This window comes from Clostridium pabulibutyricum, assembly GCF_058242705.1.
In genome coordinates, this window is the sequence record NZ_JBZAYZ010000012.1 from 1 (window position 1) to 98,250 (window position 98,250).

The window sequence follows — 98,250 nt, forward strand, 5'->3', positions numbered from 1 at the left end:
TTAACCCGTTGTGCTAGAAGATAAATTTTGATAAATAGGATATATAATCCATAGAAATAAGCTAAAACAGCCCTAAGAACTTTATCCTATGCTTTTAAGAAAAATTAGCCAAATACTAGATGCTTAATTTTTGATATATTGGGATTAATATTAAATACTTTATTGATAAAATAACAAAGATTATGAGCTAAAATTTTGTTCGTTATTCTTGTTACTAATCCCCACATGGATTTGGCAAGTACCCTTTGTATATTCAGCTGACCGGATAATTGAGAAAAAGTTGTCTCAATTCTTCGTCTGGCTTTAAATATTGTCTGTCTGAATTCTTTTGAAAATTGATTTGCAGTTTTCTTTCTTTTCATGGCGATAAGATTGATTTTTGTTTCAGATTTTAGTTCTGAAATAAATCTATCTCCAATATATCCTTTATCCCCTATTATAGTTACCGGGGATAAGGATGATGTTAGATCCAATGCTGCTGCCCTATCATCAATATTAGCAGGAGTTAAGATAAAATCAGTTAAATATCCATCGAGTGCTGTAAGGGAATGCAATTTAAATCCATAGTAAGTTTCTTTCTTGGAAACACACCTGCCGTAGGCAGCCTCCGGCTTAAATGCTCTATGGAAATGTGCTCTCCCAAATTCACAAACTGGAATCGGCATACTGTCAATTATCCTGTACTGCTCATAAGTATACCTGAGGAACCATGTTATTTCTTGACGGATTTGCTCCATAACCTTATAAAGTGATTTTCTAGTTCTGTGGAATCTTGTTCTTGTACAAAATTCAGGGAATAAATCTTTTAAATTTCTGGTACAAAAACTGAGCCATGATTTCTCAGAATCAATAGAAAGAAGCTCACCAACCAGTGAAAGAGTAATTATTTCACTGTCGCTCATAATTGCTTTATCAATATTTCTGCGATTTTTAATATGTGCTGGAGTAACTTTGTGGTAAAAGTCATCAATTATTACAAATGTAACAGTAATAAAATCTTTAAGATTATCAATTTCTATAGTATAATCTTTCTTGAACTCTGGCATATATGTTTTCCCCCTATTGTTAAGATTTTTGGTGATTTTTTAATGATAAGGTAACATAATTGCCGGAGTTTTTCTATTTATAAATTATGTTAGTGAATTTAACTAGCACAACAGGTTAATTTAAAATTTTACTTAACACATTTGATATTAATTCAGTCACAAAAAAGAATTGCAAAAAATTAGGCGATATAGCGGAACTTTTTTCAAGTCTTTGGAGATCTAAACAATTAGAATATTCCTGGCTGCGAAGTCTTATGAATAGATATGAAGACTTTTGGTATATAACTAAAGAATCTTTAGATTATACTATGGAATATTTTAATATTAATGATGAATCTTTAAAGTTAAAACTTTTTGATTTAATGTAGCCTGGATAAATCGTTTTAATGGTAAAAAAGAAGTGCTGCCTTTTAAACCAGATATTGAGTTCAAATCGTTAATTGAACTACCTAATATATTATAAAAATATTAATTAAATCTTTTTTCTTTAAGAAGAAAGGAAGGAATTATCATGACAAAACAAATCACAAAAATAACAAACATGGTATCAGTCAATCCTTGAATAGAAGCTTGTTTAACTACAATTTCATATATTTTTGCAACAGCAATATCTTGAGATTGCGACTGAGATATTCCACTTTGAACAAGCAATCCATTCAAGGTCTTTACAAGTCCTACACTATTTGGAGTAAAACTATTTATTTGTTGTGCAATATTTGCATAGTCAATTGCACTTCTGTTTTGCAGAATTCTAGTTACTATAGTTATTCCAAGGGATACACCTATTTGTTTAATTGTATTTAATATGGCAGAGGCATTTGAATTCATTTCCTTTGGCACTGAATTTAAGGTAACAAGCTGCACCGGGGCGAGGAGCATTCCAACACCAATACCTCTGATCATAAGTAAAATAGTAATGGTGCTGTTTGCCGTATCCAAAGTTAATTTAGACATACTATAACTGTTAAATCCAATCAATATAAGTGATATGGCGGCGAAATATCTTCCTGGTATTTTATCGCTGAGTTTACTTGATATTACCATTGATACAGCAGTTGCTATTCCTTCTGGAAATAATATCAATCCAGACTGCATAGCTGTGAGTCCTTTTAGTTTTTGAAGAAAAATCGGCATAAGAAATATTCCACCATAAAGTGCCAAAAGAGATACATTCATTATTACATTTCCTAAGGCAAAAACATGATTTTTCAACAATCTTAAATCCAGCATGGGCTTTTCTATAGTAAGTTCATTAATTATAAAAACGAGCATATTGCAGCAGCCTATTATTAAAATGAGAAGCTCTTTCAAATCATTTGTAAAATCTACATTGTCTAGTCCAAGTATGTACAGTATACATGAAAGTCCTATGCTGCATGTTATAAAACCTAAAGCATCAAAATATAGATGCTCTTTTTTCTCTGATTCTTTAAACACAATCACAGCTAAAGTAATACATATAATTCCTATGGGTATGTTTATAAAAAATACAAGCCTCCAGTCAAGATTTTGTATGATATATCCCCCTATAGTCGGTCCCAAAGCTGGAGCCGCCATACTTGCTAAACCAACAATTCCCGCTGCAGCAGCTCTTTCCTTTACATCAAAATTAATGAGCATTATTATCATACCAATTGGAAGTATGAGTCCTCCACCTAGCCCCTGAATAATCCTGAAAATAATTATAGTCATGGTATTCCATGCAACTCCACATAGAAGTGACCCTAAAGTAAACATGGAGAGCGCACTTATAAATATTGTTTTTATACCAAATCTGTCTGAAAGGTATCCGGAAACAGGTACAACTACTCCCATAACAAGTGTATATGCACTTAAAACCCACTGTATATCGTCAACTGTTGAATTAAAAGTCTGCATCATATTTGTAATAGCAAGATTTACAACACTGCTGTCCAAATTAGCCATAAATATGCCACAAGCCACTATACCAAGCATAAACCATTTATTTCCACTTCTGTCCGGCATAAATATTCCTCCTCTTAATTCAAATGAATTTTTACAACAGCATTAATTCCAGGCATGAATGATTTTGTATTTCCTAGAATCTCAATTTTTACAGGTATTTTTTGTACAACCTTTGTAAAAGTCCCTGAGGAGGAGGATGGAAGAATTGAAAATGCAAAGTTAGCAGCTTGCCCAATAGATTCCACTTTTCCTTTAAATTTTGTTTTATTGAATTCATCAATTTTTATATCAACTTGTGCACCGATTTTTAATGACTGAGCCTTAGTTTCTTCTATATTTGCATTTATATAAAGTTTATCCGGATCCACTATTATTGCAAGTGTAGGGGATGAAGCACTTTGTTCGTATTCACCGACTCTTGCCAGAACCTTAATTACAATTCCAGTTATAGGAGACCGCAAAACAGAGGAATCTATATTTGAATCAGCAAGGCCTTCTGAATTTATTCGTCCAACAATTTGATCTTTAAGTACCTTGTCACCCTCTTTAATATTAAAATCAATCAGTTTTCCAGATACTTGAGGTGTTATTTTATAAAAGTCTCCTGAAACTTGAGCATCATCTGTAGAAGCATAAAATGTATTGTTGTACCAATAATATCCAACAACACCTAATAAAGTTACAATCATGGCCGTGAATATAGTTAAAATTATAATTTTTCGTTTCTTATTCAATCTTGGCACCTCCACTTTTATATCCTATCTCTGCAAACATACCTATCTTTAACCTTGGATCGGTATCTTTTAAAGTTACTTTAACAAGTATATTGTCACTTTGACTATTTATTGAAGAGTCGATAACAGATACTTGTCCATGAAATAATTTATCATCAATATTTGATATTTTTACTTCTACATCTTGTCCTTCTTTAATTTTCCCCGAAAATTCTGAAGGCATATAAGCATTGACATATAAGTTGCTATTATTTACAACTGAGATTATAGTATTTCCAGGAGATACTATTTGTCCATTATTTGTATTCTTGTAAACTACAGTTCCAGATATAGGCGAAGTAATGACTCCATTTTTCAGCTGGGTTTTGCAAGTTTCCTCAGCTGCTTCAGCCTGTCTGACAGAAGCTTCAGCCGCAGCTATTTCACTTTGAGTAGGACCGTTTTGAAGCATTAGTAAATTTTGCTGTGCCGATTCATATTTTGCTTTTGCCAGAGCAAGAGCATGCCTTGCCTCATCCACACTTGGCTGAGGAGCACTTCCACCTTTAAGTAGTTTATTTTGTCTATCATAATTTTTTTGAGAAACATCATAAGCTTCCTTAGCACCATCTACCTCGGCCTTTGCAGAAGATATTTGTTCGGGTCTTGATCCAGATTTTATTTTATCCAAAGAAGCTTTAGCTACATCAACTCCAGCTTGAGCCTGGTTTACCTGTGCATTTAAGTCATCTGTATCAAGATATACCAGTGGATCGCCCGCCTTTACCTTGCTTCCTATATCTACATTGAGTTTAGACACTTTCGCTGAAATTTTAGAACTGACATTAACCTTTTCGTTGCTTGAGATTTTACCACACATAATATATACAATTGAATTAGGTACAGTTTTATTTTTCTTATTAGTGTTTCCGGTACTTTGCTTACTTGAACAGCCGCTGATCAGCAGCAATAATATCGATACTACAGTTAATAATTTAATTTTTTTCAAGATATCATCTCCTTGTTAAAGCAGTGTTTTGAAAACTAACTAGTTAGTTAACTAAAGCTCAGAATAAAAATCAGTTAAAATATCTATAGAAACTTGTTATTCTAACTGATCATGATATTTAATTTTCATTTTTGGTTAAGTTTTGACTTATAGAAGAATTGTACATTTCTTTTAAGACTTTCATAAATTTTTTATTTAAATCATCAGTATTAATTTTATTGAATTCCGCCCATTTTTCTCCAATAGTCAAAAAACTAATAATTGGCATTGTCATGAAGAAAAACATTTTAAGTAACGTGGTTTCTTTTTCGTCTTTATCTATATCTGAAAAATCTACTTTACTTACTGGAATTGAAGTTTTGTACATATCCTGTACAAGCTTAAAAAAACATAAATTATCAGAAGAATTTTTTAACGTTTCTATAAGGAGTATACTAAAAAATCTTTTTTTATCATGCATACCGCTAAGCAAATCAAAGCTTTTAAAAAATTCATCCATTATTTGCGATATATTTTTATCTAAAACACCTTTTTCTTCAGCTACTTTAATTTTTTTATGTAATATATCATTTTTACTTTTTTCAAGTAATGATTCAAGTATTTTTTCCTTACTTTCAAAATAATAATATATAGAAGCTTTATTTACATTTGCCTTTTTAGCTATTTCATCTACCCTTGCCCCGTCAAAACCTTTTTCAAAAAAAATTTCTTCAGCTGTGTCTAAAATTTTTTCCCGAGTTTCATTACTTTCTTTTTTGACCTTAACCATATCTGTTCCTCCTATTAAAGTAAAACTAACTGGTTGGTTAAATTATATATTAAGGCTGTAGTTTTGTCAATGCTGTTTGAAAAATGATTTTGTGAGTATATTGCCCCAAAATAAATTTATAATATAATAAGAATAAAAGTATCATTAGAAAATATGAGCCTTAAGGAGTACAGACAAAACCTTGAATCTACAGCTTAATTGGTCCAAAAAATGTCGCACCCCGCCGCTCTAAAGTGATGTATAAAATTAAAAATTTTCTGTTTAAATATTATATTTTAAAACTATTAAAAATTTATAATACTTACCCTTTACTAAAATATCTTATAACATAAGTTTAAAATATATATAATTAAAGCTTCCTATATCCCAATAATTCAGAAACCTTGACAGTTACTTCTTTTAAATCTTTTGCAATAAAATTCATTTTTTCATGACTCATTCTACTTGTAGGACCAGATATACTTATTGATCCTACAACTTCAGAATTGTAATTCATTATAGGTGTAGCCACACATTTCAAACCAACTTCTATCTCTTCATTATCAGTACAATACTTCTTTTTTCTTATTTCCTTAAGTTCTTCTCTTAATTGATCTAAATTTGTAATTGTATTACAGGTATATTCATGAAAATTAATGTTATTAATTATATTTTCTATTTCATTTTCTGTCATAAAAGCAAGTATGGCTTTTCCAACTCCTGTACAATAAACTTCAGCCACCTTCCCAACTTGCGAACTCATTTTAATACCACTTTCACCTTCAACTTTATCTATATATATTATTTTATTTTCATTACGCACTGCCAAATGAGCAGTTTCATCATATTTATCTACTAATTTTTTTAAATATGGCAACGAAATTTTTCTTAAATCCATACCATCCTCAACCAATTTTCCAAGTTGAAAAAGCTTCATACCTAATTTGTATTTTCCATTATCACTATTTTGACTTAAATATCCTCCATTTTCAAGCGTACTCAAAATTCCAAAAGTAGTGCTTTTATGTAGTCCTAGATTATTCGCAATTTCTGTAACCCCAAGTTCATTATGTTTTTTTGAAAAACATTCAAGTATTTGCAGTGCTCTATCTACTGATTGTATTAAATTTGATTTACTTTTTGGCATATATCATATTCCTTCCTTCAAATTCTATAATTACTTAAACCCATGGTACTATACTTTCATTATAATATATCATACATTAAATTTAAAATAACATTAAATTACCAGGAGGTTTATAAACACCTTCTGGTAATTTAATTAACAATATAAATCTATTTTTATACCTTACCAGCTGTCTTATCGGGCAATGTCATAGATACAATAAATCCAAATACCAAGAATACTGCTAAACTAAATATTCCAACCGTGGAACTATATCTTGTGATTAAAAAGCCAACAATATATGGTCCTATAAATCCCCCAAGATTGCCAAGTGCATTTATAAATCCACGTGCACTAGCTGCCATATCAGCTTCAAACAACAATGGCGGAATAGTCCAAAATATACTTGCAGGTGCCTGCAGACACATTCCACAACCTATCATAAATATAAATGACAACCAAACCATATGCTTAAACTGTACTGATAATATTAAACATACAGCAAATACTACTAATAATATTCCTGTATAAAATCTTCTATTGTTACTTTTATCCGAAATACTCGAAAAAATATACAGTCCAGCTATTGTTCCTATATATGGAATTATAGATAAAAAACCAACTCCACTCATACTAGTTTTGACTATTTCTTTTAAAAGTGTTGGAAGCCAAAGAGAAAATCCATAGACTCCTGTAGTAAAACAAAAGTATACAATTGTTAGTTTCCATACGTTAACATTTTTAAGCACTTCCCCAAATGATACTTTTTGATTTTGAAGCTTGCCTTTACTTAATTCTTCTTGTTCTTCACGCAACTTTGTCTGAATGTATTCCTTTTCTTCCTTACTAATCCATTTAGCATTTTCAGGACGATCACTAATAAGTGGCCACCATATAAATATTAGAGCCAATGCTACAAGTCCTTCAATTATAAATACATATCTCCAGCTAAATGCCGATATAATCCATCCTGACAATGGTCCTGTTATAATAGCGCCGATTGGCAAGTTCATACAAAATAATGCATTCGCCCTTCCACGTTCTTCATTAGGAAACCAATGGCTTAATATAGTCAACATAGCAGGATAAACTCCACCTTCAGCAACTCCTATCAAAAATCTTATAATAAGCAACTGGATAGAATTTTGAACAAATCCTGAAATAACAGCAAATCCTCCCCAACATATAATTGTAATTGCTATAAATTTTTTAACATTCCCTCTTTCAGCTATTTGTCCTCCCGGTATCTGTAAAATCATATATCCCACAAAAAATATTCCAGCTGCCAATCCAGAAATATCAGCGGCCATTCCTAATGCACTATTCATACCTCCAGCCATTGCAAAACTTATATTAGTACGATCCATATATGCCACTACATATACAAGCAATACAGGTGGAATAATATGAAGCCAACGAGCTTTAGGTATATCTTTTTTATTTTCATCTATATTCATACCATTCAATTCTCCTTATAGTTTATAGATTTTAATATCTCAATGCTTCTTAATTATAAAGTTATTTCTGTCTTTTATTTTTTTACCAAGTGTAGTATCATAATAAGAGTATTTAATCATTAAAAATTGTTTGTCATCTATCCTGTTAATTTGAATTTATTAGTTATGCTTATCCAAAATTTTTCGTAACTAATATATTTAATCATTAATGGGATAGTTTTTTTATTTTATAACTGCACCTTCAGCTGCAGATGATGCGGACTTAGCATAAACTGATAAATATCCTCTAGTAAATTTAGGCTTTGGAGCCTGCCACTTACTTAATCTTTCTTTAATTTCTTCGTCAGACAAATGAATCTCCAAATTTCTATTTTCTATATCAATCGTTATTATGTCTCCATTTTCTACTATGGCAATTGGTCCTCCTTCAGCTGCTTCTGGTGAAATATGTCCAACAAAGCATCCATTATTCGTACCAGAAAAACGCCCATCTGTTATTAACGCTATATTCTTAGTGAGACCCATTCCATAAAGGTATTTCATGGCTTTAAACATTTCTCTCATACCAGGTCCACCTTTAGGTCCTTCATATCTTATTACAACAACATGACCTGCTTTTACTTTTCCATCTAAAATTTCTTTTTCTGCCTCTTCTTCTGAATTAAATACAATCGCCTTACCTGTAAACTTATACACACTTGGATCAATGGCTCCAGGTTTGCTTATACCTGTTTTAGGTGCTAAATTTCCTTTCAATACAGCTATACCACCTAAAAATCCAAATGGATTATCTAGATTTTTTATAATTTCATTATTCTCTCTAAACTTATATTTATAATTTTTGATATTATCTTTAACTGTTTCACCTGTACACGTTAAAGCTGTCTCATTTAAAATAGGAAGCATTTTTTCAATTACTCTCGGAATACCACCAGCCATCCAAAAATCTTCCATATTCCACTTAGCTGCTGGATTTACTTTAGCTATCTGAGGTGTTTCTCTGCTTAACTTATCAAATGTTCCTAATACATCCATATCTATTTCTGCTTCATGTGCAATTGCTATTAGATGAAGAACTGCATTTGTTGATCCACTTATTCCCAAACACACTTTAACTGCATTCTCTATAGATTGCTCAGTTATAATTTTTCTAGATGTTATATCATTTTTAGTCAAATTTACAATCTGGATACCAGATTCATATGCAATTCTCAGACGATCAGAATGAACGGCTGGAATAAGTCCTGATCCAGGTAATGCCATTCCTAGTGCCTCACTTAAACATCCCATTGTATTTGCAGTACCCAAAAACGAGCATGATCCACATGAAGGACACACTAAGTCTTCCAATGATTCATATTTTTCTTTTGTTATCTTGCCAGATTTATACATTCCCAAAGCTTCAGAAATCGATGTAAGATCTGACTTTCTACCATCAAATACAACCCCACCTAACATTGGTCCACCAGTAATCAATATAGCTGGTATATCAAGTCTTGCAGCTGCCATAAGCATACCTGGCACAATCTTGTCGCATGATGCAAGCATAACAATTGCATCAAGTTGATGCGCTTCTACCATAACTTCTATAGAATTACATATTACTTCTCTTGAAGGCAATATATAATGCATTCCAGTATGTCCTTGAGCAATACCATCACAAGCACCTATAACTCCAAATTCTACCGCTGTGCCCCCTGCTCTATAAATTCCTTTTTTTGCTTGTTCACTTAATTGGTTCAAATTAAAATGTCCAGGAACAATATTATTCCAAGAATTAGCAATTCCTATCAATGGTCTTTTAAAATCATCATTTGAAAATCCCATTGACTTGTATAATGATCGATTAAAACCATTATCAATTCCATTTAATATTTTTGAACTTCTCATTTTAATAATTCCTCCTTTTTATTTTTAAAATATATAAAATCTTATACAACGTTTTCATATATTTTAAAAAACAAATACAAAATTTACAAATATATAAAAAATATATAAATTAGTAACTTTCTGTTCTATATTATAGAACTTAATTCTGTATTTATCTTTTAATAAAAGTATAATTAATTCTGCATAATATGTCAATATTTTTGAATAAATTTTATAATAGCCTTAATATATACAGATTAGACTGTATATTTCATTATAATTATTGACATAATCAAAATAATTATCTATAATAACCTAAAAGAATATAAAAACATTGTTCTGTATTATAGTACAATTCAATTGTAATTTATATTTATCTATTTTTTTAACAAAATTATAAGGAGTGGATAAAATGTTTAAAGGAATATTTACACCTATAGTTACTATTTTTAACGATGATGGTTCTATAGACAAGAAAAATCAAACTATATTAATTGAAAATCTGATCTCAAGTGGGGTAGATGGTATAGTCATACTTGGAAGTATTGGTGAATTTTTCAATATTTCTCTAGAAGAAAAAAAAGATTATATCAAATTTGCAAGTAATCTAATAAATAAAAGAACAAAATTAATAATTGGAACCGGAGGCAATAATATAAATGAAGTTATTGAGTTAAACAATTTTTCAAAAGAATACGGTGGTGATGCAGTTTTAATAATAACACCGTATTTTTTCACTCTAAACGAAACTCATCTTTATGAATATTATTCAACAATAGCCAAAAATACAGATCTTCCTATATTACTCTATAACTTTCCTGATAGAACAGGAAGTAATTTATCTGCAGATTTTGTACTTAAATTAGTAACTGAATTTAAAAACATCGTTGGTATAAAAGATACAACTGACTCTATAAGCAATGTGCGTAACTATATTAGAAAAGTTAAAAATGTTAGAAATAATTTCTCAATTTTTTCTGGCTTCGATGAATACTTAATACCTAATTTAAATGCTGGCGGTGACGGTATAATAGGTGGTTTAACTAACGTCAAAAGTAAATTATTCATAGATACTTATAAAGCATTTATAGAAAAAGATTTTGATAAAATGCATTATTATCAAAACAATATAAATAAATTAATGGAACTCTATACATTATGTGATCCATTTATAATTCCTTTAAAGGAATCTGTTAAAATCTCACTTAATATATCAATGAATACGTCCCTTAGAAATTATAATATCCAACTAGACAATACTGTAAAACAAAGAATAAAAGAATTACTTCTCTAATTCAACAAATTGACTTTGAAAGCGACGATATTAAATTAATAGAGATTCGATCAAGCATTTTTTATTTATTATTTCAGCTGAAAAATCTCAACTAATAAAGTTTTCATTTTGCTGAATTCAATTTCTCTATTCTGTAATGATTTTTGAATTTTAGGTACACTATAGCATCTTTTAGATGCACTATATTCTTCAAGAATTTCCTTATTTAAAAATTTAGAAGAAGCAAGAACCTTGAAGGGCATACCAGAAAAATATAAAATTTTAAGGGCAAGTATATACTTATGTATAGAAAAATACCGCGAAGAATACGAAATAATCCATGACGCTGAATAGAAATATAATTCAACGCAGGAGATTAAAAGTCTACGAAAACAACTTGAAGAAGTTAAAACGGAAAATGATTTCTTTCGTAAAAAAAGCCACAGCATTTTTTGCGAAAGAAATCGATTAATGGTTTATCAATCTATAAAAAAACAGTAAATATAATGAAAAAAATTAAACTTAGCAATATAACTGTGCATAAATATATGAATAAGTAACTTGCTGTAAGAACACTGAAGAAAGCCCTTTCATCACGGCCAAAAATTAATTAAAAACCGATTCTTCACAGTAATCAGAGTATATAGTAATAAAGCAATTTCATTTGAGTCAATATTTAGAATATCAAGAGATTAGGTTGCTGTGTTACAAAAACACTTGACCATTACAACCTATCTGCCATACTAATGTTACACTGATATGAGCATAGGAGCGAAATTAACTAATGGACTTGTATATTTACTTTTGAACTTAGCCTTTATTTTGAGCAATGCAAAGATAAACACTATTATACATATGAAATATCTTACTTTTGTTGATTATTTATACGGTAAATAAGTGAAAAAGAAAGTGCTTGTTCAAAGCTTCCTTGCGACTGAAAAGGAGCCTATTATAAGACTTCGAAGAACTGCTGCCTGGGCTCGGGGCGGAGCATCCCATTAAATTTTATTTCTATGGAACAGCTTTAATTCTGAGAGTATGCGAAGAGGTAAAGCTAGTCCATAGATTCATGAATTTAAAGCAAATTATTTTGTACTCTCAACAAAAAATAAGCACCAGCTTTAACCAGTACTTATTTCTAATCTACTAATTTTATATTACCATCTTTAAGTAAAACAAGCTTTCCTGCATATAACAGGTCAATTATATCCTCTCCACTTTTTTTAATCATATTGTTTTTATTATCACATATCTTGAAACTAAGCTCATGAAATTTATTTATATATGCAGCAGCTTTTTCTTTATCTAAATAATCTCTAAGAATATAGAAAATTCCTAATACACTAAGAGCTTTTAAACTATGATACTCTCCACTATATCCAATAACCATACACCTTCTAGCTCTTCTATCATCAGATACAAAAACATTCACCGCTGTTTTCAATTCTCCTAAATTTAAAGGAACTCTATTATTTTTACAATCCTCTAATATTCTATCTTCGATAACTTTAAGTTTAATTAAAAAAGGTACAGGTTCATCTGTACTCTTATTACTCCTTACTTCTTGCTTATTGTTTATTATTTTTTGTTTATCACTTCTTTACTTACAAGCTCCTTGTGAGCCCCTTCCAAGGGGCTTGTAAGTGGCTCTTTTAAATCCTTAACAGCTTCATTTCCAGAAATCAGCAGAATCCCTTATTCCTATTCCATCAAAAATACTTTCAATATCCAGTTATTCACTAATACAGTGTTTATAAAATAGTGAAACAAATTCTTTGTTTCTAACATTTTTAAGTTCTCTATTGACACATTTTACAACATTTAAATTGTTAGGCTTATTGTATTTAATCCAGTTTAGAATCATTATTTCTTTTGTTTCATCCAGGTAAAATATCTTTTTATACTCCTGAAATCTGAGAAGCAGTTTGTCCACTGTTTCTCTATTTGTAACCCGTCTGGGTTTCTATAATTCGCTTAGGGAGCTCATAAATACCACACTGGGTAGTATTCGAGTTAGTCATCAAGTATATGTAAAAAAACTTTTCCTCGGGAGTTAAATCTAAAACAAATCCGTCATTCCAGAAATCAGTATGGAGCTGCCTGTACTTAGCCATTATAATAACCTCCTAAAAATTAATAATACCCTATTAATTGTCCAGGAACCGAAGACCAAAAATAGTAAAAGAACTATTCCTATACCATCTGCCATAGCTACAGAACTAAAAAGGCAGAAGAGAAATTAAAAGCGAGAGATATATATGTAGATAATGATTTGGTATTTCCAAATGCTATTGGTGAACCTACTGATGCCAAGAATATAACCAGAAGTTACAAAAGGCTTTAAAGCGTGCTGATATTTCATATAAAAATTTTCATGCTATGAGGCATACTTATGCTACAAGATTGTTTGAAGCAGATATTCCTTTGAAAACAGTGCAGGAACTTTTAGGTCACGCTGATATTTCGACGACTGCTAATGTTTATACTCATGTTCTTCCAAGACAAAAGATAAAAGCTGTAGATAGGTTAAATGATTTGTTCGCTCTATAAATTCATAGGGCGTCTTTTTATTTGTGTTTATATATTTTTATGGTGGTTGTGTTATTTGGCAATAAAAAAGGCCTCACGATATCGTGAAAGCATTAATACTGGTGCACCCAGGGAGACTCGAACTCCCGGCCTCTGGATTCGTATTTTGCCAAAGATAACAGTAGATAGTTATCCACACCAATTGATAATACTTCTTTTAACACATTTATTCCACTATAAAAAAAGATACCTTTCTACATGAATATATAACTAATGTGTTAAAAATGTGTTAAAAGCCTCATTATTTATTTTAAACAGCAAATCACATTTATAAGGATATTAAACAAATTCAAATATGTATTTCTTCAATAATTAAAACAATATTTTTATATTACGTTAATTGTTTTCAAATATTCTCTTACAACAAAAGAATACTCTTTATCATCATTTGCCTCTTCTAGAAGTTGCTGCTTTAATATTTCCTTTAATTGTACATTATTCTCATTTGCATATTTATCAGCTAAATTTACAAGTGATTTTAGACGCTCAGTTCTACGTTCAATTAATTCTTTTCTATTTAATTCTAATATCTGTTCTGTTAGTTCTCCTTTCTTGTCACCTGGCCTATGTGTTATAAATACTCCTAAAGCCATTAAATGTTGTGATGGATTATCTATATATGGATTTATCAAAGGCTCTTTTGGATTATAATAATCTCTTTTTCTAGTTCTATTACATTGTTCACAAGATAGAGTTAAGTTTGTCCATTCAAAAATTAGCTCTTTGCAATATGATTTAGGTATTATATGTTCTATATCTCCTGGAGAAACATGAGTTATTTTACTTTCACAATAAGCACATTTATCATGAGTTTCCTTCTTTATTTGTGCCTTTATTTCTTTATCTCTATACTTAAATTTTAATGAATCTGGTATTTTATCATTTAATTCACATAATTTTAAATACTTTTCCGTCCATTTTTTTTTATTTTCCTTTAACAATTGTGGCTCTTCTAATTTAGTTAGTTTTATCATCTTTTTCACCCTTTTCTATAATTCTAACCATGGTATCGGGGAAAAATTTTTCTAATCCCATATCTTTCATTTGATTTCTTAAACGATTAAATCTTTCATTATTCATGTCCGAATTATTGAATTCATCGATAATATTATCAATCTTTTTTTCAACCCATAATGGCATTGTAAATGGAACTCCTAATACTTCCCTTAAAATATCATTAGATGAACCAGCTCTATTAATTATATCCAGCTTTTTACTTGATACTGCATTATTTTCATTATAATCTAGTACATATACATTTGAATCAGAAACCGAGCTAATAATAAACGGATTATGTGTGGATATTATAAATTGTGCACTAGGAAATGCTTCTAAGAAGTTTGGTAAAAGAGTCCTTTGCAATTCAGGATGTAAATGGTTTTCAGGTTCATCAATAATTACAACAAAATTATTCTTATCATTATACATAAATATTTGCCATGATAAATCAATTATTGCAGCTATCCCTCCCGAAACAGCATCTATAGGAAAAGTACCTGTCTTAGTTTTTAAGAGAACTTCAGGCATCTGAATAACAATTTTTTCAAACCCCAATTTAGGAGGTAATACAATTTTCAATATATTTTGAAAGTCTTCAAATGTACGTAATGCATTTTCATTAGGCATAATAACTTGATTTCCATATCCAAATGTTGCAAGAGATATTAACATCTCTTTTATAAGATAAGTGGGTTTCTTTCCGTTATAATACTGATCAATATAATCTGATTGAATTGATGATTTATATATATTATAAGCCTCGTTTTTTGTTTGAACTTTTGTGGGTATATTATCAACCCTTGCATATTTATATACTGGTCTATGTGATGGAAGATATATTCCATCAATAGATTGCATATTATCTATATTTATATCATATAAGTTACCTGTTTGTTGAGGAAGCATTAATTTTCCTATTTTATTATCTTTATAAATAATATTACCAATAACTTTTGAATCCTGGTTTACCGTATTATTAATAAAATTATCCCATATACTTGTAAAATACTTTATTAATCCACTTATTTTATCTTTTTTAGGAGTAGCAACAAAATTTGATTGCCATCCAAAGTGACGAGAAAGTATCTTTAATATTGTTGTTTTACCGGCTCCATTTGCACCTGTTAATATTGTCATTCTATCATGAAATTCTATATTAATTTTTTCGAATTGTCTCCATCCATTAATATTTAATGACTTAAACACTATTAATACCTCCTGTTCTATATTTACTTCACAACTTCATTATTATAATAATATAAAAATATATTTATACACTTTTATATTATTATAATTTTTCAATATTGCTATTTATTAGATACAACACTATATAATAAAAATTTCTACAAAAATTTTCATATTCCTTCTAAATTTTTGTAGAAATATATAAAAAACCATAAAAGTAGGAAAGTTAATAATTAACTGGTTCTTTCCAAAGCTAGTTGATATTAAAATATATTTGCTATGATTTTGTGCAATAGACTTGTTTTATTTATGGGAAAATTTAAGTTTTCAACTAATAGTGGAAAGAACCAATTAACTATGATACTTATTTCCTTTTATTTTTTAATATACAACAAAGTTACAAGTTTATTAATCTCATTTATATTAAAAATTTATGCTATAATATCTAAGAGAGTATAAGTATTTTTAGAGGTAGCCACCTTCCAGGTTTTATCTCTCACAAAGAGGTCATTGCGGTAATAGACAGCAGGGGAGGTGGCGACATGAGCGATACTGTGATTATAGTAATATCTATATGTATTACATCATTATGCTTAACAGCTATGGTGATTGTAGGAACATATTTAAAAGATAAATTAGTAATCAAGGGTAAATCTTCAATTGGTAAGTTAACTGAAAATGAAATTTCTATAACTGCCGAAGATAAAAACTCAAAAAATTAAAATGCACTTTCTGAGGAGTGCATTTTAATTAGCTTCTAAAATTTTTAACTAAAAACCGCAATGGCTTCTTTTAAATATATTATACCACAATTTATTATTTTGAATCATATTTTATAAAAAATAAACCCTAGAATAGCTTTTAAACTATCCTAGGGTTAAATTATTTCTGTACTACAGCTGCAGCTGTACTTTGTATAGTAGAAATTTTTTGTTGCAATGCAGTATTTTCAGCTTTTATTTTTGCATTTTCTTCTGTAAGAGTATTAATCTGTGCTTGTAATTTTTCTACTTGAGTTTTCCCAACTTGTGTCAGTTGCATGTCAATTTCATCACTTGTCTTAGATGCATATACTGTAGCTTCTATAATTCCTGAAACAATGGTTTTAATATTCTCATTATCTGTATTAATTCCAATTTCCCTCAGTTTAGCATATACAATTTCCAATGCTTTTACTTTTCGCTGATCCGCAGGTATTTGAGAGGAAATATACAATTGTTCAGCTGCTTTTACCGCTATCTGAGCGTATTCATTTATAGTGTCTAATATACTTATAGCTTTATTTTCAGGCTGTAGTGCTTTGAATGCATCTAAATATTTTTGTGTGTTTTCTAAAAATGACTTAAGCTCACTTAGAATAGAACTTATATTTATACCTTTCTTTTTTAAATATGGGAAAAATATAAATATGACAGCGCCTACTCCAGCTGCTAAACCTACTATTATAAATATTAAATTATTTGACATTTTTACTCCTCCATACTTTACAAATTTAACTTAAACTAGCTTTTGCTTTACAAGAAATGCTGTAAAGCAAAAATTATATTTCTATAATTGTTTTTTCTTTTCAAGTATCCTATCAAGTTGAGCTTCTATTCCATTCAGACCTGATATGAATTCATCTACACCTTTTAATTCGAGGATAACTGCAGCTTTATTAGAATCACCTTTATTGTCTTCATGGTCTACAATCTCATATTCTCCATCTTTAACTTGAGTTCCTCCATCCCATCCTTGTCCTCCATCAGGGCAGTCATAGTGAATTTGTACGTCATACACAATTGTTCCATCGGGCCATTTTTGCATCCCTGTTACTGGTCCTTCTTTGCCATCATCACCCATTCCAGGATGAACAACTTTTATTACATCATCAATATTTAATTTATTCATGTTTTTATTCCACCTCTTTTATAAAATTAAAGATAGAGTATAAAAGCTCTACCTAAATAACGCCTTCCATGTATTAGGGCCAACAATTCCATCGGCTACTAAACCATGACTTAATTGATAAGTTTTAGTTGCCTGCACAGTTTGATTCCCAAAAATTCCATCTGTACTTATTTGATATCTGCATTGTAAATATTTAGTAGTATAACCTCTATTTCCATATTGACATTGAGGAAAAGATAAAATTTCACTTAATGCTGCCTGTGTATTTGTACCTGCTATACCATCCACTTGCAAGCCCATAATAGACTGAAAATTTGTTATAGCTCGTGTAGTTTGTGGACCTTGTATGCCATCCTCAACAAGACCTGAGTTCATTATTCTATTTAACTGTCCCTGAACTTGTTTTATAGATGTATTTATCACTGGCTTAGCTTGTACCTCAGGTTGGGAAATAGGAATTTTATTCTTGTCCAAAAATATATTATCATTAAAATAATCTAAATCAGCATATCCTAATATTCCTGATATATGCCCTGTATCTGTATACTGCCAGCTCACTCTATCCGGAAATTGCAATGGTTGTTTTCCATAACTAGCAAGCCACAAAGGAACATCTGGAATATTATTCTGCAAATACTCATAGTAAAAGCTCAATCCTGTATATATACCTATTTCGTAGCCTTTGTTATGCACATAAGAAATAAATTGATTTGTGAAATTTACTGCTTCAGATTTTGTCCAATTAGGCTGATTTTCTATATCTAGCCAGAGAACTGTATCAGAATAAAGTCCATTAATTCTATTCAAAAAATGCTGAGCCTGTGCAATTGGCTGTCTGTTGTTGGTTGCAAAATGGTAATACCCTATTTTCATTCCATACTTAGGAACCATTGAGGCCCTATAATTAAGTAATTTATCATCGTAATTAATTCCTTCAGAAGCTTTTTGGATCACAACGCTTGTTCCACTATCCTTTAACTGTTGATAATTTGAAATATTACTATATTCATAAACGTCAACACCTTTATATACTACTTGTGCTTGTACAATTGACGGAATAAAAAAAGCACCAACCATAAAGGCTAGTGCCATAACAATTGTTATTATCCTATTTTTAAATTTCAAGTTTTATCCTCCTTTTCATTTACCAGTGAAATGTTCTAAAGATTTGCAGCAAAAAAGCAGCTATAACTGTAATAGTTACGCCACTTATTATTCCGGTAGCAAATTTGTTCTTTGAATTTTTAATTTCCTTGACATCCTCCTTTATCTCATTAATTGAACTAAATATATTTTTCATTTGCTGCTTTCTTTCGCCTGCATTAACTTCAATATCACCTACTCGTTGGTCTACATACTTAACATCTCCTTTCAACTCAACTACATCTTGTTTTAGATTTAATACATAGATACAATCCCTACATTTATTCTCCATATCTAGCCTCCAACATTAGCATTTTTAAACAATAAAAAAAGAACTCAGACAATAATTATCTAAGCCCTTTTATTACTTCTTCTATTTTTATTTGGAATATGTTCTAACAAATCACATACATCACAATCCAGTACTTCACATATTATATCAAGATGATCTATATTTATTCTTTCTACCAACTCATTATATATTTCAGATATAGTATTAGGTCTTATACCCGTCTTCCGAGCAAGGTCTGCCTGAGTCCATCTTCTTTCACCCAAAAGCTTAGATAAATGTATTTTTATCATGCCTTACCACTCCCCTGTTATATCGATTTTCAAGGGAATTGTAACGCTTTTAAACATTTTCAGGCTTAATTCGATATAAAATATCAGAAGAGCGATACAATATATCACTCTTCGTTATGATTAATTTTAAAATTCAAGTTATTAAATAACTGTTCTTGTAATAAATAACTATTACAATGCTTCAATATGCCCATGTAAGATTGGACTGTAGCATTTACTTTCTCAAAAGGGAGCTGTTTTCTTTCATATTGTTTCCTCACATATTTAATTCTCTTTTTCATCTTTAACGATGTAGATTTTCTTATTTTTACATGTGTTGGCCATAATCTATATCCTACAAATTCTATACCACATGAAATAGGCCTAATAGCCGTTTTCTTATTTAGATTCAGCTTTAATTTTTCCTCTAAAAATTTTTGAATTAAATTCTTATAAGCATGCAACTGTTTCTTATCATCAGAGAGTATTATTACATCATCCATATATCTAATATAGTATTTTATACTTAATGTCCTTTTGCAATATTGATCTAACTCATTCAAATATAGATTTGCAAACATTTGAGATGTAAGATTTCCTATAGGTATTCCTTTACCCGGGATTCTATCATCTAGATTATTAACATCTCCATTAAGTTTTAAGCCAAATAAAGTTCCTTCATAATTTATAATAGTTTTTAAAATTTCTATCATTCTATTATCTTTTATTCTTTTGTTTAATATATCTATTAGTATCTCATGATCTACTCTATAATAATATTTAGACACATCTAATTTTAAATAATAGAACTTTTTATCTTTTTTACCAACTAATCTTAGCCAATAATGAAGTCGCTGGATTGCTTTTAACGTACCTTTCCCTATTCTGCATCCATAACTATCGTAAATATAGGATTTATCAAATACAGGATTTAATAATTGGTATATTCCCCATTGAACTATCCTGTCTTTAAATGGCAATGCCATAATTAACCGCTGCTTAGGTTCGTATATATAAAATTCTCTATATGAACCTACCTTATAAGTATTATTTTTTAATTCTCTGCCAATATCCAATAAATTTTCTTCAAGGTTAAATGAAAACTCAAGTATTTCATTTCTATATCTTTTGCACTTTCTAGCTTGTATATAAGCTTTATACAAGTTTTCATAAGTACACAAAGTTAAATATACATTTTTAATTTGCTTTGTCATTTGATTCCTCAGTAAATTTGTTATGCTTTGCGGATCTCATTATAAAACTACTATCAGCATACATAACTAATATATTTTTTGCTTTGTCAGCATGGAAATAAGCCCCTTTATTCTTAAACTCTCTGCACTGGATACAAGCCCATGAGCTTGTAACTTCTGGCCACAAGAGTAAATCGGCCCGGAACCCCACGTTGTTATTGTTGTTACTTCGATTATTATTCAAATTTAGGGCAAACACGCCGGCACCAGAACCATTGTTCCAATTGCCACCAAGCTACGGCCTATTCCCAAAAGTTTATTGTTTAGCAGATTTAATCCATCCACCTACCATTTTACCTATTTCTACATTAAAACCAGACCACACTTCATATTTTTTAAACGGAAGAAATCCAAGATCTTTGGCTAATCTTGTATAAGCCCTAAGTTTGGTAACTTCCACATCAAGATCTCTTAATGTGGTCTTTTTATAATATTTTTTATGACCTACAATTTCATATTCTAAAATTTTATGCATACATCTTTTCATATCATTTCCAAGAGCATACTTTTCAGACTTTGGAAATTGAGCAATTGCATTATATCCATATTCAATCATATCGTAAGTCTTTTGAATTATTTTCAAATCAACCATTGTACCACCAATAAAATTCTAACATATATTGTTTTTTTATATTTAACTTTGTTATATTTTATCAAAATTTGTTAGGCGGTTATCACCGCCCTGTCAGAACACAGCACCCTATAAAACATAAGCGGCCCGGAACCCCACGTTGTTAGAGTTGTCACTCCGACTATCAAGCAAAGATAGGGCAAACACGCCGGCACCAGAACCATCGATCCAAGTGCCACCAAATAATGGAAATCTTTCCAAATTATTTCTAACCCATATATGATCTCCACCGTGTGCTGTATCCAGTGGAAAAAGCCCTAAGGATTTTAGAAGTATCGGTACTGTTACCCCGCTTGAAGCAGTCATTGACTCAAACACCATTTCCATATTTACTGAATCAGTTCCTCTATTAGCAATAGCCTCGCTAAGTATTACATTACCACTCCCGTTAGCATTTGAAGCATCATATTTTAAAGTATTTGCTGTACCTGGAGCTACTAATGAACCATCTTGCACTATAGCTTTCCATAAAGTACTTCCATCAGAATGATCAGCATTTTGTATAGCTGCATTATTATCAGGAATAATCTGAATTTCACCATCATTTAACCTCATACCAGAATTCCATTCCCATACATTGCCATTCAAATCATAAATCCCATCAGGTGTTCCATCATGGCTCCAACTTACAGGTCCAGAACCTGTTGCAACTCGTCCTGTTCTGACTCCATCCCAGTCTTTTGCAGTTTCTACTCCATGCTCATATGAAGCTGATATATCTTTGCCATAATTATTATTACCTCGTGGCATAAAACCATTTTTCTTACACCATAAAGCTATAGCCGCAGATTCTGCTTTACTCATAAGATGCCATCCCTGTCCCTTTGCATAGCAATAAGAAAGTGCTTGATCAAAGTTGATATTCTGTGCTGGATCCCGTCCCGGTAGTGAATATGCTCTTCCATCCACAACACATGCTTGATACTTACTAATGTATATAAAAGGCTTTTCCACTCCATTTACAACAAACGCAGAGCATGCTGAATGCGGAGCCCCATCCATTACCTCATCCGAATAAAATTTAGGAATACATACCATAATGCTTGGATAGCCTTTATCATCATACATTACAGTGTTTTTACCGCCTGTTGCTGCTTCTACTGCAGCTCTATAAGTATCTTTTACTGAATATATAAAACTCATTAATTATTACCTCCCTGTAATTCATATCCATAAGGCAATGCCCATAACACTAATTTTACTTTTTCCATATCTAATGGATTTAATATTTTGTTATATATTTCATGACCATCACTGTCTTCTTTCCCTGTATCAATTTCTGTATATTCTTTTGGAGGTAGTATAATGCTTGCCGCATACCATTTACCTAATCCTGTTGTAAGCTGCATATCATTATCTAGGCATATATCAACTACATTCTCTATATCTTTTTGATACCTTGAAAGATTTATACTGAGAGTTGAATCAAAATTTACAGTTGTATCACTCACTAAATAATTAATTTTTTTACCTTGATTTTTTTCTTCTATTATCACCTTAATGCCTCCTTATTTTAATCCTGGATTCATAAGAGTCCATTTTATTTCAACGTTGTCTGCACTTCCAGTAACCTTTATTTTAAATCCATTGGCCTGCTTATCATAAGCAATCAAATCACCCACAGCTCCAACATCACTTGCAGATTGTACAGTAAGAGAAATTGCATAATCAGTGCTCAACTGAGGATATCCAGGAAGACTTACAAGCGCAAAAGGCTCTGTATTCCTAAACATATTATTTGTCTCTATTCTTCTAGTGTCCTGGATATTTACTAAACTTAAATCCATCTTATTGTCACCTGCAGGTACCGTTATTTTGTATAAAGTTAACTTCCCATCAGGCACTTTTGAATCCAAAAACGGCTTATATTTACCAATTGCAGCATCATAATCAATGTAAACATAATAAACATTTGGCCCTTCCAAAATATATTGAGGTACCATTGCAAGCATTTCAGTATCATTTATACCAATTATTTTTCCATCTACATATGCTTTTGAAATATTGCCTTCAACATATGTTCCTGTCCTTGTAAATTGCAAATATCTACTGCTAGGCATGGCATTTATTTTACATCCCTCAATTACTGATTTATTATAAAGTATAACTGTCCCCTGCTGTAACCGCTGATTTTGCCATTTATCAAGTTCTTTTTCTATTGCACCTATTTTCTGTATAGCCTCAGCAGTCATGGCACCTGCAATATTATTTGCAGTATCAACCCCATCTTCTAAATTGTTCATATTATGTGCTGAATATGGAGTTCCTTTTTGAATTTCGTTGCCATTTTGGTCATGCACCTCATCTAACCAATTTGTTCTAGTATATGACATATATAATCATCCCTCCTGTACTTGATATTCAAACAATGTAAGCAGGCCTCTATCATCTTTTGTTACAGTATCACTCTTTGTATCAAATACCTTTCCATCAACACTTATTAGCCTATACTGTGTTATCTCTCCGACAATAGTTTCATCTATATAAACGAATATCTTTATTGAATTATCAGTCTGTTCATACCGTTGTATAGCTACATCTATATAATTTCCATTTACAAGTACCTGGCATTTCAATAAATTATTTCTAAAGAAATCAAATAACAAATTCATTCCATCAGCTGTCATAAATAAGTTTTCCTCCTTCACTATATAAATTTTCACTACATGTTTTAAATTTTGTAGAAAAATACATATTAAATTCTTCATCTAAAGTTTGCTTATAACTAACACCTTTCCTAACAATAAAAGTATTTTCAGATGCAATTAAAAAAGGCTCTGAAAAGAACCTTTGAATTGAACTATATATTTTTTTATTTACAGAGTACCCTTTGCCTTCGATAAAAGTATCCTCTGATGCTTTCATAAGATTATCTGAAAAATATTTACTAAAGTTCTCACTAATTACTTTTAAAATAGAATATCCATTTTCATCAACAAATGTAGAAGTAGATGCTATCATAAATTTATCTGCAAAATACTTATTAAAATAAGAATTTAAAAACTCCTGAAAACTCCATCCCTTTGTGACTATTATAGATTCTTTAGAGCCATCTTCATAAGTTGTGAAGGTACCACATCTATCTAAAATATCGCTGAACCATCTATTAAATATAAGCTTAATTAAAATACTTAATATATAATCAGTTATTAACTGATATGCAAGATGACAAGGCTTCAGCTCTTCTATCTGGTTCATTATATAATCAATTGAAGCGTGCAATGTTGTTTTTGTCTTCAATATTACATCAAAACGATATTCTGAAAAGTATTCATCTATATGAACATCATCAGCATAATTTTTAAGAATACTTTCCATCCGTTTTGTAGTTATAGGTGATATTTGTGATAACTTTCCAATTACAGTTGCTCTTCTTATATCTAAAGGTTGAGATGAATGTTCTATACCACACATATCTTCCCACATATCAATTGTCCAAGTACAAGTTTGAGGATTTAACTGCAATATTAAATCCTCTTTATCACGTAGCAATTTATCCAACTGTCTTCCAATAGATGCATATACTTTATCAAAAATACTACTATCTTTAATAGAATCAGGCTTTTTCTCGCTAAAATACTCATAATTATTCATAAGCTACGCTCCCAAGTATAATCTTTTCCTCGTCTGTCGAAGTTATATTGCCTGTAATCCCATTTAAAGTCACTGTAGAAAAATCATCTGTTTTATCTGTATCTGCTATAGTTGCTATTACTGAAACCAATTTTAAAGTTTCTCCTGGTCCTATAGAAAGTAACAATTCTTTTAGATTATTTTCTATATTAATTTTAGCAGTATTAATATCAGCTGAAATTAGGCCACTAATAACAACATCTACAACCTTAGTTGTTGGTGTAACAATTTCCACACTTGCACCTATAGGGGCAGTTCCTTCTCCATATCCATGTGAAGGCGGATCAATATGATTCTGTACATTTTGAATTATATTTTCATCAAGTGGTTGATTTTTATCTCCATAAACAATTACTTTTACAGTACCGGGGCCATTTGCCAACGGAATTACTTTAGAACCTTTTACTCCGGATATCTCTCCTGCCCACCTTATATAATCATCTTTATTTCCACTAGAAGGAGGATGCGCTAACCTTTGAAGAATTCTAACTCTATAATCATCATCATCTTCAGTGTCCGTTCCTCCCTTAGTAGGAATTGGGTTAGTAACAGATGTAATTCCGGGTATAGATATTGGAATCTGTGTTATAGAATTAGCAGGTAAGTTATTATAAATAGAACCTATATCTTCAGCTATTATTCCTATACTAGCAGTTCCATCATCTGGAATAATAACATTACCTATAGTTAAGAATCTTATATCAGAAGATGATTGTACTAAAGTTTCAGCTGGAACAACTGTACCTGCCCTTCCTTTAAATAAAGCTTCGCTTGTTGCTTTTTCTCCTAAAACCCTAGATACTCCACGTCCTTCCCCTGCTAAATCCAAAAACTTATCACTTGCAGTTTGTACAAAAGCATACATAAGCACTGTATTAAGGTCAACTCTTGTATTGTATATTTGATGTGCCACAGGTTTCTGTACATCAAATACAAAGGAACCCTGACTACTGTCAACAGAAGTTCCCACGTCATTTTGCATATTTTGTAATATATCTTCTTCACTTTCCTGCGTAAATTCATCAAACATTAAATTCACCTTCTTTATATTGGAATATCAGTTGTCATATCTTTTATATCTATATCATCAAAAGTTGTTTTTTCTGTAAAACTTATACTTACACGCTTATTGACTTTCTTCATGCTAAAATTAGTTATTCCAGTTATATACTCATTTCTAGTAAGGCACTCTGTAACAAACCTTTTTATTTCAGCTTCCATAAGTTCATAACTAAAATTTTTCCCTATCAAAGTCTCAATATCATGCCCATAGTTTTCATCATATATATCATATCTAAATCTTGGAGTGTGTAACGCCTTCCAAGTCCAAACTCTCAGTGCTTCAATCCCTTCAACTATAACAAACTTTCCATTTTCTAAGATGAAATCATTTTTTTCAAAATCCCATGCATATTCACGTGGTAAAGATACCTGTTCATCACTCGTTATGTCCGTTTGTAATGAATCAGACATTGGTATATCATATATTTCCGGGAGTAGTCCCATTCTTTTTACAACTCCTCTACTTTACATAGTATTAAATATTTTTTTTCTTGTATTTTTATTACTGCCAATTGATCATTTTCTTTTAATCCATCCGTAAAACTTATTTCTGTTGAATCAATAGATGAAATATTAATCTGTCTTTTATATCCACTTAACAAATAATCTGCAATAAATAAATTGTTTTTATATAGTGGCAAATCGCCAAGCTGTATTGTTAAAGGATCGGTTGTTATAACAGTCCCAATTTTTATACCTGGCGGATTATATTTTGCCCCTTGACTACGCATCATCTTCAAAAATTTAGTATAGGATGAATCCATTTTAACTCACCTCCACATCATCCATGGTGTTTTCAGAATTAAGATTTAACTCCATAGTGTAAATCCCACTTTCTAGATTCCAGGTATGCGTATCCCCATCAATATAAAACACCTTTTTATCTAAAGCTTCTATATATGGAGCATTTATAAAAGCTGCATATCCTGTTCTAAATCTCCAATCCCCAAGTGCATCTACAGTTATTTCTCTGTCAACGCCATGTAGAAGATTTGATGCTTCCGTCTTCCAATCTTTATCCTCTTCCTTAGTGTATGTAGATTGAAACGTCCCATAAAATTTTTGATTATAGCTGCTTTCTACTGTTCCGAGAAGTTTTCCTTTATCATCATAGGCTTTTACTCTATTTATCATATTTTCAATTGTATCCTTATATATTGTGCCTGACATGTTCTCTTTTGGATCCAATGCATGATATCTAGTCCACATTCCTCTTGCCCCTGGGACTGATACACTATCTTGAATTATTGCTCCCTTTTCCATCACACTCAATTGATTATTGTCGGCGTACATGATATATTTTTTCCCATTTTTTTTACTAACCTCATAGTATATATGCATGATTGCCTCATATGCTGTTTCATCTTCTATCGGTAAAGTTATAGGGATTCCCGTAGTTGGAATCTTATTATATTTAACTCCTAAATCTTTACATATCTGTTCCACACAACTTTCAGCCACAGCCTTATTAAAGTTGTAGTTTACTTTAGATCTAATTAAATATATCAAGCAATCATACGCTGTAAATGTAACAGTTTGCTCCTGGGTATTCATTTCCCTGGTATGAACAAAGCCATACCAAACAGCCTTATAATCCAAATATACCGTTATAAATGTCCCCGGTGCTACTTGGAATTTCGGCTGATTTGGGTCTGTAATTGGATATGCATAGGTAATATCAAATTTACGTGACACTGAAGATTTATCACAACTTGATACCACAGTTTTTAATAAGTCCGACAAATCTTGTGTAAGATATTTTTTTAATCCTCCTGAATAGTATTTAGCCCATATATTTATCGCTGTCATTCTTAATCACTCCATCTAAAGCTAAAACATTTTACCCCATGTATTTGGCCCGACAATTCCGTCTACTGACAAGCCATTATTTTTCTGAAATTTCATAACGGCAATTTTAGTTGCTGTATAAAATATGCCATCTATATTAGTACCAACCCTCCATTGAATGTACCTGGTAGCATATCTATGGACATATGGTATTCCACACATTGGTTTATTTAAAATTTCATTTATTGCAGTACTTTCAGCAACATTGTAGTTTCCATTTTGCTGTAGTCCCATAATTGACTGAAACTTTTTCACAGCGTCCTTTGTTGTAGAATCATTTATTCCATTTACATTTAATGTACTACTAGGTATTTTCAATTTGTTTAAATTTTGCTGTAATAATTTTATAGTAGCATCACCTGAACTTGATGATGTGGATTCCGTAGTCGTTACAGTAGCATCTTGAATTATAATTCCATTTACTTTCACATACTCTCTAAGCATAATTTTGAAAACAACATCTCTAGATCCTGCCTCTTCCCCATAGTGAAATTCTTCTATAGAACATAATAAATTTACAGGAGTTTGTGTAATTATTACTCTTACAGGCCACTTATTCCTTTTCCATTTGTTTATTGTATCTACATACTCATAAGGATCTTCCTTTGCTATACATAATGAAAATGGATATTTTTCATAAGGGAAAAAACTGTCAATTTCAAATGTTTTTAGTTTTTCTGTCCCCAAAAAGGAACGTTCCCCGGACATTTCCGTATCGAACGTTCCATTATTCATTAATGCAGCTATTTCATAACTTGGAGGATTTATTGGTAGCTGAAATCCACTATTATCATTATCTTGTTTTAACCAAAATTCCATGTCATTCACCACCTTATGCCATATTATAAGCTGCCTTCTCTAGTTTTTTATAAAGTTTATCAACTATTTTATCTATATCACTTTCGTTTCTAACTTCAATTTTATCCGCCAACTTTTGAATTATTATATTACCAGTGTTTTTATTCCCTCTCGCTTTACTACCCGTCACAATTTCTTCATCTTCATGCAGGAGCGCCGGGAAATCATCATGTGGCACTCTGGTAAGCCCTACAGCATAGCCTTTATAATTTCCTCCAAAAAGATTAGGTATATTCATCACACTGCCATATCTTTTCTTTATATATCTTATAGCACTGGCAGCATTTGCAATTGGGTTCATTATATCCCCTAATCCAGGAAACATATTTTCTGTAAATGTAGATCTAAGCATTTGTAAAAGTCCTGTAGCATGTTCTCCTCCAACACTTATTCCATTGTAAGCAAATGGATTGCCTCCTGACTCTCTTTTTACCAATTGTAATAATCCCGGGAGCCAACTCATAGGAGTTCCTGTTATTCCAAGTGCAGCCGTAAGCCATCCAGATACATTACCACTCATACCGCCGGCCATTGAGCTAATATCTCCAATCCAGTTTTTTATGAATTTTTGAATGTCCACAGAAGATATACCTTTTATAACTCCAGCAGGAATGAACTTAGATAATTCATACATAACTCTACTTGGGGAATTTATTCCAAACCCAGTTCTAAATGCTGTTATTACTTTATTAGTTAATTCTTTTACTATACCTGTTAAATTACCTACATTGGATTGTATACCAGATCCAATTTCCTGTACTACCTGCTGTCCCATTGTTGGACATTGCTGTATAAGTCCAGTAACAACTGACTTTGTACTACTTGCCATATTATTCGTAGGTGTTGTCGCATATCTTATATTATTTTGTATACCAGATCCAAGATTCTTCACCATATCAACACCATAAGTATCTGCATCAGCTAGTGGGCCTTTATCAGGTTTACTAAAATGTATAAGCTTCTTTATCTCATTAGCCATTATTGTAGTAGCATTAGTTACTACATCAGTATTATCTTTTATTCCTTTGGCCAAACTACCTGGTATATCCTGCCCCCATTGTACTGCTTGTTTTTTATTTACTGGTTGCTGCATCATTCTAAGGGATTCCCTGTTACTATGAATTCTGCTGCCGGATGGAAGATCAATTATTTCTGGTCCAAACTCATTAAGCCATGTTGGTCCACCTCCCCAGTACGTTGTACCAAGTGCATTTTTACCTGTTTTACCGGTTATTTTATCACCTATACTTTTAAGTATATTTATAGTACCTTTTATTGGATGTGCAAAGAATTCTTTTAATCCTTCCCACCATTTCTTTATTTCATCTATTACAGCTTTTGTTTTATCACGTATACCTCCCCAATTATGTTTCCACGCTTCATAGAGAAGTACACAAGCCCCTATTATTGCTCCTATAATCAATACTATAGGGTTCGCTGCAATAAATGCAAACAGTGGCCTAATAATACCCATAATTCCAGAAGCTACAGTTCTTATTACACTAAGAAGCTTACTTTTTAATAGACTGCCCAATGTTCCAACCCAAAGTCTGACTGTACCAATTACAGAATTAAAACCACTAGGTATTAATTTTGCGAAACTTAAAATGTTTTTTCCGGCACCTGCTGCAAGAGACCCTACAGTCCTAAATGCGCTTCCCACATTTCTACCGAATGCCTTACCTAAGTTACCTACTGTACCAAATGCACTTCTTAAAGGATTAAATGCCAGATTTAAAGTTTTAGGTAATTCTTTCATTACTCCAAGATTTTTAAAATTTTTAAATGAATCTTGAAGTGGTTTAATTATATTAACTCCTTTTAATGTCCCCTTTAATGTTCCAAATGCTGTAGTTACATTTTTAGGTATACCTTTCATTAAACTCCCGAAATTTTTTACAGCATTTCCTCCATCTTTAAATGTAGATACAATATTTTTGCCTGTAATACTAAATAATCCTGGTATCCATTTAGCTGTATCTTTTATTACACCAAATCCTTCTTTTAGACCTGTAAAAGGTAACTTCAATACCCCTTTTAGTCCGCCACCACCATTTTTAACCATAGTTTTCAGGGCATTGTCTAATGTAGGAAATTCTTTTATTATCGATTTAATATCTTTGAAACTATCAAATACACCTTTGAACATGGAACCGCCTATTTTTGCGGCTCCAATGCCTAAAAACAGATCTGTAAATATTTTAGGATGTTCTGCTATTAAACTAAATACCGGTTTTAATGCGGTACCTATAGTTCCTACAGCTTTTCCAAACTCTTTAGCTACTTCCCATCCTGCTTTTATATCTTTTATGAATTGATTAAATTTATCTTCATAATCTTTTACCGTCTGAGGATTTGAAAGGCCTTTTAAAAAACCCTGAAATTTATTTCCAGCATTAGTAGCTAAATTACCTATGTCTTTTTCTAAACCTTTGAATGCACTTGACTGTTTGACATTTTGAAGTAATGGTATTATAGTAGCTAATTGTTTCTTATAATTATCAAATAATCCCCCTTTCATAATTGCTCCATGAGAGTCTATACCTGAAAGTCCTCTGCCCATTGATTGTATAATATCGCCAATATTGCTTTCTCTCCCTTTTGCTGTATTACTTAAATTGGCCATTAAGCCACCATATTTAGAATTGATTATTTTAGTTACCATATCTACAGCTTGTTGAGAAGTTACTCCTTGTAATGCACCTTGTTTGTCAAATTTAGCTCCAGCTTTAATCCAATCATCATTGCCAATACCCAAATCTCTAAACATATCAATTGCTACTCCAAGTTGTCCAGATTTTAATTTAGCCATTGCTGCAATAGATTGTTCTAATGGAGCTGTTGCAGCTGCAGACAAATCCCCCAATGGGACAAGATATTTTCTAAAATTTAATCCATTAGTAGCTAAGCCCGCTACTCCTGAGACAACCTCTGATGCATCAAACGGGGTATCTTCTGCTTTTTGGTATGCCCATTTTAAGGCCTCAGATCCTGCACTTTTACTATGAAGCATTGTTTGCAATCTAGCCAAATATAACTCATTATTACTTGCGTTTCCTAATGTCCAGTCAAACATTTTTTTCCCTGTTCCACCTAAAACAATTCCAGCAGCTAATGTTTTCAAACTAAATAATTTATTAGTTATTCCACCAACTACATCACTGACTTCATCCTTAGCTTTTATTATTGCTGTAAATGGTCTACTAACTAATGATTTAGTTTCAAGTTTTATTCTTCTGATACTTTCACTTGCCGAATCTTTAGCAGCAACCACAAAAGAAACATTCTTTTTTATTTCGTTAATTTGCTTTCTTGTCTCTGAAATCTCCTTAACAGCTTCTTTAGTGTCAGCACCTATTTGAGCTTTTGCCTTGATTTCATTTATTTCATCTATTCTCTCTTTAGCTTCTCTTATCTGCTGCTGAAAATCTTTAGTACGTTCAATTATTTCTAACAGCTCCGAGGTGAAGTCATCTTCCAATGTTATTTTATTTTGTATTTCCAAATTCTCACCTCCTTCCAATAAAAGAGAACCACAATTAAGTGATTCTCTACATCTATCTATATTTTTCATCTAATATTATATGAATAAGTGTTACTGTATAATCCTGATAACTTATTGAAAACTCATACATTCCGAATTCATTAACCCATCTCATCCCATAATCATTTTCATAAGTAGGGTCAGTAAAACCAAGTGAAAATATTTTAAGCACATCTGTAATCTGATTTGTTTGTATTTTTATTTTAGGTTCTAAACTTAGTCTTGCAGCAACTCCATCTATAAACCATAATTCAATATCAAATTGTTTTTTATGAAATATTTCTACTACAGCATCGGTTTCTTCATGAGTATCTGCATACTCCCATTTATCATTTCGTTGAGCATCCGGCTTACCTATAATGTTATTAACCTCTGTAGGAGTTTTACCCTTAATTTGACTTAATTTAAATAGTGGATCTAATTTTACATTTTGAATATTTGATTTTTGTTCATTAACCTGAGTATTTTTTTCAGCTTCCTCTTCTTTCTTCTCCTGTACCGCTTGTTTTTGCTTTGCGATTTGTTCCTGCTTAACCGCTTCAGCCTTCTGTTTTTTAGTAACATTGTGTTTATATACGCCAAAGCCAATAGCAATAATTACTATTAATATTACTATTAAGCATCCGCAACCTTGTTTGGGATTACCTTCTGTTTTCTTTGTAGAATCGGAAGATATATTTTCCCCATTTTTATTATTTCCCTCCAACATAATCCCTCCATATATTAATATTTTGTTAACAACATTATAACAAATTACGTTATAATTTGTCCAAATACGATATAGAGGGATTAGATAATAGTTACCGGGAAGATAGGGATTTCTTTACTTTTTATTCTATTACGAGAATGCCTCTTTTCAGACTGTTCATATTCATAAAAAGCCCTAATAACCAACTTTTCTCTCTCTGGAATATTATAAAAGACAGATGGCCTTATTCCTTTTTCTGTCCAATAATAGTACATCATTTCAATAAAACCATCTGTCTTTATTCGTTTTTTATTTCCTGAATTATATCTTTCCTATCTCCACTCAATTTTTTAATATATTTATATACGTGGTTTATTTCACCTGGCAACGGTAAAATCTTTTTTACCAGCTCTTTTGGTGTAGGAGCTCCATAATGCTTCATTAGATCATTATTTTTGAAGTTAGGTTTTATGGTCCCTTCTATAATAGTGAAAATTTGAGTATCTGTAATTTCAATACCTTCTATTCCACCTTCATCATCATATTTTACTGCGTCTTGCTGAATATTATTGTATTTATCTACTGGTACAGCCTTACATGTAAAATACACAGGCTTTCCTAACGCTTCCGAAAGCCTTTTGATTTCTATTTTACCAATAGGCATTTTTACCTTTTCAGGATCCGCTTCCAGGAGCAATTGCATTACATCATATTCTTTATTTATTTTATCTTGTACGTTTTTATTTTCCATTTAAAATCCTCCTCAAATTATCCTTCATATTGATCATCTGCTACTATCTCATTTAGGAAGTCAAAGTCTGTAAAGGTGAAAGGATAGCTTTCTTCCACAAGTTTAGATGATTCCCAATCTGCCAATGTAGCTTCATCAAACTCGCACCCGTAGAAAGCAACCGATTCATAACCATATGCGTCTGGATCATTTAGTTGACTTATTATAGTAGCATTTAAAGCTGTTCCATTTTTTATTGATGTAGAGACCTTTTTTGCTAATTTGCTAGTTATTTTCGTCATTTTGACAGTACCGCTGCCTTCCCAGCCAGTATTCTTTTTAGGTTTCCCCTTTTTCCCACACATTGGGACATCTACTTTGTCAGCTTTTACTTTACCTTGACACTGAGTAGCCTCATTGTACTTTTCGTTGTCAATCCACAGTTCTCCTTTGTTTCCGCTAATCGCTCTTTTAGGATCAAATGCCAATTAAATCATCTCCTTCTTATGCTGCCATATAAACACTAAACTCTAGATCTTGCATTGCATTTGTATACTTAACATTTGCACTTATAAATACCTTTTTCCCTGTATTAGCCATTAATATATCTTGGTCTTTCATACTCGATACATCTACTCCCTGGCTTTGTAAATATGCTTTCTGTGCATCCAAATTTATTTGTGCTTTATTTTCAGAATTTGGTTCAAAGAAATTATCTTGTGTCTGTAATTCAAGGAAATAAGCGTTTATTGAAGATATGAAGAGCATTTTATTATTGTAGATATTTATAACTTTCCCACAATATTCTCTTGTCCAAGTTGTAGATATATCATCCCTATTAAGGTCCATCTTATCTATAATCAATATATCCTTCCAATCAGGACCTTTGGGATCTGTCATAGTTGTCAGACTGTTTACCCCCGAAGCTATCTTTATGTCTTCTCCATCATTTATAAGTATTAGTTTTCCAGCATCTACATCAGCATTTGGATCGGTAGATTCCTTTATGCTAATGACTTCTGACAATTCATAATAAGTGGCTGACCTCGTAAACGGAAGTCCAGCAAATATACCTGCCATCCTAGAACAATATTCTGCAGTTGAATACTGCTTATCTGAATCTTTAATCTTTATTTCATCAGTTTCAAAATTTATAATCCCTTCATGATCTCCCTCACAATCTGGAAGCACTGCCTTAAAGGTTTTATGGTCCATATCCCTTTTAGTCTTAATCCATGAAGCAATATCTTGAACTTGAGCTGCTTCTATACTAGGTATAGCCAAGTAATTCCACTTTTTGTTGTTTAATATCTTTAATGCATTATTAAAATCTTCCGCTATAGTCGGAATCACTTCTATAATAATTTTACTTGGAGTGCCAAGAAAAGCTTTTTTAATATAATCTACATTATCTGCAGTAAATTTATTAGATTCAATATCTGCAACAGAAGTATAACTGAATTCAGTCTGAAGTATTTGTGTATCATCTTTTAAGATTAAAGCAACAACACCTTTTGAGCTTCTTTCAATTGCAGTTGAAGCCTTCTGCATAAACTCCATTTTAAGTTCTGGTAATCCCATTAATTTTATCTCCTTTCACAAATCTAATACTTAGATATCTAACTCCAAAGCATCTGCAGTTTCTCCAGTTTCAGGAGTATACCTGCTATCATGCCAATCAATACCTATGGTTAAATATATTTCATTTCCTCTAGGCCCACCTTCTAAACTAGTTATGGATGGGCATCTATCTCCCACCTCAACATATCCTTTCTTTTGGAATAAATTTTTAAGTTTTTCATATTGATCAAATTGTTTTTCAGTATCTACATTCTTATAAAAATCCAGTTCAGAGAAGAGCACTACCTGAAACAGCATAGAATCTATATACATTAATTTGTTTATATCTACAGAATTGCTTCCAACAAATGAAATAAAAAAAGAAGGCCTTTTAAAGTCTCCTCCATTGTTTTTTATATATACTGGAACTCCCGGAAATCCATTTGCAATTACCTTTCTTATACCATTAAAAACCTCATACATATTAGCCGCTTAACCTCCCAAACATTTCATCAGTCCAGTTTTTTAATTCCTGTTCAGCTTTGGGATTAAATCTTAGCCATCCTCTCTTAAACATATGTTTACCTGGTATAAATTTTTCCTTTAACATAAAGCCTTTAACTCTCTTATCTGTTATAGGCAATATTTGAGTTTCATTCATATAGGTATATTTATTTATTTTAGTTTCAAAAGTAGTTTTAACTGCAAGTCTTCTCCACTTTTTCCCTCCACTCTTCTGGAGTACCAATTTAGGCAAAAATCTTCTATGCTGTACGTGCCCATCTTCTACATCTATAGCATATGGTACATTAGTACCAACAACAACCGTATTTTCATCTTGTTGAGCCACAGATACTGAATTTATAAGTCTTGATGTATCCCTTATGTCCTCATCATTCATAATGGTTTTTACTTCTCTTTGATACATTTTTCCAAGCTTCATAAGTTCTTTTTGCTTTTCTTCAGGATACTTTTGATTTACAAACCCAAGTATAGTTTTCTGAAAATCATCAAGTCCTTTAACTTCCCATCCCATAAAATTATTCCTCACTTTCATTTACCACATCAACCTCAAGTTGATATGGACTAGGTCTATTAGGTAATTCAGCCCTATACTTATCGCCATTTACTATAATAATGTCACCTTTTTTTATATCCGCAGCTCCTATAGTATAAAGCCTTCTATTTTCATAGGATACTAATTGAGGTTGTTCCTGATTTATATTCCCTGATGTTCTTCCAAGTCTACATGGATATTCTCCTATTGGAACAGGATCGTCCTTAGGTGCATTATACTCATCAAGAGTATCAGGTGAATTTCTATATACTGTGCACATCTTATCAAGAGTTCCTAAAAAAGACATTTTATATCACCTGGCATCTTATGGAATGGCTTTTATTAATTGGTTCTGGTTCATCAGAGAATCCATCAAGCTTTTTCAATATCTGTTCATACGCCTTGGAATTAGCTTTATAAGAATAATCACCGTTAGACTCACTCTCTTTACTGCTATCATTCAAAAGTACATTCACAATTTCAGCATTAACAACTTTAACTGTAGATGGAATTGGCCCAGTAAATTCTTTGCCACAATAGTTATCAATTATTTCTTTTCCTGATTTAATCAGAAGGCTCAACGCTGTATCACTTTTTAATGCCATGTGGTCATTTACTACTATACTTTTCAATTCCTCTAATGTTATATAATCCATCATTAAACACCTTACTTCCCTGAATTTTCTCCAGAATCATTACCAGATGCTTCTTTCACTTCTTTGAAATACCCTGATTCAAGAAGTATTTTTGCTAATTTATTATCTACTTCCTGAATCTTTGTATTTTTATTTCTGTAATCAAAGACGTGAGAAGGAGCGTGATAAATACAATTTTTTATTAATTCTACCTTTACCATATCCTTCACCTCCAATATTAAATATTAAGCTGCTGCAATTTGTGGAATGTTATTTACACTTACAACAGAATCTTTTTCAAGTATTATAGTATCCATATCCAAGTGCAAAGCATAGAACCTCATATCTCTATATACAGCCTCTTTACCTTCAATAGTCTTTCTTAGATTTATATCATAAGTATTAACTATGCAAAAGTTTGAAGGATCTGCAAGTATAATTTTATTATCAGGGAAATTAGGGACTATCCTCCATTGAACATCAAGTGGATTGATATTAGTTCCATTAAGTATGGCCATATCTCCTGCAGCTGTATTTCTACTTTTTAAATATTCAATCCATCTAATATACATATCATTATTAGCTATCCATCTATATTTTTCCTTATTGAAATATTTGCTAGGTACTGCCCTCAATGCTCCTGTAAATATATTGTCAGTAAAATTTGTTCCTAATGTAGCTGCATCAAGTATATGTGATCCATCAGTAAGTTGTTTTATTATTCCATCATCAATTATAAGAAAATCATGATCCGGATTCTCTGCTGCCACTGCGGTATCACCATTAAAGGCTAAATCAAGCATGTCTACTTTAACCTGATTTGCTATCATACCCATGAAAGTAGTTTCAAATCCTTCATGTTCAATGTTTTCTCTTATAAACTTCTCAGAAATTTCAGCTCCAAGGACTGTATCAGTAGTACTATATGGAACTGAACCAAGTACAGGCTCTACTCCGTTACCAGATAGTGTATCTGTACCCTCTGTTTGTTTTCTTAAAAGCCTCCTGCCAATTCCTATCTTATCGATAACTCCTTTTGTTGATCTTCTCGTCTGATGAGAAAACTCTCCTAAAAAAGAACTATCATCAAATACCATTTTTAAAAAGGCTGTTGATTGTTCAGGATTTAATAACCCTGATGTTTTCCCAGCAGTCAATACACTGTCTTTTTGAATTATTTGTCTATTGCTTATTGGCATTTTTCATTCCTCCCTATATATCTATCCCAGAAAATATATTTTCTTTTTTTACTGTAGTTTCATTGCCACCCTCAGCTTGTTTTGATATACCTCTAGATTTTTCAACTGCTTCTATTCTTTCGGTAACAGGCTTCAACGCATCATTTATAACGGCTTTTATTATTTCAGAGGTATCTTCTTTTTTTGTTGAAGAACTTGCTGTAGGCAATGCTTTACCACAGCTCGAGCAAAATTTATCTCCTGGCTTTACTTTTGCCCCACAACTTGGGCATGTAGTTGAATCTTCTTTTTCAATTTTATCCAGCCTATCATTTATTGGCTTCAATCCTTCATTCAAAACTGATTTTAATACTTTGCTTACATCCTCTTTGTTCACTTCTCCATCTCCTCCTTCATTTACCTCTGCATCATCAACTATCGATTGCAGGGATGATATTGCACCTTTTATACTTTTTAATCTTGTTGCAGATATTTTTTTACCTGATTTTTCGATGGGCTCACCTTTAAGTTGATCAGCACATTTTTTTATTCCAACTTTATCTAATTGATTCAAAACATAAGTCTTGAAAGCATCAACTTGTGTTCCTATTTGAGCTTTTTTATCTGTTATATTATCATCAGCTAAGATATTATACATAACAGTCCTCAGGGTCCACCTAGCATTGTCTAAATTGTTAGATACATCTTGTGCAGCTATAGCTCCAGCAAAATCTGTCGGTGGCTTTGGTTTATCAGCCTTTTGTACTGTGTTTCTCCCTGTAAAAAATGATTTTACTACATTAATAAAACCCTTAACCTCATCATCATTTGAATTTGAATTGGTTTCGGGTTTATAATCATCACTTTTATATATTTGTATTTTTTGCTTGTTGGCTCCCTTTTTTACAAGAGATATGAAATTAATATCCATGTCAGTCATTCTCGGCACTTCCTTCACCTCCTTCTTTAGGTTTTACATAAACTGCAGTACCACCAATACTAAAACCTGTTATATCTCCTTTTAACACTTGATTCCATGTTGAATCATCTGTAACTTCTACTGCAGCACACCAATCATCAGCTTTAGCTTCTATATCAGGGATATCTGTTTTAGCTATATAATTTTCAGCTACAAAACCATATCCACCTTTTTCATTATGACTTTTATCCACACCTGCCTTAGCTATAGATTGTGTAAGTGCTAACTTCTTGCTTAAATTGTGGCATGCCTTTTTTACATCTTCTACGGTTGCCCAGTCCCCTTGAGTGTCCACATAATCCTTTGGTGTACCATCTTCCTTGAAAACTTTAGAGGGTCTATATACAACACCTTCCACAATATGATTTTCCTGATCTACCTTAGCAATTTTGACTTCAAATTGTTTAGCCGGCACTTTCATCACCTCTTATAACTATTTTCTATAAGCTGTCTACATAGTCTCAGCTGAAGTTCTTTAGTAATATCCTCTAAAGAAAAATCCTTAATGCTTTTCTTTAAGATTATAGGTACTTGATCTATAGTTATATCTATCTCTTCAGGTAATAATTCTAATTCTACCGAGGGAATTCTCCCTACTCCACCTGCTATTTTTATACCTCTAACCCTAGATGATATGTCAAGATCTCCAATCACGACTTTAGGCTCCTTAGCACCATTTTTAAGAGACAAATCAATCAATATTTTTTTATCTGAGTCCTTAAATAAATCCACCTATATGTCCTCCTTTCTAAAGTATTTTTTATAAAATATAAAAGAAATTAACTATGAGAATTATAGTGTAGCTTCTTCAAGCATTTTACAAAGCTTTTCGACGATCTTATTAATATCTGGATTTTTGCCTAATGAAATAGATATATTAAATATTTCTCTACCATCATAACAGTATCTTCTACATACGTTATTAGTTATTGTTTCTAAATGCAGCAAGGTATTCTCTTCAAATTTAAAATTATTTTTAGCACATTCAGCTTGATATTTACAGGTAGAACATGAGCTGTAAACAATCTTTTTTAGTTTTTGAATATGCTTTGACAAACAAAACATTTCTTTTTCACTTAAAGTTTTTTCTAACTTATTATCCATAATTTCCCTCCTATTGAATCAATCTAAACTTTCACCTTTAAACACCGGCACCATAGTACATCGGCAATGAATAACTTCTCTTGCTGGTGCTCCTAAAGAACTATCCCCTGGGAACATAAGTTTATATCCTCCAACTTCAAAAGGTTCATCTAATTTCTTTTTTTGTCCATTGGCAGCCTCATGATCTGGTCTTACTCTATCATCATGAGATGAAAGCCACTGTTTCCCTATTACATAATTACTTTGATTATAGCTTTCAAATTCACCTGCATTACTAGCAGCTATAGTCTCAGTACGTGCAACCCTTATGGCCCTATTCCTATCAAATGCAGGTAATTTATCCAATCTATCAGATAGTTCATCTATAGTCTCTCCTGCTTCATATCCTTCTTTCAATGACCTTACTACAGAATCATGTGTTGTCTGCTGTACCTCCGGAGCAAATTTAATAACATGATTTTCAATCCATACTGCAGAATTTTTATTGAATATTTTTTCATCAAAATACGCTGGCTTTTTATCTCCATATTTCCAGTCAGGGCCTTCAATTTTTATCCTTGATTTAAAAGTATCCGCTAAATCCTTTAAACTTCTTTTGGCTAATTCCTTAATATATTTCCTTACTAAAGGCTGAATTTTGCCTTTTAGTTCATTTATATATTTATTGTTACTATCACCAGAAAACAAAAGAGACTCTATATCTTTTTCTATATCTTCATATACTTCAGAATCATCCAAAGAATTTTTTATTTTTGATATATAGTAGCCTTTTTGCTTATTAAAGAAAGCTGTCATTGTCTTTTCAACATCTCTTGAAAACTGTTCTGCATCTGTAATCCAAATTTTATTACCTTTTACCTTAGCAAAATACTTATTTGTATCACTATCAAGTTTAGCTATAGCTTTTTTTAATCCGCTAGAAAATGCCACCAAAACATCTCTTTTACCCATTTTGCAAGGCTCCTTCCACAGACAACTGAATATCTTTCAAAGCCTCAAGTATTTTATTTTCATCTGATTTCTGGACTGCACCTTGAAGTTGCTGTACCTGTTTTTGAATATCAAACTGCTTTAAAGTTATCTGTAGAGGTTGATTTGCCCAATCTTCTTTTATAGTTTCAAATTTCTTGCCAAGCAGCTGCCCCATAGAATCAAGAAGCATATTTGGTGTTGCAGTACCGGCAGATATATATGGATATAAGGCTCTGGCTATATCACTATTGTCTGTTATCTTAGGCATATTAAAATTCATAGAAACATTTTTTATTTCTAATTTGGGTCTAAGTAGATTATTGAATTTAAAGGAAACTGCCTCTCTTTCAGGCTGAAAGACCTGTTCCTCTGTTATCTGTCTGGCAGTATCAGCTGTAGACCGATTATAATCTTGACTTTCACCTGTATAAATAGGTGGAAGCCTATACGCTGAACGTATGTTGTTTCTGTTATTTTTACAATATTCCTGGAATAAAGCATCCTCTGGAAGTATTTCAGCCAATTTTTCCAATCTTATATTAACTTTATTTGATTTTTCATCAGTACCTACTAATCCATCTCCATCTTTAAAGCCTTCAGCCTCTAAAATTAAATATCCATATTGTGCATCTTCACCTTTAGAATTTTTCAATAACTCAACGGATGCTTCTGTTAGTTGTCCATTCTCAACTACAACAGCCAAAGGAATATGTCTTCCATTATCAAAATAATTATAATTAAGTTCCTGAGCTTTTCTAGTACCTTCTAAGTTTAAAACATTCCCTAAATATCTAGGAAGACCATAAGGTGTATATGGGCTATATATATTAAAAAATATTATTGATGTTGCTTTTCTCTCTTCCTGAATGTTTTCCCCATAATCTCCTGTTTTCCAGTCCAAATCCCTTGGATCTCCAAACTCTTTAAAGTACACTGTCTGTATACCTCTTATCTGAACAAACTTACGAAATCTCTTTTTTCTATGAATTACTGTTTCTTTGCCATTTTCATCTGTTATTGTTACATCAATATCCACTAAAGTTTCATCCTTTTTACATATTCTTAAAGTTTGTCCTGGAATATGCTCAAAGCCTGCGGGCATTCCCAACCCATCAGGTAGAACTTCTATTGCTCCCCATCCAAGTCTTTCTCTATCATCAATAACTTTTTTCATGATTTCAATAAAAGATTCGTCGAAATTACAATATTTAAAAAAGTTATCATATTTGTTACGTTCCATATCCAATTCTTTTTTAACTGTATCATCAGCTTTATCATAGTCAGTGTCAAATTTAAAGTTATATCCAAATCCAACTATATTATTTTTATAAGCATCTATACATTGCTGTAGTATATCCGAATGTTCTGGTAGTCTTATCAGAAGTTCTGGGCTATAAAGTGGAGATATCACTCCTTTTTCATACAAACCAGTAAAAGGATCCGTGTCTATTTGTTTACTTTGTCCTACTGCATCTGTTGCAACTATCTTTTTTACCACTACTTTATTATTCATATCCTGCCAGCCCTGCCTCCTTTCTTCCTTTCATTACTCTTAAATCTAACAGGCAAACATGCCAATGTAACTGCATCTGCTCTGTCAGGAGATCTCAGTCCCCTGTCTTTCATTTCTTTTTTTGATTCAATTTTAATCTTTCCTGAAGAATGATAAGTGTATTTTCTACAGGAGAGCTGTCCTACTAAATCATCATCATTAGGAAGTATAAGTTGACATTTATGGCCATTAGATATATCAATCTGATCTCTTACCACACTCCATAAATATGTTGTTATATCATAGCAATACTTATGGTGTACGGATTTGGCCATATTCACCGGATATACTTCTATCCAGGTAATATTTTTATCTCTTATTACTTCCCTAACCCTGTCAGTTACTCCACCACCCAGACCGGTATCATCAATCTTTACTTTTATTTTGCCTCCATGTTCAAAGAATTCGGGACACTTTTCTTTTAAACTACTGCATGAAAAAAGAACATCACCCGATGTTCTCATGAGGTCCTGCCCTCTTCTAATTTTTAGTGGCAAAATCTTATTATTCACTTTATGAGCTATTACAGTATCATCATCTCCAAATCTAGCAACATCCACACCTATATCAATGGTTTCAATCGTACGCTCTACATATTCCGTCATTATGGACTGCTCTATAAACTCAAGAGGAATAAACACATCATCCTCTTGTTTAGGAAAGTCTCCATCAACTCTTACTCTTACTACATTGGAATCTTCTCCATATTTCCTAATGAGTGATTTTATATTATTCTTATTGGTCCTCTTGACATCTCTGGCACTAACTTTAAGAGTGTAATAATCAATTTTATCTCTGTAGAATGCATCATGGAATATTCCTGCTGTCTTCGTAGGATTTCCCAAAAGAAGTAATCTATTGTCTTCATGTCCTAATGTACCAAGTATTGCTTCTAATATTTTATCTTCTACACCAGAAGCTTCATCAACTACAAATAACATATATTGCTCATGGTAGCCTTGTAAATTCTCTGGGTCCGTTGCCGTTTTAGCAGTTGCATACCATACTGCTCCATATCCACTCATTTCAAGCCTAGTTTTTTTCCATACAATCTTGCCATCGAGAACAGTCCCCTTTAGCCTCTTATTTAGCTCCGACCAAAGTACATCTTCCAGCTGCTTTTTTGTTGGAGCTGTAGCAACTATCCTTGAATAAGGATGCATAGATATATACCAAAGCATTAAACATGCTGTTACTGCTGTCTTCCCGACACCTTGTCCTGAACGTATTGCTGTCTTCGGATTATCCCGAACACTTTCCACAGCTTTACCCTGCCAATCATCAGGTTGAAAATTAAGTATATCTTCAAAAAAGCCTATAGGATCGTTATAATAAGTCTCAACCACTTTCACCCAAAAATCACTATTCATCGTTAACACCGTTTCGCTTATTCATGGCCTTAAGTACTGCATCAGCTAGAGCATTCTCTTTGTTGCTATTTTCATTATTTATATCTACTTCAGCTCTCAATCTAGCAATTCTTGCTTTCTGCTCCTCAGTAGCCAAATCCCAATTAGCATGTAAGGTATCATCATATTGTTTTACTAAACTCCTTAGTTCAGCCATGGCCCTGCTTTGAGCCTGCAGTGCTTTTGCCTGTTTATCCCATGCAGTTTGAATTTCATATTCTTTTTCCCAACCATCTGAAGCAACCCCGGTGGATTCTTTTTCTCTCTTTAAAATTTTAGTAAGGTCCTCCTGATCTTTTACATACATAATTCTTTGGGACCTTATAATTATTGCATATTGAATTTTTATCCCATTCCAAAGCATATCCAATGGATCCATCTTATCTATCTCCTGAAAAATATCAAATGTTTCTTCAGGAAGGTATTTGGAATAAAAGCCATGCTTTTCAGCTTTTTTATTTCTAAATGGACCTCCAGGACCTCCTTTATTACCTACAGCATTTTTATTCCCATATCTAGCTTTTGAACTGTGTGTGTTGGTTTTGTTAGATGCTGCTGAATTTTTATCAGCATTTTGATTATTGTTATTCTTGTGAGGTTTTACCGATTTGTTGTTATTCGTTGTACAACTATTATTTTTATGTTGTACAACATTATCTTTCCATTTATAACGTTGTTTCCAAACTGCAATTTTCTTTTCATCTTCACCCAATATTTTAGCTATTTCTCTATTAGCTATATTGCCGTTATGCTCCCGGTATATACAAAATGCTTTTTCTATATTGGGGCTCCGCTGTCTTGCCATCCTTACATTGTCACCACCTCACCAATCTCAACATTTTTAATCTGTAAACTCATCTTCATTTTTTTTAGTTATTTTAAGTAATAAATATAATGCATTAACATCTGGTGGTACTACCTTTTTTATTTTCTTAACCCTGGCATTTTTGCCATCTTTAGTAGCTACTATTTCAGTCTCTTCATACTCATATCCAAGTGCCCTTTTCAAAAGAGCATCTTCAATCTTTACTTTTAATTCCTTATTTTTCAAAGTAACCTTTCCCAAAATATCACCTCATAAGTCAGCTCCCTTATGAAGGCAAATAAAAAAGGAGGCTTTACCTCCTAAGCTACTCTTCCATGTCTAAATGCAATATTTCCTTTTAATTTTGATAATAAGTGCGTTCTACATGTTTTAAACTCATCTCCTATTAATCCAAGCCTTAGCAGCCATGTTCTAAATGTATATTTTTCGTTATCAGTTATTGTTTTTCTCTTACTTGCCGATTTTTGAACCATAGCCTGATGGCTTATTGCCAAGCAAAATTGAATATAAGCTTTAATCTTACCTGCATGGGTGGTACTGTTAAATATTCTAAATTCTATAGTCCCCTTAGTAAAGGTTGCATGTAGGTTTAATCCATGATATCTACTGCTATGATAATGATTGCTTCGTGACCCACAATATGGCTTATACCATATATCTGCGAAGTCATTTAAAGTTTTTGGCTTTCTATTATTAATTTCCTCCACAAATCTTTCACTTAACTTTCTACAGTAATCTGATTCCCTTTTACCTTCGACTCCTAAAGCCCTATATATTAAATCCTGCTTACTATAAAAAATATTTACGAGGTTCCTTAAAGTTTTTTCATTATGGTTTGCAGCGTCTATATGGATATGTATTCCGCAACTTCTATTCACAATTGCACCAGCCTTTCTTAGAAGCCTTACTATTTCTTGGATTCTCTGTATATCCTTATATTTACATTTTGGTGATACAATTTCAACTCTATATTCATCACCAGCATATAATAATCTACCTGATGATTTTCTTTGAGCCCGTATACTGCTATCTCTTTCTACTTTCCATATTCTATTTTCGCTATCTTTGATTTCATATTGTTTATAGATACCGGCTTTATATGTCGCCCTACTTTCAAAACATTGTGCAATAACTTTAGCAGCTCTTTCTCTAGTAATACCTGTAAGCTCAATTTCTATTCCAAAAACTTGATTCTTCAATTTCCCAACCTCCAACTGTGTTTCTTTGTTGTGTACATTAATCACTCTGAAACGCAGTAATAGCAAGGACTTTAAGCTACTTTTTTAATATTAATATTCAAATTATTTTATAACTTAAAAAAGCCCTTTTGGGGGCTTTCTTTAATCTTCTAAAGCTGTATACCTTGGATAGGTATATCCTTCAGGATCTACTAAGATACTTTTCTTAGTTTTTATATTTTTAACTCTTATACATTTCAATTCTTCCTTATCATTGCAACCTCCATCTCCTTCTGATATCCAAGTTTGGTTCTTCCAAAGTGCTTTTGTAAATTCATTAAATTTCTCATCGTTTAGAATTATTTCTTTTACAACTTTGTAACATATACCCCTTTCACCAGCCTCTTTAGCTTTCTTTGTGAATTCTTTAAGCTCCTTGAGATTTAAAATTTTCCTTCCAAATAATGCTTTCATATTAAACCCTCCTGTGTTTTTTTGTTATACTATATATCACTCTAAAACACAGTAATAGCAAGGGTTTTATTGATTCTTTTAAATATTTTTATAAGAATTTTTTTTACCATCTCTTATTAAAAAAATTCCTTCTTCTCCAACATTTTTAATATATCTTTTTATAATGACATCACAGTACTTTTCATCTATTTCCATGAGATAACATACTCTATCTACTTCGGATGCAGCAATTAATGTTGACCCACTTCCTCCAAAGAAATCAACAACTATATTCTTCGGCCTGCTGCTATTTTTTATTGCCTTAGCACAGAGAGCCAATGGTTTCATCGTTGGATGCTCACTACTTCTTTGAGGCTTTGGTATTTCCCATACTGTATCCTGGGTCCTATCACTAATGAAATAATGGGCTTTACCTTCTTTCCAACCATAAAGTATAGGTTCATGCCTCCACTGGTAATCCTGCCTGCCCATAACAAAAGTATTCTTTACCCAAATTATACACTCGGCAAGTTTTAGACCAGCTTCTCTATATGCCTTCCTAAAATCTTCTCCTTTGCTATCCGCATGGCAAACATATATTGGAGCTCCTTCCTCCATAATATCAGAGTAATTATTAAATACTTTTAGCAAAAAATTATAGAAAGCGTCCTCATCCATATTGTCATTTTGTATAGTTAATCTTTCATCGGTACCGCCTTCATAGTTTACATTGTATGGAGGATCTGTAAATACCATTTTAGCTTTATGGTTATCCATTAATTTTTCTACATCACTTTTTAAAGTACAATCTCCACACAACAATCTATTTTTACCTAGAAGCCATATATCGCCTCTTTTTGATATAGGCCTATCAGTATTCTTTATTTCCTCATCCACATCAAATTCCAAATCTTCATTTATCTCTTTAGGAATATATTTATCGATAAGGTCATCTATTTCACTTAATGAAAAACCAGTAAGTTCTAAATTATAATCATCTAATTTCAATGAATCCATTTCTTTCAACAATGCTTCATAATTCCAGTTAGATTTCTCTGAAGATTTATTATCCATAATTCTAAAGGCTTTAACCTGATCAGGAGTTAAATCTTCATCTTTCAACACTGGCACTATTTTCATTCCTAATTTTTTTGCAGCTTTATACCTGGTATGTCCAGCTATAATTATGTTGTTTTTATCAATGATAATGGGAACTTTAAATCCAAATTCTTTGATACTTTCTGCCACAGCATCAACTGCAGATTCATTATTCCTAGGATTGTTTTCATAAGGTACTATATCATTTACATCAAACATCTTTACTTCCATCACTTAGAAATTCCTCCATGTTTTTTGCTTCAGTGCTCCCCCTCGTCCCCTTACATAACTATCCTGCCTCATTAAATTTTCTATATCAGTAAGAGAGAGTTTTTTGAATCCTTTTCTAGATTTATGTCTCCTAGATTTTTTATTTTTATTATTATTTGAATGTTTATCATCAATAATATCTTTTACAATCACCTCTCTCACCACCTTTCTTTGCAATAAAAAAAGAGCCCTGGCTTTTTCCAGAACTCTGTGTTGATTTCTATTAAATTATAATTTCTCAAAATTATTATACCATAATGTCAAGTTTTACGCATTTATTTTTTTCTATTTTACTCATATCTTCCCTCCGGAGCAAATTTATTTATATTACATTCATCACAATTTTGAGCAATAGTCTTTACAACTTTTTTACTGCTCCTCCAACAATGTAGGCATCTATCTTTTAATAATTTTTTGCCACATTTTTGGCAAAAATTACAAGGCATTCTATTTTTATGGCCACAATGAGGACATTCAAGGATCATCGAATATTTAGACTTATATTCCAATATGATCATCCTCCTCTTCAGAAGAGGTTAAATCATCAAATACTCTAGTTACAAATCTTTTAGCCTTATCTTCCGGATATTTACTATACCAAAGATCACATCTATATTCATCATGAACACTCGTAAAGTAGTCAAATTCCTTTTTATCATTTAAAATCGGCCTTACTGCACATCTACCTATATGTTTTTTACTACCCATTCGGAAACAACAATTTATACATTTTTTTACTTTACCACTTAATATCAATTTACGTCTGTACTTTTTATATCCATACACCTTAGCAACTAATTTATCTAGGCAATCAATTTTATTTATATTGAGCTTTTGTATTTCAACACCCCATATCCTATAAAAAGCAGGAAAATCAAATGATATTTCACCTTTATTCTTCAATTTATCATATAACTTTTTAGCTTTAACCAGCTCATCAATACTTGGTTGTATTAATCCATATACTTTTACATCCAGTTCATCAAAAAAATTATTTTTATAACCTTTAGGTTTAGATTTTTTAAATGTACTATCTATACCTTCTTTAAATGGAATTGGAAAAATGAATTTATTTGATTTTTCAGGAGAAACTGCTACAATAGGCTGAAATATTTTAATAAATACTTCAAATATCTTGGTAAATGCATCGGCAGCTACTTTTACAGAATGTCTAAAACCTTCTACATCAATTCCAATTTTATTTTTCATTTTTTTATGTGCATTTTCATACATAAATATCAACATCCTTAATAATATTCATAACTTCTTTAATTCATCCAACATTGTATATTTGCTAATTTCATTTTTTCAAGATCATCATATTCAAATGAGATACATACAACATGTTTCTCATCTTGCAAATATAAAAAGCACCGTATTATTCATAAAGGATTTTACGGTGCTTTTTATATTATTAATTTTATATATAATCATCATAAATTTTTGTTTTAATATCTATTTTTTCATAATTTTTTCTAAAAAAGTATAATGAGATACTCTCATTACTCAATTTACTAGCAGCCCCTGATAAATTAAATAATTTTTCTTCATTTACAAAGTCTCCATGAGCTAACTTATTCCTAATTTTAACTAATTGATTTAATTTATCTAAATCTATCGGTAGTTTTTTATAATTGCAAAAAAATGATATTTTTGAAAATATGCTATTATATGCTATTTGTCTTAAATTTTTATATACTTCATCAGTACTTGTACATAACATATTATCAGTCATACTAACTTTTAAATTTTCATTAAAGTATTTCTTAATAAAGTTATTTAGAATATGTTTATTATTTTGTTTCGCTTTTTTAGTATAATTTTTTTCATGAAATTTCAAATAATTTTTTTTCGATATTTTTTCAATAACCTTGAAATAATATATAATTGCATTTTCTATATCATTATTGATTAAGCTTTTTAACGCAACAGCATTTAATCCAATAACTTCCTCAAATAAACTACGTTCAACCCTAAATCTTAAAATTTTATTAGAAATAGCTTCTAACTTTTTAATATCTCTAGTGACTTCTATATTAAACTTTGTATTATTGCCTTTATATCTGATATTAATATTCTTATCTGAAATTGGTGCAGCACAAATATATTCAAGTACATTATTAGAAAATAAAATACGGCTTCGCGCCTCACCTTTATCTTGCTTATCTAACAAACAATAACAATATAATACTTGTTCATTTTCTTTCGGATTAAATAAATATTTATAATAATTATTTAAAAACTTAAATTTATCTCCATTTTTAAATCTTAATTTGAACCTAAATGGATAATCAAAATTATCAAATTCATATTTATAACAGTATATATAAGCCATTGAATTTACCTCATTGTTATATTTTTAGCTATAAATGTTATTAGCTATAAAAATTATAACACATAATAATAGATTTAAAATCCACTTAAATTTTCATCACCATATTATTTATTCAATTTTCAAAGAACAATTTTATCTGACTAATTCACAATAATTTCATTTCTAAACTTTTTGATTTACGAACTAGGTTTCTGATGTTTTTATAGTAATTGGACTTCCTGAATAATTATCATTGTAAAAGCATTTCTTTTTCATGTTGTAATATTGTGCATATTTAAACCCTATAGCTGCAATATCTAAATTTTCCTCTTCAGGATAACAATTATTATTTATATAACTATCACTAAATCCTATCTTGTGTAATATTTCTCTATTTGTTTTGTTATCTTCAACAAGGATATAATCAATCTCTCTATTACTTGCAGAATCCTCTATAATTTCCATGTTATTTATCAAATTCAATTTTTCATTATTGGCTAATTCCATAAATTTTCCTCCTTTGGCACCGACACCAATGTCGGCGCAATAATTCCATTTTATAAACTTAATATCTAAGTCTTTGGCCACATCTGGAGCAGTATTGACCATTTATGCTTTTTCTGCATAAAGGATAAACTTGACTTGAAGTTTTTGTTTTAATAACGTTCTTGGCTATTTGTTTTTCTAGAGCTTCTACACTTGTTTTAAAAGCATATTTAATTTCTGGACAAATCCACTTGCTGTTTAATTCTTGATTCATGATATCTAAAGAATATTTATAATCCTCCAAAGCCCACTCTCCTGAATATTCAAAATAATTTCAACTCCCTTTAACTTAACTGTAAAACATATCTTAAATGTATTAAGTTTATCCTTATCATAATTGAAGATATAAACTTAATCCTAATGCTCTGGCATATAATAAATAATCAACTACATTTTTGTCCATTCCTGTTTCTAAACTTCTTAATCTTTCTTCGCTTAAAAGAGTAACTTTTGATATATATTCAAGACTTATATTATGTTCTTTACGGTACTTTACTAGATTTTTTCTAATCTCATAGTATCTATCCAATGCATCAACCATATATTTTTGTTCCTGATGTTTCTGTACAAACTTTCCTTCATTTTCTTTCGCATCTACCTTATGAAAGGGCATCTTATCACTCCTACTCCTTTATGTTTCAAATAAAAATTTCATAATATTTAGTTATTTTTATCATCTATGTTTGGTATAAGTTCTTTAATTGGAATTTTGAAGATATTACAATATTTTTCAATACTATTTCTAATATAAATTTGCTTATCATTTATATTTTCACTGTTAAATCCATCTATAAGTAAATCTATTATATTATCTAATACTTTTATTTCTACCTTACTCTCCATCCTCTGCTCTAGCTTAAGTATTTCTTTTCTGGAATCTTCTACTTCTTTGGCTTTACTTATCAAACTTTGAATCTCTTTATATGGAACTATCACTTTTGCATTTTCCAGCATTATCTATCTTCCTCCTCAAATATATTTAATTGGCCTGGTATTTCAGTTTCTTTCCTATGTTTGTTATTTTTACGCCTTCGTCTTTCTTCTTTTGCAACCTTCATAACTCTGCGCCAACATATAGGGCCAATTCCCCTTTTCCGGCTTTCACTATCTTTTAACTTTCTGTGGCAGATTAAGCAACGATCCACTGCTTAATCTCCAAATCCCTTTATTCCAAAAAATCTTATGGCCATTCTCTTTATACCCTTATCCCTTATTTTGTAAATCTGCCTATCAGAAAGTTCTTTATCTCTAAAGTTATGATCCATATTCCTTTGCTCTAAATTTTTTCTAACTTGACTCAACTTTTTATTGTCTACATAAAACCACCGAACCATTTCCTCCTGCAGCTGATTCCCCTGCCCCTCAGAGAGACCGCTCAAAGCTTCATCTAATTTAGCAAGTTTTATTTTCGTAAGCTTTATCTCCTGCATTGCCTTTTGTTTCCTATATACTCTATTCACTAATAAATCATCCGGAGCTTTCCCCCCGGAACCATGAGGTTGGCCCGAATAATCTATGGCCTTAACACTTTTAATTTCAGCATCGATTTGCATTACTTCATATTTCAAAGTTTCAAGTGAGATTTTTAAATCATTGTAATGCCTTAGATACTCTATTGCTTCTCTGATATAGTCCATATAATTACCCCCATTTCAATACTTTCCTTCATCAAAATCATTCTTTGATTTATTCCAAACCATACGTGAGCTGGTATAAATGTTATTTAGAATTTTTAATATGTCTTCAATTCGTGTTTTCCATGGTGGATCTTTTTTATTACCTATTTCACTCCTTCTAGTCTCAAATAATATTGTGCTCCACCTGTCATATTCTGCTAAAGCATCTTTATGTAATTTGTAAGCTACCGAATATTCAGTATCCTGTAATCTTTTAAATCTTTCGAGGATGTCAATAAAATTATCAACATCCTCCTGATATAATTTTTCTGGTATGTTCATGGCTATCTCTCTATTACCACACCATTAACTTTGCATAATTCTTTCAATTCCTTAATAAGATCTCCAACTTCTGAAAAATTCATTGGCATTACAGTCGTCCCATTGGGTCTTTTCATGATAAAGCCTCCATTATTTTCATAAATCCTATAATTCATTATTTTTCCTTTAAAATCTGAAGGAACCAATATTCTTCCATGAGGTAGCTTACTATTTTTATTCTCAACTTTTTCATTTTCATCCGTTTTAGATTCTTCGTTGATTAAAACATCAGTATCTTTAATATCTTTGTTTAGGGAATTATCTAATAATACATCCTTTAATTTTCCTGATTCTCTTAAAGCATCTATACGATAGTCAACTGTATGAAGCCCTATATTATACTGTTGAGCAATAAATTCTTTAGTTTTTTTATTTAAACCATGCTCCTTAATTTCCTGAAGCAGCTGATCATCAGTTATTTTTTGCTTTGCCCCCATTGCAGGCACCTCACTTTCAACTTTTTCAATTTCTACCCTTCCAGTTTTTAAGTTATATTTATTTATGGTGTTTTTATACATGCCATTAGTGATTGTTATAAATTTATCTGTTTCTTGAACAACCTTATATCGCTTAGATTTCCATCCGCCTCTTACTTTTACAAATACATCAATCATTTCTCCTGGATTATATCCCATGCTCCACCTTCTTAAATTCAAGCACCTTTTTCGGCTATTCTATTACCCTTATATGCATATCTGCAGTTATTTTTATTCCAGGTACTTTCAGGTACAAAATTTTCTTCAAGTACTTTATGAAGTTCACATTTTTTCCAATTTTCATTGCAACCATTACAGTTAACATCCATTATTTCCTCACACCATTTATAAAACATGTCTCTTGGTATCACAGCATTTACCATATGATTATTTATATCTCTATATATTTTCTTAAGTGTATAATCATCTACCAACCTAAAATCAAATTTAATAAGCCTTTTATGCAACTTTTCTTTTTCTTCAGGGGCCAGTCTGTTCATAACACTGGTGCAAAATTTACTAAGATACGTGTTTGCCATTTTCAAATTTTTATGTTCCTCTTTAGTCATATTTCCTCTTTTATCCCAATCCTCAAGCATTGCTGATATTTTAGGTCCATCTATACCACCATTTCTTTCTCCGTTCATAAGCTGCAGAACTGACATCAAAACCATCAATTGATTTTTCTCTGTAGCATTTAGATAATCTTTCATTCTCTCCACATCCCTTTTCACAGGGCCTGCATATTTCAAACAAGCCCTGAACAATATATTATTTAGCTCTCTCTATTGGAATTACATTATTGTCAAATATACTTATTTGCCTTTCTGTTGGTATTACTTCTCTCCATGCTTCAAAACTATCATCTAAAATATCTTTTATTTTAGATTTTGTAGAATCCCATCCAGTACCAAATGTGGCCACAATATTATTCCAATCTTCAATATCATGTCTTTTCATGCCATCTTCTCCTGGATCTATATGCCTAAGTTCATGGTATATAAGTAATACCAACTGCTCTCTGCTCATCTTATCTGTATACCATGTTCTTGTTTCTATAATCCATTTAAATCCTGTTAATTCAGCAAAATTCTTGTTAGCTTTCATAGTCCGGGCTTCCCAGTTATATTTGGCATTTCCAAGTTTCCACTCTGTATCCTCTATAAACAATATTTCTCTAGGTTTTATCCCTTTTAACTCCTTAAATTTCTCTATAAGTTTTTTAGCTATAGGAGTATAAATGTAATTTTTTATCCAGTGTTTTTCTCCCCATTTACCATTCTTAATGTTAGTAACATGGTGGATTCTCCCGCTGTCCTCATTACAAGCCCACTGTATGTTGTATCCTCCGGATATATCTATATCTTCTACAACTTCACCAGTACCTTCATCAACAACTTTCAGCTTATACACTATGTCACCCCCTGCATATTACTTTAAATTTTCATCTTCTCTAGCTCTCTTCTCCCATTCGGATTTTTCTTTCATCAAACTAACTACTTTACTAAAATCTCCGCTCAATTCTGCATCTTTAATTTGCTTATCTATCTTAGCAATAGTTTGTCTGTAGAACTCAGCCAATAACATACTCCATTAATACCTCCATTTTTTAACTTGCATCATCAGGATAATATCCCTTTAAAGTACACAACTCTTGAATACTATACATTTCCCCTTATTTCAGCAATATTCTTATGCTTGTTTTCCATAAGCTTTCTTATTTCCTTTGCAGCAGTATCGATATCGCAGGATTTTACTCCTGCAACATCTTTTATTAGATTTCCAATCTCTGCCCTTTGCTTTAAGTCGAGGTTAAACCTAATTGTCAACTTATAAATTACTTCACCCGGTGTCATAGATTTCATACCTCCTTCAATATCTTTAAATCAATATCCGGATATCTTAACTTAAATTGTTTTAAGGTCCTTTTCCACTGCTGGCTCTCATATCCCTTGGTATCTTCAACAGTATAGGTACCATCCTTGTTGAATACTAAAAAATCTGCTTTATAGGTAATCCCTCTATTCTCTCCATTGCCTTCCTGCAGAATAAATTCCGGCTGCAAGACAAACCCTGCTATTTCACCACTGGCACAAAGTATCTTCAGCTGGCAATACCTTTTGCATTCTAACTGGGACCTAAAGTAAAAACCATCTCTCCAAATACCCTTGTTTTTATATTTTTGAACTTTAGGCTTCTCCTTTGGCTTCATTGACATTCCTCTTCTTTTGCAATAAGCTTCATATTCTTCCTCAGTCCAATTCATGCAGATGCCTTCTTTAATTTCAAAAGTACTGCTCTATTGCAATATATATCATTTTTTATTACACATTCGTTATGATTTTTACCCTTTATCGTATAAAGCGCATCATTTTCATAGATGACTTTACCGGAGATGATTTTTTTATGTCTCGATTTACCATCTATTTCAAAAACAACTCTATCTCCCATTTCAATCTTTTTCATAAAATTCTCCTCTCCATCAATCAGCCTCTATCGGGGAACAAAATCCCCTTTTCACTTCAGAGATAGCAACCAATTTCCATCCTTCACTCCATGGCTTTTCATTGAAATGTTTCATCAATATTTGCCTTGCTTCATCCTCCGTTTCTGCAAATATCTCAGCTGCATTATCCGGATCAAATAAGGCATTGTCATTAAAAAATAAATATAATTTTAAATCTTTTTCCATATAATCACCTGATGTTTATAAGATTTTCAGCATATCTAAGCTGCTGTTTAATATAGGGATCATTTATACTGATCCCCTCCTGGCTCATCCAATCAGTTATCCTTTTATCTATATCTGCTATAGCTTCAGTAGGGAGCTTCCTCAGATTCTTATTCAGATCATCAATAGTATTAATTTTTACTTTCATACACCCTCCATTTACCTATTGTTCTTCAGGTTATCCATGCATTTTTTGCATATATTTTTGCCTTTCCACTTCACAACATCTTCTACTTCCCCACAGAATATGCATGCCGGCTGATACTTTTTCAAAACGATTTGCTCTCCATCCGTATATATTTCAAGAGGTGTATATTCTGGGATATCAAATTTATCCCTTAACTCCTTAGGTAAGACTACCCTCCCTAACTGATCTACCTTTCTTACGATTCCTGTTGAATTCATCTCATTTTCCTCCTAAAGATTTATTTTATTAAATTAATACTTACATACTCTTTCTTTTTATCATTCCAAACCAAATCTATAAGGCTTCCACAACTCTTGCAATTAGCTTCTCTCAAATTTCCCATAACATAAAATGTTGCTGTGGTGCCACAATTGGGGCATTTATAATATGCAGGCTGCAGCTTTGTTATAGGCAAATCTGCTTGACAATTTTTGCAATTTAAAGTTTTATTTTTGTACTCTAATTGTCCATTTTTTATATAAAGAAGCATTACAGCTATCTTCTTGCACTCAGGACACCTTACCATTACAAGTCCTTTAGATAAATTTTCCTCATCCGGGCTTTGAGTAATTGGATCATTATTTTTAACTGTAGTTATATCTGCTTTTTCTACATGGTTATAGTGGCTATGGTCTACATGAACTTCTTTATGACATTTAGATTCCAATGCATCTAGAGAGTCATTAGACTGTTTTATAGCTTTCTCAGTTAGTATTGATACCAGCTGACCAAATGTTTCTACATCAAGGCCTTCTTTTAAATTCACATTTATACGTGCCCGTTTTTCCAACGCTATTGATATTCTCACCTTTACCTACCTCCATCAAATATTTTTCATTCGGCTATATTGTCAATTCAAAACCTTAACCACCTTCATCATCTTCAGAGCTTTCATTGTCCCATCCAAGAAGCTTTTTCTCTAAGTCCTTAAAATCATACGTCCTCTGTTTGAAATTGTTAAAAGTACTTTCTTTTTTCCCATATTTATAACTCTTATTAGAGCTGCCACTACTAACAAGCCCATTTTTAATGCTCCAGAGTTTTTTTACAATCGGTTCACAGTATTTAAAACTATTTATCTTATCACCATCAAATTTTGGTTTAAAATTCTTAAATGATTCATCTATACCTGACTTAATTACATCAACTGGTATAGTTTTTAATAAATCAATCATTACCTGAGTTTCTGCTGCACTTATATTGAATTCTACTGTACCTGCTTTATCGCAATAATAATTGGTAATTTCTTGAAGGCTATTATTACTATAACAACAAGGATCTTTTAGTAGATTAATATTTTGTTCGGGATTTAAATCCGTACCCCTTACGGATTTATTTCCGACCCTCTCCGGATTTGAATCCGACCCTATCGGATTTATTTCCGAACCCCTCGGATTCTCTTCTATACCATTCGGATTTTTTTCCGATACACTGGAATCATTTGAATCATCTACAAGTTCAATATACTTAGGACCTAAAGTATAAAATGAATATGTCCCTGCTCTTTTAAATGTTTTATGTTTCAATATTCCAATTTTACACATGGTCTTTAATCGTCTATAAATAGAATCCTTTTTTATTTTTAAGATAGGCAGTTCTTTTAAAATGCCCTCATATTTAACCCAGTAATAACACTCGCCATCCACTACTTCGGTTGACATGTTCTTACTGTCTTTAAAATCAACAATATATCGAAGGATTGCCAAATCATTGAGATCAAGCCCAAATTCTATTGCTTTGTTTTGGCTAAAACCATATAATGTATATTTCATATTTATCCCCCTTTGGGAACAATTAATAAATATCTGATATAATCTATATGGGATAAGTACTTTTTGCCGAAGTACCTATCCGATATTACTTTATTGTGTGGCGGTTGCTTTGCCGAGCAGCCGTCTTTAATTTCCTTCTGCAGTCATTCTTTTAAATTCTGCATGGTCCTCTTTAGTTTCATAAAATATTTTGTCTTGCTTTTCATCATATCTAATTCCACTTATGAACCATTCCGGATTGTCCGGTTCATATACCTTTAAGTCATTTTTATTCATTACTTTTATTTGAGCATTAAATCCTTCAATTAAACTTTTAAAAGCTGGATTTGCCATACATGATTACCTCCTTTAATTTCTAAGTTCATTTAAGAATTGGCTTTCTTGGGTCACAAGCTCTCTATTACCCCAACCTAAAGCCCTTTTGGACCTGCTAAGGTATAATTTATCCTTTGCTCTAGTTATGGCCACATAGAAGAGCCTACGCTCTTCCTGAAGGTCTCCTCTTTTATTAGGAAATACATTTTTATTCATTCCAACTACAAATACATTCTTGAATTCAAGTCCCTTGGAACTATGGACTGTCATTAGTTTTACAGCATCCTTTTGTTCCATAAGTTTTTCCTGAATATCTTTTATATGAACCCATTTTAGGAAGCTAGAAATATCAGTGCTTTCACCTAAATTTTGTTGTATATTTGTCCATTTTTCTATAACTTCCATGGCTAGTTCAATATCTCTAATTTTGTTATTCCTCTTTTCTTCAGTATATTTTTCTTTTAATCCTAGGACATTTTGTGCTATGCAAAACACTCTCGAAGCTTCTGAATTTTCTTCAGTGATGTATTTGTATATATCATCTATCTGGTTAATAAATTCTTGAATTCCATTAGTATCTTCTCGACTTTTTAGTGATTCCATAAGGCTTATAGATTCATCTATCTGATACTTCTCTAATGCCTGAAATTGAAGCTCAGTTAACCTCTTTACAGGAAAATTTATAACTTTTTTCAATGTTCCATCATCTTTAGGATTTAATATTACCTCCAGAATATTTAAAATCATCCTTACATCATATTTCTTCAATGGATCATTTTTATTACTTACAATTTGAAACGGTATATTAAATATTTTAAAAGCCTGTATAAAGGGATCCATTTGCTTGTTTGTTCGAGTAAGTACTGCATAGTCACTATAATTCCCACCTTCTAATACCTTTCCACACACTAAGTTACATTCATTGCTTATATTCTCAGCTACAATATATTCAATCCCAGGGCCATCTTTATGTGTTCTCAATTCCTTTTTAGTCTGATTTTCATTGTGTGATATTAAATTATTAGCTGCAGTTATTATTGGAACTGTTGACCTATAATTTTCTTCAAGCTTTATTACTTCACATCCATGATAATATTTTTCAAAGTTTATGATGTACTCTGGCTTTGCTTTTCTCCAACCATATATGCTCTGAAAATCATCCCCTACTACGAATAAATTTTGAGGATTAAGTGCTTTTATAAGCTGCATTTGTATATCATTAGAATCCTGAAATTCATCTACAAAAACATACTCATATAGTGAATTATATTGGCGCTGAACCTCCGGATAATTTTTTATTATTCTAAGTGCATACACCAACAGCCCATCCAGATCCACAGCATCATTTCTTAAAATCCTGTTTTTATATTCATCACCGGCACCTTTTACATCCATATAATTTTTAGATCTTTTATTAAAATCACCATTTAAATAATCTATAACTTCATCCGGATGTGCATCATACTTAAATTCATTTATTATTACCCTCAAGATATTTTCCCTATCTTCCTGATCATATATAGTAAAATCTTTATCATATCCTATCAGGTACCCCCATTCTTTCAAGATCTTTAAGCAAAATGCATGGAATGTATTACAAAATAAGTTTTTGCCTTCATTTTCCCCGACTAATTGGATAACTCTCTCTTTCATCTCCTTTCCTGCCAACCTGGTAAATGTAAGTGCCAGCATATTGGAACATGAAACTCTCTGTTTCTGCAGATATGCTATTCTGCTGGTTAAAGTTGAAGTTTTCCCTGTGCCAGCTCCAGCCAAGCAAAGAATAACTTTGCTTGTGCTTTCAACTGCCTTTCTTTGTGCTGCGTTTAGCATTTATTTTCTCCTCTCTCAAGCAATCCTTGCATTTTCGTGGATACCCTGGGCCAGGAATCAACTCATCACTACCTGGTTGTATTAAATCTTCAATCAAGGACCCACACTCCATACATAAGACACCCTCTTGAATTAATTCCGATATTTCCCCCATAGTTTACCTCCTATAAATTAAGCTGACTTCTCACTAACTTCTTCATTTCCCAAATTCCAGATGGTAAATCCATCAGCTTCTTCTATATCTATTACCCCGGCAAGTATGATATTATCTAATTTATCACTCAATTTGCTTAATCCATCAAGTACATTTTTTAAATTGCTGGAATCTAAATTTTCAATATTGTCTATGGCCAATATCCTACATGCCGGTGAAGCTTTCTCAATAAAAGTCGTTAGCATTGCTATAAGAAGTATCATCTGTTGGCCGGTAGATAACGCATCAAAATTTCTTTTATCGCCAAATTCATTTATCCATCCAAACTGAAATATCTCTTTCCCGGTCTCTGAATTCGTGCTAAAATAAAATTTATTTTCTATGCCCATAGCTGTAAGATTTTCCTGAATCGAATTTTCTATAGGCTCCAATGATTCTTTTACAAGTTCTCCTTGAAGTCCTTTAGAGCCAAGTGCTTCACAAAGTGCTTTAAATGATACTGAATAATACTCTGCCTTTTTGCCGTCTATCATACTGCTCTTTAGGTTGGAGAGTGTTATTTTAGCCTCTTCCTGACTCTGAATTTTCGACTTCAATTCTTTAATCTGATTTCGTGTACTTTCAATCTTTTTCTCAAGTATGTCTAATGGAGCAATAGGATCTGCAGGTTCATTTTGATATTTTTCTAAATCAAGTCGTAAAGACTTTATTTTTTCAAGATTCATAGCTTCAAAATTTTTGCACTTATCTATATCTGAATTTAATTTTGCTATCTCATCATTTATTTTGCTGTTGGCTTTGTATGCCTCTCTCTCAGCTGCTATCAGTTTATCCTTATCTGCGGATATATCAGCCATTTCTTTTTGAAGTAACTCAGTTTTCTGCTTCAGCTCAGAAAACGTAGATGCCAATATGTTTTTTTGAAGCTGCAGCTTTCTTATTTGACTTTCTGTAAACTTTATAAACTTTTCAAAATTTTTATCACATTTAATCCGGCCATCTATCACGCATCTACAATTAGTACTTTTCACTTTATCCAATGTTTCCTGGAGAGTTTTTATTTGGGTTGCTATTTCAGTCCCTTTATTTTTAATTTCTTCTTTATCCTGTAGTACTTTTTCAAATTCACTTGACAGCGATTTTGATTGCGAATCTAAATTTGATATATCCTCTGAGTAGTCAATTTTCCGCATACTAGATTTTAATTTTTTTATTGAGTCTTCTAACTGCTTTTGATTAAATGGATTCTGTTTTATACTTTCAGCATCAATCTGCTTTTTAATCTGAGATATTTTTTCAGATCTTAAATCTATATTTTTTTTCTTTTGAGTATCCATACTAAGCTGTTTTTCATCTTTTATAAGATCCTCCTGCAGATTCTCTAATTGGACCTTATTTGCTGTTAGATTTCTATCTGTTTCGGTCAGTTTATTTTTTAGTTCAGCAAGTTTTTTTGTCGCACCTTCCGATCTTTTCTTTTCATCATTCCAATTACTCAGCTTAACTTTTGCCCAATCCAGCATACTTTGCAAACCTGAATTTATATCATAGTTTTCCGGATATTCATAAAGCACCTGAGATATTACTGACTTCATTATTTCAAATTGTTCCGGGCTATTAACTTCAAGCTCCATGGTTAAGAGTCTTTCTTCAATGAACTTTTTAACCTTATCTTTAGTCCAGCTATCACTTTCAAATCCTGCCAGATTATATATAAACTCTCTTCTTTTACTATCAGAAAGATTTAAAAATTCATCAAAATCAAGCATCACCGGAAAGCTTCCAAGTTCTAAAACTATTCTTGCTTCCTTTTCTGCGATTTTACTCTCACCCCTTGAAGGGCTTATATTCAGAGATTGTTTAATATTTATTTTAGTCTCTCCGGATTTGGTCTTTGAGAGGCTTTTTTTAAAGCCTCTTACAAAACTAAATCCATCAGTTTTTAAACCAACTTCCATTTCATTACCGCTAGAGTGTTTAAATGTTTCATCTGATTTTTTATTTTGCCCTGAAACATAACCTTGAAGCGCTATTTCAAGAGCTTGTATCCTTGTAGTTTTACCTGAACCATTAGGACCTATTATTATGTCCTTTCCTGTAAGCTCCTGGGATGTATTTTGGCCTTTAATATTTTTCATGACTATTTCTTTTAACATTTTGCCCATTAGAATTCACCACCTTGATCTATTTGTGAATTCATCAAAGCCTTAGCCATTTCAAGCTGTCCTACAGTAAGTTCACCTAAAGGTTTTTTAAAATTATCATCTATAATTTTAAAAAATCTATCTTCCCCTATAATCTCTTTTGCAGTATCAAGGTCAGATATCATCTTTTTCCTTTGACCTTGGTCCTGGTATTCAGGCCTTACTTCTTTACTAGGAACTTTTTCTCTTTGTTTTATATCTATAGGAGTAATTGGAGTTCCTGTAGATTCAGGAAGTTCATTATTATGGTTTATTTCCTCCTCATCACTTGCTGCCATAACATCATCTTCAGTAACATCATCTATGGTATTTGCATCTATTACATCAACTTTCACGCCTTTATATTCACTTATGTCCTCGCCTCTTTCAGCCATTTGTGCAAGCTTAAGAAGGTCTTCTCTAGTTAAATCATGGTTATAGCCAATTACATAAACATATCCATAATGATTATGTTCAGTACCCGATGCATCAACATAAATTTGTGAAAGGGATGGATGCTTTTTTAAACAATTCCTTTCTGCAATAGTTTGTGCTTTCCTTTCTGCAAAAAGTTTATTTTGAATATAGGTGTCCATGCATTTTAATATATCTGCTTCGTTCAAGTCTGCCCACAGCCCCATAGTTCCTTGAATTCTTAAAAACATCCCTTTTTTCTTTTCATCTTCAGATAAAGTGTTTTCCATGCACATTCTTCCGGCGCGCTTGTTTTTTTGAATCTTTTTATTTAAGTCCTGGATGAAATACATTCTTATATCATATAAAAGTGTGCTGCTGGTCATAACTAAATTTCCTATAGGGCTGAATCCTATGGCAGTTTTCTTGACCCAAACTTTATCTATTGTCCCTGAATCGGGATCTATAATAGGATATGGATTTACAACCATGTTTCCATCAGGTAATGTAAGCTTTTCCGGAGTTATTATACTTATCCCTGCTATCTTATTCATCTCGTTATATCCTGCTGCAGTTATCATTGCTTTACCCTGTATTACACTTAAATGTCCTTTTCTTTCCTCAAGCTTAAGTCGGCCTTTTATGGCTTTTATTGCACCATTGGAAGTTCTTTTTACAAATACATCTCCATCACCGAGCTTTGCAATTTCCTTAGATACTTTTTTAGCAGCTTCCATTTAATTTACCTCCATTGATTTATTTTTCATTCTCATGTAGAATGAAAGTATGGAAATTTTTCATTTAGGTCCTTTTTACAAGGACTCTTTTTTATATTTTTTTACCTAACTTTTTGTAGTAATCAAACTTTCCATTTTTCTTAAGTTCATATTTTTTAGTTAATACTGTACTGATAGTTCTACCTAATCCCATCGCAATATCCGCCTTTTTCGTACCATCCCACATAGAACACATATAAATTAAATCTTCTGTGCACCATGGCTTTCCATAATTCTCATGAAATTCAGGATTATATCTAAGCCTATGATTTGATTTTGTGTATTCAAGTCCATCAATTACCTCTATTTCAGCCATATTATCTACTCCCTAATCGTTATATTTGAGCCAGCAGTGCCTGTCCAGCTGATTGTATATATCTTCCCAGTGCCTGGCTTTTCTCCTATAGATTTATATAAACTGTAAACTTTCCTGAAGCAACTCTTTCAGCTTTGCATTTTGCTTTTCCAGTTTTACAAGCTCTTTATCTCTCATATGTCACCCTTTAACTTCTTAAGATACTCTACAAATCCATTCATATCGCCCTTGAAATCAGCTACAACATATTTTCTAGGAATATCATCAACAGTAGGCTTCTTATCTTTATCACAAAATTGTTCCAATCCAATCAAATCAGTTAAAATTCTAGTATAAATATGCCTTTCCACTGGTGCAATAGCTGACTTTACATGTCTAGAATATTGGTCTATCAAACATTGCAAATATCCATTCATTTATTTTTCTCCTTTCATTTTTGTTAATAAAATGTATCCATCATATCCTTAATCCTTAGTGGTTCCCATCCAATATATTTACGCATTATATTACTTGCAGAAATTAAAGTTTTAAGTTCAGGATACGATGGGCAATCAGAATATTTCTTGTATTTCCCACTTTTCCATTCCGGCATAAACTCATAGTCAAAAACGGAATCTATAAATCCCTGTAAACTTTCTATAGCATGGTCCATATTTCTCTCCTTTCATATGCATCTTCTTTCCTCAGCAACTCTTTCAATCCATAAATCTAACTTTTTTTTACTAACTAAAATCTTGGTGCCATTTCTAAAGCAAGGAAAATCAGAATTTTCAGCATGTACAAGTTCCAGCAGCTTGTCTCTACCTATACCTGAATACTCTTTACATTCATCTAGTGTAAGAGTTGCTTTTCCAATCTCTTTTAAGGCTTCCTGAATAGCATCCTTAATAATACTTTTAAAGCTTTCATCTGCAGCTGGCATCTCCATAAATCAAGTCTCCTTTCCTATTTAACTTTTTTTGAACAGAAAGTTTTAGCTTTTGAGCATTTACAGAAAGCTCATCCAATGCATCTATAATTGATTTAAGTTTAGGTTCCTCCTTTTTACTTATTACTCCATCAGCTGTAATTTCCAATAGGTCTTTACCTACATGATCGATATGTTCCAGCGAATATAAGACTTCAATTGTAACTCTATCAATTCCTAAAACTTCAACTTTAGGTGCAATATGTTTCCCTATAGGACATTGTTTATAACAAAAAAAATGATTTAATTCAGGAGCATTATACATGTTTGACATCATAAGTACTTCTTCAGGATATGGAAATATATCTGAACCTTCTATCCTTGCAAGCCTAGTTCTTTCAATCCTGACAAGTTCAGAGGCTCCTTCTCTACTATTGAATTTGGTATTAGTAGCTGCTGCTTCCATTCGTGCTAAATAATACGCATTATGTGCTGCTTTCGTAGCTTTACCTGCCATTTATCTCACCCCCTCTCGCTGTTAAAATATAGATGATATAGTTCTTACATTATCTACTAAAGGTTTTTTACTTATTTTTGCTGAATTATCATCACTGAAAGGTGGTGATAATTGTGATTAAATATATTACAGGTAATTGTCTTAAGTACAATATAGAAAATCAAATTAGCGTTACATATAATGAGCTACGCATGGCTGGATGTACTAAAACAAATTACAGGAAAATGACTTACAGCTGTGAAAAAATGGACAGTGAAGGATGCGACATTGATCCTTGCCCTATTTATTCAAAATGTCCGATCTCTCTCTAATATTTTCAATAAAGCGATTATTGAGAGTCCTTCTAATTAAGTTGTCTCTGTCTCCAACTGCAGCTGATATTTTTACCCCAGTAAGTTTAGTTAGGATATCAAAATGTTTATAAAGACTACATTTATATTTCTCCCAACATTCTTTCTGGTATCTGCAAGTATTACACGCAATTGTGATACTTGCAGATTGCTTTGATTTTGCATCTTCCCAAAAGTTAGTTAAATGCCATGCTATGCAAAATAAGTCAAGCTGTTGTTCTCCTGTAAGCTCAGGCAACTTTGGGTTATCCATCACACGACCTCCTTTTGGCTTATGTTGTTAATTTTATTCACTATTTTAGGTAAAATTATATACTTCCTGTAATCTAATTTTTCTTGTTCGCATAAAGCAAGTAATCCACCATAAAATTTAGCTCCAACTCTATCACCATGATTTAGCAACATAGATATTTGAGTTCTATCTACACCAATGGCTCTAGCAAAATCAGATTGATTGCCATTGAATCTTTCGTTAATAAGTTTTCTTATGTTATTGATATTAGGCTTCATTTTTTCATCTCCTCATTGTTAATTTTTTTCACAGTTATAGTATAACAACATCATTATTCTTTGTCAATAATTTTCACGATTTTATGTGAAAAAGTTTTACAGCAGATATTGTTGAATTTTTTCACACTTACAATTACTATTAATAGAGAGGAGTGATTATATGTTCGATAAAGAAAATTTTAAATTTCTAATAGAAAAAGCAATGGGTAACAGAAAAATATCTCAATATGCAGAAGATAGTGGTGTAAATAGGACTTATTTATCAAAATACATTAATCAAAGATTAGATAATCCTCCTACTCCTGATATTTTAAAAAGGTTATCCAATTCTGCTCATAATAATGTTACTTACAATCAACTTATGATGGCTGCAGGATATATAACTACTAATGATAAAAAATCAAAAAATATAAAACAATCTCAAAAATATACAACTGAGGATAAAGAACTATTAGATGATATATCTTCTTTAGATGATAACTTAAAAAAGGAAGCTAAAAAATATATTGAACTTCTTAAGTTAAAACAAAATATTGATAAGGGTAAATCAGAGCAGTCAGCTACATCGGAAAAAGACGCCTAATAAACGCTTTAAAGAAAGGTGATACACATATGGGGTTATCAGATCTTTTCAAGAAAAAAGAAAAATCAAAAGTCATACCGATTAAAAGTAACAATAGATTAATAAATAAAAACTTTAATGGTCATATAAGTAAAGATATTTTTGATTTATTATGGTTTGGAGATGGTCCTTATAAGAATTATGAAGAGGATGAGGATTATTCTAAAGAAATCAATGTACATGGTTTCAAAATTAAATTTTCATTAGGTAACAAAGAGCCAAGCCTTATTTATACAAGAGAGCCAATTAAAAAGCCCGAAAATATCGATGAAATACCCGGCCCTGATTATTTTCCATCATATTCAGGGCTTAATCCATATCAGAGGTGGATTTACCTTAATTGGTTAACTAATATAAATAAGGAAATAAATATAGGATATGTATTTATATTTTACTATGGTCTTGAACGGCATTTATTAACAGACAAATTTGATGAAGCTTTCGATATGATATTAAACCTTAGAAAAATACATAAAAATAATTCTTTTTTAACTTATTCTCTATGTTCATTAATATTTTCTGCTATGTATAAAAAAAGGCCTGATAAACTGGAAGATTTCTTACAATCAGTTACTACTGATGAATTCAATTCATACTCGTCACTATATCTCTTAGCAAAATATATCTCTACTAAGAAGCTTAATGCTGATGAATTAATAAGTATTTCAAAATCTGTAGGTTTCACAAATCATAGATATATTAAAAATGAGCCAGATTTATTTAAAAAAATACTTAATACCGTTTTAGTAGAAATGTATTCTGAACCATACTTAAGCATAGAAAACTTCAGTTTAAATAATCTTCCATTAGTAACTGTTCCTTTAACTGCAAATTATTCACTTCCAGATAAAAAAAGATGGGCAGAAATACCTAATCTATCAGAGAATACACAATTTAAAGAAGTTGTATATAGCCTACTTCATGGCACTCACGAAGCTGTTAAAAAAACTTTAAGAGAAGCTAGAAAAAAAGGTGCTAAAAATATTAAGTGAAGTCAGCTTATTATACTGAATTTTCAGGAGGGATTTAATATGGCCAGAAAAACTAATATTGAAATAAACGGAACAAAATATTATAGAATGACGGCTGTAGTTGGCCGCGACGGTAATGGAAAAATTATAAGGAAACAATTCTACGGGAAGGACAAGTCAGATGCAGAAAAAAAGAAAAATGAATATCTCAACGGCATAAAAAATGGGCTTAATGTAAATTTTCAGGATGTCACCTTAGGTAAACTCATGCACTTATGGTTATTTGAAGTTATGAAATCAAAAATAAAACCTGCCACTTTTGAAAGATATGAAGGTATATATAGAAACTATGTAAAGAGTGATAGTATCTATGGTTCTAAGCTTTGCAATATCCAGAGCATACAGCTTCAGAGATATTATAATTTATTATATAAATCTGCTAAAAGCAGTAATGTAATTAAAAATTTAAACAAGTTACTAAAGGAATTTTTTAATTATGCAATAGATGAAGGATACCTTAATAGAAATCCCTGTGCAAGATTAACAATCCCAGGGCTAAAAGATGTTAAAAAAGAAGAAGTACAAGTTTTCTCGGATGAGGAAATACATAGATTTGAAAGCATATTAATAAATCATAGATTGAGAGCACTATTTCTAATGGCCTTAGGTACTGGATTAAGGCAAGGTGAATTATTAGGCCTTAAATGGAGTGACATTGATTTTGAAAAAAAAGAAGTCCATGTAAAAAGAGCAATCAAACAAGTTAGTTTAATTAATGATGACGGAAGTAGAGAATTTAAAGCTATAGAACAAATTCCTAAATCTAAAAATAGTGTTAGAACTGTAGCCATACCCTCAAAATTAATTCCCATACTAGAAGAGCATAAATCAAAACAGCAGGAAGAAAAATCTACAAACGTGGGTTATATTGATAATAATTTTGTATTTGCAACCCCCACTGGCAAAAATATATACGCAAGAAATTTAACCAAAATGTATAGAAGGCTATTAAAAAAGGCAAATGTACCTTATCGTAAATTTCACTGTTTAAGGCACACATATGCTACCAAATTATTTGAGCGTAAAGCAAGGCCTGAAACAGTTCAAAAGCTCCTAGGACATAGTAGTATTTCCACTACAGCAGATATATATACTCACGTTATGCCTAAACAAAAGACTGATGCTGCAGAAACATTAAATGATTTATTTTAACAATCATTTAGCATCATTATTTTTTTATGTGTTAAAAATGTGTTAAAATAAAAAAAATCAGCAAATTTAAAATTGCTGAAGCTTAGTGTTATCAATGCTTAATGGTGCACCCAGGGAGATTCGAACTCCCGGCCTCTGGATTCGAAGTCCATCACTCTATCCAACTGAGCTATGGGTGCTGATATATTATCCAAATAGATTTTTAAATAGAAATGGAGCGGGTGAAGGGAATCGAACCCTCATAACTAGCTTGGAAGGCTAGCACTCTACCACTGAGTTACACCCGCATGTACAATATTTAATTATGGTCGGGGTGACAGGGATTGAACCTGCGACCTCATGGTCCCAAACCACGCGCGCTCCCATCTGCGCCACACCCCGGAACATTAAGTATTGGTGCGCCATCGGGGACTCGAACCCCGGGCAACCTGATTAAGAGTCAGATGCTCTACCAACTGAGCTAATGGCGCTTGTTAATGGTGCGTCTTAAGGGATTCGAACCCCCGGCACACGGCTTAGAAGGCCGTTGCTCTATCCAACTGAGCTAAAGACGCATAATTTGGAGCGGGTGAAGGGAATCGAACCCTCATAACTAGCTTGGAAGGCTAGCACTCTACCACTGAGTTACACCCGCAAAATGGAGCGGAAGACGAGATTCGAACTCGCGACATTCACCTTGGCAAGGTGACGCTCTACCACTGAGCCACTCCCGCTTACATATATGTAGATTAATATTGTTTCAAATGGTGCAGATGAAGGGAGTCGAACCCCCACGCCATAGGCGCTAGATCCTAAGTCTAGTGCGTCTGCCAATTCCGCCACACCTGCATATGTAATAAAGACTTAATTATTAAACTACTTTTTAACTTTGTAAAACTAAATTATTGGTGGCTCACCGGGGAATTGAACCCCGGACAACATGATTAAAAGTCATGTGCTCTACCAACTGAGCTAGTGAACCATTGGCTGGGATGGCAGGATTTGAACCTACGAATGATGGAGTCAAAGTCCATTGCCTTACCACTTGGCTACACCCCATTATTTGGGGTGGACGGTGGGGCTCGAACCCACGACAACCAGAACCACAATCTGGCGCTCTGCCAACTGAACTACGTCCACCACATTATTTTGGTGCGCCATCGGGGACTCGAACCCCGGGCAACCTGATTAAGAGTCAGATGCTCTACCAACTGAGCTAATGGCGCTTGTCTGGTGCGTCTTAAGGGATTCGAACCCCCGGCACACGGCTTAGAAGGCCGTTGCTCTATCCAACTGAGCTAAAGACGCACGTCTTGGAGCGGGTGAAGGGAATCGAACCCTCATAACTAGCTTGGAAGGCTAGCACTCTACCACTGAGTTACACCCGCACATACACGATTTATGGTCGGGGTGACAGGGATTGAACCTGCGACCTCATGGTCCCAAACCACGCGCGCTCCCATCTGCGCCACACCCCGAAATCAACAAATCTCTTGACTTCGTACTTGAAAACTTCCAAAACACTCAACGACATAGATTATTCTACACGATATAATTCAATTCGTCAATAGTTAATTTTAGTTTTTTTAACTTTTTTTTATTCATACCTCTTTTATGCACGCATTTATATTGTCATTTTCGATGTCTATGACAGCGACACTATTGATACCATCCCTTGGTAGAGAAGGACTTCCAGGATTAATGTACCATACACCATTTTCAAAAACTATTTTTGAAATATGAGTATGTCCAAACAAAACAACATCCGCCCCAAGTTCAGAAGCCCTATATTTCAACTTCTCAATACCGAATTTTACATCATACTTGTGCCCATGGGTTATAAAAAATTTTTTTCCACCTATTTCTTCAAATATTTCACCCGGCCCATCAGGCATAAAATCACAATTTCCCTTTACATTTATAATTTTCCCTTTATATATGGCTTCTATAGCACTTACATCCTGGACATTATCCCCAAGATGGATTATTACATCAGGATTTTCAAATACCTTTATTACTTTTTTGATTACTCCAGTGTACCTATGCGTGTCACTTATTACTCCTATCCTCAATCTCATACCTCCTTCAAGAAAGATTTAAGTTTATCCTTGAGTTCACTGAGTGCCTTTCCTCTATGACTTATTGAATTTTTAAGTTCAGACGGCATCTCTGCAAATGTCATGCAATATTGTGGTACATAGAAAAGTGGATCATATCCAAAATTATTCTGTCCCATTTCTTTGTGGGCTATAACACCCAAGACTTCCCCCTGAACTTTAAGGATGCTGCCGCTCTCGGATATAAGCACCATGGCACAAACAAATTTTGCAGCTCTGTCATTTTCACTTTTGCCTTCCAAAAGTCTGAGCAGTTTTTCGTTGTTCTTTGCATCATTCCCGTGTTCCCCTGAAAATCTTGCAGAGTATACCCCCGGTGCGCCATCAAGCCCTTTTACCATAAGCCCTGAATCATCTGCCAAAACCATTCCTCCAGATATATCGTGAATTTGCTCCGCCTTTTTCAAAGCATTTTCCATAAAGGTCGTTCCATCTTCCAATATATCTTTTACTATACCCTCCTGTTTCATTGAAACTATATCGATCGGATATTCAGAGAATATCTGTTTTATCTCCTTGATTTTATTTTCATTGTTGCTTGCAATAATAATTTTTTTCATGATTTTCCTCCAGTTCCAATCCACAAGGAATCCATTTTTAAACTTTCTTTCTGCACACGTATCATATTCTTTATACCTTTCTCCGCCATTTTAAGAAGCACATCAAGGTCTTCTCTTGAAAACGGATTTTGTTCCCCTGTTCCCTGTATTTCAACAAACTTTCCCGTATCTGTCATAACCACATTCATGTCCACCTGTGCTCTTGAATCCTCCACATAACAAAGATCAAGAAGTCTGACTTTGTTTACTATTCCTACACTTACAGCACTTACAAAATCACGTACTGGATATACCTTGAAAGGACTTCTCTTGTGAAGTCTATTGACTGCATCTACAAGTGCAACAAAGGCTCCTGATATTGACGCTGTCCTTGTCCCACCATCTGCCTGTATAACATCACAATCAATCCAAATAGTCTTCTCACCCATAGCCTTGAGATCAACAACAGACCTTAGAGCTCTTCCTATCATTCTTTGTATTTCCATTGTTCTTCCATCAATTTTTCCTCTAGATATGTCTCTTATTTTTCTCACCTGCGTAGCCCTTGGGAGCATATTATACTCACAGGTAATCCATCCCTCATTCTTCCCCCTAAGAAATGGAGGCACCCTGTCTTCTATAGATGCAGTACATATTACCTTTGTATCACCTGTTTCTATAAAAACCGAACCTTCCGCGTATTTTGTATAATGTCTAAATATCTTGACAGGTCTTACCTGGTCGTCTTTTCTGCCATCAACTCGCATTACTTATACCTCCAACATGAAATACTAATTAACTCTTTTAAATAAAATCGATTTTACATTTAACTATTATACATCATCCATGGAAAACTTTTTTAAGTTTTTCTTTAAATGCAAAAAGTTCATCCCTTTTAGGTGGTTCAATCTCAATTTCGCGCAGACCATCTATCAATATACCTTTTTCTTTTGTAATTTTTCCTACGACACAAGCCTTTATTCCATCATCTTCCAGTTTCCTTACGAGAGCTGTCCCATCTTCGACAGTCACAAGCATGCTTCCAGAGGAAATTAGTCTAAGTGGATCTATCCCATATGCGCTACATATTTTTTCTGTTACCTTTGTAACAGGCATTTTATCTTTATATATCCTGAATCCGGTATTGCTTGCCTTGGCTATTTCCCATATTCCTCCGAGCATGCCGCCTTCTGTTATGTCATGCATTGAATTAACACCAAATTTTCCACATATCATACCTTCTCTAAGTACGCTCACACTTTTCATATATGACTTTGCCTCTTTTATTTCTTCTTTCGAGAGGAGACTTCCAAGCTCTTTTTCATGGTCATTTACAATTATACTTGTACCTTCAAGACACAAATACTTGGTTACTACTATGTCGTCTCCCTGTTTTGCACCTGACGTGGCAACTGCTGTTCCCTTATTTCCCTTTCCAATTGCAGTACACGATATAACCATTCTATTTACAGCATTTGTCACTTCAGTATGACCACCGAGTATTTCCAAATTCAGCTTTTTGGTCTCATCATCAACCTGTTTCATTATATTATTTATATCATCCAGAGTAGAACCCTCAGGCGCAAGAATCGTAACAAGTATGCCAACCGGCTCTACACCTGATGAAGCTATATCATTACAATTTATGTTTACAGCCAATTTTCCACCGTTTTTTTCAGCTCCCGTTATTGGATCAGTAGATACAACACATTCCATGTCTCCAAAGCTAATTACACTGCAGTCCTCTCCGATACCGCTTTTTATTCTTACATCGTCCCTGGAAACACTTCTATTTTGCTGTATAAGTTTTTTAAGGTCGTCCCAATCCAACTTTCCAATCTTCATAAAATTTTCTTCCTCTCCTGTTAATAACTAGTCACTATTTTTAAACAAATCCCATATTATTAATATGAGGATTAATTTATGGTAGGTGTAATATTTTGAAATATATAGGCCCGTTCTTAAAAATCAATAAAATAAATCCCGATAATATAAAATCTCAGCTTTTTTATTTATCAAAAGAATCACTTAAGCAAATAGTGCTTTATTCAAAATGCGGGATTTGTTTGCAGTTTAAAGATTCCAAGACCAAAAATATACCTAATTTTGATATTACCACATTTAAAGACCTTTCTCCACTCTTATGCATATACAGGAAAGCAAATCCAAACTTGATAAATATAAACGACAAACTATGCTGGAATGAAGAAAAGTTCAAAAAGGAGATAAACATAGACAGCAATGCACTAATGACCCTTTGTTTAATGGAACTTGGAAATTACTACACTTCATTTAAGGATATAGATAAAAACAAGTACGCATTATCAGATCTATATAACTATTTATCTAAAAAACAGCTTGAATTTTACGCATTCCATTTTAGAACAAATCAAGGTGTATTTGTAGACAAGAAGTATGAAAGAAGTTCCTATCCCGATGAACTAAAATTTACAGAAAGGGATCGAAAATTCAATTTTTCAACTCAGGCTCTTCTCATGGCAGCTTACTACAAATGCAGTATCCTGCTTAAAGACAAATATGAAATAGACCAGTTTAAAAATTTTTCTACCGATATACTGAATATGCTCATTGAACTGAAAGATGATATCTATACTCAATCATTTTCAGAGCTTACAAGACTCTGTTTCTCACTTAATATATTTTATGATTATTCTCAAAATACTGATTGCAAAAAACTTATGCTCGATATTTCCGAGCTCATATTTGAAAAATACTATGGCGATGAATATCCCCTCACGCTCAGTAAAAAAAACAGTCTCGAAAATGATTGTATGAATTATATAAATTACATGCTCATATATAAATCTACAAATTTTATAAAAGCAAAGGAAAATGCAGATTTTATCTATAAAAAAATTATAGATTTGTATGATACTGAAAAAGGTATATTCATAAAAAACACTTCTGAAAAGAACATAGAATTTTCCTCACTTGAGGTAATGCTATACCTGACATGCTGTCTTATTGATTCAGATATGAATCTTCAAAAAAACGGCAGTAGTACAATAGCTCTTGATATATTCAACAATCAAGTTGTAGATTCAGGTCTGATTCTAAGCTGGCCGGAAGCCCCAGGTTTAAGCAACTCAGAAAGATATAAAAATTTTTCAATGAAATCTGAAGATCTCATCGAGGAAAAAAATTTTAGAACACTTTCCATATCATCTCCAGAAAACTGTGAACTTGCACCAGTATTTGCAAAACACGTAAGCTATAGCCGTAAAAAAGAAAATTTCAAATCTCCTAAAACATCCTTTGATGCATACAGAAATATGTTTATATTTTTTCTATCCCTTCATGTGCTGAAGATGGATTTATAATCAAGTGTAGGGTTTACCTGGATAGATAAGCCCTATCAAATTTTATATTTCCAAGTTTGTTCATGTATACACCTTTGACATAATTTTTGGTGCAAATTATAGTATTATCAAAATACAATGGAATTACAACGCTGCTGTCAAGAAGCATATCCTGTGCTTCATAGAGCTCCTTAAGCCTTTTAGCATCATCATTTTCAAAAGTTGCCTGTAATATTTTTGCATCGAATTCCCTGCTGTTGTAGCCTCCGAAATTCAATTTAGAATCCGTCTCAAAATTTTGGAGAAGTTCAATAGGATAATAGTAATTTCCTCTAAAATCAACTTCAGCCATGTCATAATCATTTCCTTTTATTTTTTTTGCAAACTCATCTTTCGTATATCCATAGGCCTTTGCATCTATATTTAACGTATTTTTTATATTATCCGCTATTGAGTCACATATTCTTTTATTCTCTACAGTATTTACATATATTATTTTGAAATTCACATTATCATATTCATAATCAGCCTTTTTCAAGGATTCCTCTGCCATTTGATTGTCTGGGACAAGTTCCTTGTATGTTATCTGTCTGCTATACGGTATATATACAGAAGCTGGATCAACCCTGTTTCCAAGTAAATTTTGTGATATATTCTTTCTGTCGACTGACAGTGCTACTGCTTTTCTAAAATATGCACTGCTGATTGCCCTCTGCTTCTTCATATTGAATATTAATGCTTGCTCACCATAAGTTGGTACAACCACTGCATTTTTAATATTTTTCAATTCACTTATCGGTGGATTGGTAAACACACTTACATTGTTGTTCTCAAATGCAGCAAGCGCACTTTCACCGCTGTCCAGCGCGGTCATTGTTATTTTTGTATTTTTAACTTTTTTGCTATTCCAATAATTTTTGTTTTTCTTTATTTGTATGTCTCCATTCTCGAATATTTTATCTATTACAAAGCTTCCAGAGTAAGGTATCTCTTTATATTTCTTCTTCCATGTTGATAAATTATTATCTATTTTTCTCAATGAATAAATAGGTTGTGCCATTATATTCAAAAAATACTCACAGGGATAATTAAGCCTTATTTGAAGCGTCCTCTTGTTCAGAGCCTTTATTGCAACGTCTTCAAAACCTTTGGTTCCCTTCCTGTAATCTTCAACTCCAAATATACATTTAAGTTGATCTTCATAGATATTCCTTGTATTCGCACTAAGTATTTTCGAGAAAAATTCTTGAAAATCATCTGATGTTATGCTTTTTCCATTACTCCATCTTGCATCTTTTCTTATGGTAAATGTATACTGTGTCTTATCTTTGTTTACACTCCATTTTTCTGCAATATCAGGTATTATATTTCCATTTTCATCAATTGAAACAAGTCCTGAAAAAATATTTGAAAGCAAATCTTTCTGACGTACATTATAAGAATCAGTCATAATCAAATTACGAGGAAATTTATCAATATTATACACTATGGAATTTTCGTAATTGCTGCCTTCGGTTTGTTTTACCTTCTTTTCTACAGAAACACTTCCCAAAGATACAACAATAACACATGTAAAAATTATCATACAAATAAATTTTTTCATAAACTTCTCCTCGGCAATAATAAATTCTCCTCTTTTAATTATTGACACATATATTAAAATTAAACATAAGTCCCACAGTTGTCATATTATGCTATAATGTAAGTAAGTATTTTTATGTTACGGAGGAAAAATAAAATGCTATTTACAGTAGAAATCATAGGAATTATTGCCATGTGCACTCTAACTTTCATACTTATATGGGGTTTTATAATTGCAAAACAAACTCTCTCGCAGATTAGATATAAAAATTATCTTTTAGAACAGATAAAAGAACATCTTCACAGCATATCTGAAAAATGCAATACCTTATCCCCATCGGAAAATACATGCAATAATTTTGAAGATAAAAATAAAAAGACCATCTGATCTCTTATTTTTAGATTCCATTAATACTTATAAATTTTCAAATCAAAAAAGAGACATAATAAAATGTCTCAAAAGTAAATCAATAAACTCTCATATAAATAAAGAACATAGTAACACAGGCTATTAACACGCATGTAAGCGGATACAAAAAATTCTTAAAATCTTTCTTTCTTACAAACATGTTTACAGACCATATTGCCATGGTCAAAGCCATGCACAACTGCAATGTATAATAGCCATTAAAATAACTTATATACAAAAACTGATATGTAGTTAAAAGTGTTAATACAAGCGCAGCAATAGTAAAAATTACACCTATCCATCCTAAAAAATTCAGTGCATTTTTCATTTTTATCCTCCGATAATCAAATTACAAAGGTTAAGTTTAATCATAATAAATTTATGATAACCCTTTTTATACTGTTTGTAAATACAAAATCAATCATACCATATTTTCAAATTGATCTTCACTTAATATGGTAATTCCAAGTTTCAATGCCTTATCATATTTTGAGCCTGCAGATTCTCCTGCAATAACACAATCCGTTTTTCCACTTACACTTTCCGATACATTTGCACCAAGTTCACGAAGTTTTTGTTTTATCGAAGATCTTGTATACTTCTTAAGTTTTCCTGTTACAACTACTGTTTTTCCTGAAAACTCACTTTCTATAACCCTGCTCTCATTAAAGTAAGGTTTTACTCCAAGTCTTATAAGTTCTTCTATACTATTTATTATATTATCCTGTTTGAAAAATTCTACTATAGAATTTGAAACCGTATCTCCTATATCCTGTATATTTACAAGTTCATCGTAACTTGCATTTCTTACAGCATCAAGGCTTTTAAATTTCGATGCAAGGTCTACTGCCGTCTTTTTCCCTACATTTGGAATTCCAAGTGCATAGATAAATGAAGCAAGATCACACTTTTTACTCTTCTCTATGGAATCCAGGAGATTTTGAGATTTTTTTTCTCCAAATTTATCAAGTTCCATAAGTTTATCCCTGCTTATTCTGAAAAGATCCGGTATTGACTTTATATTCATTTTTTCAAAAAGCTGCATTGCCGTCTTCTCACTAAATCCCTCTATATTCATAGCTTCCCTGCTTCCAAAATGGACTATGCTTTTTACAAGCTGGGGCTTGCATGACATTGTATTTTCACAAAAATAATGCACTCCATCCTGTACAAGTTCACTTCCGCAATACGGGCAAAATTCAGGGACTTCAATTTCAATCCCATCAGAGGAGCTTTCCTCGACAACTCCTGTAATTTCAGGTATGACATCATTGGATCTTCTTACAAATACTCTGCACCCTTTTTTAATTCCCTTTCGTCTTATATCGTCTATATTATTTAAAGTAGCTCTTTTTATGGTTGCACCTGCAAGTTCCACCGGCTCAAGAATTGCAGTAGGTGTAACTCTTCCGCTTCTTCCAACATTCCATTCAACATCCGAAAGTTCCGTTGTAGTTTCTTCAGCTTCAAACTTATATGCAATTGACCATCTCGGAAATTTTACTGTATATCCAAGCATTTCCCTTGTCTTCATATCATCTATAACAATTACAACTCCATCTATATCATATTGAAGATCATTTCTTATATTATTTATATTTGAAAGCTCTTCCTCAATCTCCAAAATAGTACTACACTCTTTAATATATGAATCTTGTGGAAATCCCATTCTTTTTATAAAGTCCATCATTTCGCCATAGGTAGCAAAAGGATTTCCTTCGTTATACCCTACATCATAAAAAAATGCAGATAATTTCCTTCTTGCGGTTTCACGTACATTTAAATTTCTAAGTGCACCTGCAGCACCATTTCTTAAATTTTTAAGGGATACATCCGAATTTTTATTGTAATCTTCAAAAGCCCTCTTTGTCATTATGGCCTCTCCATGAACCTCTATTACACTATTGTTTTTTATCTTGAGTGGTATGGAAGTTATAGTCTTTACCTGTTCTGTAACATCTTCTCCTATTTCCCCTGTACCTCTTGTAGCCGCTTTCACAAGTGCTCCATTTTCATCATAAGTGCAGTTTATTGTAAGTCCGTCGAACTTTTTGGTCAGTATATATTTTAGCTTTGGAAGCTTATCCTCATGAGTCAAATTATATTCATTTACAAATTTTTGATTTCTCTCATGCCACTCACGTATCGCCTGTACGCTCTGAGCCTTGTCCATACTCCATAATCTGTTTTTGTGAACATATTTATCAAATTTTTGAAGTACTACATCTCCAACCCTCTGAGTTGGAGAATCCGGCAGTACAATTCCTGTTTCCTTCTCAAGTTCTACAAGTTTATCATATTTTTTATCATATTCACCATCAGATATGGTAGGATTGTCAAGAACATAATACTCATATGAATATCTATTCAACTCCTTTATGATACTTTCTATCTTTTTTACGTTGTCATCATTTTTATTCAAAGTTACCACCTCAATATCATACAGCTTCAAGTTGTGCTACTCCGTACATAAGATTCTTTATACCCCTTTTGTCAAAAGCTACAGTCAATTTCATATCCGATCCAGCTTTAGTTACGCTTACTATTGTTCCTATTCCAAATTTATTGTGCCTTACTTTTATTCCCGCCTTTACATCCTCTGCCTTTAACGCATTTGGACTGACTTTATATGCAGGGTTTTCCTGTTTGAATTCCAAAGCTGAAACTACCTTTACTGTATCTCTCCCCTTGGAATTTCCAGAAGCCCACGAATAATTTTTCTTTGCAGGACTGCCCGTATTAAACTTTTTATCCTTTATATTATCATACTCTTTTAAATTTGAAGATATTTCATCTATAAAATCAGATTCACCATAAGCCGCCATTCTTCCGAAAACCCTTCTACTTTGTGCAGATGTCATGTATAGTCTCTCCTTGGCTCTTGTTATGCCGACATAACATAATCTTCGCGATTCTTCCATCTCACACGGATTATCCATGGACTGATTTCCCGGAAATATTCCGTTTTCCATTCCCACCATAAATACAACAGGAAATTCAAGACCTTTTGCACTGTGTACAGTCATTATTACAACCGTATCCGCATTCTCATCAAAATTATCTATATCAGACACAAGTGTAACTTTCTCAAGAAATGCAGACAAGGACTTGTCTTCCGAAGAAGTTTCAAATTCCACGGCAGCCGATACAAGCTCCTTGAGGTTTTCAATCCTGCTTATTGAATCAGGGTCTTTAGACGATTTAAGTTTATCAAGATATCCTGTTGTATCAATTATTTCTTTTATAAGATTTGATACGGATACCTCATCCCTGCTTTTTATAAAACTGTTTATAAGACTTACAAACTTCTTTACAGAAGACATGCTCCTCTTTGAAAGCGTGATAACTTCTTCTATGTCAAGTAAAACACTATACATACACTCATCCATTGAACTTGCAAATTGCATTACTTTTTCAACCGTACTATTTCCTATATTTCTTTTTGGCTCGTTTATTATTCTTCTAAGACTAACATCGTCAAGAGGATTGTTTATGAATTTTAAATACGATATTATGTCCTTTATTTCCTTCCTGTCATAAAACTTAAGTCCTCCAATTATCCTGTATGGTATATTGTATTTCATAAATACATCTTCAAATATCCTTGACTGGGCATTTGTTCTATAGAGCACTGCAAAATCGCTGTAATTTTTACTTTGACTTTTTTGAATTTCTTTTATCTGATTAGCAACATAAACTCCCTCGTCCATATCAGAATATGCTCTGTATATCTTTATTTTTTCTCCGTCGTCATTACTTGTCCTTAAAGTCTTTTTCTTTCTGTCAGAGTTGTTGCTTATTACACTGTTTGCCGCTTTTAAAATATTTCCTTTGGATCTATAATTCTGTTCGAGTTTTATTACTCTCGCATCAGGGTAATCTTTCTCAAAGTCAAGTATGTTTCTTACATCCGCACCACGCCACTCATAAATACACTGGTCATCATCACCTACAACACATATGTTTTTATGCTGTCCTGCAAGAAGATTCACAAACTGGTACTGCGATTTGTTAGTATCCTGATACTCATCCACCATTATATACTTGAACTTTCTTTGATAGAACTCAAGCACATCTTCATGTTCTCTAAAAAGCTGTACTGTTTTATATATAAGATCGTCAAAATCAAGTGCATTGTTGCTCTTAAGTTTCTTCTGATACAGAATATAGGCATCCGCAATTTTATCAAGCCTTGGATTTTGACTGTTTTCATTCATTTGCTTATATTTGGTAGATGACACAAGATTGTCCTTCTGATTACTTATCTTGCTTATTATTTCCCGTGAGCTTATATATTTCTCGTCTATACCAAGCTCATCCATACACTGTTTTACAAGAACTTTCTGGTCGTAACTGTCATATATGGCAAAATTCTTGTTATACCCGAGCTTATCTATTTCACGTCTAAGTATCCTTACACAACTGGAATGAAAAGTTGATATCCACATACGGTCAACTTCACTTCCAATTAATTTTCTAAGTCTTTCTTTCATTTCACCAGCTGCTTTGTTCGTAAATGTTATGGCAAGAATTTTAGAAGGGTATATATTTAAATCAGTCACCATATGAAATATCCTGTATGTAAGTACTCTTGTTTTTCCAGAACCGGCTCCTGCAAGTATCAGAAGCGGCCCTTCTATAATATTTACTGCATTATACTGTTCCTTATTCAAAAGATCCTTTAAATCCATAAAATTTCCTCTCCCTGTTTTATCCTATCTTTATGTTTTATATTATAACATCTTAGGCATAATTTAATCAGGTAAAACAGAAAAATGTGCTTTTAAAGGCACATTCAATAAATAATGTTTTATTTGCTTTTCAGTCGTTCAAGGACTATTTTGTAACCATCGCTTCCATAATTTAAACATCTGTTGACTCTACTTATAGTTGCAGTACTTGCACCCGTTTTTGAAGCTATGTCAACATATGTTTTTTTATTTTCGAGCATTTTCGCAACCTGAAGCCTCTGTTCAAGAGATTTTATTTCATTTATGGTACATATGTCATCAAAAAATCTATAACACTCTTCCTTGGTTTTAAGAGAAAGTACAGCTTCACACAAATAATCCATTTGATCACTTTGAAGTCTGGACTCATACTCTTTCATAGGCTCAACTCCTTATATTCTTTTAAGTTACATTAATTTAATTCTATCATGTATTAACACATTAATCCATAAAATCATAAATAATTTAACTTATGCATATTCGATAATATTTGAATTAATTAAAGCAAAATAAAAACAGCCCATTGGGGCATAGGCTGTTTGCTCATAAATAAAAAGGGGGCTATTTATCCTTTATATTTACCTTTGCAATATCATTATAGTAAACCATGATAAAATTATCAAGTTATTTGTAAAAATATATTTGTTAATTTTATATTACATATGATAATATTACTGCATATTAACCATATTCATAACATTTTTCAACTCAATTTCGGACAATTCTCTATAATCTCCCTCTCTCATGCTGTCATCAAGTTCTATAGGTCCGAATTTTATTCTCTTAAGATACACTACATTTTTTTTAATGCTTTCAAACATTCTTTTTACCTGATGAAATTTGCCTTCGTGGACAGTTACCTCGGCCATTGCTCCATCTTTATCTGATTTCAATATATCAAGCTTTGCAGGCAAACATTTATATCCGTCATCAAGAACTACTCCATCATGAAACAGCTTTACATCATCATCATTCAATCTTTTGTCGATCTCTGCATAATACACTTTATCCATGTTCCACTTTGGTGATATCATTCTATGGTTCATCTCTCCGTCATTTGTTATAATAAGAAGCCCCACAGTATCTTTATCAAGTCTTCCAACCGGGAATGGATCGAATACCGCATATTTTGGATCAAGGATGTCTATTACAGTTTCATCATAATTGTCATGTGTAGCTGAAACAACTCCCGCAGGCTTATTCATAACAATGTATATGTGTTTCCTGTAATCCACAAGATTATCATCAAACTCTATTTTATCCCTGTCTGTATCAATCTTGGCAGAGCTATTATCCGCAATGTTCCCATTTATTTTTATACGTCCGTCCTTGATTATACTTTTTACTTCCTTTCTACTTCCATAACCCAAATTCGCAAGAACTTTATCAAGCCTTTCCATATTATTCAACATCCTCTTCTAGTTTTATAATATATTATAACATATAAACAAATAAAACAGCCTGTCATCAGACTGTTTTATTATTATTATAGTATCCTATTACTTTTTTGACATAATCTCTTGTTTCATAAGGCAGCCTTGAAATTTGGGATGAGTTCGTAACTCCTCTCGAACTAAGCGTCCCCGAACCTGCATTGTAAGCAGCCAGAGCCATCTCCTTCGAGCTTCCATACATATTAAGCATTTCCTTAAGATACTTTGTTCCCCCATCTACATTCTGCTGAACATCATAGGAATTAGTAACGCCAAGTTCAGCTGCAGTAGATGGCATAAGCTGCATAAGTCCCTGTGCTCCGGCTCCAGACGTTGAATTCGGATTAAAATCCGACTCCTGCTTGATAACTGCCATTATTAAATTCTTGTCAACACCATATTTTCTCGAAGCATTTTCAACTGCTTCATCTATAGTTGCATTTCCACTTTTTACATCCTCTTTTACTCCTGAATAAATTTTATTAAGTCTTTCTCCCCCGCCATATCCAAGATTTTTAAGATCATTATCACCAATATCAAGTTTTGACAAGTCTATATTCCCACTAGAATCCGTAATTGAATTAGTCAAACACTGCATCATAAACTCAAAAGAATTTGAATCTTCAACTGAACTCTTCAATATTTGAGTCATCATCTGAAATTCCAACATTTTTTTTGCATAATCGTAATCTGTACTTTTAGTATCCTGTATATTTTTTATACTCATTTTTTCACCTGCCTAAAATCGATAACACTTATTAATCCTTAATAATTTTATCGTAAATACACTACCAAACTTTATATCACCTTAAATGTAAATATATCATAATCTTCATAAACATCCCTGCTGAACTCATCTTTGCAAAGTACCATTATTTTATATTCTTCTGAATTGAAAGGTATAAAAGTATAATTGTCTTTCCTGCTGTAGCTCTGTACAAGCATCCAATTTCCTTTTTCCATAAGATAAAATTCATAGAGTGAGTTTCTTCCTCCTTCATTATGAACATAAAAAGTCACAGGTTCATTTACAATATATCTGTTTTTTTGACACACAAGTTTTGTTTCAGTAATAGGTACGGTTTCCCTTATTTGCATGTTCAGCCGTTTCTTACAATCAAAAACAGCACTGCTTTTTATATTTTTAGCCATGACCTCCAGGGTATATTTTCCACTGCATTTTGGGATGAGCATATAACTTTTTTCTTCTATAAAATCAGTTTCCTCTACAATATGCCCATTTATTGCAAGAACATATTTCAGTAAAACATTCGTAGTATCCTGCGTTACTATTGATATCAATATCTTGTCTCCAACCATATAATACTCTCTTATAGGATAAAGTATATAATCTATATTTGCTGGTATATAATCATACACATCTATACTTTTTATAATGTGGCTGTCATATTTCCGTTCTGAATAACTGTCTCTCACACACGCTTCTATTTCATAGTTTCCACTGTCCCTTGGTATGAATTGAATCCAGTTTTTATATCCATAATCTATTTTTTCTATTACATTGCCTGATTTCTTTATAATAAAGCCATACCTTAAATCATTTCCTCCTGAAGCATATACAACCGCCTTGACAGATTGATTTTTTAAAATTTTGTCTGTTACATCAAATACCATGCTTTCTATATTAACGGGCTCACTGCTCTTTTCATCTATAACAAACCCCATATTTTCACAACTTTCATAGTCTTTGCTGCAGGATTTATCTTTCACAAATAAAATCAACCTATACTTTCCCGGAAACCTGCTTCTCCAAACATAACTAGAGGATCTTATATATCCCGAATCCTGATTTTCAGGGCCTTCAGCAACATATCTGTATAAAAGTTCCTTTCCTCCAATAACATCCGTTGTTATAGTTACATCTGTGTTTGTAAGCTGAGGTGAACTTAAATCCGTGGTAAAACTCTTTATAAATATAGGACTGTATTTTTTTATTTCAAAATTAAGTACCGCTCTGTCATCAAATTTATTTTTCGAATACATATCTTTCACAAAGCACAATAATTTGTACTTCCCCTCATTCTCCTCAACATAGCTTACAGTCCTCATCGTAGAGTAGTTTTGAATGCATATAGCTTCACCACTTGAATTTATCTTGAAAAATTTATAAAGCACTGTCCTATCTTCTTCATATTCCGACAATACTTGAAAGCTTATTTCCGACCCCGATATAAGCTCCTTGTTTAAGCATTTGAAATCAATAATCTCAGGCTTTTTTATCCTATGCACACAAAATGCTGCTTTTTTAAAGTCGTCAAAATCATTTTTAGAACATACATCCTTGCACTCTACAAGTATCTCCCCATCGCTTTCCGACCTGACAGTATATGTAAATGTATTTTCAGAAGAATAATCTTTTACAAGCCTCCACTGTCCGTCAACTTTTATCCAATATCTGAACATAAGAGGATACTTTTGTGCATCCACAATAACTTTTATTTTGTCCCCAAGAGTATAACGTTCTTTATCCAAAATAATGCCTTTTATTAATTTTTCCCTGATATCGCCTATTATATAATTCATTCTTGATATATAGTCAAAGCTTTTACTGCTGCCGTCTTTCTTGGCCTGAATCATGACTATATACTTTCCATCACCATCCGGAATCCACACAACGCTTCTCTCTGTTGTGAAATTTTTAAGAACCTTCCATATCCCACCGCATCCTATAATATATTTATAAAGCATATCCTCTTTAAAATCATTTTCTACATCTATAATAACCTTTTTTTTATCTCTATCAGGATTTTCAAGACTGCAATTTATAGTCAGTTCATTCATTAAATCATCCCCCAAACGAGTACATAATATTAATTTTAATTATACTATAATTCCATATTATGTAATAGTCTTTTTCTCATTTATAATTTTAATGAGCTGATTTTCAAGTCTTTTGTCATCCTCCGCAGTCCGTTTTTTTGGATTGTATGTTTTTCCTCCCGCCCTTCTTATTTTTGAAGATATGTGTCTTTCAAACAAAAGTTTGTCAATGTTCCCATCATCATAAACATATCCTTTCGGACTTATAACATATGCCCGTTTTGAAAGTGCCATTGCTGCAACACCATAATCCTGGCTTATAACTATATCATTTTCACATACATCATTTACAAGAGCCATATCTGCACTTTGAAATCCCTTGTCAACGTATTTTATTGTACTGTAGCTACTCGTTATAATATGACTTATATCACAGTACATATAAACAGCAATACTATTTTTTGAAGCTGTACCCTCTATTATTTTTTTCCCGGGACACGCATCAGCATCCACCAATATTTTCATTTTTATTTGTTACCTCTTTCTTTCTTCTTGTGTTCTCTCAGCTTCTCCTTATTGTTTCTTAAAAAATTTATCTTTAAAAGTACAGTTATTCCTGATAGAACTGCACCTCCCAAAATAGATTCCAGAATAATTTTACATATCCCAAATAAATCGGAACTTTTTATATTCAAAGCATTTACCAGACAAAGAACAACAATATAAAATACAAAATACTTTAAAAATACTTTCTTCATAAATTGTACCTCCCCATGATTAAAAAATCCCACTTCAAAGAGAAAAACTATGAAATGGGAAAACTTCCTACTGCTTATTTTAATCTATCTTCCAGTTCAGCCTTTTTATCTTCATATCCAGGCTTTCCAAGAAGTGCAAACATATTCTTTTTGTAAGCTTCAACTCCCGGTTGATCAAATGGATTTATTCCATTCAAATATCCACTTAAGGCACAAGCTTTTTCAAAGAAGTATACTACGTTTCCAAAATAATATGGAGTCAACTCCGGTATATTCAAAACCACAGACGGAACTCCTCCGTCATTATGAGCCAAAACCGTGCCCCTAAACGCCTGGTGATTTACAAAATCCATGGATTTTCCAGAAAGGAAATTAAGTCCATCAAGATTTTTTTCATCCTCTTTTACAATAATCTCTTTTCTCGGATTCTCCACATTTATAAAAGTTTCGAACAATATTCTCATTCCCTGCTGTATATATTGTCCCATTGAATGAAGATCCGTTGAGAAATCACCTGCTGCAGGAAAAAGTCCTTTGTTGTCCTTTCCTTCACTTTCGCCATAAAGCTGCTTCCACCATTCTCCAAAATAATGTAGACATGGCTCAAAATTAACAAGCATCTCTATAGTTTTTCCTTTTCTGAAAAGTACATTTCTAACCGCTGCATATCTATAGGCATAATTATTTTGAATATCATCCACATCGTATTCATCTCTGGCATCAGCTGCACCCTGCATTATCTCATCTATATCTATTCCCGCCACTGCTATAGGAAGAAGTCCAACTGGTGTCAGTACAGAATATCTTCCCCCAACATCATCTGGAATTACAAATGTTTGATACCCCTCTGCATCAGCAAGTGACTTTAGTGCGCCTCTGCTTTTGTCGGTTGTCGCATATATTCTGCCTCTTGCTCCATCTTTTCCATATTTCTCTTCGAGAAGCTTCTTGAATATTCTAAATGCTATGGCAGGCTCTGTTGTAGTTCCAGATTTTGAAATAACATTTATAGATATATCCTTTTTGGATATAAGTTCTAAAAGATCTGCCATATATGTAGAACTTATATTATTTCCTACATAAAAAACAGCTGGTGATTTTCTTTCCTTTTCAGAAACATTATTATAAAAAGTATTTGTTAGCATTTCTATAGCAGCTCGTGATCCAAGATAGGAGCCACCAATTCCTATAACTATAAATACATCTGAATCAGATCTTATTTTTTTTGCACACTCTTTTATTTTCTCAAATTCTTTTTTATTATAATTTACAGGCAAATCAGTCCATCCCAGAAAATCGTTACCGACTCCAGTTTTGTCATGCAGCATCTTATGTGCCACTGAAACAAACGACGCCAAATTTTGAATTTCTTGTTCATCGACATATTCTTTTATATTTCCCAAATCTAACGTAATACGCTTTTTATCCATATTTACACCTCTCTGTAATAAAAATAGCCTTAATCAAATTTTAGACTATTTTAACATATAAATCAATTGCTACCTTTTGAAAAAAATGATACTATTTATTTTATAATAATGTATTATACTTAAAATTACGTTAAATAATATTCTTAGAAAGGGTGTTTTATTTATGGCAGTATTAAAATTATTAAGAGCTCCACTCAAATACATTCAGGGTAGAGACGCATTGTTACATTTCTATAAGGAAACAAAAGATCTTGGTTCTTCCTATCTGTTTATATGCAGTAAAAGTGGATATAAATATTGTCACGAAAAAATCGAAAAAAGTTTTGGTGATTTTGACTCAAAACTTCATTTTGAAATTTTCAGCGGCATAAGTTCAAAAAGTGAAATTGAAAAAATGAGAAAAATAGTCAGAGATGAAAAAATAGACGTAGTTGTAGGTGTTGGCGGAGGATCCGCAATTGACACTGCAAAAGCAACTGCACACTATGAGAAATGCCCTGTAGTAGTTATTCCAACAGTTACCGCTACAGACGCACCTTGCACTGGTCTTTCAGTAATATACAATGATGATGGAACCTTTGACAATTACCTCTTCTATCCCAAAAATCCAGAGGCTGTCATAGTAGACAGTAAAATAATTGCAAATGCTCCTGTAAAATTTCTTGTTGCCGGAATGGGAGATGCACTTGGAACTTACTTTGAAGCGAGAGCCTGCACAAGAACCGATTCACCGAGTCTTGAAAACGGCGGCATAGCATTATCCGCAATGGCACTTTGCAGCCTCTGCTACAAAACACTCATAAAATGCGGATATCAAGCAAAACTTTCCTGCGAAAAACACTTGATAACACCTGCTTTAGAGGCAATTATCGAGGCTAATGTATACCTAAGTGGTGTAGGTGCAGACAATGGCGGTCTTGCAGTTTCACATTCAGTATACAATGGATTTACTGCACTTAAAGAATGCGAAAATACAATGCATGGATCACTTGTAGCCTTCGGAACAATCACTCAACTCATACTTGAAAATGCACCAAAAGATGAGTTGAAAACAGTTATGGATTTCTGTTACAGTGTAGGACTTCCTATTACACTAAAAGAATTAGGTGTAACTGATGAGTCAAGAGTTCACATAGCAGCTGAAAAAGCTTGTGTTCCTGGAGAAACTATACATAACCTGGTTGGTGATGTAACTTCCGACCAACTGTATGATGCTATTCTCACAGCTGATCTGCTTGGTCAGGAATACTTTAAGTAATCTAAAAAATCCTCTGTCAAGCTTAAAGCAGAGGATTTTTTACTATAAAACAATATTAGTTAGAAGGTGAAAATTTTGAATACAGTAAAAAACAACACATACAGTAAAAGATGGCTTATCCTGTTCACCGTTGTATCAGCTACATTTATGTCAACCTTAGATGGAAGTATAATAAATGTAGCTCTGCCTGACATGTCTATTAAATTAAATGCACCAATGGCAAGTATAGAGTGGGTTGTTACAGGATTTCTAATTACCATTCTTGCTACCATTTTGATATTTGGAAGACTTGGAGACATAAAGGGAAAAACCAAAATGTTCAGATTTGGGGTAATACTGTTTTCTGTGGGATCTCTTTTGTGCGGTTTAACCAATTCCCTTACTTTTTTAATAGCGGCAAGATCACTGCAGGCAATTGGCGCAGCAGCTACAATGGCCACGAATCAAGGTATAATAACCCAAGTATTTCCTGCAAATGAGAGGGGAAGTGCTCTTGGAATAGTAGGCACCTTTGTAGCTCTCGGAGGAATGGCAGGCCCACCGCTTGGAGGATTTATTATATCCATCGCAAGCTGGAAATATATTTTTCTCATAAATGTCCCTATCGGAATAATAGTCTTCCTGATTTCTCTTAAAATATTTCCCCAAAGCACTAAAGTTGCAGATGAAAAATTTGATATAAAGGGATCTATACTTTTTATAGTGTTTGCAGTACTTATGTTTGGAGCTCTAGTACATGGACAAACTATTGGTTACAAAAATCCAGCTATGATATCTGCATTTATAATATCAATAATAGCTTTTATTTTATTTATATACTCTGAAAAAAAAGAAAAGTATCCTCTTCTTCAGCTTGATATTTTTAGTAACAGTCTTTTTTCTATAAGTATAATCTGCGGGTTTGTATCTTTCGTTTCAATAAGTGCATCAAATATAATACTTCCGTTTTACTTTGAAGATGCAATGAGCCTTTCTCCCTCCGTCACAGGTTTGTATATGATGGTATCACCTATAGTACTTTCCGTAGTAGCTCCCTTAAGCGGTCATTTATCTGACAGGATAGGATCTGAAGTGCTGACTTTGATAGGGCTTGTACTTACAAGTGTAGGACTATTTTTAATATCCACACTTACTCAGAATTCTGCAATAATCATGATTGTAGTATTTATAATCATAATGACCCTTGGAAACGGAATGTTTCAGTCACCAAACAATTCTCTTATAATGTCGACAGTTTCTAAAGATAAATTAGGAATAGCAGGAAGCGTCAATGCCCTTGTTCGAAATCTCGGCTTTGTTTTAGGTACATCACTCTCAACACTGCTTCTATACAATAGAATGAGTCATAAAATAGGTTACCGTGTAATAGATTATGTGAAGGGCAGGAGCGACGTCTTCATGTATGGTATGAAATATGTGTACATCTGTGCCTGCGCACTATGTATCTTTGGTGCTATAATTACTGCTTTCAGATTGTTTTCAAGTAAAAAGGAAAGTGAGCAAATATTAGACAATATAAGTAACAAAAATGCTTGATACCTTAAACTTCAGGCATTTTGCCGCTTATTTACTCCACTTATCCAAAAAATCAATTGTTTGATTCCAACTATCAATACATGCTTCTTCCCATTCTTTGAGATATCCATTGCACTTTTTCAAGCTGGAGATCGATTGAAACGGCAAAGTAAGCATATGACCCGACTTTTCATAAGTATAATGCTTGCATAAATATTTAAACTTTTTCTCATGAAGCCTCTTTAAAGCTCTCCTGCAGTGAAGCAAAGATGGCCATACTGCATCAGATGCCGAAGAAATAAACAGAATCGGGCCATTTATCTTTTCCACATCAATGCTTGTTTTATGTGTTCCTGACTTTGATATCATCTGATTGTACATCCAATTAACAAGGTTTTTTTCACCAAGTATTTTTCTAATTATCATACGAATCATGACAAAGTATGATAATTTGATAAAAGGCAGTTCCACATTCCTATAACTCCAGGAGGATCTGCGCGAAGGCATTCCTTTTCTTAATCCTTCGTAGACATAACAGCTTGGCGTATTTGCAATCACGCAAGTAATTTCATTAAAAAACGATGCCGCTGTTAAAACAAGTTCTCCTCCTTTAGAACGTCCGTAAATTCCAATATGCTCCTCATCCACAGTGCCCTGATTCTTAAGCCATCCAATCGCAGCTTCAATGATTTCAAGCGGAATCATGTTCAAATGCGGAGAGGTACCATCCATTCCAAAATAGCATACTGCTAAGGCGGAATATCCCCTTTGAGCCAGGACTTGTGCAATAGCTTGTGCCTTTTCTATCCTTCCCTCACTTCCACTTACAACAATAACTGCCGGCCTTTTTCTTGTAATACTTCCAGTAAAATAACGTGCAGTCAAAGTTTTTTCTGCAATAGTTTCACTTCTTACCGTATCGTCACAGAACCGCCTCACATGAGTTTTAGATGCCAATACTCGTCCTTCAAACTCCACTGTAAAAAATATATGAAAGCTTCTATTTTCATCTACGTCGGATATTCTATTTGGTGCATTTTTCTTACGCAACTTCTTGATTTTCATTGAGTAAAAAAGCCCCATTGCATCACAAGTTTTATAACTTCCCTGAAGCGGCTCAGCATTTTTTAGTTCAATGCAGCCTCTATCATCTGCCAAAAAAACGCCGTAGGACTCCCACTCCGAATTCTGACCCTGCTCCGACATTCCTGCATTTATACAATAATAATCTTTACTTACGGCACGAATTGTGACTTTTTGATTTTTTTGCAGTCCACTCACGGTTATATCAACTGCATCATAAACAAAAGATTTCTCTGCAGGTATTTTTATAACACAATTTTTATCCATTTTATAGTCTCTCCTTTTAATCAAAAGTAACTTTTTCTTCGTAGCCAATCCAGCTACTGTCACTATAGGCCGCAAGCTTTTTCAGAAGTTTCCATAATGTATGTAGCTCATTTTCATCAAAGTCTTTAAAGATATTATTTAAGTATGTGTTGCCTCTCTCATAATAATCATGTAAAAATTTCTTGGAATCTTGTGTTACTTGAACGCTTACTGCACGGTGATCAGTATCGCTTTTTCCAATACTTACAAATTTTTTTCTTTCAAGTATTGTCACAAGTTTCTTCACATTTTGCTTCGAACACCCCATCATGCCTGCAATTTGATTATAATTAGCCCTGCCTTTCGGTAAATGCATGATAGTAAGCAGCGTCATCCACTGCTTTACCGTAATACGTTCATCTAATTTGTCACCTTCTGCCTGAGTCTTGTTAGATATGTAGAATATTATTGAAAATATCTGCTGCAAATAATATTGATTCATAAATCCTCCTTAAATATAGACAACTAGTTGTCTATATTATGAGCTATTAGTATATTCTTGTCAAGACAAAAGAAAAGACAACAAGAATTTTCCTGTCATCTCTTCCTTTTATAAACATAGTTTTTTCCATTTGTATCCAGCTGAAGGTGTTTATACATCTAAATTCCAGGTTATTCCCACTCTGTGCATGTATTTAAATATGGGTTGTTAAGTCTTGATATTGCATACTTTTATAATGTTAATTATATGTATTCTATTAGATTTTAAATATTTTATAATGGTGTTAGTACGTTTTTAGTACGTTATAAAATATAGCTTCAGTTTGATTTAGACTGGAGCTTTTATTACCCTTATATATAATTTAAGGTTTTTTAATGTTATATTATCAACACTGTGGATAAGTTTCTAATTATACTAATAAAATTAACCACTATAACAAATTAAACTATATTCCTATAATTTTCTCGTTCATCATGTTTATAGCTTCTTTTTCCAAAATATATGCTTCATACCTCTTTTTATTTGCTTCTAAAGCTAATTTATTAATTGTATCTTGTATATACTTATTCTTCAATATTGGAAAAGGAACACAAGATAGACTATTATTATCAATCATATTAACTACAGATCCATATATTTCTCTATCTATTAAAATCTTTCCCCATTCGCTATTTAAAAAAATATACATATATCCTGCTATATTATTACTAGTTGGCACAACTTTAAGAACATTTTGACTTACTGCAAATCCTTCAAAATGCTTAGGTACCATAGTTACTGTTCCTATAGTTCCCCTGTCAGTTACTAGCACCCAGTTTTCTTTTACCTTTAACTCTTTTTTATATCTGGCTTGATGATGTGGTTTTGATAAATACTTTTCAATATTGGGATTTAATTGAGTTATTTCTTTCCCTCCTAGAAATGGTATTCCATAATCCTTATCTACATATACTCTTTTAAAAACACCAGCTAATATTATCCTTTTAGATATTCTTTTGTCACCTATAGTTGTTAATTCTTCAGCTTCCCTACTAATATTTTTAATAATTTTATTTACTATTGGTATATGATATGAAGAATCAAACCTATGATTAGTTTGGCTTAGTTTAACATTAAATATATCAATTTTACGATCATTGTTCATTTCATTTTTTATGTATTCTACAGAAGGTAACTTCAATTCATCCTTCATTAATTGCTCAGCTTTGTCAATAAGTTTATTGGATTGATCCCTAAGTTTAAAAGAATTTATCACCTTATTGTGAATAACTGTTTTGATTTCATAGGGTGCATTAGGAATTATAATTTCCTTTAAGTGCTCTGGCTCTATATGTGTTATTACTGAACCATATCCATTAGTTTGAAGTATTGTGTTTCCAATATCAGTCTTTAAGAATGTATAAACATAACCTAAATCTTCTTCCTTTTTAAAGGTTATTCTTATTACATCATCAGAAAAAACTTTTCCATTAAGTGTATCTGTGACAATTGTTACATTTCCAATTGTTCCTGACCGAGTCAATAATAAAGTATCTTTTTTTACTCTTAAGTCATTAATTGAACATTTAGTTATTGGTGATAAATATTTTTCTGCTTTTGGATATATATCTACCATTTGAGATGGCATATAAAAAGGCTTTCCTTTATTTTTATTTACGTATATTCTCTTAAATCTATTAGGGTAAAAAGCTTTATCTATTAAACCATTTTCACCATCTAAACTCACAATAGGATAATGAGTCATTTTAATAGTATCTCTCTTATGTTTTACCTCTATATCAAAAACAGAAGCATCTAATCTTTTATCTCTATTTAAAACTTCACTAAGATTTAAACTGCACCAATTTAAATCATGTTTTTCTATATTAACATTATGTTCTTTAATTACTTCATCTAATTTTTTTGCAGTTGATTCTACCATGATATCCCCTCCATAGCCTTCCATTTTCTAAATATTGGAGGAACTAAAATAGTTTGATCATCTATTATTTTTTCCTTATGCTCTATAGTCGCTATTTTTTTACCAGAAGCATTTTCATCTAGTCTTATAGTTTTAGACTTTTCAGGTGCAAGTATTTCATTACCATTTTCATCTCTTTTAAACAGTGTATTACCTCTTTTATCATGTCCTATTTTTTCTACCATGGTCATAAATATATTATAGTCTACTATTTTTCCAGCTATTTGTTCTCTTACCATTTGTTTAGAGGATTTTTTTTGCAATATAAGTATCGAAGTTTGAGTCCCATTTCTAGGTTGAAATGTGTCTTCATGCAGATCAATGCTTGCTATTATTCTAGTATTATTAATTAACCATTCCCTTATATAACCCAATCCAGGTGAACCTAATATGGCATCTGGTAATACAATGCCTATTCTTCCATCGGGTTTTAAAAATTGTATACATCTTTCAATAAACAAAATTTCAGGAGGAACAGAAGACTGATACCTATCTGTCATAGTCCATTTTCCATCATTATTTTGCCATATTCTTGCTAATTCAAATTGTTTTAGTATTGCCAAATCCTTTATCGGTATTTTACTCCCAAAAGGTGGATTAGTAACTATAACATCAAAAAAATCAATACTTTTTTCATTTATAATCAAAGTCTTATCAATTTGCAGAGCGTCTGAAAGTCTCATTTTAAAATCTTCAGTCCACTCATGAGGTGGCAATAATGAGTTTGTTTGTAATATATTTCCACTACCGTCGTTATTCATAACCATATTCATTTTAGTAGCTTTAACAAGATCTGGATTAATATCAAATCCAAAATAATTATTCATAGCCATATCAGATATTTTATTTTGAAATGCTCTTTTTTCATAATCATCCCATTTATTTTTAGATTTTCCTATGTCTTTTTCAAAATCAATTGTTAATTTCCTTATTGCATGGGTCATTGCTGTAACTAAAAAACCTCCAGTTCCACAACTACTATCTAAAACTTTTTCATCTACATTTGGATCTATCATATCGACAACCATTTGCATAACATTTCGTGGAGTAAAAAATTCGCCTCTATCTCCTCGAAGATTTGCCCCAACAATTTCTTCATATGCTTTGCCTTTAACATCTATTCTTGTATTTAATAAACTATATTTCTGTAATTCACTTACTATGTAGGCTAGAGTTCTTGGATGAAGTTTTATTTCATCGTTTGGATCAAATATTTTTTTATTTTTTTTCTCTTTCTTAACCCTTTGAAATATTTTTGATATTCTATTTTTTACAGTTAACTGTCCATCGGAATTAGATCTTTCTTCAGAAGTTGCATAAAATTCTAAAGGTTTAGGTATATTTCTTTCATCTTCTATCTTACAAAAAATAACTTTTAATAATTCAAAAAAAGCCGGTTGTTTTTGCAATCCTTCATTCACATATATATGATTATGACATGTTTTAAACGTAAATAATAAATTATCATCTGATGCATTTTTTAAAGTATTTCTTTTAGGTCTATTAATATTATCTAAATTACCATCAGCAGAAGGAATATCATTATAATCCATAAACTGTATAGATCCATTTTCATTAATATATTTTTTATAAACTACTTTATCCTTACTATTAGTCCACATACCCCATTGACAATTTGAGCAAGCGGACATATATGATTTAAGTTGTTCTACCCCTTCTTTTGCATTGCCTATTTCAATAGTTTCTTTCTTACATTCGATAATTATTTTAATGTTTTCTTGAATAAAATCAATACATTTTTTATCAAAAATAGCTAAATCAACTCTTGGTTTCCTAGAACCCATCTTAATTGTGTGTTCTACTTTTACTTGTGATGAATTGTACTTATGTTCATTAATTAATCTTTTTTCAACTGTTTGTCTTACATATTCTTCCGGAGTATCATTTCTTATTTTACCATCTATATAATCACAAACTTTACCTTCTGGTATAACAATCACGTTTTGCTGCAATGTAAATTCCTCCCAGTTAACTTATTATCAACTTTAAACTTATACAATTCTACAATTAATCTTAATTTCCTTCAAATTGTGGATAACTTTTTTATTTTTATAAAAAACAAGCCTACCATAAAATTCTGGTAACCTTAAAACATTAATAATTCCTATTAATCAACTCGCTATACTTATGTTCTATATCCTTGTACTTTTTCATGAAATTGTGATTTCTCTGAACTCCATCTATATTAAAATCCTTGTACAATTCTCTTACGAATCCACAGTCATTATATGAAAGAATAAACTTTCCTTTCACATTTTTAAGAGTTTTACACAGCCTCACATGATCCTCTTTTGAAAATTGAGTCTGGTAGTATTTTTCAGTACCATAGTATGGTGGATCAAGATATATCAAGGAATCCACTTTATCATAGACCTTAAGTAAATCCTCGAAATCCTTATTTTCAATCACTACATTCGAAAGCCTTTCCTGAATATCAGTAAGATATTGAGTCATTACATTAACATTCCTCTTTACACATCCATAGGATCTGTGATCACTTCCATAGCTTGTCTTGATTAACATAAAAAATCTAGCTACTCTTTGAATATCTGTCATTCCCCTAGTGTTGTATTGACTTGTAAAATCATAAAACAACTCTCTTGAATTCAACATAAAAGAGAGTTCTCTCTGCAACTTTCCGCAATAAAATTTTACACATCTAAATAAATTGACGAGTTCTCCATTTATATCATTGTAAACTTCCATATTGGCCAATTTATCTTTTGAGAATAATACCCATGCTGCACCTCCAAATATGTATATTTTATTATATTGTAACAATTTAGTAACAGTTTGTCCATTTTTATACAAAAATAAAGCTCTGACATAATATCAGAACTTTATTTTTAATTAAGTGACTACTCTTGCCATTAACACAGTGGATTATTTTATATAAATCAACGGCTTGCTTACACTATATAATATACAATGGAATTATAAAATGTTACAAAAAATAAAGCCCTAGGATTAACTAGAACTTTATTTTTAGAAAATTATAATTTAGAAAGGTTATGTTTGTTGTAAATCTTTTGCTAAAATTTATTTAGGAATAATCATTTATACTTATATTGTTTACATTTTTGTGTAGATATATTCATACAATCCTAAAAAAGTAGAACCCCGGATAAACCCCAGAGTTCTACTTAGATTGGATAGCGCTATTAAAATTAGGTTGAAGGCAAATTAATGTATTATTTTTAATTATTATATATCTTTTTGAAAATGATTGCAATTGTTGTAAAAAAATAAAGCCCCGGTCTCCCGGGGCAATAATTATTTCTGTGCAACTGTAGTAGGAACTACAGTGCTTTGTTTTGTTTATCTATTTTTCAACTGTTGCTGAGGTTATAGCCGTGTCTACAGTACTCTGTATACTAGCAATCTTTTGTTTCAGTTGTGCGTTTTCCGCATTTACAGTAACCAGATCCTGCTG

The 98,250-nt window shown here is 32.3% G+C and carries 116 protein-coding genes and 15 tRNA genes; 10 read left to right on the forward strand and 121 right to left on the reverse strand.

Annotated features, from left to right (window positions below; translation table 11 throughout):
• Positions 1 to 104: 104 nt before the first annotated feature.
• From AC4CVH_RS12085 to ilvD, 8 genes are all read right to left on the reverse strand, one after another.
• Positions 105 to 1,046: an IS982 family transposase gene (locus AC4CVH_RS12085; protein ID WP_490787388.1), complete on the reverse strand. Its 942-nt coding sequence runs from the start codon at positions 1,044 to 1,046 to the stop codon at positions 105 to 107.
• A gap of 468 nt (positions 1,047 to 1,514) precedes the next feature.
• A complete protein-coding gene (locus AC4CVH_RS12090; protein WP_490788008.1) occupies positions 1,515 to 3,032 on the reverse strand; it encodes a DHA2 family efflux MFS transporter permease subunit in 1,518 nt (505 codons plus the stop codon).
• Between the two features lie 14 nt (positions 3,033 to 3,046).
• On the reverse strand, positions 3,047 to 3,706 hold the full coding sequence (locus tag AC4CVH_RS12095; RefSeq protein ID WP_490788009.1) for an HlyD family secretion protein: 660 nt from the start codon (positions 3,704 to 3,706) through the stop codon (positions 3,047 to 3,049).
• Positions 3,699 to 4,694 carry an HlyD family secretion protein gene (locus tag AC4CVH_RS12100; protein WP_490788010.1) on the reverse strand — a complete coding sequence of 332 codons (996 nt, stop codon included), beginning with the start codon at positions 4,692 to 4,694 and terminating at the stop codon, positions 3,699 to 3,701. Before AC4CVH_RS12100 ends, AC4CVH_RS12095 begins: the two co-directional genes overlap by 8 nt.
• A gap of 118 nt (positions 4,695 to 4,812) precedes the next feature.
• Positions 4,813 to 5,463, reverse strand: coding sequence for a TetR/AcrR family transcriptional regulator (locus AC4CVH_RS12105; RefSeq protein WP_490788011.1), 651 nt, complete (start codon positions 5,461 to 5,463; stop codon positions 4,813 to 4,815).
• A gap of 349 nt (positions 5,464 to 5,812) precedes the next feature.
• Positions 5,813 to 6,589, reverse strand: a complete 777-nt coding sequence (locus tag AC4CVH_RS12110) for an IclR family transcriptional regulator (protein WP_490788012.1) — start codon at positions 6,587 to 6,589, stop codon at positions 5,813 to 5,815.
• 155 nt (positions 6,590 to 6,744) lie between these two features.
• Positions 6,745 to 8,025, reverse strand: a complete 1,281-nt coding sequence (locus AC4CVH_RS12115) for an MFS transporter (protein ID WP_490788013.1) — start codon at positions 8,023 to 8,025, stop codon at positions 6,745 to 6,747.
• A 222-nt stretch (positions 8,026 to 8,247) separates the two neighbouring features.
• Positions 8,248 to 9,915 carry a dihydroxy-acid dehydratase gene (gene ilvD / locus AC4CVH_RS12120; protein ID WP_490788014.1) on the reverse strand — a complete coding sequence of 556 codons (1,668 nt, stop codon included), beginning with the start codon at positions 9,913 to 9,915 and terminating at the stop codon, positions 8,248 to 8,250.
• A gap of 391 nt (positions 9,916 to 10,306) precedes the next feature.
• Here ilvD and AC4CVH_RS12125 point away from each other — a divergent pair, with 391 nt between their 5' ends.
• On the forward strand, positions 10,307 to 11,188 hold the full coding sequence (locus tag AC4CVH_RS12125) for a dihydrodipicolinate synthase family protein (protein WP_490788015.1): 882 nt from the start codon (positions 10,307 to 10,309) through the stop codon (positions 11,186 to 11,188).
• Between the two features lie 1,117 nt (positions 11,189 to 12,305).
• Here AC4CVH_RS12125 and AC4CVH_RS12130 read toward each other — a convergent pair.
• Positions 12,306 to 12,599 (reverse strand): hypothetical protein, encoded by a 294-nt coding sequence (locus AC4CVH_RS12130; RefSeq protein WP_490788016.1) that lies wholly within the window; start codon positions 12,597 to 12,599, stop codon positions 12,306 to 12,308.
• Between the two features lie 508 nt (positions 12,600 to 13,107).
• Positions 13,108 to 13,281: a hypothetical protein gene (locus AC4CVH_RS12135; RefSeq protein ID WP_490788017.1), complete on the reverse strand. Its 174-nt coding sequence runs from the start codon at positions 13,279 to 13,281 to the stop codon at positions 13,108 to 13,110.
• Between the two features lie 241 nt (positions 13,282 to 13,522).
• Between AC4CVH_RS12135 and AC4CVH_RS12140 the strand changes: the two genes are divergently transcribed.
• Positions 13,523 to 13,717: a tyrosine-type recombinase/integrase gene (locus AC4CVH_RS12140; protein WP_490788120.1), complete on the forward strand. Its 195-nt coding sequence runs from the start codon at positions 13,523 to 13,525 to the stop codon at positions 13,715 to 13,717.
• 365 nt (positions 13,718 to 14,082) lie between these two features.
• Here the strand turns inward: AC4CVH_RS12140 and AC4CVH_RS12145 are convergent, their stop codons facing one another.
• Positions 14,083 to 14,730, reverse strand: coding sequence for an HNH endonuclease (locus AC4CVH_RS12145; RefSeq protein ID WP_490788018.1), 648 nt, complete (start codon positions 14,728 to 14,730; stop codon positions 14,083 to 14,085).
• Complete coding sequence (locus AC4CVH_RS12150; RefSeq protein WP_490788019.1) at positions 14,714 to 15,961, reverse strand: AAA family ATPase; 1,248 nt, start codon at positions 15,959 to 15,961, stop codon at positions 14,714 to 14,716. The genes AC4CVH_RS12145 and AC4CVH_RS12150 overlap by 17 nt, the downstream gene beginning before the upstream one ends.
• Positions 15,962 to 16,482: 521 nt before the next feature.
• Here AC4CVH_RS12150 and AC4CVH_RS12155 point away from each other — a divergent pair.
• Positions 16,483 to 16,662: a hypothetical protein gene (locus AC4CVH_RS12155; RefSeq protein WP_490788020.1), complete on the forward strand. Its 180-nt coding sequence runs from the start codon at positions 16,483 to 16,485 to the stop codon at positions 16,660 to 16,662.
• Between the two features lie 160 nt (positions 16,663 to 16,822).
• On the opposite strand, the gene AC4CVH_RS12160 is transcribed toward AC4CVH_RS12155, so the two are convergent.
• The 74 genes from AC4CVH_RS12160 to AC4CVH_RS12525 form a co-directional block, all read right to left on the reverse strand.
• Complete coding sequence (locus AC4CVH_RS12160; RefSeq protein ID WP_490788021.1) at positions 16,823 to 17,407, reverse strand: hypothetical protein; 585 nt, start codon at positions 17,405 to 17,407, stop codon at positions 16,823 to 16,825.
• 81 nt (positions 17,408 to 17,488) lie between these two features.
• Entirely contained in the window at positions 17,489 to 17,830 is a 342-nt protein-coding gene (locus AC4CVH_RS12165) for a hypothetical protein (RefSeq protein WP_490788022.1), read from the reverse strand.
• 48 nt (positions 17,831 to 17,878) lie between these two features.
• Positions 17,879 to 18,955 (reverse strand): GH25 family lysozyme, encoded by a 1,077-nt coding sequence (locus tag AC4CVH_RS12170; protein WP_490788023.1) that lies wholly within the window; start codon positions 18,953 to 18,955, stop codon positions 17,879 to 17,881.
• A gap of 19 nt (positions 18,956 to 18,974) precedes the next feature.
• On the reverse strand, positions 18,975 to 19,265 hold the full coding sequence (locus tag AC4CVH_RS12175) for a hypothetical protein (protein WP_490788024.1): 291 nt from the start codon (positions 19,263 to 19,265) through the stop codon (positions 18,975 to 18,977).
• A 59-nt stretch (positions 19,266 to 19,324) separates the two neighbouring features.
• Positions 19,325 to 19,555 (reverse strand): helix-turn-helix domain-containing protein, encoded by a 231-nt coding sequence (locus AC4CVH_RS12180; RefSeq protein ID WP_490788025.1) that lies wholly within the window; start codon positions 19,553 to 19,555, stop codon positions 19,325 to 19,327.
• A gap of 104 nt (positions 19,556 to 19,659) precedes the next feature.
• Positions 19,660 to 20,748, reverse strand: a complete 1,089-nt coding sequence (locus tag AC4CVH_RS12185; protein ID WP_490788026.1) for a reverse transcriptase domain-containing protein — start codon at positions 20,746 to 20,748, stop codon at positions 19,660 to 19,662.
• A gap of 295 nt (positions 20,749 to 21,043) precedes the next feature.
• Positions 21,044 to 21,379 carry a diversity-generating retroelement protein Avd gene (avd, locus tag AC4CVH_RS12190; RefSeq protein ID WP_490788027.1) on the reverse strand — a complete coding sequence of 112 codons (336 nt, stop codon included), beginning with the start codon at positions 21,377 to 21,379 and terminating at the stop codon, positions 21,044 to 21,046.
• 108 nt (positions 21,380 to 21,487) lie between these two features.
• Positions 21,488 to 22,561 (reverse strand): SUMF1/EgtB/PvdO family nonheme iron enzyme, encoded by a 1,074-nt coding sequence (locus AC4CVH_RS12195; protein WP_490788028.1) that lies wholly within the window; start codon positions 22,559 to 22,561, stop codon positions 21,488 to 21,490.
• Positions 22,561 to 22,914: a hypothetical protein gene (locus tag AC4CVH_RS12200; RefSeq protein WP_490788029.1), complete on the reverse strand. Its 354-nt coding sequence runs from the start codon at positions 22,912 to 22,914 to the stop codon at positions 22,561 to 22,563. The genes AC4CVH_RS12195 and AC4CVH_RS12200 overlap by 1 nt, the downstream gene beginning before the upstream one ends.
• Positions 22,915 to 22,926: 12 nt before the next feature.
• Positions 22,927 to 23,751: a hypothetical protein gene (locus tag AC4CVH_RS12205; protein WP_490788030.1), complete on the reverse strand. Its 825-nt coding sequence runs from the start codon at positions 23,749 to 23,751 to the stop codon at positions 22,927 to 22,929.
• Between the two features lie 6 nt (positions 23,752 to 23,757).
• Positions 23,758 to 24,045, reverse strand: coding sequence for a hypothetical protein (locus tag AC4CVH_RS12210; protein ID WP_490788031.1), 288 nt, complete (start codon positions 24,043 to 24,045; stop codon positions 23,758 to 23,760).
• Entirely contained in the window at positions 24,035 to 25,012 is a 978-nt protein-coding gene (locus AC4CVH_RS12215) for a putative phage tail protein (RefSeq protein ID WP_490788032.1), read from the reverse strand. Before AC4CVH_RS12215 ends, AC4CVH_RS12210 begins: the two co-directional genes overlap by 11 nt.
• On the reverse strand, positions 25,005 to 26,081 hold the full coding sequence (locus tag AC4CVH_RS12220; RefSeq protein ID WP_490788033.1) for a baseplate J/gp47 family protein: 1,077 nt from the start codon (positions 26,079 to 26,081) through the stop codon (positions 25,005 to 25,007). Before AC4CVH_RS12220 ends, AC4CVH_RS12215 begins: the two co-directional genes overlap by 8 nt.
• 14 nt (positions 26,082 to 26,095) lie before the next feature.
• A complete protein-coding gene (locus AC4CVH_RS12225; RefSeq protein WP_490788034.1) occupies positions 26,096 to 26,557 on the reverse strand; it encodes a DUF2634 domain-containing protein in 462 nt (153 codons plus the stop codon).
• Positions 26,558 to 26,562: 5 nt separating this feature from the next.
• On the reverse strand, positions 26,563 to 26,877 hold the full coding sequence (locus AC4CVH_RS12230; protein WP_490788035.1) for a DUF2577 domain-containing protein: 315 nt from the start codon (positions 26,875 to 26,877) through the stop codon (positions 26,563 to 26,565).
• Between the two features lies 1 nt (position 26,878).
• Positions 26,879 to 27,922, reverse strand: a complete 1,044-nt coding sequence (locus tag AC4CVH_RS12235; RefSeq protein WP_490788036.1) for an XkdQ/YqbQ family protein — start codon at positions 27,920 to 27,922, stop codon at positions 26,879 to 26,881.
• A gap of 21 nt (positions 27,923 to 27,943) precedes the next feature.
• The gene (locus tag AC4CVH_RS12240) at positions 27,944 to 28,780 is read right to left on the reverse strand and encodes a peptidoglycan-binding domain-containing protein (RefSeq protein WP_490788037.1); all 837 of its coding nucleotides are present in this window, start codon (positions 28,778 to 28,780) and stop codon (positions 27,944 to 27,946) included.
• Positions 28,781 to 28,793: 13 nt separating this feature from the next.
• Positions 28,794 to 32,324: a transglycosylase SLT domain-containing protein gene (locus AC4CVH_RS12245; RefSeq protein ID WP_490788038.1), complete on the reverse strand. Its 3,531-nt coding sequence runs from the start codon at positions 32,322 to 32,324 to the stop codon at positions 28,794 to 28,796.
• Positions 32,325 to 32,376: 52 nt separating this feature from the next.
• Positions 32,377 to 33,069: a hypothetical protein gene (locus AC4CVH_RS12250; RefSeq protein ID WP_490788039.1), complete on the reverse strand. Its 693-nt coding sequence runs from the start codon at positions 33,067 to 33,069 to the stop codon at positions 32,377 to 32,379.
• Positions 33,070 to 33,349: 280 nt separating this feature from the next.
• Positions 33,350 to 33,802 (reverse strand): phage tail assembly chaperone, encoded by a 453-nt coding sequence (locus AC4CVH_RS12255; RefSeq protein ID WP_490788040.1) that lies wholly within the window; start codon positions 33,800 to 33,802, stop codon positions 33,350 to 33,352.
• Between the two features lie 17 nt (positions 33,803 to 33,819).
• Positions 33,820 to 34,269: a phage tail tube protein gene (locus AC4CVH_RS12260; protein ID WP_490788041.1), complete on the reverse strand. Its 450-nt coding sequence runs from the start codon at positions 34,267 to 34,269 to the stop codon at positions 33,820 to 33,822.
• 16 nt (positions 34,270 to 34,285) lie between these two features.
• Entirely contained in the window at positions 34,286 to 35,362 is a 1,077-nt protein-coding gene (locus AC4CVH_RS12265; RefSeq protein ID WP_490788042.1) for a phage tail sheath C-terminal domain-containing protein, read from the reverse strand.
• A gap of 30 nt (positions 35,363 to 35,392) precedes the next feature.
• Positions 35,393 to 35,824 carry a phage tail terminator family protein gene (locus tag AC4CVH_RS12270; RefSeq protein WP_490788043.1) on the reverse strand — a complete coding sequence of 144 codons (432 nt, stop codon included), beginning with the start codon at positions 35,822 to 35,824 and terminating at the stop codon, positions 35,393 to 35,395.
• A 1-nt stretch (position 35,825) separates the two neighbouring features.
• Positions 35,826 to 36,398 carry a hypothetical protein gene (locus tag AC4CVH_RS12275; RefSeq protein WP_490788044.1) on the reverse strand — a complete coding sequence of 191 codons (573 nt, stop codon included), beginning with the start codon at positions 36,396 to 36,398 and terminating at the stop codon, positions 35,826 to 35,828.
• Complete coding sequence (locus tag AC4CVH_RS12280) at positions 36,382 to 36,705, reverse strand: DUF3599 family protein (protein WP_490788045.1); 324 nt, start codon at positions 36,703 to 36,705, stop codon at positions 36,382 to 36,384. The genes AC4CVH_RS12275 and AC4CVH_RS12280 overlap by 17 nt, the downstream gene beginning before the upstream one ends.
• A 1-nt stretch (position 36,706) precedes the next feature.
• Positions 36,707 to 37,057 carry a phage head-tail connector protein gene (locus AC4CVH_RS12285; protein WP_490788046.1) on the reverse strand — a complete coding sequence of 117 codons (351 nt, stop codon included), beginning with the start codon at positions 37,055 to 37,057 and terminating at the stop codon, positions 36,707 to 36,709.
• A gap of 8 nt (positions 37,058 to 37,065) precedes the next feature.
• Positions 37,066 to 37,254 (reverse strand): hypothetical protein, encoded by a 189-nt coding sequence (locus tag AC4CVH_RS12290; RefSeq protein WP_490788047.1) that lies wholly within the window; start codon positions 37,252 to 37,254, stop codon positions 37,066 to 37,068.
• Between the two features lie 24 nt (positions 37,255 to 37,278).
• The gene (locus tag AC4CVH_RS12295; protein WP_490788048.1) at positions 37,279 to 38,232 is read right to left on the reverse strand and encodes a hypothetical protein; all 954 of its coding nucleotides are present in this window, start codon (positions 38,230 to 38,232) and stop codon (positions 37,279 to 37,281) included.
• A 13-nt stretch (positions 38,233 to 38,245) separates the two neighbouring features.
• On the reverse strand, positions 38,246 to 39,151 hold the full coding sequence (locus AC4CVH_RS12300) for a zinc-ribbon domain-containing protein (protein ID WP_490788121.1): 906 nt from the start codon (positions 39,149 to 39,151) through the stop codon (positions 38,246 to 38,248).
• On the reverse strand, positions 39,144 to 39,605 hold the full coding sequence (locus AC4CVH_RS12305; RefSeq protein WP_490788049.1) for an XkdF-like putative serine protease domain-containing protein: 462 nt from the start codon (positions 39,603 to 39,605) through the stop codon (positions 39,144 to 39,146). Before AC4CVH_RS12305 ends, AC4CVH_RS12300 begins: the two co-directional genes overlap by 8 nt.
• A gap of 5 nt (positions 39,606 to 39,610) precedes the next feature.
• A complete protein-coding gene (locus AC4CVH_RS12310; protein ID WP_490788050.1) occupies positions 39,611 to 39,922 on the reverse strand; it encodes a hypothetical protein in 312 nt (103 codons plus the stop codon).
• A gap of 60 nt (positions 39,923 to 39,982) precedes the next feature.
• Positions 39,983 to 40,294, reverse strand: coding sequence for a hypothetical protein (locus AC4CVH_RS12315; protein WP_490788051.1), 312 nt, complete (start codon positions 40,292 to 40,294; stop codon positions 39,983 to 39,985).
• 18 nt (positions 40,295 to 40,312) lie between these two features.
• Positions 40,313 to 41,245, reverse strand: a complete 933-nt coding sequence (locus tag AC4CVH_RS12320; protein ID WP_490788052.1) for a phage minor head protein — start codon at positions 41,243 to 41,245, stop codon at positions 40,313 to 40,315.
• Positions 41,238 to 42,779, reverse strand: coding sequence for a phage portal protein (locus AC4CVH_RS12325; protein WP_490788053.1), 1,542 nt, complete (start codon positions 42,777 to 42,779; stop codon positions 41,238 to 41,240). Before AC4CVH_RS12325 ends, AC4CVH_RS12320 begins: the two co-directional genes overlap by 8 nt.
• On the reverse strand, positions 42,776 to 44,188 hold the full coding sequence (locus AC4CVH_RS12330; RefSeq protein WP_490788054.1) for a DEAD/DEAH box helicase family protein: 1,413 nt from the start codon (positions 44,186 to 44,188) through the stop codon (positions 42,776 to 42,778). Before AC4CVH_RS12330 ends, AC4CVH_RS12325 begins: the two co-directional genes overlap by 4 nt.
• The gene (gene terS / locus AC4CVH_RS12335) at positions 44,181 to 45,032 is read right to left on the reverse strand and encodes a phage terminase small subunit (protein ID WP_490788055.1); all 852 of its coding nucleotides are present in this window, start codon (positions 45,030 to 45,032) and stop codon (positions 44,181 to 44,183) included. Before terS ends, AC4CVH_RS12330 begins: the two co-directional genes overlap by 8 nt.
• Positions 45,033 to 45,068: 36 nt before the next feature.
• Positions 45,069 to 45,293, reverse strand: coding sequence for a hypothetical protein (locus AC4CVH_RS12340; protein WP_490788056.1), 225 nt, complete (start codon positions 45,291 to 45,293; stop codon positions 45,069 to 45,071).
• Positions 45,294 to 45,352: 59 nt separating this feature from the next.
• Entirely contained in the window at positions 45,353 to 46,252 is a 900-nt protein-coding gene (locus tag AC4CVH_RS12345; protein WP_490788057.1) for an amidoligase family protein, read from the reverse strand.
• A 141-nt stretch (positions 46,253 to 46,393) separates the two neighbouring features.
• On the reverse strand, positions 46,394 to 46,705 hold the full coding sequence (locus tag AC4CVH_RS12350) for a hypothetical protein (protein WP_490788058.1): 312 nt from the start codon (positions 46,703 to 46,705) through the stop codon (positions 46,394 to 46,396).
• 78 nt (positions 46,706 to 46,783) lie between these two features.
• Positions 46,784 to 48,013, reverse strand: a complete 1,230-nt coding sequence (locus tag AC4CVH_RS12355) for a DNA modification methylase (RefSeq protein ID WP_490788122.1) — start codon at positions 48,011 to 48,013, stop codon at positions 46,784 to 46,786.
• 3 nt (positions 48,014 to 48,016) lie between these two features.
• Entirely contained in the window at positions 48,017 to 48,205 is a 189-nt protein-coding gene (locus AC4CVH_RS12360; RefSeq protein ID WP_490788059.1) for a hypothetical protein, read from the reverse strand.
• Between the two features lie 137 nt (positions 48,206 to 48,342).
• Entirely contained in the window at positions 48,343 to 48,561 is a 219-nt protein-coding gene (locus tag AC4CVH_RS12365) for a double zinc ribbon domain-containing protein (RefSeq protein ID WP_490788060.1), read from the reverse strand.
• Complete coding sequence (locus tag AC4CVH_RS12370) at positions 48,551 to 49,285, reverse strand: hypothetical protein (RefSeq protein ID WP_490788061.1); 735 nt, start codon at positions 49,283 to 49,285, stop codon at positions 48,551 to 48,553. The genes AC4CVH_RS12365 and AC4CVH_RS12370 overlap by 11 nt, the downstream gene beginning before the upstream one ends.
• Before the next feature lie 187 nt (positions 49,286 to 49,472).
• Positions 49,473 to 50,387: a hypothetical protein gene (locus tag AC4CVH_RS12375; RefSeq protein ID WP_490788062.1), complete on the reverse strand. Its 915-nt coding sequence runs from the start codon at positions 50,385 to 50,387 to the stop codon at positions 49,473 to 49,475.
• Positions 50,388 to 50,570: 183 nt separating this feature from the next.
• On the reverse strand, positions 50,571 to 50,873 hold the full coding sequence (locus AC4CVH_RS12380; protein WP_490788063.1) for a hypothetical protein: 303 nt from the start codon (positions 50,871 to 50,873) through the stop codon (positions 50,571 to 50,573).
• Between the two features lie 58 nt (positions 50,874 to 50,931).
• Positions 50,932 to 51,156, reverse strand: a complete 225-nt coding sequence (locus tag AC4CVH_RS12385; protein ID WP_490788064.1) for a hypothetical protein — start codon at positions 51,154 to 51,156, stop codon at positions 50,932 to 50,934.
• Between the two features lie 87 nt (positions 51,157 to 51,243).
• Positions 51,244 to 51,525: a hypothetical protein gene (locus tag AC4CVH_RS12390; protein WP_490788065.1), complete on the reverse strand. Its 282-nt coding sequence runs from the start codon at positions 51,523 to 51,525 to the stop codon at positions 51,244 to 51,246.
• A gap of 47 nt (positions 51,526 to 51,572) precedes the next feature.
• Positions 51,573 to 51,866, reverse strand: a complete 294-nt coding sequence (locus AC4CVH_RS12395; protein WP_490788066.1) for a hypothetical protein — start codon at positions 51,864 to 51,866, stop codon at positions 51,573 to 51,575.
• Positions 51,866 to 52,057, reverse strand: coding sequence for a DUF6011 domain-containing protein (locus AC4CVH_RS12400; protein ID WP_490788067.1), 192 nt, complete (start codon positions 52,055 to 52,057; stop codon positions 51,866 to 51,868). The genes AC4CVH_RS12395 and AC4CVH_RS12400 overlap by 1 nt, the downstream gene beginning before the upstream one ends.
• 3 nt (positions 52,058 to 52,060) lie before the next feature.
• Entirely contained in the window at positions 52,061 to 52,549 is a 489-nt protein-coding gene (locus tag AC4CVH_RS12405; RefSeq protein WP_490788068.1) for a hypothetical protein, read from the reverse strand.
• A 15-nt stretch (positions 52,550 to 52,564) separates the two neighbouring features.
• Positions 52,565 to 52,870, reverse strand: coding sequence for a hypothetical protein (locus AC4CVH_RS12410; protein WP_490788069.1), 306 nt, complete (start codon positions 52,868 to 52,870; stop codon positions 52,565 to 52,567).
• Between the two features lie 2 nt (positions 52,871 to 52,872).
• Positions 52,873 to 53,544, reverse strand: coding sequence for a hypothetical protein (locus AC4CVH_RS12415; protein WP_490788070.1), 672 nt, complete (start codon positions 53,542 to 53,544; stop codon positions 52,873 to 52,875).
• Positions 53,545 to 53,561: 17 nt separating this feature from the next.
• Positions 53,562 to 54,098: a DUF5651 domain-containing protein gene (locus AC4CVH_RS12420; protein ID WP_490788071.1), complete on the reverse strand. Its 537-nt coding sequence runs from the start codon at positions 54,096 to 54,098 to the stop codon at positions 53,562 to 53,564.
• A gap of 58 nt (positions 54,099 to 54,156) precedes the next feature.
• On the reverse strand, positions 54,157 to 54,798 hold the full coding sequence (locus AC4CVH_RS12425; RefSeq protein WP_490788072.1) for a putative metallopeptidase: 642 nt from the start codon (positions 54,796 to 54,798) through the stop codon (positions 54,157 to 54,159).
• A gap of 18 nt (positions 54,799 to 54,816) precedes the next feature.
• Complete coding sequence (locus tag AC4CVH_RS12430) at positions 54,817 to 54,972, reverse strand: hypothetical protein (RefSeq protein WP_490788073.1); 156 nt, start codon at positions 54,970 to 54,972, stop codon at positions 54,817 to 54,819.
• A gap of 74 nt (positions 54,973 to 55,046) precedes the next feature.
• Positions 55,047 to 55,241: a hypothetical protein gene (locus tag AC4CVH_RS12435; RefSeq protein ID WP_490788074.1), complete on the reverse strand. Its 195-nt coding sequence runs from the start codon at positions 55,239 to 55,241 to the stop codon at positions 55,047 to 55,049.
• A gap of 5 nt (positions 55,242 to 55,246) precedes the next feature.
• Positions 55,247 to 55,651: a DUF1064 domain-containing protein gene (locus AC4CVH_RS12440; RefSeq protein WP_490788075.1), complete on the reverse strand. Its 405-nt coding sequence runs from the start codon at positions 55,649 to 55,651 to the stop codon at positions 55,247 to 55,249.
• The gene (locus AC4CVH_RS12445) at positions 55,648 to 55,851 is read right to left on the reverse strand and encodes a hypothetical protein (RefSeq protein WP_490788076.1); all 204 of its coding nucleotides are present in this window, start codon (positions 55,849 to 55,851) and stop codon (positions 55,648 to 55,650) included. Before AC4CVH_RS12445 ends, AC4CVH_RS12440 begins: the two co-directional genes overlap by 4 nt.
• A gap of 16 nt (positions 55,852 to 55,867) precedes the next feature.
• Entirely contained in the window at positions 55,868 to 56,077 is a 210-nt protein-coding gene (locus AC4CVH_RS12450; protein WP_490788077.1) for a hypothetical protein, read from the reverse strand.
• A 4-nt stretch (positions 56,078 to 56,081) separates the two neighbouring features.
• On the reverse strand, positions 56,082 to 56,264 hold the full coding sequence (locus AC4CVH_RS12455; RefSeq protein WP_490788078.1) for a DUF6877 family protein: 183 nt from the start codon (positions 56,262 to 56,264) through the stop codon (positions 56,082 to 56,084).
• 11 nt (positions 56,265 to 56,275) lie between these two features.
• On the reverse strand, positions 56,276 to 56,521 hold the full coding sequence (locus tag AC4CVH_RS12460) for an AbrB/MazE/SpoVT family DNA-binding domain-containing protein (protein ID WP_490788079.1): 246 nt from the start codon (positions 56,519 to 56,521) through the stop codon (positions 56,276 to 56,278).
• 20 nt (positions 56,522 to 56,541) lie between these two features.
• On the reverse strand, positions 56,542 to 57,111 hold the full coding sequence (locus AC4CVH_RS12465) for a hypothetical protein (protein WP_490788080.1): 570 nt from the start codon (positions 57,109 to 57,111) through the stop codon (positions 56,542 to 56,544).
• 55 nt (positions 57,112 to 57,166) lie between these two features.
• A complete protein-coding gene (locus AC4CVH_RS12470) occupies positions 57,167 to 58,075 on the reverse strand; it encodes a hypothetical protein (RefSeq protein ID WP_490788081.1) in 909 nt (302 codons plus the stop codon).
• Positions 58,076 to 58,201: 126 nt separating this feature from the next.
• Positions 58,202 to 58,408, reverse strand: coding sequence for a hypothetical protein (locus AC4CVH_RS12475; protein ID WP_490788082.1), 207 nt, complete (start codon positions 58,406 to 58,408; stop codon positions 58,202 to 58,204).
• Positions 58,409 to 58,423: 15 nt separating this feature from the next.
• Positions 58,424 to 60,223: an ATP-dependent helicase gene (locus tag AC4CVH_RS12480; protein ID WP_490788083.1), complete on the reverse strand. Its 1,800-nt coding sequence runs from the start codon at positions 60,221 to 60,223 to the stop codon at positions 58,424 to 58,426.
• Between the two features lie 171 nt (positions 60,224 to 60,394).
• Positions 60,395 to 62,542 (reverse strand): AAA family ATPase, encoded by a 2,148-nt coding sequence (locus AC4CVH_RS12485; RefSeq protein ID WP_490788084.1) that lies wholly within the window; start codon positions 62,540 to 62,542, stop codon positions 60,395 to 60,397.
• The gene (locus AC4CVH_RS12490) at positions 62,542 to 63,711 is read right to left on the reverse strand and encodes a hypothetical protein (protein ID WP_490788085.1); all 1,170 of its coding nucleotides are present in this window, start codon (positions 63,709 to 63,711) and stop codon (positions 62,542 to 62,544) included. The genes AC4CVH_RS12485 and AC4CVH_RS12490 overlap by 1 nt, the downstream gene beginning before the upstream one ends.
• A gap of 91 nt (positions 63,712 to 63,802) precedes the next feature.
• Complete coding sequence (locus tag AC4CVH_RS12495) at positions 63,803 to 64,066, reverse strand: hypothetical protein (protein ID WP_490788086.1); 264 nt, start codon at positions 64,064 to 64,066, stop codon at positions 63,803 to 63,805.
• A gap of 173 nt (positions 64,067 to 64,239) precedes the next feature.
• Positions 64,240 to 64,482 carry a hypothetical protein gene (locus AC4CVH_RS12500; RefSeq protein ID WP_490788087.1) on the reverse strand — a complete coding sequence of 81 codons (243 nt, stop codon included), beginning with the start codon at positions 64,480 to 64,482 and terminating at the stop codon, positions 64,240 to 64,242.
• Positions 64,483 to 64,505: 23 nt separating this feature from the next.
• Positions 64,506 to 64,718, reverse strand: coding sequence for a hypothetical protein (locus AC4CVH_RS12505; protein ID WP_490788088.1), 213 nt, complete (start codon positions 64,716 to 64,718; stop codon positions 64,506 to 64,508).
• Between the two features lie 12 nt (positions 64,719 to 64,730).
• Positions 64,731 to 64,994 carry a MerR family transcriptional regulator gene (locus AC4CVH_RS12510; protein WP_490788089.1) on the reverse strand — a complete coding sequence of 88 codons (264 nt, stop codon included), beginning with the start codon at positions 64,992 to 64,994 and terminating at the stop codon, positions 64,731 to 64,733.
• Complete coding sequence (locus AC4CVH_RS12515) at positions 64,972 to 65,490, reverse strand: XRE family transcriptional regulator (protein WP_490788090.1); 519 nt, start codon at positions 65,488 to 65,490, stop codon at positions 64,972 to 64,974. Before AC4CVH_RS12515 ends, AC4CVH_RS12510 begins: the two co-directional genes overlap by 23 nt.
• Before the next feature lie 279 nt (positions 65,491 to 65,769).
• Positions 65,770 to 66,093, reverse strand: a complete 324-nt coding sequence (locus AC4CVH_RS12520) for a hypothetical protein (RefSeq protein WP_490788091.1) — start codon at positions 66,091 to 66,093, stop codon at positions 65,770 to 65,772.
• Positions 66,093 to 66,350: a hypothetical protein gene (locus AC4CVH_RS12525; RefSeq protein WP_490788092.1), complete on the reverse strand. Its 258-nt coding sequence runs from the start codon at positions 66,348 to 66,350 to the stop codon at positions 66,093 to 66,095. The genes AC4CVH_RS12520 and AC4CVH_RS12525 overlap by 1 nt, the downstream gene beginning before the upstream one ends.
• A gap of 160 nt (positions 66,351 to 66,510) precedes the next feature.
• On the opposite strand from AC4CVH_RS12525, the gene AC4CVH_RS12530 reads away from it, so the two are divergent.
• Genes AC4CVH_RS12530 through AC4CVH_RS12540 form a run of 3 tightly spaced genes read left to right on the forward strand, consistent with a single transcriptional unit; the run spans position 66,511 to position 69,155 of the window.
• A complete protein-coding gene (locus AC4CVH_RS12530) occupies positions 66,511 to 66,933 on the forward strand; it encodes a hypothetical protein (RefSeq protein ID WP_490788093.1) in 423 nt (140 codons plus the stop codon).
• Between the two features lie 29 nt (positions 66,934 to 66,962).
• Positions 66,963 to 67,964: a TerB N-terminal domain-containing protein gene (locus tag AC4CVH_RS12535; RefSeq protein ID WP_490788094.1), complete on the forward strand. Its 1,002-nt coding sequence runs from the start codon at positions 66,963 to 66,965 to the stop codon at positions 67,962 to 67,964.
• A gap of 39 nt (positions 67,965 to 68,003) precedes the next feature.
• Complete coding sequence (locus AC4CVH_RS12540; RefSeq protein ID WP_490788095.1) at positions 68,004 to 69,155, forward strand: tyrosine-type recombinase/integrase; 1,152 nt, start codon at positions 68,004 to 68,006, stop codon at positions 69,153 to 69,155.
• A gap of 102 nt (positions 69,156 to 69,257) precedes the next feature.
• Here the strand turns inward: AC4CVH_RS12540 and AC4CVH_RS12545 are convergent.
• The 19 genes from AC4CVH_RS12545 to AC4CVH_RS12635 all read right to left on the reverse strand — a co-directional run bounded on the left by AC4CVH_RS12545 (position 69,258) and on the right by AC4CVH_RS12635 (position 73,635).
• Positions 69,258 to 69,334: transfer RNA gene (locus AC4CVH_RS12545), tRNA-Arg, on the reverse strand.
• Positions 69,335 to 69,368: 34 nt separating this feature from the next.
• A tRNA-Gly gene (locus tag AC4CVH_RS12550) sits at positions 69,369 to 69,442 on the reverse strand.
• A gap of 18 nt (positions 69,443 to 69,460) precedes the next feature.
• A tRNA-Pro gene (locus AC4CVH_RS12555) sits at positions 69,461 to 69,536 on the reverse strand.
• A 13-nt stretch (positions 69,537 to 69,549) separates the two neighbouring features.
• Positions 69,550 to 69,625, reverse strand: a tRNA-Lys gene (locus tag AC4CVH_RS12560).
• 7 nt (positions 69,626 to 69,632) lie between these two features.
• Positions 69,633 to 69,709: transfer RNA gene (locus AC4CVH_RS12565), tRNA-Arg, on the reverse strand.
• Between the two features lie 6 nt (positions 69,710 to 69,715).
• A tRNA-Gly gene (locus AC4CVH_RS12570) sits at positions 69,716 to 69,789 on the reverse strand.
• Between the two features lie 4 nt (positions 69,790 to 69,793).
• Positions 69,794 to 69,868: transfer RNA gene (locus AC4CVH_RS12575), tRNA-Gly, on the reverse strand.
• A 31-nt stretch (positions 69,869 to 69,899) separates the two neighbouring features.
• Positions 69,900 to 69,983, reverse strand: a tRNA-Leu gene (locus AC4CVH_RS12580).
• A 57-nt stretch (positions 69,984 to 70,040) separates the two neighbouring features.
• Positions 70,041 to 70,116, reverse strand: a tRNA-Lys gene (locus AC4CVH_RS12585).
• Positions 70,117 to 70,118: 2 nt separating this feature from the next.
• Positions 70,119 to 70,193, reverse strand: a tRNA-Gln gene (locus AC4CVH_RS12590).
• A 5-nt stretch (positions 70,194 to 70,198) separates the two neighbouring features.
• Positions 70,199 to 70,274, reverse strand: a tRNA-His gene (locus AC4CVH_RS12595).
• A gap of 10 nt (positions 70,275 to 70,284) precedes the next feature.
• Positions 70,285 to 70,360, reverse strand: a tRNA-Lys gene (locus AC4CVH_RS12600).
• A gap of 5 nt (positions 70,361 to 70,365) precedes the next feature.
• A tRNA-Arg gene (locus AC4CVH_RS12605) sits at positions 70,366 to 70,442 on the reverse strand.
• Positions 70,443 to 70,448: 6 nt separating this feature from the next.
• Positions 70,449 to 70,522, reverse strand: a tRNA-Gly gene (locus AC4CVH_RS12610).
• 14 nt (positions 70,523 to 70,536) lie between these two features.
• Positions 70,537 to 70,612 (reverse strand) — tRNA-Pro (locus AC4CVH_RS12615).
• A 123-nt stretch (positions 70,613 to 70,735) separates the two neighbouring features.
• Entirely contained in the window at positions 70,736 to 71,206 is a 471-nt protein-coding gene (locus AC4CVH_RS12620) for a metallophosphoesterase (RefSeq protein WP_490788096.1), read from the reverse strand.
• A 2-nt stretch (positions 71,207 to 71,208) separates the two neighbouring features.
• Positions 71,209 to 71,811 (reverse strand): XTP/dITP diphosphatase, encoded by a 603-nt coding sequence (locus tag AC4CVH_RS12625; RefSeq protein WP_490788097.1) that lies wholly within the window; start codon positions 71,809 to 71,811, stop codon positions 71,209 to 71,211.
• Positions 71,808 to 72,557, reverse strand: a complete 750-nt coding sequence (gene rph / locus AC4CVH_RS12630; RefSeq protein ID WP_490788098.1) for a ribonuclease PH — start codon at positions 72,555 to 72,557, stop codon at positions 71,808 to 71,810. The genes AC4CVH_RS12625 and rph overlap by 4 nt, the downstream gene beginning before the upstream one ends.
• Positions 72,558 to 72,630: 73 nt before the next feature.
• Positions 72,631 to 73,635 carry an AIR synthase family protein gene (locus AC4CVH_RS12635; RefSeq protein WP_490788099.1) on the reverse strand — a complete coding sequence of 335 codons (1,005 nt, stop codon included), beginning with the start codon at positions 73,633 to 73,635 and terminating at the stop codon, positions 72,631 to 72,633.
• Positions 73,636 to 73,730: 95 nt separating this feature from the next.
• On the opposite strand from AC4CVH_RS12635, the gene AC4CVH_RS12640 reads away from it, so the two are divergent.
• Complete coding sequence (locus tag AC4CVH_RS12640) at positions 73,731 to 75,131, forward strand: hypothetical protein (RefSeq protein WP_490788100.1); 1,401 nt, start codon at positions 73,731 to 73,733, stop codon at positions 75,129 to 75,131.
• Between the two features lie 13 nt (positions 75,132 to 75,144).
• Here AC4CVH_RS12640 and AC4CVH_RS12645 read toward each other — a convergent pair whose 3' ends face one another.
• Positions 75,145 to 76,713, reverse strand: coding sequence for a peptide ABC transporter substrate-binding protein (locus tag AC4CVH_RS12645; RefSeq protein WP_490788101.1), 1,569 nt, complete (start codon positions 76,711 to 76,713; stop codon positions 75,145 to 75,147).
• Between the two features lie 135 nt (positions 76,714 to 76,848).
• Here AC4CVH_RS12645 and AC4CVH_RS12650 point away from each other — a divergent pair, with 135 nt between their 5' ends.
• Positions 76,849 to 77,079, forward strand: a complete 231-nt coding sequence (locus AC4CVH_RS12650) for a hypothetical protein (protein WP_490788102.1) — start codon at positions 76,849 to 76,851, stop codon at positions 77,077 to 77,079.
• A 79-nt stretch (positions 77,080 to 77,158) separates the two neighbouring features.
• Here the strand turns inward: AC4CVH_RS12650 and AC4CVH_RS12655 are convergent, their stop codons facing one another.
• The 10 genes from AC4CVH_RS12655 to AC4CVH_RS12700 all read right to left on the reverse strand — a co-directional run bounded on the left by AC4CVH_RS12655 (position 77,159) and on the right by AC4CVH_RS12700 (position 88,232).
• A complete protein-coding gene (locus tag AC4CVH_RS12655; RefSeq protein ID WP_490788103.1) occupies positions 77,159 to 77,428 on the reverse strand; it encodes a hypothetical protein in 270 nt (89 codons plus the stop codon).
• Positions 77,429 to 77,521: 93 nt separating this feature from the next.
• On the reverse strand, positions 77,522 to 79,522 hold the full coding sequence (gene ligA, locus AC4CVH_RS12660; RefSeq protein ID WP_490788104.1) for an NAD-dependent DNA ligase LigA: 2,001 nt from the start codon (positions 79,520 to 79,522) through the stop codon (positions 77,522 to 77,524).
• A gap of 16 nt (positions 79,523 to 79,538) precedes the next feature.
• Positions 79,539 to 81,791: a DNA helicase PcrA gene (pcrA, locus tag AC4CVH_RS12665; protein WP_490788105.1), complete on the reverse strand. Its 2,253-nt coding sequence runs from the start codon at positions 81,789 to 81,791 to the stop codon at positions 79,539 to 79,541.
• A 119-nt stretch (positions 81,792 to 81,910) separates the two neighbouring features.
• Entirely contained in the window at positions 81,911 to 82,210 is a 300-nt protein-coding gene (locus AC4CVH_RS12670) for a YerC/YecD family TrpR-related protein (RefSeq protein ID WP_490788106.1), read from the reverse strand.
• A 291-nt stretch (positions 82,211 to 82,501) separates the two neighbouring features.
• A complete protein-coding gene (locus tag AC4CVH_RS12675) occupies positions 82,502 to 83,230 on the reverse strand; it encodes a pseudouridine synthase (RefSeq protein WP_490788107.1) in 729 nt (242 codons plus the stop codon).
• A gap of 67 nt (positions 83,231 to 83,297) precedes the next feature.
• Positions 83,298 to 83,990, reverse strand: a complete 693-nt coding sequence (locus AC4CVH_RS12680; protein WP_490788108.1) for a lytic transglycosylase domain-containing protein — start codon at positions 83,988 to 83,990, stop codon at positions 83,298 to 83,300.
• Positions 83,991 to 84,061: 71 nt separating this feature from the next.
• Positions 84,062 to 86,065: a triple tyrosine motif-containing protein gene (locus AC4CVH_RS12685; RefSeq protein WP_490788109.1), complete on the reverse strand. Its 2,004-nt coding sequence runs from the start codon at positions 86,063 to 86,065 to the stop codon at positions 84,062 to 84,064.
• 57 nt (positions 86,066 to 86,122) lie between these two features.
• The gene (locus AC4CVH_RS12690) at positions 86,123 to 86,569 is read right to left on the reverse strand and encodes a YaiI/YqxD family protein (protein WP_490788110.1); all 447 of its coding nucleotides are present in this window, start codon (positions 86,567 to 86,569) and stop codon (positions 86,123 to 86,125) included.
• Positions 86,570 to 86,571: 2 nt separating this feature from the next.
• Positions 86,572 to 86,802 (reverse strand): hypothetical protein, encoded by a 231-nt coding sequence (locus tag AC4CVH_RS12695; RefSeq protein ID WP_490788111.1) that lies wholly within the window; start codon positions 86,800 to 86,802, stop codon positions 86,572 to 86,574.
• A 74-nt stretch (positions 86,803 to 86,876) separates the two neighbouring features.
• Positions 86,877 to 88,232: a glucose-6-phosphate isomerase gene (locus AC4CVH_RS12700; protein WP_490788112.1), complete on the reverse strand. Its 1,356-nt coding sequence runs from the start codon at positions 88,230 to 88,232 to the stop codon at positions 86,877 to 86,879.
• 163 nt (positions 88,233 to 88,395) lie between these two features.
• Between AC4CVH_RS12700 and AC4CVH_RS12705 the strand changes: the two genes are divergently transcribed.
• Positions 88,396 to 89,490 (forward strand): glycerol dehydrogenase, encoded by a 1,095-nt coding sequence (locus AC4CVH_RS12705; RefSeq protein ID WP_490788113.1) that lies wholly within the window; start codon positions 88,396 to 88,398, stop codon positions 89,488 to 89,490.
• Positions 89,491 to 89,565: 75 nt separating this feature from the next.
• Positions 89,566 to 91,026: an MFS transporter gene (locus tag AC4CVH_RS12710; RefSeq protein ID WP_490788114.1), complete on the forward strand. Its 1,461-nt coding sequence runs from the start codon at positions 89,566 to 89,568 to the stop codon at positions 91,024 to 91,026.
• A 27-nt stretch (positions 91,027 to 91,053) separates the two neighbouring features.
• On the opposite strand, the gene AC4CVH_RS12715 is transcribed toward AC4CVH_RS12710, so the two are convergent.
• The 5 genes from AC4CVH_RS12715 to AC4CVH_RS12735 form a co-directional block, all read right to left on the reverse strand.
• Entirely contained in the window at positions 91,054 to 92,355 is a 1,302-nt protein-coding gene (locus AC4CVH_RS12715; RefSeq protein WP_490788115.1) for an acyl-CoA thioester hydrolase/BAAT C-terminal domain-containing protein, read from the reverse strand.
• Positions 92,356 to 92,371: 16 nt separating this feature from the next.
• Positions 92,372 to 92,836, reverse strand: coding sequence for a MarR family winged helix-turn-helix transcriptional regulator (locus tag AC4CVH_RS12720; RefSeq protein ID WP_490788116.1), 465 nt, complete (start codon positions 92,834 to 92,836; stop codon positions 92,372 to 92,374).
• A gap of 445 nt (positions 92,837 to 93,281) precedes the next feature.
• Complete coding sequence (locus AC4CVH_RS12725) at positions 93,282 to 94,757, reverse strand: restriction endonuclease subunit S (protein ID WP_490788117.1); 1,476 nt, start codon at positions 94,755 to 94,757, stop codon at positions 93,282 to 93,284.
• Entirely contained in the window at positions 94,751 to 96,769 is a 2,019-nt protein-coding gene (locus tag AC4CVH_RS12730) for a type I restriction-modification system subunit M (protein WP_490788118.1), read from the reverse strand. The genes AC4CVH_RS12725 and AC4CVH_RS12730 overlap by 7 nt, the downstream gene beginning before the upstream one ends.
• A 142-nt stretch (positions 96,770 to 96,911) precedes the next feature.
• Positions 96,912 to 97,628: a DNA adenine methylase gene (locus AC4CVH_RS12735; RefSeq protein ID WP_490788119.1), complete on the reverse strand. Its 717-nt coding sequence runs from the start codon at positions 97,626 to 97,628 to the stop codon at positions 96,912 to 96,914.
• Positions 97,629 to 98,250: the final 622 nt, after the last annotated feature.

What these genes read in the sequence shown, in the direction of transcription:
- AC4CVH_RS12085 (WP_490787388.1), bottom strand. Translation starts at nt 1,046, where the DNA reads ATGCCAGAGTTCAAGAAAGATTATACTATAGAAATTGATAATCTTAAA.
- AC4CVH_RS12090 (WP_490788008.1), bottom strand. Translation starts at nt 3,032, where the DNA reads ATGCCGGACAGAAGTGGAAATAAATGGTTTATGCTTGGTATAGTGGCT.
- AC4CVH_RS12105 (WP_490788011.1), bottom strand. Translation starts at nt 5,463, where the DNA reads ATGGTTAAGGTCAAAAAAGAAAGTAATGAAACTCGGGAAAAAATTTTA.
- AC4CVH_RS12110 (WP_490788012.1), bottom strand. Translation starts at nt 6,589, where the DNA reads ATGCCAAAAAGTAAATCAAATTTAATACAATCAGTAGATAGAGCACTG.
- AC4CVH_RS12115 (WP_490788013.1), bottom strand. Translation starts at nt 8,025, where the DNA reads ATGAATATAGATGAAAATAAAAAAGATATACCTAAAGCTCGTTGGCTT.
- ilvD (WP_490788014.1), bottom strand. Translation starts at nt 9,915, where the DNA reads ATGAGAAGTTCAAAAATATTAAATGGAATTGATAATGGTTTTAATCGA.
- AC4CVH_RS12125 (WP_490788015.1), top strand. Translation starts at nt 10,307, where the DNA reads ATGTTTAAAGGAATATTTACACCTATAGTTACTATTTTTAACGATGAT.
- AC4CVH_RS12135 (WP_490788017.1), bottom strand. Translation starts at nt 13,281, where the DNA reads ATGGCTAAGTACAGGCAGCTCCATACTGATTTCTGGAATGACGGATTT.
- AC4CVH_RS12145 (WP_490788018.1), bottom strand. Translation starts at nt 14,730, where the DNA reads ATGATAAAACTAACTAAATTAGAAGAGCCACAATTGTTAAAGGAAAAT.
- AC4CVH_RS12155 (WP_490788020.1), top strand. Translation starts at nt 16,483, where the DNA reads ATGAGCGATACTGTGATTATAGTAATATCTATATGTATTACATCATTA.
- AC4CVH_RS12160 (WP_490788021.1), bottom strand. Translation starts at nt 17,407, where the DNA reads ATGTCAAATAATTTAATATTTATAATAGTAGGTTTAGCAGCTGGAGTA.
- AC4CVH_RS12165 (WP_490788022.1), bottom strand. Translation starts at nt 17,830, where the DNA reads ATGAATAAATTAAATATTGATGATGTAATAAAAGTTGTTCATCCTGGA.
- AC4CVH_RS12175 (WP_490788024.1), bottom strand. Translation starts at nt 19,265, where the DNA reads ATGGAGAATAAATGTAGGGATTGTATCTATGTATTAAATCTAAAACAA.
- AC4CVH_RS12180 (WP_490788025.1), bottom strand. Translation starts at nt 19,555, where the DNA reads ATGATAAAAATACATTTATCTAAGCTTTTGGGTGAAAGAAGATGGACT.
- AC4CVH_RS12185 (WP_490788026.1), bottom strand. Translation starts at nt 20,748, where the DNA reads ATGACAAAGCAAATTAAAAATGTATATTTAACTTTGTGTACTTATGAA.
- avd (WP_490788027.1), bottom strand. Translation starts at nt 21,379, where the DNA reads ATGGTTGATTTGAAAATAATTCAAAAGACTTACGATATGATTGAATAT.
- AC4CVH_RS12195 (WP_490788028.1), bottom strand. Translation starts at nt 22,561, where the DNA reads ATGAGTTTTATATATTCAGTAAAAGATACTTATAGAGCTGCAGTAGAA.
- AC4CVH_RS12205 (WP_490788030.1), bottom strand. Translation starts at nt 23,751, where the DNA reads ATGTCATATACTAGAACAAATTGGTTAGATGAGGTGCATGACCAAAAT.
- AC4CVH_RS12210 (WP_490788031.1), bottom strand. Translation starts at nt 24,045, where the DNA reads ATGACAGCTGATGGAATGAATTTGTTATTTGATTTCTTTAGAAATAAT.
- AC4CVH_RS12215 (WP_490788032.1), bottom strand. Translation starts at nt 25,012, where the DNA reads ATGAATAATTATGAGTATTTTAGCGAGAAAAAGCCTGATTCTATTAAA.
- AC4CVH_RS12220 (WP_490788033.1), bottom strand. Translation starts at nt 26,081, where the DNA reads ATGTTTGATGAATTTACGCAGGAAAGTGAAGAAGATATATTACAAAAT.
- AC4CVH_RS12225 (WP_490788034.1), bottom strand. Translation starts at nt 26,557, where the DNA reads ATGGGACTACTCCCGGAAATATATGATATACCAATGTCTGATTCATTA.
- AC4CVH_RS12230 (WP_490788035.1), bottom strand. Translation starts at nt 26,877, where the DNA reads ATGGATTCATCCTATACTAAATTTTTGAAGATGATGCGTAGTCAAGGG.
- AC4CVH_RS12235 (WP_490788036.1), bottom strand. Translation starts at nt 27,922, where the DNA reads ATGACAGCGATAAATATATGGGCTAAATACTATTCAGGAGGATTAAAA.
- AC4CVH_RS12240 (WP_490788037.1), bottom strand. Translation starts at nt 28,780, where the DNA reads ATGGAATTTTGGTTAAAACAAGATAATGATAATAGTGGATTTCAGCTA.
- AC4CVH_RS12255 (WP_490788040.1), bottom strand. Translation starts at nt 33,802, where the DNA reads ATGGAAAATAAAAACGTACAAGATAAAATAAATAAAGAATATGATGTA.
- AC4CVH_RS12265 (WP_490788042.1), bottom strand. Translation starts at nt 35,362, where the DNA reads ATGGGATTACCAGAACTTAAAATGGAGTTTATGCAGAAGGCTTCAACT.
- AC4CVH_RS12270 (WP_490788043.1), bottom strand. Translation starts at nt 35,824, where the DNA reads ATGTATGAGGTTTTTAATGGTATAAGAAAGGTAATTGCAAATGGATTT.
- AC4CVH_RS12275 (WP_490788044.1), bottom strand. Translation starts at nt 36,398, where the DNA reads ATGAAAGTGAGGAATAATTTTATGGGATGGGAAGTTAAAGGACTTGAT.
- AC4CVH_RS12280 (WP_490788045.1), bottom strand. Translation starts at nt 36,705, where the DNA reads ATGTCTTTTTTAGGAACTCTTGATAAGATGTGCACAGTATATAGAAAT.
- AC4CVH_RS12285 (WP_490788046.1), bottom strand. Translation starts at nt 37,057, where the DNA reads ATGATGGATTATATAACATTAGAGGAATTGAAAAGTATAGTAGTAAAT.
- AC4CVH_RS12290 (WP_490788047.1), bottom strand. Translation starts at nt 37,254, where the DNA reads ATGGTAAAGGTAGAATTAATAAAAAATTGTATTTATCACGCTCCTTCT.
- AC4CVH_RS12295 (WP_490788048.1), bottom strand. Translation starts at nt 38,232, where the DNA reads ATGCCAATAAGCAATAGACAAATAATTCAAAAAGACAGTGTATTGACT.
- AC4CVH_RS12300 (WP_490788121.1), bottom strand. Translation starts at nt 39,151, where the DNA reads ATGACTGACATGGATATTAATTTCATATCTCTTGTAAAAAAGGGAGCC.
- AC4CVH_RS12315 (WP_490788051.1), bottom strand. Translation starts at nt 40,294, where the DNA reads ATGGATAATAAGTTAGAAAAAACTTTAAGTGAAAAAGAAATGTTTTGT.
- AC4CVH_RS12320 (WP_490788052.1), bottom strand. Translation starts at nt 41,245, where the DNA reads ATGGGTAAAAGAGATGTTTTGGTGGCATTTTCTAGCGGATTAAAAAAA.
- AC4CVH_RS12325 (WP_490788053.1), bottom strand. Translation starts at nt 42,779, where the DNA reads ATGAATAATAAAGTAGTGGTAAAAAAGATAGTTGCAACAGATGCAGTA.
- AC4CVH_RS12330 (WP_490788054.1), bottom strand. Translation starts at nt 44,188, where the DNA reads ATGAATAGTGATTTTTGGGTGAAAGTGGTTGAGACTTATTATAACGAT.
- terS (WP_490788055.1), bottom strand. Translation starts at nt 45,032, where the DNA reads ATGGCAAGACAGCGGAGCCCCAATATAGAAAAAGCATTTTGTATATAC.
- AC4CVH_RS12350 (WP_490788058.1), bottom strand. Translation starts at nt 46,705, where the DNA reads ATGAAAGCATTATTTGGAAGGAAAATTTTAAATCTCAAGGAGCTTAAA.
- AC4CVH_RS12355 (WP_490788122.1), bottom strand. Translation starts at nt 48,013, where the DNA reads ATGGAAGTAAAGATGTTTGATGTAAATGATATAGTACCTTATGAAAAC.
- AC4CVH_RS12370 (WP_490788061.1), bottom strand. Translation starts at nt 49,285, where the DNA reads ATGTATGAAAATGCACATAAAAAAATGAAAAATAAAATTGGAATTGAT.
- AC4CVH_RS12375 (WP_490788062.1), bottom strand. Translation starts at nt 50,387, where the DNA reads ATGGCTTATATATACTGTTATAAATATGAATTTGATAATTTTGATTAT.
- AC4CVH_RS12380 (WP_490788063.1), bottom strand. Translation starts at nt 50,873, where the DNA reads ATGGAATTAGCCAATAATGAAAAATTGAATTTGATAAATAACATGGAA.
- AC4CVH_RS12390 (WP_490788065.1), bottom strand. Translation starts at nt 51,525, where the DNA reads ATGCCCTTTCATAAGGTAGATGCGAAAGAAAATGAAGGAAAGTTTGTA.
- AC4CVH_RS12395 (WP_490788066.1), bottom strand. Translation starts at nt 51,866, where the DNA reads ATGCTGGAAAATGCAAAAGTGATAGTTCCATATAAAGAGATTCAAAGT.
- AC4CVH_RS12405 (WP_490788068.1), bottom strand. Translation starts at nt 52,549, where the DNA reads ATGGACTATATCAGAGAAGCAATAGAGTATCTAAGGCATTACAATGAT.
- AC4CVH_RS12410 (WP_490788069.1), bottom strand. Translation starts at nt 52,870, where the DNA reads ATGAACATACCAGAAAAATTATATCAGGAGGATGTTGATAATTTTATT.
- AC4CVH_RS12415 (WP_490788070.1), bottom strand. Translation starts at nt 53,544, where the DNA reads ATGGGATATAATCCAGGAGAAATGATTGATGTATTTGTAAAAGTAAGA.
- AC4CVH_RS12420 (WP_490788071.1), bottom strand. Translation starts at nt 54,098, where the DNA reads ATGAAAGATTATCTAAATGCTACAGAGAAAAATCAATTGATGGTTTTG.
- AC4CVH_RS12430 (WP_490788073.1), bottom strand. Translation starts at nt 54,972, where the DNA reads ATGTTATTGGCTGAGTTCTACAGACAAACTATTGCTAAGATAGATAAG.
- AC4CVH_RS12435 (WP_490788074.1), bottom strand. Translation starts at nt 55,241, where the DNA reads ATGACACCGGGTGAAGTAATTTATAAGTTGACAATTAGGTTTAACCTC.
- AC4CVH_RS12440 (WP_490788075.1), bottom strand. Translation starts at nt 55,651, where the DNA reads ATGAATTGGACTGAGGAAGAATATGAAGCTTATTGCAAAAGAAGAGGA.
- AC4CVH_RS12445 (WP_490788076.1), bottom strand. Translation starts at nt 55,851, where the DNA reads ATGAAAAAGATTGAAATGGGAGATAGAGTTGTTTTTGAAATAGATGGT.
- AC4CVH_RS12450 (WP_490788077.1), bottom strand. Translation starts at nt 56,077, where the DNA reads ATGGAAAAAGATTTAAAATTATATTTATTTTTTAATGACAATGCCTTA.
- AC4CVH_RS12455 (WP_490788078.1), bottom strand. Translation starts at nt 56,264, where the DNA reads ATGAAAGTAAAAATTAATACTATTGATGATCTGAATAAGAATCTGAGG.
- AC4CVH_RS12460 (WP_490788079.1), bottom strand. Translation starts at nt 56,521, where the DNA reads ATGAATTCAACAGGAATCGTAAGAAAGGTAGATCAGTTAGGGAGGGTA.
- AC4CVH_RS12470 (WP_490788081.1), bottom strand. Translation starts at nt 58,075, where the DNA reads ATGAAATATACATTATATGGTTTTAGCCAAAACAAAGCAATAGAATTT.
- AC4CVH_RS12475 (WP_490788082.1), bottom strand. Translation starts at nt 58,408, where the DNA reads ATGGCAAATCCAGCTTTTAAAAGTTTAATTGAAGGATTTAATGCTCAA.
- AC4CVH_RS12480 (WP_490788083.1), bottom strand. Translation starts at nt 60,223, where the DNA reads ATGCTAAACGCAGCACAAAGAAAGGCAGTTGAAAGCACAAGCAAAGTT.
- AC4CVH_RS12485 (WP_490788084.1), bottom strand. Translation starts at nt 62,542, where the DNA reads ATGGGCAAAATGTTAAAAGAAATAGTCATGAAAAATATTAAAGGCCAA.
- AC4CVH_RS12490 (WP_490788085.1), bottom strand. Translation starts at nt 63,711, where the DNA reads ATGGAAGCTGCTAAAAAAGTATCTAAGGAAATTGCAAAGCTCGGTGAT.
- AC4CVH_RS12495 (WP_490788086.1), bottom strand. Translation starts at nt 64,066, where the DNA reads ATGGCTGAAATAGAGGTAATTGATGGACTTGAATACACAAAATCAAAT.
- AC4CVH_RS12500 (WP_490788087.1), bottom strand. Translation starts at nt 64,482, where the DNA reads ATGAATGGATATTTGCAATGTTTGATAGACCAATATTCTAGACATGTA.
- AC4CVH_RS12505 (WP_490788088.1), bottom strand. Translation starts at nt 64,718, where the DNA reads ATGGACCATGCTATAGAAAGTTTACAGGGATTTATAGATTCCGTTTTT.
- AC4CVH_RS12510 (WP_490788089.1), bottom strand. Translation starts at nt 64,994, where the DNA reads ATGGAGATGCCAGCTGCAGATGAAAGCTTTAAAAGTATTATTAAGGAT.
- AC4CVH_RS12515 (WP_490788090.1), bottom strand. Translation starts at nt 65,490, where the DNA reads ATGGCAGGTAAAGCTACGAAAGCAGCACATAATGCGTATTATTTAGCA.
- AC4CVH_RS12520 (WP_490788091.1), bottom strand. Translation starts at nt 66,093, where the DNA reads ATGGATAACCCAAAGTTGCCTGAGCTTACAGGAGAACAACAGCTTGAC.
- AC4CVH_RS12525 (WP_490788092.1), bottom strand. Translation starts at nt 66,350, where the DNA reads ATGAAGCCTAATATCAATAACATAAGAAAACTTATTAACGAAAGATTC.
- AC4CVH_RS12530 (WP_490788093.1), top strand. Translation starts at nt 66,511, where the DNA reads ATGTTCGATAAAGAAAATTTTAAATTTCTAATAGAAAAAGCAATGGGT.
- AC4CVH_RS12535 (WP_490788094.1), top strand. Translation starts at nt 66,963, where the DNA reads ATGGGGTTATCAGATCTTTTCAAGAAAAAAGAAAAATCAAAAGTCATA.
- AC4CVH_RS12540 (WP_490788095.1), top strand. Translation starts at nt 68,004, where the DNA reads ATGGCCAGAAAAACTAATATTGAAATAAACGGAACAAAATATTATAGA.
- AC4CVH_RS12625 (WP_490788097.1), bottom strand. Translation starts at nt 71,811, where the DNA reads ATGAAAAAAATTATTATTGCAAGCAACAATGAAAATAAAATCAAGGAG.
- rph (WP_490788098.1), bottom strand. Translation starts at nt 72,557, where the DNA reads ATGCGAGTTGATGGCAGAAAAGACGACCAGGTAAGACCTGTCAAGATA.
- AC4CVH_RS12635 (WP_490788099.1), bottom strand. Translation starts at nt 73,635, where the DNA reads ATGAAGATTGGAAAGTTGGATTGGGACGACCTTAAAAAACTTATACAG.
- AC4CVH_RS12645 (WP_490788101.1), bottom strand. Translation starts at nt 76,713, where the DNA reads ATGAAAAAATTTATTTGTATGATAATTTTTACATGTGTTATTGTTGTA.
- AC4CVH_RS12650 (WP_490788102.1), top strand. Translation starts at nt 76,849, where the DNA reads ATGCTATTTACAGTAGAAATCATAGGAATTATTGCCATGTGCACTCTA.
- AC4CVH_RS12655 (WP_490788103.1), bottom strand. Translation starts at nt 77,428, where the DNA reads ATGAAAAATGCACTGAATTTTTTAGGATGGATAGGTGTAATTTTTACT.
- pcrA (WP_490788105.1), bottom strand. Translation starts at nt 81,791, where the DNA reads ATGGATTTAAAGGATCTTTTGAATAAGGAACAGTATAATGCAGTAAAT.
- AC4CVH_RS12670 (WP_490788106.1), bottom strand. Translation starts at nt 82,210, where the DNA reads ATGAAAGAGTATGAGTCCAGACTTCAAAGTGATCAAATGGATTATTTG.
- AC4CVH_RS12675 (WP_490788107.1), bottom strand. Translation starts at nt 83,230, where the DNA reads ATGGAAAGGCTTGATAAAGTTCTTGCGAATTTGGGTTATGGAAGTAGA.
- AC4CVH_RS12680 (WP_490788108.1), bottom strand. Translation starts at nt 83,990, where the DNA reads ATGAGTATAAAAAATATACAGGATACTAAAAGTACAGATTACGATTAT.
- AC4CVH_RS12685 (WP_490788109.1), bottom strand. Translation starts at nt 86,065, where the DNA reads ATGAATGAACTGACTATAAATTGCAGTCTTGAAAATCCTGATAGAGAT.
- AC4CVH_RS12690 (WP_490788110.1), bottom strand. Translation starts at nt 86,569, where the DNA reads ATGAAAATATTGGTGGATGCTGATGCGTGTCCCGGGAAAAAAATAATA.
- AC4CVH_RS12695 (WP_490788111.1), bottom strand. Translation starts at nt 86,802, where the DNA reads ATGAAGAAAGTATTTTTAAAGTATTTTGTATTTTATATTGTTGTTCTT.
- AC4CVH_RS12700 (WP_490788112.1), bottom strand. Translation starts at nt 88,232, where the DNA reads ATGGATAAAAAGCGTATTACGTTAGATTTGGGAAATATAAAAGAATAT.
- AC4CVH_RS12705 (WP_490788113.1), top strand. Translation starts at nt 88,396, where the DNA reads ATGGCAGTATTAAAATTATTAAGAGCTCCACTCAAATACATTCAGGGT.
- AC4CVH_RS12715 (WP_490788115.1), bottom strand. Translation starts at nt 92,355, where the DNA reads ATGGATAAAAATTGTGTTATAAAAATACCTGCAGAGAAATCTTTTGTT.
- AC4CVH_RS12720 (WP_490788116.1), bottom strand. Translation starts at nt 92,836, where the DNA reads ATGAATCAATATTATTTGCAGCAGATATTTTCAATAATATTCTACATA.
- AC4CVH_RS12725 (WP_490788117.1), bottom strand. Translation starts at nt 94,757, where the DNA reads ATGGTAGAATCAACTGCAAAAAAATTAGATGAAGTAATTAAAGAACAT.